This is a genomic window from Crossiella cryophila (genome assembly GCF_014204915.1).
GTDB lineage: Bacteria > Actinomycetota > Actinomycetes > Mycobacteriales > Pseudonocardiaceae > Crossiella > Crossiella cryophila.
This window is the reverse complement of sequence record NZ_JACHMH010000001.1, coordinates 9,252,314-9,367,656: the sequence shown is the minus strand read 5'-3', so window position 1 is coordinate 9,367,656 and position 115,343 is coordinate 9,252,314. Positions and strand designations below refer to the sequence as shown.

Genomic DNA, 115,343 nt, shown 5'->3' with positions numbered 1-115,343 from the left:
CAGGTCCGGCGGGGCGCCGAAGTGCACGCGGAAGGTCGGGCGGTTCTTCACCGCGCGGAACCAGGACATCATCAGCGGCTTGAAGTCCGACCAGCCGCTGACCACCAACGTGCCCCAGATCACCGCCTCGTGCGCGCCGAACTGGCTCACCGGCACCACCGGCACCCCGGCGGCGAGCGCGATCCGGGCCGCGCCGGTCTTGCCGCGTTCCGGCCACAGGCCGGGATCGCGGGTGACCCGGCCCTCGGGGTAGATGAGCAGCGAATGGCCGTCGCCGAGTGCCTGGACCGCGCTGTCCATGGCCTGGACGACCGTGCGCTTGCCGCGGTCCACCCGGACATGTCCGCAGCGCCGCCACACCCAGCCGGCGATCGGGGCGTCGAAGATGCCACCGGTGGACATCAGCGACGGCGCGAGGCCGGCCTTGTGACAGGCCGCGACCAGCACGAAGCCGTCGAAGACGCCGATGTGGTTGGAGGCCAGCAACACCGGGCGGCCACGCAGCTCAGCCGGGACTTCCCCGGTGACCACGAGTTTCCCGGTGAGGGCGACGAGGGCGCGATCCGCGGCCATCAACGCCCGCCAGAGCCTGGAGGACCGACGGGCCGGAACCGACCGGCGTGTCGGATCGTCTGGAACCGAATGCAGAGCAACCATGACAGGTGCAGCATCGCATGCCGCCCAACCTCGCGACCCCACCACTTCCTAATTCGTCATGACTGAGGCTCCTGTGACGGGAGTGACGACTGTGACGGAAGGGGCGAGCCGACTACCGTGTGGAGCATGGCGAACCGAACAGCGGCCTCGAAGAGGGGAGGCGGCGGCTCCTCCCGTGCCCGTGCGAGTTCGTCCAGGTCACGCGGGAAATCCACGGCCAAGGCGCCCGCCAAACGCCCCGCGGCCAAGGGCAGGACCAAGGCGAAACCGAAGCCCAGCGGCGGCGGCGCGATCACTCGCGGTGTGCGCGGCGGCTGGGGGCTGATCGCCAAGGGCGTGGGCGGCATGGCCCGCGCGGTGGGCCGCACCAAGGAACTCGACCCCGGCCACCGCAGGGACGGACTGGCGCTGGTCTTCATCGCCGCCGCGGTGATCGTGGCCGCCGGGGCCTACTGGCACGCGGGCGGACCGGTCGGCCGCTGGGTGGAGATCGGCGTGCGCACCGTGATCGGCGCCGGCGTCGTGGTGCTGCCGCTGCTGCTGGCCGGAGTCGCGGTGGTGCTGATGCGCTCGGACCCGCAGCCCGAACGCCGCCCCAGCCTGGTGGTCGGCGCGCTGCTGGTCACGCTGCCCGTGCTCGGTCTGCTGCACATCTTCTCCGGCCGCCCGGAGACCCTGGAACTGCGCTGGTGGGCCGGTGGCGAACTCGGCTACCTGGCGGGCGATCCGCTCGCCCGCGGGCTCAGCGGCTGGGTCGCGGTGCCGCTGCTGATGCTGATCGCCGTCTACGGCCTGCTGGTGCTCGACGGCACCCCGGTGCGAGAGGTGCCCAACCGGCTGCGCGAGCTGACCGGCCTGCGCGAGGACGAGGACGAGGCCCCCGAGGAGGAGCCCGACCTCGACGCCGCCGACCCGGCCAAGGTCCGGTTGCGCAGGCCCTCCCGCCGTCGGCAGGCCACCATGAGCGAGGACGCCGAGGCGCCCGACTCCGGCCTGGACCTGGTCGCGCCCACCCCAGCCAAACCGGCCCGGCCGAGCAAGGTCGCCGCCGCCGCGACCGCCGCCGAGCCGCCGCCTCCGGCGAAACCCCAGCAGACCCGGCTGGACCTGGTCCGCGAGGTCGAGGGCGACTACCAGTTGCCGCCGACCACGCTGCTCAAGGACGGCGACCCGCCGAAGGCACGCAGCAAGGCCAACGACTCGATGATCGAGGCCATCACCGGGGTGCTGGAGCAGTTCTCCATCGACGCCCAGGTCTCCGGGTTCACCCGGGGGCCGACGGTGACCCGGTACGAGGTCGAACTCGGGCCAGGGGTGAAGGTCGAGAAGATCACCGCGCTGACCAAGACCATCGCCTACGCGGTGGCCACGGACAACGTGCGGCTGCTCGCGCCGATCCCCGGCAAGTCCGCGGTCGGCATCGAGGTGCCCAACAGCGACCGCGAGATGGTGCGGCTGGCCGACGTGCTCAAGTCCACCACCGCGGTCTCCGACCAGCACCCGCTGGTGATCGGCCTCGGCAAGGACATCGAGGGCCACATGGTCACCGCGAACCTGGCCAAGATGCCGCACCTGCTGGTCGCGGGCTCCACCGGCTCCGGTAAGTCCAGCTTCGTCAACTCGATGCTGGTCTCGCTGCTGGCCAGGGCCACCCCCGATGAGGTCAGGATGATCCTGATCGACCCGAAGATGGTGGAACTGACCCCGTACGAGGGCATCCCGCACCTGATCACGCCCATCATCACCCAGCCGAAGAAGGCCGCGGCCGCGCTGGCCTGGCTGGTCGAGGAGATGGAGCAGCGCTACCAGGACATGCAGGTCAACCGGGTCCGGCACATCGACGACTTCAACGCCAAGGTGCGCACCGGCGAGATCACCGCGCCGCTGGGCAGCGAACGCGTGTACCGGCCCTACCCCTACATCCTGGCCATCGTCGACGAGCTGGCCGACCTGATGATGACCGCGCCGCGCGATGTCGAGGACGCGATCGTGCGGATCACCCAGAAGGCCCGCGCGGCAGGCATCCACCTGGTGCTGGCCACCCAGCGGCCCTCGGTGGACGTGGTCACCGGCCTGATCAAGACGAACGTGCCGTCCCGGCTGGCCTTCGCGACCTCCTCGCTGACCGACTCCAGGGTCATCCTGGACCAGCCCGGCGCGGAGAAGCTGATCGGCATGGGCGACGGCCTGTACCTGCCGATGGGCGCCTCCCGGCCGGTGCGGGTGCAGGGCGCCTACGTCGGCGACGACGAGATCACCGCGCTGGTCAACTTCACCAAGGACCAGGCCCAGCCCGACTACGCCGACAACGTCACCGCGGCCAAGCCCGGCGAGGCCAAGGAGATCGACCCGGACATCGGCGACGACCTCGAACTGCTGGTGCAGGCCACCGAGCTGATCGTGACCAGCCAGTTCGGCTCCACCTCGATGCTGCAGCGCAAGCTGCGGGTCGGCTTCGCCAAGGCGGGCCGGTTGATGGACCTGCTGGAGACCCGCGGCGTGGTCGGCCCGTCCGAGGGTTCCAAGGCCCGCGAGGTGCTGATCAAGCCGGACGAGCTGGACTCGGTGCTGTACCTGCTCCGCGGCGGTGGCGGCGGCGCCCCGGCAGAAGAGGACTGACCGGGCGGGACGAGAACTCCAGGCAAGACGTGAACGGACCCGGGCCGCGCAGGGAATGCGACCCGGGTCCGTTGTCGTCAGCGGTTCAGCTCAGCGGTGCCTTGCGCGGGCTCACGTGCCCCAGCGGCGGACGGCCGCGTAGTACAGGTCGGCGATGCGGTTGCAGGCCCAGTTGCCCTTGCAGATGCCGTACAGGTCGGACTTGAACTTGTTGTCCACGCGGGCCTTGGCATCGGCGTTCCAGCGGCCCTGCTTCTTGAAGTTCCGGTACCCGAAGTCGTGCCGGTGGCACGCCGGGGTGAAGTTGAAGCCGACCGGCTTGTCCGGCGACCAGGAACACGCGTCCGAGGACCAGTCGAGCTGGCCGTTGTACGGCCGCTGGTTGCGGATCGTGGAGAACTCGCCCAGCGATTTGCTGAACATGTAGCTGTCGGTGACCGCCCTGATGTCGACGGCCTGCGCCACACCAGACCCGGCGAGCAGGCCGAAGGTGGCGGCGATCGCGACCAGAGCGCTGGTGAGAACCTTGCGGATCCCGGCAGGGGAATTGTTCACGGTGAACCCCAGTTCTGTGGTGTGAACTACACGTGAGGTTCCTACCGGGCGGTAGCGGCCGCTGGCTGCACTCCGTTCGAAGATTGAGTGAAGGCTTGACTACGTTGTGACCTGGCTCACTTCATGATCACCTTCGCCGATCACAGCTCCAGCAGCATCCGGGTGTTGCCCAGGGTGTTGGGTTTGACGTAGGGCAGGTCCAGGAACTCGGCCACACCGGCGTCCGGGGATCGCCGGATCTCCTCGTAGATCTCCGCGGTCACCGGGGTGCCCTGGATCTCGACGAAGCCGTGCCGCCGGAAGAAATGCTCCTCGAAGGTCAGCACGAAGATCCGCATCAGCCCCAGCTGGTTGGCCACGTCCACCAGCTGGCGCACGATCGCGCCGCCGACGCCCTTGCCCCGGGCGGTGGGATCCACCGCGACCGTGCGGATCTCGGCCAGGTCCTCCCACAGCACGTGCAGGGCGCCGCAGCCCACGAGCGACCCCTCCAGTTCGGCGACCCAGAACTCCTGCACCGACTCATACAGGGTCACCAGGTCCTTCTCGAGCAGGATGTCCTTGCTCGCGTACAGGTCCACGAGGGCCTTCATGGACCGCACGTCCCGCGTCCGCGCGCGGCGCACGGTGATCGCGTCACTCACGACAGATCAACGTAATCGCTTCGGCGCGGAAAGGCTCCGTTCCGTTCCCCTCAAGTCTTCTTCCTCTCAATACTTTGCCTTCCGCGCCGCCCCGCGCTTCGCCCTCGACGGTAGGTCCGGGGCAGGTCCGGGCCAACTCGGAGATCGACAACGCCGATCGGGCGGTGACTCCGCGCGACTAGGTAAGGCGCGGCTACTTCTTCCGCTCAGCCGGAGCCGGGGGCCGGCGGCGGAACCGGACACCGAGGTTCAGTCGGACCGGTGGTGTTCGCCGGTTTCGCCACCCGATCGAGGCAACCTCGGCCCCGGGTCGAACTCCGGCCCCGCCGCCCGCGCCGCCACGGGGTGACGCCGTGGAATTGATCATGGTGGACGACGGTTACCCTGATCGACGTGTCTTCACCGTCCACCTCCCGCCGGGTCGCGTTGCTCACCCTCGGCTGCGCGCGCAACGAAGTCGACTCCGAGGAACTCGCCGGCCGGCTGACCTCCGGTGGCTGGGATCTGGTCGACACCGGCGCCGAGGCCGACGGCGGGGCCGAGGACGCCGACGTGATCGTGGTGAACACCTGCGGTTTCGTCGAGGGCGCCAAGAAGGACTCCATCGACATGCTGCTGGCCGCCTCCGACACCGGGGCCAAGGTCGTGGCGGTGGGCTGCTTCGCCGAGCGTTACGGCAAGGAGCTGGCCGACCAGCTGCCCGAGGCCAGCGCGGTGCTGGGCTTCGACCACTACCCGGACCTGGCCGCGCGGCTGGACGACGTGGTCGCCGGGCGCAGCGTCGAGTCGCACACCCCGGTGGACCGGCGCACGCTGCTGCCGATCACCCCGGTGCGGCGCCCGCAGGCCGCGGACAACCTGTCCGTGCCCGGCCACGGCTGGCTGCCCACCAACGTGCAGCGCCGCCGGCTGGACAACGCACCGGTGGCCGCGCTCAAGATCGCTTCCGGCTGCGACCGGCGCTGCACCTTCTGCGCCATCCCGTCCTTCCGCGGCGCCTTCGTCTCCCGCACCGCCGAGGAGATCCTGGGCGAGGCCGCCTGGCTGGCCCAGAACGGCGCCCGCGAGGTCTTCCTGGTCAGCGAGAACTCCACCTCCTACGGCAAGGACCTCGGCGACGTGCGCGCGCTGGAGGCGCTGCTGCCGCGGCTGGCCGCGGTGCCCGGCATCGACCGGGTGCGGGTGTCCTACCTGCAGCCAGCCGAGACCCGGCCCGGCCTGGTCAAGGCCATCGCCACCACCCCGGGGGTGGCCGACTACTTCGACCTCTCCTTCCAGCACTCCAGCGAGTCGGTGCTGCGCCGGATGCGCCGCTTCGGCTCCACCGAGTCCTTCCTGGACCTGGTCAAGCAGATCCGCGCGCTGTCCCCCAGCGCAGGCATCCGCACCAACGTGATCGTCGGCTTCCCCGGTGAGACCGAGGAGGACCTGGCCGAGCTGGAGCGCTTCCTCACCGAGGCCCAGCTGGACGCGGTCGGCGTGTTCGGCTACTCCGACGAGGACGGCACCGAGGCCGAGCACCTGGCCGACAAGGTCGACCCGGACGTGGTCGGCGAGCGGGTGCACCGGGTCTCCCAGCTGGTCGACGAGCTGATCGCGCAGCGTGCGGAGGACCGGGTCGGCGACGAGGTCGTGGTGCTCATCGAGCACGAGGAGACCGAGGAGATGCACTGCTCCGGCCGGGCCGCGCACCAGGCGCCGGAGGTCGACGGCGAGTGCGTGGTGCACGAACCCGAGGGACTCAAGATCGGCGACCTGGTGCGGTGCCGGGTCATCGCGGCCGAGGGGGTGGACCTGGTGGTCGAGCAGATCGAGGTCCTGCCGCGGAGCGGGACGTGAGTTCTGGCGGTCAGGGAGCTGACCGCGGGGACCACCTGGCGGACCGGGCACTGCCCGCCGTCCCGATCCTCAACATCGCCAACCTGCTGACCATCTCCCGGCTGGTGCTGGTCCCGGTGTTCGTGGTCGCCCTCTTCGCCGGGGGCGGGCACGAGGCCGGCTGGCGCTGGGTGGCCTGGGGGATCTTCGCGCTGGCCGCCATCACCGACCGCATCGACGGGGTGCTGGCCCGCAAGCACGGCCTGGTCACCGACTTCGGCAAGATCGCCGACCCGATCGCGGACAAGACGCTCACCGGCGCCGCGCTGATCGGGCTGAGCGTGCTCGGCGACCTGCCATGGTGGGTCACCATCGTCATCCTGGCCAGGGAACTGGGCATCACCGTGCTGCGCTTCTGGGTGATCCGCTTCGGCGTGATCCCGGCCAGCCGCGGTGGCAAGGCCAAGACGCTGGCCCAGGTGGTGGCGATCGGGCTGTACGTGCTGCCGCTGCCCGAGGCGTTCGGGCCGCTGCTGTGGATCATGATGGGCCTGGCGCTGGTGCTGACCGTGGGCACCGCGGTCGACTACGTGGTGCAGGCGGTCCGGCTCCGGGCCGGTCGGTGAGCGAGGCCGGGGAACTGGCGGCCGCGCTGGTCGGCGCGCTGCGGGCGCGTGGGCAGACCGTGGCCACCGCCGAATCGCTGACCGCTGGGCTGGTCAGCGCGACCATCGCCACCGTGCCGGGCGCCAGCGCGGTGCTGCGTGGCGGACTGGTGGTCTACGCGACCGATCTCAAGCACACCCTGGCCGGGGTCTCCTCGGGGCTGCTGGCCGCGCGCGGCGCGGTGCATCCCGAGGTGGCCGTCCAGCTGGCCACCGGCGCCCGCGAGCGCTGTGCGGCGAGCTGGGGGCTGGGGCTGACCGGTGTGGCCGGGCCGGACCCGCAGGACGGGGTCGAGCCGGGCGTGGTCTACCTCGGACTGGCCGGTCCGGACGATGTGACGATGCGCACGCTCACCCTGACCGGGGACCGGGCCGCGGTACGCGCGGGCGCAGTGCTGGGCGCCCTGGAGTTACTCCAGGATGCGCTCGGGGCCCTCGGCCGGGAATGATCGGCGGAGGAACTCCGTTCGCTCTTGGCGAAGTATCCCTGTGATCGCCACTGAGCGACCGTCGCGCTCGGTACCGTGGGCTTCACGGGCCTGGCCGAAAGGAGGCACGCGATGACCGTGCTGCTGCGTGAGGCGATCGGCGAGCGGCTGCGCCGTACCCGCACCGCCCAACGTCGGACGCTTCGCGAGGTGTCCCGGCTCGCGCGGGTGAGCCTCGGCTACCTCTCCGAAGTGGAACGCGGGCGCAAGGAAGCGTCCAGCGAGCTGCTCGCCTCGATCTGCGAGGCACTCGACTTACCCCTGTCCGCCCTGCTGGGTGAGGTCGCCGCGGATGTCCGCCTCGGCGAGTTCACCGTGCCAGACACGGTGCCGGACACCGTCGAGGCCGCCACCCGCACGCCCAGCCGGGCAGGCGCGGGCGAGTCCGGCTTCGGTGGTGGTCGGCTGGTGGCCCCCGCCCTCGGCGAGGACCTGGCCGAGCTGCGGCTGCAACCGCTGCTGCGGCACCAGCTCAACAGCCCGATCGGCGGACCGCATGTCGCGGCCGGGGTCGTGGTCGCGGCCTGAACGCCGTCCGAGTCATCCGCCAGGCTGAGATCCGTCTCAGCCTGGCGGTCTCATTTGCGCGGACTCGGACCGGCGCCCTTTCGAACAAGGGTATAAAAGGCGTAGGCCCCAGGTTCCGGGTCGGCTCCGGCTGACCCTTGACTTGATCAGGGAGGACCCTGACTTCCGCGGGGGTCAGTGGAACGGCGTGGCGGTACCTGACACGATGGGCACCAGCACTGGGTTGAGCGCCGGTCACCTCCTGTGTGTGGGGGACGGGTCGCACGGAGAAGGCAGGCGGAGGAGATGGCCAACGCGTTCGTGAAGTTCTGGAAGTACCTGATGGCGGCATTCTCGTCGAAGATCGACGAGCACGCCGACCCGAAGGTGCAGATTCAGCAGGCCATCGAGGAAGCGCAGCGTCAGCACCAGGCCCTGTCCCAGCAGGCCGCGGCGGTCATCGGCAACCAGCGCCAGCTGGAGATGAAGCTGAACCGCCAGTTGGGTGAGGTCGAGAAGCTGCAGGCTTCCGCGCGGCAGGCATTGGTCCTCGCGGACCAGGCCCGCGCCGCCGGTGACCTGAAGAGGGCACAGGAATACGAGGACACCGCCCAGGCGTTCGCCACCCAGCTCGTCACCGCCGAGCAGTCGGTGGAGGACCTCAAGGGCATGCACGACCAGGCGATCGGCGCCGCGGGCCAGGCCAAGCAGGCCGTGGAGCGCAACGCCATGGTGCTCCAGCAGAAGATCGCCGAGCGCACCAAGCTGCTCAGCCAGCTGGAGCAGGCGAAGATGCAGGAGCAGGTGTCCAGCTCGCTCCGGCAGATGACCGAGCTGGCCGCGCCGAGCAACACGCCGTCGCTGGAAGAGGTGCGCGAGAAGATCGAGCGCCGCTACGCGACCGCGCTGGGTTCGGCCGAGCTGGCGCAGAACTCCATCCAGGGCCGGATGCTGGAGGTGCAGCAGTCCACTGTGGACATGGCTGGCGCCTCCCGGCTGGAGCAGCTGCGGGCCTCCATGCGGGGCGGTCCGGTCGCGGGTGAGGTCACGTCGGGGCAGCAGGCGGCAGCGCCGGCACCTGCCCCGCAGCAGCAGACCGCCCCGTACCAGAACCCGCAGGGCCAGGCGTGAGGTAGCCGGTGACGTCGCCACGGGACGAGCTGCGCCGTCAGGTCGGGCAGCTGGTCAGCCAGCAGCTCAGTGGACCGATGGACAAGGTGCGGCGCAAGCTCGCCGCGTGGCAGGACCCGCGCGCCAAGCTGTTGCGGCGCCGGCGGCGGGCAACCCGCACGCTGACCGTCTCCAGCACCGCGGCGGCGATCACCGGCACGATCGCGTTCTTCATCGGCAGCAACCCGGCCGCGCTCGAGTGGACCGAGGCCGGTTTCGGCTCGGTGGCGGTGGTCTCGCTGGTCGGGGCGGTGAGTTCCGGGCTGCGGTCGATCCGGCTGTACCGGACGCCGCTGCCCGCGCCCGCCGCGCCGCCGCCACCGCCGCTGCCCCCGTCCTCCTCGATGGCGCGGGAACCCCTGCAGCGACTGGCCGCGGCCGAGTCGACGCTGGATCAGTTGCTGCGTCAGCTGTCCGCTCCGCACAACGGCCTCGCGCCGCTGTCGCTGGAGACGGTCGAGTACTCCAGGGCCACCGCCGCGGAGGCCGCCTCGGCGGTGCGCGCGGTGGGGCAGCAACTCCGGGCGGTGGAACTCGCGCGGGACACCGCGCCCGCGCTGGAGCGCGGTCATCTCTCCGATGAGGTCCGCCGGCTGCGCACCGAACTGGACGAGGGAGTCGACGGCTACTGCGGGCTGGTCGCCACCGCGGGACGAGCGGTCGCGGCGAGCAGCACGGCCGCGCCGCGACAGGCGCTGGAGGATGCCACCGACCACCTCGCCGGACTGGCCGCCGCGTTACGCGAACTGGCGGGCGGCCGGTTCTGAGCTGGTGGCACGGACTCCCCGTGGGCCTCACGGGGAGTAGTTTTGTTCCGCCGAAAAGCGGGACTGCTGAGAAATGTTTCGTGCAAACGTGTGATATCGGCGCGTCTGTTCGACCATTCCCTGTACGTCGCGTGGCAGTATCCCCCGCACGAACGGGAGCGCTGGGAGGGGATCGTGGCGCTGTGGGCCCTGCACGGCGATGGCCGTCGGGTACAAGACGGTGCCATGGTGGCGCCGGAGGAGCGGCTCAACTGGTTCCTGACCATCGGCTTTGGCGTCCAGCACGTCATGGTGATGTTCGCCGCGACCATGTTGGTGCCGTTGCTGACCGGTTTTCCACCGACGACGACTTTGTTCTTCTCCGGGCTCGGCACGCTGCTGTTCCTGCTGATCACCCGTAATCGAATGCCCAGTTACCTGGGCTCCTCCTTCGCGTTCCTGGCGCCGTTGACCGCGGCGATGCAGCAGAACGTGCCGATGGCGGCGCGGGTGGGCGCGGTGCTGGTCGCCGGGGCGCTGATGCTGGTCATCGGCATCGCGGTCAAGGCGCTGGGCGCGCGGCTGCTGGAATCGCTGATGCCGCCGGTGGTGACCGGCGCGGTGGTGATCATCATCGGGCTGAACCTGGCCCGGACCGCGGCGCAGGACTTCGAGAAGCAGGCCGGGCTGGCGGTGCCGACCTTCCTGGTCATCCTGTTCGTCGGCGTGGTGCTGCGTGGCACGCTCTCCCGCACCGCGGTGCTGGTCGGGGTGCTGGTCGGCTGGCTGCTGGCCGCCTTCAACGGGGAGCTGGACCCGATCCGGCTGCGCGATGTGCTGACCGCGCCGTGGTTCGGTCTGCCGGCCTTCCAGACCCCGGAGATCCGGCCCGCGCTGGTGATCGCGGTGCTGCCAGCGGTGGTGGTGCTGATCGCGGAGAACGTCGGTCACCTCAAGGCGGTGGCCGCGGTGACCCGCCGGGACCTGGACGGCAGCGCGGGTGACGTGCTGATCGGCAACGGGCTGGCCACCGTGCTCGCGGGCACCGGCGGCGGGATGGGCACCACGACCTACGCGGAGAACATCGGCGTGATGACCGCGACCCGGGTGTACTCCACGGCCGCGCACGTGGTGGCCGCGCTGGTGGCGATCCTGCTCTCGTTCTCGCCGAAGCTCGGGGCGATGATCAACACCGTGCCGCCGGGGGTGATCTCCGGGGCGAGCCTGATGCTGTACGGCATGATCGGGCTGGTCGGCATCCGGATCTGGCTGGACGCCAAGATCGACCTGTCCGATCCGGTGAACCTGATGGTCGGCGGCGGCGCGCTGGTCGCCGGGATCGGCAACCTGACGCTCAGCGTCGGCGATGTGCCGCTGGCCGGGATCGCCTGGGGCACGATCATCATCGTGGTGCTGCACCCGCTGTTGCGCTGGTTGCGCGGGCTCACCCACGGCACGGCGCGGACGCAAGCCGCGGGCCGGAACCCGCGTGGCCGGGAGCAGGCCGGCCGGGAGCAGGCTGATCGGGAACAGCAGCCGGGCGCCGGCCAGGACCAGCGCGGTCGGGAGCAGGACGGCCAGTAGCCGCGGGCCGGACGGCGGCGAGGGCAGTTACCCGGCGGCCCGGCGCGGGCGGCGGGGCGGGCTCAGCGGCCGCGCAGCACCAGTTCGGCCGGGTCCAGGGTGAGCGGGAACGGGCGGGAGATCGTGGTCTGACTGCCGGCGAAGGCGGTCAGCGTGTGCGTGTACTGCCCGCGCCGCAACTCCGAGGTGATCAGGTGCGGGGAGCGTTCCAGTTCCAGCCGCCAGTAGACCGGGATGCCCGCTTCGGCGTAGAGCTGCGGTTTGATGATCCGGTCCTGCGGGTGGGTGGACGGGCTGACGATCTCCACCACGGCGCGGACCTCGGTGGCCGGGTAGCGGGCCGGGTCGGTGTCCGCGTAGTCGCCGTTGACCACCACGATGTCCGGGACGGCGAGCCGTCCGCCGGGGATGACCACGTTGACCGCTTCGAGGATCTCCACGTCCGCGCCCGCCTGCGCGGCGGCGGTCTCCAGCAGGTTGGCCAGGGCGCGGGAGGCGCGCTGGTGCCGGGTGCCCGGGGCGGGACTCACCGTGAGGACTCCGGGCGTGAGCAGCTCGTAGCGAGTGTGGTTGCCGTTGTCGGGAAGGGCCTCGATGTCCTCGATGGTCCACGGACCGACATGGCGGACGAACGCGACACTCACGGGCTCCCTCCCTCCAGCTCGGGGTCGACTGCCTCCAGTGTGGCATCAGGCTGGCAGCCAGGACAGTGGTAGGTGACTCGCGGCATCCCGTAGCTGAGCTGCTCGCCCACCCGCACCGGGCCGCCGCAGCGCAGGCAGCCCGCCCGGCCGCGCTCGAACACCCAGTGCTTGCGCCCACCGGTATGACCGGTGGTGGACTGCTCGGGGTGCAGCTTGTTCCGGTCGAGCAGGCGGCGGCACAGCCGGACCGCGGCCCGCGGGTCCACCGCGCCGACCGGGGAGAAGGGGGAGACGCCGAGCAGGAAGCACGCCTCGGTCTTGTAGATGTTGCCGACGCCTGCCATGACCGACTGGTCGAGCAGGGCCGTGCCCAGTTCGCGGGCGGGGTCGGCGGCGAGGCGGCGGACCGCCTCGTCCTCCAGCGCGCCGTCCCAGTCCGGGGACAGCAGGTCGGGGCCGAGATGGCCGATCAGGGTGTGTTCCTCGGCGGTGGGCAGCAGGGCCAGATCGTGCAGGCGGAAGCCGACCGCCACCCGCTCGGCCGTGCTCAGCAGGGCGCGGATCTGGTGGGCCGGGCCGCGCCAGCGTTCGCCGGGGCGGTAGAGGTGCCAGCTGCCGTCCATCCGGAAGTGGCTGTGCAGCGTGTGCTCGTCGTCCAGGCGGAACAGCAGGTGCTTGCCGACCGGGCGCACCGAGCACACCGTGCGACCGGCCAGATCGGCCGCGGCGAGGTCGGGATGGCGCAGCTCGCCACGGGTGAGCCGCTGCCCGCGCAGGGCCTCGTGCAGGCGTTTCGCGGCCAGGAAGACGGTGTCGCCCTCGGGCACCTAGGGTCCCTGCAACGCCAGTCGCAGGCCGAGGCCGAGCAGGATGGTCGCGGTCAGCCGGTCCAGCCAGGTGCGCACCCGGCGCCTGGTCAGCCAGCGGCGGGCGCTGCCGGCCAGGCCGACCAGCACGAACTGCCAGAGGAAGCCCAGGCCGACGTGGATGAGCACGAGCAGCGAGGCCCAGCCGGTGGTCGGGCCGGCCGCGGGCAGGAACTGGGGCAGCAGGCTCAGGTAGAAGACGCCGACCTTGGGGTTGAGCAGGTTGGTCAGCAGGCCGGAGCGCAGGGCGCGCCAGCCGCCCAGCGCGGGCAGTTCCGGCAGGTCAGCGGCTTCGGTGGGCTTGCCGCGGTCACGCCAGGAACGCCACAGCGCCGAACCGCCCAGCCACACCAGGTAGCCCGCGCCGGCCAGGCGCAGCGCGTTGTAGCCGAACTCCGAGGCACGCAGCAGCGCGGTGATGCCCGCGATGCTCGCCGCGCCCCAGACCAGGCAGCCCAGGGTGATGCCGAGGCCGGTGGCCAGGCCGGTGCGGCGACCGCCCAGCACCACCGAGCGCAGGATCAGCATGGTGTCCAGGCCGGGAGTGACCACCAGCACGACCGCGGCCAGGCAGTAGGCCAGCAGTAACTCGCCGCTCACTCGACGTCCTGGTCGACCAGCTCGCGGCCCGCGGCCTGTTCCTCGGCGTCGGCGATCTCCGCGTCGAGTTCCCTGCGGGCGCGGGCGTTCGCGCTGCGGGCCGAGCGCAGCACCCTGGCCAGCAGCAGGTTGAAGGCCAGCGCGACCTCGCGGGCGCCGGGCGTGCCCCACTGGTGGATCGGCATGCACGCGCCCTGGGCCTGCTGCACGGCCAGCCGGTCCGGCAGCGACACCGGCATGACCAGCGGGCCGAAGATCTCCCGCAGCTCCTCGATGCGGAACTGGTGCTCGTGCGAACGCGGCCGCACCCGGTTGACCACCACGCCCAGCGGCTGGAGTTCCGGGTTGTTCTCCTCGCGCTCGTTCTGCACCGCCTCGAAGGCGCGCTGCACCCCGGACACGGCGAAGATCGTCGGCTCGGTGACCAGCAGCGCGCGGTCCGCGGCGACCAGGGCCGAGCGGGTGAGCTGACCCAGCGAGGGCGGGCAGTCCAGCAGCACGAGCTGGTACGGCAGCTCGTCCTCGGCCATCAGCTCCTGCACCCGGTCCAGCACCGTGCCCAGCCGGTTGAGTTCGGTGAGTGTCGGGTTGGGCTGGTTGATCAGCTCGGCTTCCTCCGCGCCGACCAGCACGTCGACCTCGTCCCCCCAGGCGCTGGGGGCGATCGCGGCCCGCACGGCCGTCTTGGTCGGGTTGGTCAGGACATCGACGAGGGAGGACTCGGTCTCCTCTGGCTCCAGCGCCGAGGTGGCGTTGCACTGGGGATCAAGATCGATCACCAAGGTGCGCACCCCGCGCCGCATCGCTGCTGAGGCGAGCCCCAGCACCACCGTCGTCTTGCCGACCCCACCCTTGAGGCTCAACACCGCGACCGTATGCACGGGTGCAGCCTACGGGTTTCCCGATTCAAGGTCTTGTAGCCCGTTTCGGGACTCCTGAGCCAGGCGGATTAGGGTGCGGCTATGCGATCCGACGCCGTGCACCGTGTGCTGGAGGCCGAGCTGGCTGCGGTCCGGGACCGCGGGGTCAGCGCGCCCCGAGTGCTGGATGTCGGCGGTGGCAGCGGGGTGTGGGCGGTGCCGCTGGCGGCCGCGGGCTGCGCGGTCACCGTGGTCGAGCCGAGCCCGAACGCGCTGGCGACCCTGCAACGGCGGGCCCAGGAGGCCGGGGTGGCCGACCGGGTCACCGCGGTGCAGGGCGATGTGGACTTCCTGCTCGACGTGGTCGAGCCCGGCGGGGCGGACCTGGTGCTCGGGCACGGGCTGCTGGAGGTCGTGGACGACGTGACCGCGGCCATCGCCGCGCTGGCCGCGGCGGCCGTGCCCGGTGGCGTGGTGTCGGTGCTGGTGGCGAACAGGTACGCGGCGCTGGTCGGGCGGGCGCTGGCCGGCCGGCTGATCGAGGCGCGGCGGCTGCTGGACGATCCGGACGGCCGGGTCGGGCCCGCGGATCAGTTGCAGCGCCGCTTCGACGCGGACAGCCTTGGCGAGCTGCTGGCCGGGGCCGGGCTCGCGGTCGAGGTGCTGCAGGGGGACGGGGTGCTCTCCGACCTGGTGCCGGGGGCGGTGCTGGACGCGACGCCGGGGGCGGCGGAGGCACTGGCGGAGCTGGAGCTGGTGGCCGCCGGGCGACCGCCGCTGCGGGATCTGGCGACCCGGTTGCACGCGGTCGGACGGCGCTGAGAACGTGTTTTGGCGCGAAACACGGTTACCTAGGCAACCGTGTTCTCCGGTGCCGGTGGGCTTGGCCGGGACGGCGGCCATGCGCCGCCCCAGCCGTCGCGTGCCCGGCGAGGGGTCACTGGGCGGTGCCGCCTGTGGGGCTGTGGAAGGTGTAGACGGCGGTGTACTTCACCGGCTGCTGGGCGCCGGTGACGCAGGTGCCGGTCGGGCTCACGCCGCCCTCGGTCCTGAGCCGCTGGACGTAACTGACCTTGCCGAAGACGCCCTCGCCGCGGGTGGCGGTGGACTTGAGCAGCAGCTCGGGCACGGCGTTGGGGCGGGCGTTGCTGGCGCCGGCGACCGGGCCGGCGGCGACCGCGCTGCCGTCCAGGGTGGAGATCCACACCGGGCCGCGGGAGTGCAGGCCGATGGTCCTGCCCTCCTTGTCGGTCAGGGTGGCGGCGGGTTCCAGGGGCTTCCAGGCGGAGTCGAGGCAGGTGTAGACCTGCACGCCAGTGGCGTCGTAGGTCGAGGTGAGGGTGTGGCCGGCGGGGACGGCGAGCGCGGCGGCGACCTGGTCGGCGGCCTTGACCACGCTGCTCGGCGCGCCCGCGGTGGCCGACTGCCCCGGGGCGCCGTAACCCGCGCCGCCGCCCTGAACACCCTCGCCGCAGGCGGCCAGGACACTCGCCACGCCGATCAGGCCGAGCGTGACCCCGAGCATCTTGAACCGGTTCATGATCTTCTCCTCGAATCGCACCATTCGGGTGACCAGGTCGTTTCCTCGTCAGCCGCCGTGAGATACGGGTGCGATGCGGAGCCGGCTCAGCGGAGTGACGCTGTTCGCGATCCGCGCCGGAGCTGAACGGGAACGCGGGACTCCGCGTAGCGAGCCGTTGGTACACAAGGGTTGTGGATGCTCAGCCGGGGTGTGGATGCCCGGCGGCTCAGTACGGCGTGTGCACCGCGGGCGGCGTCACGTGCACGCCCGCCCGGTACTTCGGCACCCGCACCCGCACCTTGGTGCCCGCGCCGATCGCGGTCTCCACCACCAGGCCGTAGTCGTCGCCGTAGACCTGCCGGAGCCGCTCGTCCACGTTGGCCATCCCGATGCCCTCCGAGGGCGCGCCGGCCCCGGCCAGGATCCCGCGCAAGGTCTCCGGGTCCATCCCGGCGCCGTCGTCCTCGATCAGGATCTCCGCCTCGGCCCCGGCGTCCCTGGCCAGGATGGTGACCCGGCCCGCCCGGTCCCGGCCGGACAACCCGTGCTGCACCGCGTTCTCCACCAGCGGTTGCAGGCACAGGAACGGCACCGCCACCGGCAGCACCTCCGGCGCCACCTGGAAGGTCACCGCCAGCTTGTCCCCGCTGCGCGCGATGGCCAGGGTCAGGTACTGGTGGATGGCGCGCAGTTCGTCGGCCAGGGTGGTGAACTCGCCGTGTTTGCGGAAGGAGTGCCGGGTGAAGTCGGCGAAGTCCAGCAGCAGCTCGCGGGCGCGTTCCGGGTCGGTGCGCACGAACGCGGCGATGGTGGCCAGCGAGTTGTAGATGAAGTGCGGCGAGATCTGCGCGCGCAGCGCCTGCATCTCGGCCTCGACCAGCCGGGTGCGCGAGCGGTCCAGCTCGGCCAGTTCCAGCTGCGCGGACACCCAGTTCGCCACCTCCTTGGTGGCCCGCACCAGGATCGGCGGACTGGAGTCGCTGTAGGCGATGAGCGTGCCGAGCACGTGCTCGTCCACCACCAGCGGCGCGATCACCGCGTGCCGCAGCGGGCAGCGGGAGTCGGTGCAGCGGGCCGAGCTGACCTGCACCCGCCCGGACCGCAACGCCTCAGCGGCCTGGGTGAGCGCGCTGGCCGCGTGCGTCTCGCAGTCGCCGGACCAGGCCAGCACCGTTTCCTGGTCGGTCAGGCACAACGCGGGTGTGCCGAGCAGGTCGCGCAGCCGCCGGATCGCCTTGCGCGCGGCCTCCGCGGTCAGCCCGGCGCGCAGTGGCGGCGCGGCCAGTGAGGCGGCGTGCAGGGTCTCGAAGGTGGCCCGGTCGGTCGGGGTGCCGAAGTCCCGGTTGGCCCGGGAGCGCCGCACGATCACCAGCAGCGCCACGCTCAGCGCGGTGAGCAGCAGCAGGAGCACGAACAACGCGGAGGTGCGGGTCATCGGCCGGTGGTTCCTTCCGGGGCGTGCAGCCGGGCCATGGTCGCGTTCACCGAACGCGGCGCGCGTTTCCGGGTGGCCAGCGAGACTCCGATCATCACCGCGAAGCCCAGCGGCACCGACCAGGCGGCAGGCCAGGACAGCAGGGTGGTGAACCAGCCCGCCCGCAACTCGCCGGAGATGGTGGCCAGCACCGCGAGCAGGGCCAGCCCGCCGCCGGTGAGCAACCCGGCGACCGCGCCCGCGGCGGTGAGTCCGCGCCACCAGATGCCCAGCACCAGCAGCGGGCAGAAGGAGGAGGCGGCGACCGCGAAGGCCAGGCCGACCGAACTGGCGATGGGCAGGTCGGTGCCGATCAGCGCGAGCCCCACCGGCACCACCGTGGCCAGCACCGCGGACAACCGGAACCCGCGCAGCCCGCGCCCGCGGAAGACGTCCTGGGAGAGCACCCCCGCCACCGACATGGCCAGCCCGGAGGAGGTGGACAGGAACGCGGCGAACGCGCCACCGGCCACCAGCGCGCCCAGCAGTTCGCCGCCGAAACCGGGGATGAGCCGCCGGGGCAGCACCAGCACCAGCGCGTCGGTGGCCCCGGTCATCAGCAGATCCGGCGCGTACAGCCGGCCGAGCGCGCCGAAGACCAGTGGGAACAGGTAGAAGACGCCGAGCAGGCCGAGCACCACCAGGGTGGTCCGCCGGGCCGCCCGGCCGGTCGGGTTGGTGTAGAAGCGGACCAGCACGTGCGGCAGGCCCATGGTGCCGAGGAAGGTGGCCACCATCAGCGAGTAGGTGACATAGAGCGGATGGTCGTCCCGGCCGCCGGAGAGCGGACTGGCCCATTCGTCCCCGGTCAGCGACCTCGCCGGGGCCACGTGCGGCACCGCGGCGCCCGCCGGGAACACCACCGTGGTGTCCTGGCCGAAATCGTGCGCGCCCGCGGTCAGCTCCAGCTTCGCACCCTCATAGGTCTTGTCGTCCAGCCGTCCGCGCACGGTGACCTGCACCGCCTCGGTGTTCTGCACCCGGACCGGGGTGCGGATGGTGACCATGGTCTGCTGGCTGAAGGTCACCGGCCGGTCCCCGTCCAGCAGCGGCGCGCCGTCCCGCTGCCAGACCATGATCAGCAGGATGGCCGGCACCGCGATCGCGGTCAGCTTGAGCCAGTAGTGGAAGGCCTGCACGAAGGTGATGCTGCGCATCCCGCCGGAGGCCAGGTTCAGCGTGACCACCACCGCCACCACCACGCCGCCCACCCACACCGGCGCGTTGGTCAGCGTGTTCAGCGTCAGCCCCGCGCCCTGCAACTGGGGCAGCAGGTACAGCCAGCCGATGCCCACCACCAGCAGGCTGGCCACCCGGCGCACCGCCACCGACTCCAGGCGGTTCTCCGCGAAGTCGGGCAGCGTGTACGCGCCGGAGCGGCGCAGCGGCGCGGCCACCAGTGCCAGCATGATCAGGTAGCCGGCGGTGTAGCCGACCGGGAACCACAGCATGTCCGCGCCGAAGCTGAGGATCAGCCCGGCCACGCCGAGGAAGCTGGCCGCGGACAGGTACTCGCCGCTGATCGCCGAGGCGTTCCACCACGGGCCGACCGAGCGGGAGGCGACGTAGTAGTCGGAGGTGGTGCGGGAGACGCGGAGGCCGTAGGCGCCGATGAGGATGGTCGCCACCGTCACCACGCCGACCGCGATCAGACCGGAGAGCGCGTTCACGTCGAGTGGTCCTCCACGAAGTCCTGGTAGTCGCGCTCGATGCGTTCCGCGCCGCGCACGTACAGCCAGCCGATGAGCAGCAGCACCGGGTAGACCCCGCCGCCGAGCACCAGCCACGGCACCCGCACCCCGAACAGCTCGGCCGAGCGGCTGGCCGGGACGAGTGCGAACAACAGCGGCAGCAGGCCAAGCGGCAGCACCGCCAGGCAGACCGCGATCGCGGCGCGCAGCTGACTGCGGATGAGCGCGCGCAGCGACACCTCGTCCAGGGTCGCCTTGTCGTCGCGGCCGATCCGGGCCGCGCGATGCGGTCGGGCAGATCTGGTGCGCGGGCCGGTGACCACCACCCGCCGGGGTGGTTGGCGCGGCTCGGTCACGTCGTCGTCTCCCGTGGTCGCGGAGCGTGGTCAGGCGGTGCCGGCGCTGACCCGGGTGGATGATGCCGGACAGTAAGCCAGCTGAAAGTGACCCAGGTCACGGCCGAGTCTAAGGTCCGCAGATATCAAGACCAAACGGATCGAGGGAGCCCACCGGTCGGCGGCCGTTCATCGTGGCGGCTGCCGATCGGGACGGGCCTGCCGCACCAGCAGGTCGCGCAGTTCGCGGGCGTGCCGCCGGCTGACCGGCAGCACCTGCGCGCCGACCCGCACGCTGAGTTGCCCGGTGTCCAGCCGCAGTTCGTCGACGAAGCGCAGCGACACCAGGTGGCTGCGGTGCACCCGGACGAACCCGGCCGCCCGCCAGCGTTCCTCCAGCTGCCCGAGCGAGGCGCGGATCAGGTGCGTCTCCTGCCCGGTGTGCAGTCGCGCGTAGTCCCCGCAGGCCTGCGCGTAGTGCACGTCGGCCAGCCGGACGAACCTGGTCAGCCCGCCGAGTTCGACCGGGATGACCTCATCCGGCGGTTCCTGGGTGACCGGGTGCGCGCCGGCGGGCTGGGCGGGCGCGGCCGGTCCGGCGGGGACGGGGTCGAGGCGTTCGGCCCGGACCCGCTCGGCCACCCGGCGCACCGCCTCGGCCAGCCGCGCCGCCCGGATCGGTTTGAGCACGTAGTCCACGGCCTTCAGCTCGAAGGCCTGCACCGCGAAGTCCTCGTAGGCGGTGACGAACACGACCAGCGGCGGCGTGCTGAACCGGGTGAGCAGCCGGGCCAGTTCGAGGCCGTCCAGGCCGGGCATGTGGATGTCCAGGAACACCGCGTCCAGGTGGTCGCCTTCCTTGGCGACCTGGTCGATGTGGCGCAACGCCTCCATCGCGCCCTCGGCGCCGTCGGCCTGCTCGATCCGGCCGTCCGCGCGCAGCATGTGCAGCAGCTCCGCCAGCAGCGGAGCCTCATCGTCGACCGCCAGCACCCGTAGCACCCTCGGTACTGTAACGACCTGATCAAACGATCAGTAGCGGGTGCCCGGGTACTTCCCGGCGCAGACCGGTGAAGTGCCTGCGGACGAGGTCCTGGGCGTAGCCGAGCACGCACTCCACCAGCTCGAAGGCGGGCAGTCCGCCCAGGTGGTAGGTGCGCCGACGGCCCTGCAGGGCCTCCAGCCGGTCCAGCGCGCCCTCGGCCAGGTCGGCGCTGTCGAAGTGCGGCAGGAACCGCCAGCGGCGTTGCAGGTGCAGCCGGTGCAGCTGTCCGCCCCAGGCGCGGACGTCGGCGCGCAGCAGGTCGGCCACGCCCGGCCCGTCCAGGTCAGGGCGGCCGTAGGCGTGGCAGACCAGCACCTCGGTGTCCGGGTGGCGGCGGTGGAAGGACACGCAGTGGCCCCGGCTGGCCGAGCCGGTCAGGTGCGGCTGGACCAGGGTGTGCGCGCCGGGCGGCAGGCCGCTGACGCTGCCCAGCGTGGTGTAGAGGTCCAGCCGCCGGATCCGGGCGGCCAGCGCGCGTTCCTCCTCGGTGGCGTCCAGCACCGGCAGCACCTCGTCCAGGCCGACGGTCAGCACCAGGTCGTCGTAGGTGTGCTCGGTCCCGTCCACGACCACCCGCACGCCGTCGGCGTCCCTGGTGATCCGCTCGACCCGCACGCCGCGGCGCAGGCCGGGCAGCTCCTGCGCGACCCGCCGCCACAGCTCGGCGAAACCGCCCTCGATCGCGCGCGTCCGGCCGGCGCCCAGCCCGGTCAGCTCGGCGTACTTGAGCAGGTAGAGCGCTGGCAGGTCCAGGTCGAGGTGGCCGTAACCCGCCGCGGTGTAGCCGGGGCCGAAGACCTCGGCCAGCGCGCTGAGCCGGTACTCGGCCAGCCAGCGCCGGGCAGGCGCGGCCAGCACCCTGGCGGAGTGCGCGAGGCCGGGATCGGCGATGCGCGGGAACAGCTCGGCCCGGACCCGGTGGTAGCGGGTGAGCGTCTCCCGGCAGAGCGGGCCGGGCACGCGCGGCCGGGAGCGGCCGGTGGCCGGGTCGAACAGCAGTGGCGGGCCGGTGTCGGTGGTGCGCAGGCCGAGTTCGGCGACCAGCGCGTCCAGCCTGTGGTGCGTGGGGGAGTAGCCGTGGCCGCCCAGGTCGTGGCCGCGGCCGTCGATCTCCGCCGCCGCGCACTGCCCGCCGATGGCGTGCCGGGCCTCCAGCACGGTCACCCGGTGCCCGGCCCTGGTCAGCTCGCGCGCGGCGGCCAGCCCGCTGGCGCCGGCGCCGAGCACGGCGACCGAGCGCGCGTGCTCGAAGTCTGCGGGCATGAGTTCCTCGATGCGTTCGCGCGGGGGCCGGAGAAGAATCACTCCACGGCCAGCATGGCCTAACCTGCGGTCGGTCGGCCACTTCCACACCCAATCGGGTGAGTCTGATCAAAATAACGGTTCTGGCAATGTTCTTGGCGGCTGGCAAGTTCTGTGCTCTGCGGGAACATTGCCGCAGGTGGATCCCGGTGCGCTAGGCTCGGGCGCGAGTAGATCGATTCATCTTCAACTACTTCGCCGGGTCGACCGATTAACGGTGAAACTGACCGTTCGTCGCCAATTCAGTGCCATTCATCGGCGGTATAGTCCATTGGTGGCGCGCTGGCGGGAACATGTCATTCCGGCCGCTATCGTGCGGAATCCGCTCCCCGTGCCCGCTGGCGCCGCCGGTGTTCTCCCATCGATCCGGCTGAGCCGCCGCGGTCCCGTGGCCCGTACGGGAAGGGGAGCGGACCGCCTGCCGTCGCCCGCCGTCCCGGCCCCGGCCGGGGGCGGGCGACGGTCTCGCGGACAACGATGTTTCCCGGTCACTCACCACAGTGGACCGCACATGGCAGGATCGGCATGGCCGAGCGGGTGCGGGGAGGAGGCGCGAGATGTCGACAGACGCGGTCACCTCGCCCGACGCGGCCGCCCCTGACCGGATGCGCGAGCTGATCAGGGAAGGCGCGCTGAGCGAGGCCATCGCCCTGGCCGACGCGGTGATCGCGCGCGCCGAGGAGCCCGCGATCGTCGGCCGGTCGCTGCTGATGAAGCTCGGCTGCCTGATGATGGACGGCCACCGCCTGGAGGCCGTGTCAGTGGCCGACCAGGCCTTCGACGTGGTGCTGGCCAGCGGCGACCCGGCGCTGATGGGCGAGTTGTACGCGCTGGCCGCCTACGTCGCGCTCACCGAGGGCTCGGTGGACCGCTGTGTGCGGCACCTGGTCCGCGGCTCGCGCACGATGGAACTGGTGACCAGGGCGGACCTGATCGCCGCGGACGCATGGGCCGATCTGGCCATCACCTACTCCATCGCCGGTTTCCACAACCAGGCGATGCTGGCCTCGGTGCGTGCCCGCAACACCGCGGCCGCGGCCGGGCTGCCGCCGGAGGAGTACCTGACCCCGGAGATCCCGCTGCGCTGCGCGGTCTCGCTGGACCACCGCGGCGACGAGCAGGGCGCCAGGGACATGCTGCGGGCCGCGGTCGCGCTGGCCAGGCAGTGCACGCCCGGCGGCGAGCTGCGCCCGGCCGACTACCCCTTCTACCGCTACGCCAGCGCCCGGCTGCGCGCGCTGGGCGAACCGGTCGAGCTGGCCCTGACCGAGGTGTCCCTGGAGGGCCACGAGGCCGCCGACCTGGGTGCGCTGGCCCAGGTGTGCGACGCGATCTCGGCCGGTCACCCGCTGGACGCGCTGGCCCGGCTGGACTCGATGACCCTGGTCGCCAACACCCTCGGCCCGGCCGAGTTGTTCCGGCTGCGCGCGCTGGCCTACGCCGCCGCGGGCGACCACCGGGCCGCGCACACCGCCGACCGGCAGGCCTTCCGGCTGGCAGGCGAGCACCCGTCCCGGCTGGTCGACCGGTTCATCGAGGGCGTCGGCGCCCGGCTGGACCACGAGGACCTGCGCCGCGCGGTCGGCCGCTACGCCGCCGAGGCGCTCACCGACCCGCTCACCGGCCTGCCCAACCGGCGGCACCTGGAACAGCGGCTGGCGATGATCGCCGAACAACGCGGCACCGCGGCCATCGGCGTGATCGACCTGGACGGGTTCAAGACCGTCAACACCGTGCACGGCCACCTCTCCGGCGACCTGGTGCTGGAACGGGTCGCGGCCATCCTGTCCCGCACCGTGCGCCGCGGTGACTTCGTGGCCCGCTACGGCGGGGACGAGTTCGTCGCGCTGCTGCCGGAGACCTCCGTGGTCGAAGCGGTGGAGATAGGGGGCAGGCTGGCCGCCGCGGTGGACGAGGAGGACTGGGAGGCGCTGGTCGCGGGCACTCCCATCTCGGTGACCATCGGCTGGGCGGACCTGGCCCATCCCGCGGACCTGCCCACCGCGCTGGCCGAGGCCGACCGCGCCATGCTGGAACTCAAGGGCGCCCGCCGCTAGCCGACACCGGGGGTCCGCCGACGCCAGGGAGTCCACCGTGCCCGGACCGACCAGCCACGCCGAGCACACCGCCGAGATCCGCGCGGTCAGCCGGGCCGGTCGCGAGGTGCTGGCGGCCTTCGAGCGGGTGGACCGCGGCTGGTTCGTGCCCCGCCGGATGTGGTGCTCGCCGCGCGGCAGGCTGCCCGAGCCGGTGGACCTGCTGACCGATCCGGAGCTGTGGCGGCGGTGCGTCTACGGCGACACCGTGGTGGTGACCCAGTTCGACGACGGCGCGACGCACTGGCCCGAGGTCGGCCGGGTGGCCACCAGCAGCGCCTCCCAGCCACGGCTGGTGGTGGACATGCTGGAGCGGCTGCGGCTGCGACCGGGCACGACGGTGCTGGAGATCGGCGCCGGCACCGGCTACAACGCGGCCCTGCTGGCCGAACTGGCCGGCGCGCCCCAAGTGACCACGGTGGAACTGGACCCCACGCTGGCCGAGATCGCCGCCGCCAACCTGACCCGCACCGGCCACCCGGTGCACCTGGTCCACGGCGACGGCACCCTGGGCTGCCCGGACCGCGCGCCGTTCGACCGGGTGGTGGCCACCGTGGCCGCGGTCGGCGACGGCCTGCCGTACGCCTGGGTCGAGCAGACCCGCCCCGGCGGCCTGATCCTCACGCCCTGGGGCAACGCCTATGACAACGGGGTGCTGCTGGAGCTGACCGTGCGCCCGGACGGCACCGCGTCCGGGCCGGTGGTCAGCGGGGTGGCCTTCATGCAGTTGCGCGGACAGCGGGTGTTCACCGGCCACGCCGCGGACTTCGCCGAACTGGCCGACGCCGGTGACCCCCGGCCCAGCGCGGTGCCGCCTGCCGAGGTGGCCTTCGGCGAGGGCGTGTTCGGGATCGGCCTGCGCATGCCGGAGGTGTGCTGCGAGGTCAGCTACACCGGCGAACGGGACTACGAGGTGCTGCTCTACCACCCGGCCGGCGGCTCGGCTGCGGTGGCGGACGTGCGCGACGGCGTGGTCGAGGTCCGCGAGTCCGGGCCCAGGGCGCTGTGGGCGGAGGTCGAGGCCGCGCACGGCTGGTGGGCCGGGCAGGGGCGGCCGGGGCTGCACCGCTTCGGCGTCACCGTGACCCCCGAGGGGCAGCGGGTGTGGCTGGACAGCCCGGCCAACCCGCTCTAGCCGCCCCGCCTCAGCGCGCGTACTGGGCCTGGTCGGTCTGCATCCGCCGCAACAGCACCTGCTCGATCAGCGAGACCAGCACGCCCTTGACCGAGGACCGCTGCCGCGCGTCGCAGCTCACGATCGGCACGGTCTCGTCGATGCCCAGCGCCTCCCGCACCTCGTCCATGGCGAAGCGCTGCGCGCCCTCGAACTCGTTGACCGCGAGCAGGAACGGGACGTCCTTCTCCTCGAAGTAGTCCACCGCCGGGTAGCAGTCCTCGATGCGCTCGGTGTCGGCCAGGATCACCCCGCCCAGCGCGCCCTCCACCAGGTCGTCCCACAGGAAGGAGAAGCGCTCCTGGCCAGGGGTGCCGAACAGGTAGAGCACCAGGCTGCGGTCCAGCGAGATGCGGCCGAAGTCGAAGGCGACGGTGGTGGTGGTCTTGTCCGGCCGCCCGGTGGAGTCGTCGACGCCGACCGACACCTCGGTCATGGCCGCCTCGGTCACCAGGGGTTCGATCTCGGAGATCGCGCCGATGAACGTCGTCTTGCCGACACCGAAGCCGCCACTGACGATGATCTTCACCGCGGACGGGATGGCGGTGGAGGACAACCCGTCGTGGTCAGAGTGCCCTGACAAGGTCACGGATCCTTTCGATGACGTGGACCGGCAGTTCGGCGCGTTCCTTCAAGGACAGCAGGCCGCCGGTGACGAGGTCGGCGATGAGCACCTGGGCCACCCCGACCGGCACGGTGAGCAGTGCGGCGATCTCGGCGACCGAGCGCGGGGTCTGGCACAGCTCGATGATCCGCCGCCGCTCGAAGGCCAGTGGCGCGGACAGCGCCGCGGGCGCCGCGCCCACCATGGTGTCCACCCGCAGCCCGTCGTGCAGCGGCCGGGTGCGGCCGCCGGTGACGATGAACGGCCGGACGAAGGTGTCCTCCACGGACGAGTCCGCCCGCACCGGCGGCGGCTGGTTCTGCGGCTGGTCACCGTGGATCGGGTCGAACCAGGACCGTGGCTGGGCGGCCGGGATCATCCGCGGATCGGGCAGGCGGGGCGCGTCGCTCATTCCGGCAGGAACCTCCGCAACTCCGAGATCAGCATCGGGGTGAGCATGCCGCCCGCCCGTTCGGCCAGCACCGCGATCTCGTAGCCGATCAGGCCGACATCGCAGTTCGCCTCGGCCAGCACGCCGACGCAGCTGCCGTCGGCGATGGCCGAGACCAGCAGGAAGCCCCGCTCCATCTCGATCATGATGAGCTTGAGTCCGTCGAAGTCGTAGCTCCGCGAGGCGCTGCGGGCCAGGCTGGTCAGCCCGGACACCAGCGCGGCCAGCCGGTCCGCGGAGTTGCGGTCCAGGCCGTTGGACATCGCGATCAGCAGACCGTCGGAGGACACGCACACCGCGTCGCGCACCCCGTCGGTGTCGCGGACGAAGTTGACGAGCAGCCAGTTGAACGTATTCCCGTTCGGGTGCAGTTCAACGGTCACCGGGGGTCCTCCTCGGAGGGTCGGGGGTGGGCCGGGGACGTGCGCGCCCCCGGCTCGGCGGACAGCTCCGCCTCGAACAGACCGCGCTGCCCGCGCCGGTGCCCGTTGCGGAAGGAGGACAGCATCGAGCGCACGTCGTCGGGATCACGAGTGTCCACTGGCGGCCGATCCTCGGCGGGCCGGGGGCGGCTGGCCGGTTCGGGGCGAGCGGGTGCGCGGTTCTTGGGGACGCGTTTGAGCAGGCCGTTCTTGGTGCGCGAGCCCGGGGTGGCTTCGGGGCGCACGGGGGCTCCGGTGGGCGCGGCGGGGGTGGCGGAGTTCGCCGGTGCCGATGCCACGGTGGGTGCGGGTGCCGATGCGGATGCCGGTGCCGCGGCGGGTGCGGGTGCCGCGGGCGGCAGTGCTGAGGCGGGTGCGGACGCGGGTGCCGCGGGTGGCGATGCCGGGTCCGTGGCGGGCGGGTGCGGAGCCGGGGTGGCGGCGGTGCGCCCGAAGGTCGCGGGGGACTCGGGCCAGGTGGTGGAGGTGCCGGCCGGTGCCGGTGTGGGGTGGTGCGGTGCGGGTGCCGCGCCGGACTGCCGCGTGGCGGCCGGGGGCGGGCCCGACACCGGTGCCGAGGACTGCCGCGACTGCTGCACGGGCACGTTCGCCCGGCTCCCCGCGGCGACCGCGGCCTGGCTCGCCTGCGCCTTCGGTTCGGGGGTTGGCGGCAGCTTCGCCGAGGGGTCCGCGATCAGCGTGCCCGGCAGGGTGATCCGGGCCGTGATGCCGGTCGCCGGCGAGTCCGCCAGCTCCACCGTGGCGGACAACCGCTGCGCCAGCCTGCCCACCACGTAGTGCCCGAGGAACCGGGTCGGCGCCACCAGGAAGTTCTCCTCGCCACGCAACCGGGCGTTCGCCCTGGCCAGCGCGTCAGACGGCATGCCGACCCCGTGGTCGATGATCGCCAGCAGGTACTGCGAGCCGACCCGCCGCCCGTAGATCTCGACCTCCAGGTCCGGCGGCGAGAAGGACAGTCCGTTCTCGATCAGCTCGGCCAGCAGGTGCGCCACCTCGGTCACCACCGAGCCGGTGAGGTGCACGTCGTCCATCCGCCGCAGCACCACCCGGCGGTAGTCCTCCACCTCCGACAGCGCGGCGCGGATGACATCGGTGATCGGCAGCGGCGCGGCCCAGCGCCGCGGGTTGGACTCGCCGACCAGCACCAGCAGGCTCTCCGCGTTGCGGCGCATCCGGGTGGCCAGGTGGTCCAGCTCGAACAGGTTGGCCAGCGTGGTCGGGTTCAGCTCCTCCTGCTCGAACTCGCTGATGAAGCCAAGCTGGCGGCGCACCAGGTTCTGGTTGCGGCGACCCAGGTTGGCCAGCGACTCGCTGGTGTTGCGGCGCAGCACGGCCTGCTCGGAGGCCAGTGAGAACGCGGTGTTCTGCACCCGGTCCAGGGCCGCGGCCACCGAGCGGATCTCGGTGCTGGCCCGCTCCGGGATGCGTACCGGCGGCGGCGGTTCGGCGTGCTCGCCACCGCCCTCACCGGTGGCCGCCTGCACCCGGTCCACCGCCTCGGGCAGCCGGTGCCGGGCCATGTCGTCGGCCTCGGTCACCAGTCCGGCCAGCGGGCCGAGGATCGACCTGGTGGCGCCGATGACCAGTGCCACCTCGACCGCGATGGCCAGCGCGGCCAGCGCCAGGTACCCCAGCAGCTGCCAGGTCGCGTTGTTCTGCAGCCCGGCCGCCACCGCGCGGATGTCGTCGCCAACGGCCTGCTGCACGGCCCGCATGTCGTCGACCAGCCTGGTCATCGTGTTCCACCAGGACTGCGCGTCCACCTTGCTCGGCAACGCCCCGGCGGACCCGCTGATCGCGATGCCCTCGTAGCCGGCGGCCTCGGTGGCCGGACCCGAGCGCATCGCCTCGTCCAGCCTGCTGCGCTGGTCCTGGGTCGCGGCGCGGCCGAAGGCGGACAACGCGTTCTGCTTGCTCGCCCGGATCTCGCTGAAGTGCACGTACTCCTGCTGCTGGCGGAACTTGTTCGCGGCGAAGACACCGTTGAGGAAACCGCGTTCCTGCGCGGTGGCCTCCTTGGCCTCGCCTAGCGCGGTCAGCGCCAGCACCCCGCGCCGGATCACCGGGTCGGCCGACTCGCTCAGGCCCAGCTCGGTGTGCGCGAGCGTGGTGATGTTGTCGGTGTAGTAGTTGAAGGTGGTGTCCCGCTCGGCCCGGCCGCCGTCCACGGTGCCGCGCACCTGCGCCACCCCGGCCAGCCTGCCCAGCGCGGTGCGCAGCTCGCCGGCGCCGCTGAGCGCGGCGTCGGAGTTCAACCGGTTCAACCGGTTGAGCACCTCGTCGGTGCGTCCGCGCTGGGTGTCGACCTGGGAGCGGTAGCGGGTGTCGCCGCCGAGCAGACCGTTGGTCATGCCGCGTTCGCGCTGGAGTTCGTGGATGAGGTCCTGCACGCCGAGCGCGAGCGAGACGGACTCGGCGGTCTGGGTCGCCTGCCGCTGTCGCTGCACCACGTCCAGCACGATGATCACCAGCAGGGCCAGCACGATCGCCAGGGACACGGTGAGGATGCGGGCCAGCTTGGCCCGGATCGAGCGCGGCCGGACCAGGGAGGTGGCCAGCGTCGCGAACCGGGACTGTTCTGTCTCCGTCTGCTCGTCCTGCGGTGCGGTGATCGAGCGATGACGAGCGCCCACCAAACCTCCGGTCCATGGAATTCGACAGGCCGTTTCGCTCGACCATTCGCGGGCGGGCCGCCTGCACGTTCTCAGTTCCAGTGAACCGCGACAATACGACAACCGGGTGAACTTCTGATGTTGTCACCATGCGTGACGGAAAACTACTGACTCACCGGTCAGTAGGGCGACATAAGGTGCTTCTATGTGGTTTGACCTGCCGCTATGGTTACCTGAAAACCCATCCTACGGGTGTTACGTGATGTCGATCCCGGTTATACAGTGATTTCTTTCGGGTAACGAAGTTCGATTTGCCCACTTGATGACCATCTTTGTGGGGCGGCCCGCCTTTCTGCTATGAAACTCACCGGTTCGATTGCGCCTCGGGGATCGTCGGAATTCCCGGCGCCCCGCGCTCGTGGCCTGGAGGGGACAGCGATGAGTCCGCGGCAGGTGATCGTCGTCGGTTACGGCATGGCCGGGGCCCGGCTCGCCGAACTCATCCGCCGCCGCGAACCCGATCCGGCCCGGATCGCGCTGACCGTGATCGGCGCCGAACCCGAACCCGCCTACAACCGGGTGCTGCTCTCCGGCGTGCTGGCGGGCCAGCTGCCGCCCGTGGCGGTTCACCTGCATGAACCCGACTGGGCGGAGCAAGCGGGCATCGACCTCCGGCGGGCCGTCAGCGTCACCGCGGTGGACCGCGACAGCCGGATGCTGACCCTTTCCGACGGCGACCGGCTGCACTACGACGCGCTCATCCTGGCCACCGGCGCCCGTCCCTGGCTGCCGCCGACCCCGGGTTTGTGCGCCGCGGACGGCACTCCGGCCCCCGGTGTGCGGGTGTTCCGCACCCTCGCCGACTGCGCTCAAATCCTTGAAGTGGCCCGCCCCGGCGCCCCCGTGGCCATCCTCGGCGGCGGCCTGCTCGGCCTGGAGGCCGCCCGCGGCCTGGCCGGCCGGGGAAGCCTGGTCACGGTGGTGCATCCGGTGGGCCACCTGATGGAACGCCAGCTGGACGCGACCGCCGGCGCCATCCTGGCCGACGTGCTGGCCGAACTCGGCATCGAGTTCCGCCTGGGCGTCACCGCCACCGGCTACCGCCCCGGCGACGGCCTGGCCCTCTCCGACGGCAGCCAGGTCCCCGCCGACCTGGTCGTGGTCGCCGCAGGCGCCACCCCGGACACCACCCTGGCCGAGGCCGCGGGCCTGACCGTCGACCGCGGCGTCCGGGTCGACGACGCCTTGCGCACCAGCGACCCGCGCATCCACGCCCTGGGCGACTGCGCCAGCCACCCGGGCGCCCTTGGCGGCTTCGTGCAGTCGGCCTGGGAACAGGCCGAGGTCCTCGCCGACCTGCTCACCGGCGCCGACCCGGCGGCCCGCTACCACGGCACCCCGGCGGTGACCCGCCTGAAGATCCGCGACGTCGACCTGGCCACCCTGGGCGAGGCCCACCTGGACCGCACCGACCCAGGAGTGGAGATCCTCCGCCTGGAGGACTCCACCCGAGGCCGCTACGCCAAACTCGTCCTCCGCGGCGACCAGATCGCCGGCGCCATCATGCTCGGCGCCCCGGACGCCGCCGCCCGCATCACCCAGCTCTACGACCGCGGCGCGCCGGCCCCAACCGACCGCCTGGCCCTGCTGCTGGGCCGAGCCCTGCCCACCGGCGCCGAACCCGCGGGCAACCCGGCCGACCTGCCGGACGCCGCGATCATCTGCCGCTGCAACACCGTCACCAAGGCCACCCTGACCCAGGCCTGGCACAACGGCGCCCACCAACCCGCCGACCTGGCCCGCGTCACCCGGGCCACCACCGGCTGCGGCAGCTGCCGGGAAACGGTCAAGGCCCTGGCCGCCAGGCTGGCCGAATCAGCGGCCACCTCCACCCAGCCCGCGGCTCCGGCTCCGGCTCCGGCCTCGCCCGCCGCGCCGACACCGGCCAGGCCACTGCCCGCCGCGTCCGGGCCCGCCACGACCGCGGCCGCCGAGCCACTGTCGCCCGCGCCCGCCGCGCCCGCCGCGCCCGCCGCGCCCGCCGCGCCCGCCGCGCCCGCCGCGCCCGCCGCGCCCGCCGCGCCCGCCAGGTCCGCCGCCGCGTCGTCGCCCGCCACGCCCAGGCCCGCCGCGTCACCGCCGCCCGCGACCGTCCCGCCGCCCACGGTGCCGGAGCAGCCGGTCAGGCCACAGCCCACAGTCGTGCCGGTCCAGGGCACCACACCTCTCGGCGCCGCCCCGGCCACCGACCCGGCCGCGCCCAACGGCACCGCGGCGCTCGCCGGTGTCACCGCGGCCGCCGAGACCACCACCTCGAGGACATCTGCCGCACCCACGGCTGTCCCCGAGCCCGGAGCCGTTGCCGCCCAACGGTCCTGACCCCATGAGAGACAAGGCGGTTCCTTCGAACATGAGCGCGCAGACCACAGTTCGCCGCGGCCGGTGGATCGAGCACTGGGAGCCGGAGAACCCGGAGTTCTGGGCGAGCACCGGTCGCCGGGTGGCCAACCGGAACCTGGTGTTCTCGATCCTGGCCGAGCACCTGGGTTTCTCGGTGTGGCTGTTGTGGAGCACGGTGACCGTGTTCCTGCCGGCGGCGGGGTTCGCCTTCTCCGTTGACCAGCTCTTCTGGCTGGTCGCGCTACCCAACCTGATCGGGTCCGTGCTGCGCCTGCCCTACACGTTCGCGGTCGCCACCTTCGGCGGTCGCATGTGGACGGTCATCAGCGCGGCCCTGCTGCTGGTGCCCACCGGGATGCTCGCGTGGTGTGTCTCCGATCCGTCGACGCCCTACTGGATGTTCGTGCTCGCCGCCTGCACCGCGGGTCTCGGCGGCGGTAACTTCGCATCGTCGATGGCCAACATCTCCTTCTTCTTCCCGGACTCGCGCAAGGGATTCGCGCTCGGTCTCAACGCCGCGGGCGGCAACATCGGCGTGGCCGTGGTGCAACTCGCGGTGCCGCTGGTGATCTCGGCGGGCTCCGGGGTGCACCTGGCCTACGCCGGGCTGATGTGGATGCCGTTCGTGATCATCGCGGGCGTGTGCGCGCTGTTCTTCATGGACTCGCTCACCGAGGCGCGTTCGGACTTCCGGTCCTACGCCGCCTCCACGCGTAATCGGCACACCTGGGTGATGTCCTTCCTCTACATCGGCACCTTCGGTTCCTTCATCGGCTACTCGGCCGCGTTGCCACTGCTGATCAACTCGACCTTCCCCGAGGCCAAGGCGGGCTACTTCGCCTTCCTCGGCGCCCTGGTCGGCTCGCTGTCCCGGCCGATCGGCGGCTGGCTCGCCGACCGGATGGGTGGCGGGCGGGTCACGTTGTGGACCTTCCTCGCCATGGGCGCCGGAGTGCTCGGGGTGGTGCTCGGGCTGGCCCAGCACGATTTCTGGTTGTTCCTCGGCTCCTTCCTCTGGCTGTTCATCACCACCGGGGTCGGCAACGGCTCGACCTACCGCATGATCCCGGCGATCTTCAGTGCTCAGTTCGACGATCCGGCCACCGCACGACGGCAGGCGGCCGCGGTGATCGGCATCGCCGGCGCGGTCGGCGCCCTTGGCGGCTTCCTCATCACGCGCGCCTTCGCGATGTCGGTGACCGCCTACGGCTCCCTGGTGCCGGCGTTCCTGGTGTTCCTGGCGTTCTACGGTGTCTGCCTGGCGGTGACCTGGTGGTACTACCTGCGCCGCCGGGTGTTCGTCCGGGTACCCAGCCTGGCCCACGCCGGGATCTGAGCGCCAGCCCGTAGCCAGGACCTCTGAGTCCCTGGGACTGTCCGTCCCAGGGACTCAGAGTCCCCCCCATCGGGACCGGCGGACTGTCGGACCTTCTGTCTAGACTCCGCGAGGACGGCTCGAACGCTCGTTCGAGCTGCCAGGTTGGGGAGATTTCCCCAGACCACAGAGCTGTTGATCAGTGAGTTCAGGCCGCCGCAGGGCTGTCTGACGATGTTCTCCGGAGTGGTGCCGTCAGGCGGTTGGCCGGGTGGTCGACGTGGCTGAGAAGATCATCTCCGCCGTGGCTCCTCCTGCGGTTCTGCAGGAGGACGGTGACGGGTCGCGGAGGCCTGTACTCCGGCAACCGCCCCTGGCTGAGTTGGCCACGCTGTTGCCCAGAACCGCGACCTACTACGGCATGGGAACCATCGACACCTCCGGCCGGATCGCCAACCGGGCCGTCGTGGAGGCGCTCGGTTGGCTGCCAGGAGACCGGCTGGAGTTTCGGGTCGAGTCCGGCACGATCGTGGTCCAGGCCCGGCCGGACGGCCTGGCGGAGATGGGCCGCAAACCCTACGTGGCCATCCCAGCGCCGGTCCGGCACCGTTGTGGGCTGCGCTGCGGTGATCGAGCGCTCGTGGTCGGCTGTCCTGCCAACCAGACGCTGGTGATCCACAGCGTTGCCGTGCTCGACCACATGCTGTGCGAGCACCACGCCTTCCTGATGGGAGGTGGTGAGCGGTGACCGGCCACAACGACAATCCGGCCACCGCGGCGCAGATCGAAGCGGCGCGGGTGGTGCTTCTCAGCATGGGAATCACGGTCGAGGACCTGCTGGGGGAATCGCAAGATCGACCTCCGGTGCCGACGTTCGCGGAGTACATCCCGAAGGTCTCGGGTTCGTTCGGCACCGGCACCGCTCGTGCGTATGGGCCGTACTTGAAGATCGTCGAGCGTGACTGGGGTGACCGGCGGATGGATGAGGTGTCTCCGTCGGAGATCACCGCCAAACGCGAGGAGGTGCGGAGGAACGCGGTCCGTCGGCGTAGCACGCGGGGCGGGCACAGTGCGGCGGCACACTTCGTTTCCGCACTGCGGTGTCTGTACAAGCACCTTGTCGACGACGAGCTGATGAGCAAGGACCGCAACCCCGCCCTCAAGGTCAGGAAACCGGCGCAGCCGCCGGGCCGGCGGCACGGCCTGCAAGATGCACGGCTCGCCGAGATCAACAGGGTCGCGGTCACCACCGGAGATGACCCAGCCCTGGATGGCCTGTTGTTGCGGCTGCACACCGAAACCGCCTGTCGCCGTGCCGGGGCCATGGCCTTGCGGCGTTGCGACCTCGACCCGGATCTGTGCCTGATCCAGTTGTGCGAGAAGGGGGACCTGTACAGGTCGCAACCAGTCTCGCCAACGCTGATGAAGCATCTCCTGGCGCACTTCGAGTATCGAGGGGACGGCGACCCGTCCGGCCTGCTGCTGCGGTACAGCAACGGGAAGCCGTTGACTCGCCACCGCTACGACTACCTGTGGCACCGTCTCGGCAAGTACCTGGCTTGGGTGTACGCGCAGCAGATCAGCACTCACTGGCTCCGCCACACCACCCTCACCTGGGTTGAGCGCAACTTCGGCCACGCCGTTGCCCGAGCCTTCGCCGGACACTCGGCAAAGGGCGATGGCGGAGCCACCAGCACCTACGTTGAGGCGTCCCTTGGTGAGGTGGCCGCGGCGTTGTCGGCGATGACCGGCGAGCCCCATCCCTTGGCGACGGAGGGCTGACGAACCGCCGGTGGCCGTGGCAGCTCGCCGTCACGGTCACCGGCCTTGCCAATGCGAGACCAGCAGGCTGTCCAGCAGGGCGGTGGTCAGAACCAGCAACACCCCGTGCTCCGGCGCACCGGCCAACAGGACCCGATCACCGGTTCGCAGCCCGATGCGACCCCTGAGGTAAGCGGGAATCGCCACAGCCGGTCCGCCGACCACGCGGGCCTGACCACGTTCGCTGGTCTGGACGACAAGGGCTTGGCCCAGAACCTGGAGATCAAGGATGTCGCCTTGCCGCCAGCGCAGCGCCCGGAGCACGGCGCGGTCGGCGACTCGCCCGGATTGGTCCACTGTGGACATGCCGTAGGCCATCGAGGCGTCGCTGGGAAGGGCTGCCAGCTCAGCCAAGGACAGTGTCGGAACCGATGGTGCGGCGCGAGCTTGAGGAACGAGGGCGGCAACGATCCGGCTCGCCACTGGAAGGCGTCCGCCGACTTCACGACGCATTACCACCTCCCGGACTGATCAGCCTTCGTCGCAGGCAGGTAACGCGGCCACGGTTGTCGGGTACCCGTTCGGGTTTGCGTTACCTGGCAGGGCGTTCCCGTTGTTCGTTTGGAAAGGAACCTCTGCCGATGAAGAACATCGCACTCCGCTGCGCGACCGCGATCAGTGCTTTCGGCCTGGCCGTGAGCCTTGCGGGAACCGACGCTGCCGCGTCGGTCATGATGCCCGCCAAGCAGATCATCGTCTGCGAGTTCGCGGTCTGGCGCGGCGGTACGTACAAGTACGCCAACCAGCAGTTCGTCCCTGACGTGGCGAGCAGGATCGGCTACCTCTACAGCGGCACCATCGTGTGGGCCGACCAGCACGCCTTCCCCCACCGCGCCTCCGGCGACATGGTCCGCGAGCTGACCGGCTCGGGCGGCGGCTGGGTGTGGGCCAAGCACCTGGTCCGTACCGGTAGGAAGTGCCTGCCGTTGTAGCGGCGTGCTGTTCGGGAGGGAGGCGTCCGATCGGGCGCCTCCCTCCCGTGTTGCTCAGCCGGTCGGTCGGTGGAAGCCCAGGAACCGCATCTTCAGGTTCGTCGTGCGCAGGCGGCTGATCTGCACGGGGCTGCCCGCTTCGACCATGTACCCGTTGCCGATGTACATCGCGACGTGTCCGGCCCACACCACCAGGTCGCCGGGTTGGAGCTGGCCTGCCTGGATGCGGGGTCCGACGGCTTGGGCGGTGGAGACCCTGGGCAGGTGCACGCCTGCTTGCCGGTAGGCCCAGCTGGTCAGGCCCGAGCAGTCGAAGCCGCGGCCGGGCTGCTGTCCGCCCCAGACGTAGGGGGTGCCGAGCTGACTCAGGGCCGCGCGGATGGCGTTGGCGGCCTTGGTGTTGGGGGCCTGCACGGTCCCGCGTCCGCCCGGCAGTTGCACGCTGACTCCCGCCGCTTGGCGTGCCGGAGCTTGCGCTGCCGGTGCCGGCGAGAGCGACGGCGGCGCTGGGGTTGGTGCCGGTGGTGGCTGTTGGGTCAGGTGGGCGGCCAGTGCCTGGATGCGGTGTTCGAAGTTGGCCAGCCGGTCGTTGTTGGCCGTGTTCGTGGTGATCGCGGACCTGAGCAGGGTCGCCGGTGCGCTGGGGTCGGGTGAGCCGGCTGGTAGTGCTTCCGTCGCGGTGCGTAGCGCGTGGTCGGCGGTGGTGTGGAGTTGGCGTGCCTGGCTGAGCCGGGCTGTCGTAGTGGCGAAGTCGCGCACCGCTGCCGTGGACTGCTGGTCGCCGCGTTGTGCTTCGGCCTCGGCAAGGGGGCCGGCTGCGGCGTCCAGGCTCTGGCTGGTCGCGGTGACCGCGTCGGCGGCGACTCGGGCGGTGGCGGTCGCCAGTTCCAGCGTTTCCGCTCGGCGGAGGTCGGCGACCTTGTCGAGCAGCTTGGGCAGTTCACCGCGCGCCGCGGCCAGGGAGTCCTCCAGGCTCCGCACCCGGTCGAGCAGGGTCTTGGCCGCGTGGCGCGGCTGTGCGGCACCTGCGGATTCCGCGGTGTCGGCGGCCTTGCGGGCGGAGGTTCCGGCCGAGGTCAGACTGGCCGCGGCTCCCTCCAACGCGGTGCGGGCTTGGTCGAGCAGTTTCTCCACGTGCAGGGCGGGCTTGCGCTCTCGCACGGAGGCCACCGCCGCGGTAACCGCCGCCCGCGCGTTGTGGACCCTCTCAGCGGCGGTGTCGAGGGTGCTGGCGGCGGTGGCCGACGCGGTACGCGCACTGGTGACGAGCTGGGTCTTCTTGGCGGTCTCGACCGACTTCTGGTGCTGTTCCCAGGCGGTGTTCGCGCGTTGGACCAACGACGCGGCGGCTTCCCTGGCTCCGATGGCCCGCTGGGTGAGGGCGCTGTCACCCAGCTGTTCGACTGCCGGGACCAGCTCGGCTACCAGAGCCGCTGCCGCTGTTGCCTTGTCCTTGGCTTCGGTGACCGCGGACAGGGCTTTGCCGGGCGACGTGGTGGTGTTGCGATTGGCCGAGTTCAGGGCTTTCTCCGCCGTTTCGACCGAGCCCGCCACGGTTCGCAGCAACGTCTCGCCGCGGTCAAGCTGGGCGTTCAGGGGGCTGGGTACGACCGGTGACTGTTCCGCCGCACCGCCGCGTTCTGGTGATTGAGCCACAGGAGCGTCCGGGGCAGGGGCTTGCGGCTGCTCCTGGATCGCCGCGACCATTGGGGCGGCAGCGGCCAAGGCGCCAATGCCGCCGAGGACTGCCAGGCCCACCCGGGTCCGGCGGGCGGCGTCGGTGTCTCCGCGCAGCAGTTGTCGTGCTTGTGCAACGGCTTGTCGTCCGCGCTGGAGGTCCTCGTCGATCGGGGTGCCGTCCGGGTCGTCGTCCTGTGTGGACGGTGTGTAAAAGTCGCGTCGCACGGCGCACTCCTCCTGTTCTGGCCTTCGGTTTGGCCAGGTAACGCAGGCTGGCCCGACCCCATCCAGATCGCCTGCACCAGCGGCGCCGGCTACCAGGTCGGCCGGTGCGAGGTCGAGTCCTTTGGAGGTTCGTCCTGGGCAGTTCCCTCCCAGCGGCGATCTCGGTGCCGTAGTGGGAGCACAGGCGGCGAGGGGTCCTGCAGGAGTGTTCGCAGGAGTTCACGACGGGCCGAGGTGATCATGTTCTGATAGCTGCTGATCGCTACTCGGCGGAACTCCTCGACCGGGTCGCTGTGCAGCCAGACCGCGGCGTGGCTGGCGTCCTGGTGTACGAGCAGCGTGTGGATGTGATCGGTCCACGCCTGGTCCACGACGGCGAGCAGGAGCTGCCGGATTTCCTGTTGTCCGTGCTGGACAAGCGCGTCCCCGATCCGGCCCCGGGTCGCGGCTTCGGCGCCGTCCGGCCCGCAGAACGCGCTTGCCGGCCAAGTCCGTCCGCCGACGGCGCGGAGCTGGCCCGGCGCCCACCCCCGGACCGCGGTCGCGAGTGTGGGCAGAGTGTCGTGGAGGTCGCCAGTCAGGATGTGGCTGCGGCTGCGGGCGACCGCCTGCCACTGGTGGTCGATCACCTCGTCGTAGCGCTGGAGTTGGCGTCGTGCGAGGAACCGTCGCCAGTCTGCGGTGACCTGAGCGCGACGGACAAGCCGGTCAACCGGTCGGCCGATCAGGGGCGTTTCGGCGTGACCGGGGTGGGTGTCGAGGACGCGGCGTAGCTCGGTGGAAGCGTTGTCCAGGAGCAGGTCGTCCTCGGCGGAGAGCAGGAACCTTGTTGTACCGGGATCTCCTTGCCGCCCGGCCCGGCCAGCCAGCTGACGGTCCGCCCGAGGTGATGTCGACCGCCCGGCCGCCAGCACCAGCAGACCCCCGAGTCTGCGGATTCGCCGGGCTTCCGCGGTGTCGGGGCCGCCCAAGCGGATGTCGGTGCCGCGCCCGGCAAGCCCGGTGGCCACCGTGACCGCGTCGATTCGGCCGGCTTGGCTGATGACCTGGGCCTCGGCCTGGTCGTCTTCTGCGGTGAGAAGGCGAGGCCGGAGACCGGCTGCCGTCAGATGCCCGAACAGGTTTCTCGCGGCCACGCAACTGGGCGTGCTCACCAGCACTGGTCGCCGTTGCCGATGTGCGGCAAGCACTTCGTCGACAAGGGCCTCATCCCGGGCGGCGCTGGTCGGATACAGCTGGTCCGGCAGGTCGACTCGTCGACTTGGCCGGTGTGGCGGGATGTGGGTGACCGGAACCCGGTAGACGCGGCGGAGTTCGGCGGCCTCCGACATCACAGTGCCGCTGACTCCGCCGAGGAGGCGGTACTGCCGCAGAAACGCCTGAACGCTGATCGATGCCCGGGGAACCGGGTCTGCGCATACGGGCAACTTCTCCTTGGCCTCCAGTGCCTGGTGTAGTCCGGTTGCCAGACGGCGGCCCGGCAGTGACCGTCCTGTGTGGACATCAACCAGGAGAACCTGCTCATCTTCAACGATGTAGTCCCGGCCCATCTCGTAGAGCAGGTGCGCGGCGAGGGCGTTCTGCGCGGCGGCCAGAAATTCCGCGGATCGCCACGCCTCGGGATCGACAGCGGAGAACTGGTGGAGGCGGCTCCAGCCGCGGTCGGTGTAGCCGACCTGCCCTTCGCTCAGGAGGCCGTGGTAGTCCAGCACCGGCGTCAGCCGCGGGACAACGGCGGCCAACTCGGACGGCCAGCGGTCGGCCGGGGCGTCGGTTGAGGTGGTGAGGATCAGCGAGGTGTTGGCCTCGTCGATGAGCACCGCGTCCGCCTCGTCCAGGATCGCCACATGGTGTCCGCGGTGCACCCGGTCCGCGGGATTGGTGACCAGGGCGTCGCGGAGGTGGTCGAACCCGAAGTCGGCGAGCGTGCCGTAGGTGATGTCGGCGGCATAGGCGCACCGGCGGGCCTTCCGATGAGTTTCGGCAGGTACCGGGGCAACTGTCAGGCCGAGCAGCCGGTAAGCGGGTTCGAGGGCGGCTGCGTCCCGGGCAGCGAGGTAGGAGTTGGCGGTGATGACGTGCACCCCGTTACCGCGCAAGGCATGGGCGGCCGCGGCCAGGAACAAGGTGATCGTCTTGCCCTCGCCGGTGGCGATCTCGGCGAGGTGCCCGTACGCGACCGCGGCGGCGCCGAGTAGTTGCACTGGCCGGTGTTCGGTTCCCAGGGTTCGACGGATTGCTTCTCGGCCAACGGCGAAGGTGTGCGCCACGAGGTACCGGCGCAGCGTGTGGGTCGGGGGCTGGTGGTGCGCCAACTCGCGTAGTCGCCGGTATCGCGCCGTCAGGTCGGTGTCGGCGCGGCTTCGGTACCGGGGCTGGAGGGCGATGCAGTCGCGGGCGATGCCCCGGAATCGCCGCGGAACCCAGCACTCGATCTTCTCCAGCATCCGTTGCAGCACAGCCAGGTGAGTCGGGGGCTGTGCGGGCCGTGCGGCAGGAGTGCGTTACCTGCCGAGTCGACACGGGACTGCGGTCAACCGGATGTGTTGGCCCGTTGAAGGGAACAGGACATGTCTCCAGAACTCCGCGACGTCATCGTCGCCGCAGGTTTCATCACCGGGTTCCTCGTACTGGGTCTGATCGCCTGGTGGAGTGTGCGGTTCCAGCCCGGCTGGCCGGCTTCGGGCGTGCACTCCCGCAGGGAGCTGCTTGCTCGCGCCACTGAGTTCCGGTTCCCAGTGTGGCCGGAGGATGCGGACGAGGATCTAACGGAGCTGGCGGTCATGGTCACCCGGTGCGACACGGACGATGCCGATGGACCATGTTGGGCGGTGCGGCACAACAGCGCCTCCTTCGACCGCATGGGTAATGGATTGTGGGAGAAGGGCGTGGTGAAGTGGACTCCGGAGCTGGGGCGCCGGTTCCGGTTCAGCCGCGGGGAGGCGATTCAGATCGCCACGACTGTGGTCGCACCATTGGTGCGGGAATTTTGGGAGGACAGCATCGCCAAGGCTGACCCCGAGGGCACGGATGAAAACAGCACCTCCTGAACGGTAGGCGTGGAATCGCGACGGACGCTGTGATCACTGCACTCGGCGGGACTGGAAGCCAGTTGTCACCCTGAAGGGGTACCACACCTCTCCCGCACAACAGGCACAACACCGAAGCCAGGGTGTGACTCCTCCTGCTGCGCTAGGCTGACCGGCGCAACCACAGGCGAGGAGGGGCGCATGGCTGGTTACAAGGTAATTACCACGGCGGTTCGCAAAGAGGCGGCCAAGTGGGATGATCTCGCGAACAAAGTCGCACCGGTGCACAGTGCAGTGAGCGGTATGACACTCTCGCCGCTGGCGTTCTTCGTGCTCGATCCGATCACGCTGATGGTGTTTCCACTGAATCTACCCACGCCTCCAGAAGAGCTGGCAAGTTCATACGAAGCTGTCCGCTCGTTCATGGAGAAGCTGCTCGGTGGCGCGAAAACTGAATTTTCGGAGATTGGTGACGCACTGATCAAGATTGCCAACACATACGACCAGAATGAAGCAATCGTCGAGATGGACCTCAACGAAGCTTTCTGAAAACCAGGGGGGACAACGTGACCAATCCTGACACTTCGCAATATCCAGCGTTGATCCAGGCATTGAACGACAGCTTTCGCCTCGCCGAGGAGTCCACGAAACTTCTCGTGGACAAGTTCAACGCGGGACTCGACAACATCAACAACAACCCGCTCATCTACCTGGCGCCGAACTTCATGACCGGCCTGATTGTCAAAGTAGACGAGCTGCGTGGATACGTCGTCAAGTTTTTGAAAGCCATGCAGGAGTTCGCGAAGCACCACTTCCCCATCGTGTCGTTGATTCAGGCCGGTTTTGACTGGCTTATCATGATGCAGAAGCCTGTCTCGGACATGGAAAACCAGGTGCAGAAATACGTCGACAAGAACCTGCACGAGTGGACCGGCCCCGCGGCCAAGAGCTACAAGGAAGATGTGGTCAGCCCACAGGCGAAGGCGTTGAGCAACGCGCATCTCAAGGCTGACGCCATCAGTAAGTGGCTGATCCAGGTGACCCAGGCGAACATCGAGTTTCTCAGCAAGTACGCCGAAAAGATCGGTGAACTCGCCAGCAAGTTCGTTGCCGCGCTCGTGACCGCGAGCACCATCGTGGGCGCCCTGGAGGCACTCGGCAAGGCTGGCGAATTCGCTGGAACCCTGGTGAAATCCGCCATTTCCGTCTTCGCAGACACCGCGAAGTACTACGGATCCGCCATTGGTTTCATGCGCGATGCGGTCAGCATCCAGAACAATCTGGCGGCATATCCGAATGGTGCATGGCCGCAGGCGGTGAGTTGAGCACATGATGGAAGAAGAGCTGCGCAATCTGAAGTTGGCCGAGTTGAACCTGCCGCCGGTGAGCACGGTCGGCGCCGGTCGGCCCACCGGCCCCGCCCGAGAATTTTCCACCGAGCCTGCGGATGAGTACAAGGTGGCTGATACCTCGAACTCACTGTGGGTCACGGTCGACAAGGAAGGGAAGATTCTCCGACTTGAGGTGAGCACCAGTTGGCACACGCGCCTGCCCGCGGGTGAGTTCGCCAGTGCCCTGTTGACGACCTACATGAGCGCGTCGGAGACCGCCGCCGTCGTCGAGTCCAAGGCGCGGGAACGGGACCGGGAAATGACGGCCACCGCCGATACCGAGGCGTCCGACGGTGTTCTCGGCCTGGATGACTGGCTCTCCAAGATCGAGGCCAGGCACGCCAGCCTCGACCGGCAACTCCGTGAGGCTCGGGCAGAGGATGACAGCAGGTCTGGGCAGGTGCTGGAGATTCGTAGCCCGCACGGATACCTGACGCTGCAAGTCCGTTCCGGCGCTCTTGTCGGTTTGACGGTGGACGCCGAACGGATTTCCCGGGCGCGCGGTGGTCAACTGCAGCAGGACCTGTGGGACGGGTTCACCGCGGCGGGTCTCACCTCACCCGACTCCACTACGGAGGCCCCGGCCAGTCGGCCCAGGCGGCGGCCGGATCCAGTCGCCGGCGATGAGGAAGAAGAACTGTGGAAGGGAATGCCGTGGGAGTGAGCGCGTCTCGTAGATCGCGACGGGTTCCCGGACTACCCGGCCGCGAGCGGTGTGCTGTCGCGAGCATCGTGAGCCTGTTGTTGCTCGGCCTGGGCGCGGCCGCCTGTGGCGGCGAACGGGATCTGGGATCACTATCGAGCCTGTCGGTGACTCCGTCGGTGTCGCCTTCAGCCACCGTTGCCCAGGACAAGTACGTTGCGATGTTTCCAAACTGTCAGGAACTGGCCCGAAAAGTTCCCAATCTGCCGCCCTTGCGGTACAATAAAGATGTCTCCGCAGGCGGCTACCGGGGTGTGAGCTGCGAATTCGCCACTCCTCCCACAGGTTCGTCGGTGTCGGTGGAACTGACCTCGTGGCAAAGCGTTCCGAACGATCCCAGGCTCCCACCCGAAGTGATCTCGGGTCAGCGCGCTGCCCGGGATAGATTCACCAACGACACCGACCTCGTTAACGATGGGGCGGCGCAGGATCTACGGCTCGGTGAGCAGGTGAAGTGGCAGCGTCCCAGCAACAACGACAGCTGCTATCTGACGATCCTCGACGGCAACGCCGTACTCCGTTTCCGGTATTCGATTCTGGGTGGAACTCGGCTTGATCCGAAGTCGGAGCAGTGCCGAGGGCCGCTGCGCGAACTGGCCAAGTCGTTGTACGACGCGGTCCAGCCACACTGATCCGTCCGCGGCGCGCCGACGGTGAAACCTTGCCGCTGGCGCGCTGCCGGTCGGGCGACCGCATCATTGGGTGGTGCGGAGCCTCTATCATTCGACGTCGGCGATTCGGCTGCAATCCGGGCACAACAACTGCGGTAGCACGAAACGCCGTTGCCATGCGGTCTCCCGCCCAGTCCATCCGCAGTGCCAGCACAGGTACCGAACGACCAGCACCTGCTTGTCGTGCTGGTCTTCTGCCCTGGGAACAGGCAGATCGATCGGCAGCGACATCGTGAGTACTCGGGGCATCGGACCAGGCGGCCGCGCATCAGTGGGGAAGTCGCCAAGCGCCTGCTTGAAGTTGACCAGATCCAGTTCCTCGACTGCATCGGCCGGAAGCTGATTCAGGACGTGGTGCAGGCGGCCTCCCGGCGCGGCCAACTGGTGCTGGATCTCCAGAAGCACCACGTGGATCGTCGCCTGTTCCAGATCCATGCGGGTGGCGATGGACTGTTCGGAGCGGCCGGCGTCGTTGAGGGAATCGTGGGGCGGGAGCCCGAAGCGCTGGGCGAGGATCTCCGATTGCTGCGCGCCCAGCTGGAGGATCTGCGCAGCGGCGCGCCAGCCGACGACGCTCGTCGTTGGCGACTCGGCGAGGGTGTTGAGCACCTGGGTTTCCGGGTCGTCGGGTTCGGGGTCTGTGCGGTCATGGGTTGCGAGCGGCGCTGCCTCTGAAATGGCGGGGACACCGTCTCCGGTATGGAGATTGAGGCCGAGGCCGGTCCGGCAGCGGCGCGGGCGGGTCGCGCGTTCGTTGTCCAGATCGCACTGGGTGAAGTTCGCGTCCGGGTGGGCGAGCAGTTCGGTGTCAGCGGGCTCCTGGCCGTGCTGCTCGGCCAGGGTGGAGCGGATGGCGCTGATGCGCTGGAACTTCAGGTAAGCGCGGGTCGGCAGGCTGACCTGGTACTGCGCCGGGGCGAGTTCGCGGCGGATGTGTTCCTCGATCCACTGCCGGAGGTAGTGCGGTCCGGAGGAACGATCCGGGTCGTAGGCCCAGATGCCCTGGGCGACGGCGGCTCGGCCGACGTTGCGGAGGTCGCCCAGGTCGACCACCGTGGTGCGGTTCGCCATCGGACGGGTCAACTGCCGGGTGACAAGGCCGATGAGCGGCTCGGCCAACTGCACCAGATGCGCGGTCGCGTAGTCGCCGGCCTTCCGGAGCAGGTGGAGTTCGGCTCGCTGCACCGGGTCGTCGGCAGCCTGCTCCGCCAGATCCCAGTCAAGGTCCTTGGTGTGTTTGGAGAACGTGACGAACCCCGGCGGTTTGCCGCGGCCGGCACGCCAGTCCGCGGCGTGGGCGGCGATGTAGAGAACGAGGTGGGCGCGGTGGCCGTCGGCGGCGATCGGAGCCAACGCGGTGAGCGCGTCCCTGTTGAGTTCGTCGTGTTCGGAGCACAGCCGCCGGACCTCGGCCAGGCCGATGCTGTTGACTGTCGAGGTCATGACGCCGCCCCGGGTGCCCGTGCCGCGAACCTGATGCGGGCCAGGAACTTCCGGCGCGTTCTGGTCTCCGTGCGCGGCGTTCCGTTCCGTTGCAGTGTCGGTAGGAGATCGGCTACATCCGAACTGATCGGCGTGATGTGTCCGGGACCGACGACGGCTTCCCCGAGAAGGTGGATCCTGGCGGCCCAGGAGGCGTTGTCGTGCAGCACGCGCGCGGCGTCACCCGCGGCGACGGCGCGGACGTGGGCGTCGCCGATGTCCGGCAGGCGTTGGAGGTCGGCGAATCCGAGGCCGTCCAGGGTGGGAATCTCGAACGGGGCGTCGCCGATGGGGACGCGGTTCCAGACCAGGCCGACGTGCCGGGGCGGGAAGCCATGCCCGGCGGCTCCGCACAGCGTGTCGGGCAGGTCGGCGAGCCCGTTGGCCTGGCCGCGTGCTGGGTCGGCCACGAGCAGGATCTGGCTGGCGCACTCGATGATGGCGCGTTCCGGGCCGTCAAGGTCCCAGCGCAGGCGTCCGGCGTCCACCACGACCAGGTCGTAGTGCTCGGCGAGGCGGTCGAGTGTCGTCGCTATCGCGGCCGGCGGGACGAATCGGGACTCCAGCGGCGCGGTGGCGCCGGGCACGAGGTCGATTCGCCATGCGGGCAGTGGAGTGACGTGCTCGTTGATCGTATTCAGGGTGATGCGCTGTTCGAGCAACAACGATCGACGGCTGCTCGTCGGCGTGCTGGTCATGGCGGCGAGCGCCGGGCAGCTCAGGTCGAGGTCGACGAGGCAGACCTTCCTGCCCGCGGTCGCCTCGGCGCCGAGGTAGGCCCCGAGGGAGAAGGCGACGGTGGAACAGCCCACCCCGCCCCGGGTCCCGGCCACAACCAGAACATGCGGCTCCGCGACCCGTTTTGGAGCGGAGCCAGGGCCTCCAGGCAGGGCGGCGAGGACGTCCGCCACGGTCTCGAACATGCTGCGTGGCTCAGCATCCGCGCCCGCCCAGTCGTGGACGGTGACGCGATCCTCAAGAGCCGGCAGGGCGAAGTCCCGACCCTTGCCGGTGTCCAAGAGCACAATCGCCACCTGCTCCGACGGCTGGACGGACATCGTGCTCAGCCAGGCGGCGACGTCCGCGGGAGGACCGGCGGAGTCTGCCATGACGAACACCAAAGGTCTGCCGCCACGTATGAGCGGATCGGCGCCCTCGGTCATGAGGCGGAGTTGATCGGTGTTTTCGGCAACAGGTTCGAGGTAACACTCCAGATTGGAATTACGGAGACCAATAACGACCATCTCGCTGGACAAGCCACAGACAACCAGGCGGATATCACTCACGGTGATCCTCCGCCGAGGTAAGGCTGTCGGGTTGAAGAATCATGGCATAACGCATATGTCAACTATCGAGAACTTTGCGCGGTTTCGACAGGGTTGTACTGTTGCACATCGAATGCAACGGCAAGATTCTGAGCAGGTTCCCGCGGAGCGCGCGTGCGGGGACCCGCGGACACCGAACAGGTCAAGTCCTGCTGACACGTCGAAACTGTGTGACAACGTATCAACATCTATTGCGACAGTAGTTCTCGCAGTTGAGTTGCCTTGAACCTATCGATGTCCTCGAAGATCTCCAGTGCGGCCCGCCAGCACTTCTGGGCGCCGAGTAGGTCATCGTCTCCCAGATAGAGAATATTGCCCTTTTCCTGGATGTCGTCGGCTTCGCTCCAACGGTCTCCGCATTCGCGGTGGGCGGCCAGGGCATCGGCGCAGTAGACGTGCGCCTGGGCGAACTCGCCGCAGGCGGTGGCGGTGCGGACCAGCCGGATGAGGGTGTCACCTTGGGCCTTGCGGTCACCGAGGGAGCGAAACAGTTCGAGCGCTTGCTTGCCGAAGACCATCGCCCGGTCGAGATCGCCTTGGCCACGGTGGGCATCACCAAGCGCGGCGAGCGCGGTCGCCTCACCGTATGTGTAGCCGCTGGCCCGGAAGCGCATGACTGCTTCGGCCAGCGCATTGGATGCTGCTGCGTACTGTTTCCGGTCCATGGCTACGTAGCCGATGCCCGCCAATCCCCAGCAGTATCCGATGGATCCAGGGTGGTCATGGCTGAGGTTCAGCGCGCGCTCAAAGTGGCCCTGCGCCTCGTCGAGTTGGTGTTGCTGACGACAAGCCTCACCGAGGTTGGTCAACACCCACGATTCGGCGAGTTCGTTGCCGGCCGCACGCGCGGCCTCCACCCCGATCAACTGGGTGGACAACCAGATGCCCCATGGCTTCCGCAGCAGGAAGAAGCCGAAAAGCGCGACGGCCAACTGCCAGCATTCGGTGTTCAGTCCAGCCTGACGGGCAGCCTGCAGGATGGAGGTGAAGTTGGCCAGTTCAGTCTCGCACCAAGCCGTCGCCTCGTCGTAGTCGGTGAAACGCCAGGGGTGTAGTCCGTCGCGTGGCGCCCCCAGGTTCAGGTGCGGGCAATGCGGGGTCAGCACACGGAACGCCGAGTTGGCCGAATACAGATACCAGCGGACGAGCCGGCTGACCGCGGTCGCGCGGACCTCGTGGGTGTCGGTGTCCTCGGCCAGGTCCGTGGCGTACAGCCGGAGCAAGCCCAGGAGTCGGTAGGCACCGGGGCCGGCTTGTTCGACAAGGTGGGCTTCGACCAGTCGAGTCAACAGCCTGCGGGTCCGGGACACAGTGCCGCCGGACAAGGCCGCCACGGCCTCGGTGCTCAGGAATGGGCCGCGGTGCAGGCTCAGCAGCCGGAACAGGCGTGCTTCGCCGTCGCCGAGGGCACGGTAGGACCAGGAGAACACCGCACGAAGCGCGAGGGTGTCATCGTCCCCGGTGGTGAGGACGTTGAGCCGGTCAGCCTCTCCGATCAGGTCCGTGGCCAGTTCGGAAACGGCGAGCTGGGGATGGGCGACGAGGCGTTCGGCGGCGATCCTCAGCGCCAATGGCAGGTAGGAGCAGCGCTGGGTGATGCTGGCCACGGCGCCGGGATCGGTGTCGGCGCGGCGGGGACCGACGATCAAGCGAATGAGTTCGGCGGCTTCGTCCAGGCTGAGCGGGTTGAGGGTGATGCACACTGCCGCGTCGGCGATGACGAGCCCGGAAAGCCGCTGCCGACTGGTGGTCACCACGACACAGCTTTCCGAACCAGGCAGCAGCGGTCGCACTTGTCGCGAGTCGACGGCGTTGTCCAGCACGACGAGCATCCGCCGCTGGTGCAGCAGGGAGCGGTACAGCGCGGCACGATGGCCTTCCTCAGCCGGGATTCGGTCGGGAGCAACACCGAGCGCGCGAAGAAAGCCTTCGAGGACATCGTTTGGAGAGGCTGGGCTCGCGTCGGGGCCGTACCCGTCCAGCGCGGCGAACAGGACACCGTCCGGGAAACGGTCGCGGACGCTGTGCGCCCAGCGCAGGGCGAGGGAGGTCTTGCCGACGCCCGGCGTGCCGTCGATGGCCACGACCGTCACTGAACCGGGGTGCTTGTCGTCTCCGAGCAGGCCGGTCATCCGGCTCAGGTGGTAGGACCGCCCGACGAACGTCGTCGGGGCGGCCGGAAGTTGCGCCGGCTTCGGTCCGGCGGTCGGCTTGGCCTCGGCGACGTCGTGGAGCTGGAACAACTTCCCGTCGGCGTCCAGTGCTGTGTCACATGCCTTGGCGAGCGCGGTGGTCGACGGGATCAGCCCGCGTTCAACTCGGCTCAAGTGCCCTTTGTTGTAGTGCACCAACGCGGACAGTTGGCTCAGCGACAGTCCATTTCGGACTCGCCAGGCACGCAGCTCAACTCCAAACGATCTGGATCCGGGCGTGTTCGAGTAATGCTCCCCCACTCGGGCCTCCCCTCCCTGGTAGTGAAGCTACGTCGAACAGGGCAGCCGGACTTGGTTGACTAGGCATGATTCGCCGATCGGGTGACGTCCATCGAAGTTGTCGATGTTTACTCAAGGGCCAGCAGACAGAGGTGCTCGACCAGGTTCCCGACCAGCGGCACGTAGTCCATGGTCTGGTCAAGGCTGCGGCAAGAGGAGTTCGACTCGGTCAGCTCCTCGGGCAACCGGGGCGGCGCGGGCGGTTGCTTCGCCTTCTCCATGCCTTCGTGGTGGCGGTCGAGGAGGGTCTGCGGTGGCCCGGCCGCCAGCTGGTCGAGCCGATTTTGGTAGGTGCTCGGGTCGAGCGGTGTCGCTTCCCGGTAGGCCATGCCGACCGGGCTGCCCATGCACTGCCCGGCCGCACCGGGCTTGCCTGCGGAGTTCACGGTGTCCTGCACGCGAGCCGTGATGGCGCCGCGGCAGTCGTCGACCGCCGCGGCGCGGCCGGCGACAAATGCGGCTGGGTTGATCGCCTGGTTCTTGGCGAACTCGGTGAGGTTGGGCATGGCCAGCAAGTTCGTGGCCAGCCGGGCGCCGCGGCCGGCTGGCAGTTTCGGCGCAGGCAACGCGGGCAGAGGGGGTAGCGCGTCCAAGAGCGAATCCGCCGACGTGGACCGTGGGCGCCTGGCTTGTTGGGAGAGAAGGGAATCCGTGGGACCGACAACACCGGAGCGTTGCAGGAGGTCGGTTTCGGCCTGGAACCCGGCCAGAGCGCCGTTCATTTGCGCGCGGCGCGCCTCCTGGCCGCGGAGCGCGTCGTTGAGCAGCGGGGTCAGGCGCGCGGCGCTGGATCGCGCGGCCATGAGTTGCAGGTACGCCTCTTGTTGAGCGGCGAACTGACCGAAACCGTTCCCGAGTCCGAGTTTGGGCAATGGCATCTCCAGCAGGTTGGCCGCCGGAGTTCGGTCGGGTTGAACTGGTTGGGGCACAGGCACTGTGGGCCTGACTGGGGCGCTCGTGTCCGCGCCGGAAACGCCGGAAACAGCCAGCGACAACAAGGCGGAGACGAGCAGAAGCCTTCTGGTATAAGGGAATCGAACCTGGGTGGACATTGATCACGCTCCGGAGAGTCGAGGGGTAGTGGCCTGGACGGCGACCATCGCCGAGGCGACCTCCTGCCGGGCTCGGCGGGAGTCCAGGAGATCTGCTGCGCGCGCGGCCCCCTCCAAGGAGGCGTATGCGCGCGCGAGGTGGTCGAGAGCGGGTGCGGTAGCCAGGGAGTGTTCGGTCGAGGTTTCCTGTAGCTGGGTCGCAAGTCGCCAGCCTTCCTGTGCGATGGGCAGGATGGCGCTGAAGTAGGCGCCTGCACTGGGCTCCGTCGCGCGGCGTGGCTCGTTGGCGGCGGCCGCGGCCAGGCGTGCTTCGACGGCGCTCAGGCGGTGCACCTCGTCGGACATGAGCCGGGCGACGGCCTGCGACGATGGCGGCGGCGTGCAGCCGAGCAAGAGCAGGAGCGACACGCCGATCACGGCGCGGGCGAGGATCCGATGCATACCTGGCTAGGTAACGCGCCCGGCAGCGCTTGGTTGGATCAGTTCGCTCTTGGACGACAGCGGTCGCGGAAGGTGGTGCCGAGGTGCTCGCTCGTCAACAGGCGCTCGGCGGTGCCAGGGATGGCGGCGATGCCGTCCTCCCCGAGTGAGCTGCCAGATCCCGCCCCTGGGCGCCGCGGTGATCCCGGTCGTGCGAATACTCCCGGACGATCTCGGCTCCCAGTTGCTCGGGAACGAGGGTGCGCGGCGATGTTCGAGATCCGGTGTTGTCGGGGCTCAGGTTCGGATCGACCGGTGCGGTCCCGCTCGGGACCGAGGCGCGCCCCGCGACGAGCAGGGCGCAGCTGGCCATGTACCCGGTCCTGTCTGGTGAACGAGACCGACGGCGTGTTCGAGAACTGGTTGTGTCCATGCCCTGGGAGATAACGCACACCAGCTCGGCTGGTTGGGGGTGGGTGCGTGCCGCAGGAACCTGCGGCACGCACCCGATCGTGCAAGTTCAGGGCTTCGCGGTCGGCGGACCAGCCGGGGCCGGTGGCTGCGGAGCCGGAGCAGGCCTCGGTGGTACCGGGGTCCGAACCGTGGCGTTCGCAGACAGGGCGGTCGCCCGGCTCATCTGGGTCTGCAATTCGTTGAGCTGCCGCACCAACCGGTGCTGCTGGTCGTCGAACTGCCGGCCGAGCTGGTTGATCGCGTCCACGACCCTGCCGAACTGGAACTGGTGGTCATCGTGTGGGCGGTCTCGCTCCATTCGACCGGTTGCCAGTCCCCGCTCGTAGGCGTCCCGGGCCACCTGCATGTCGATCTGCTCCCGGGTTCGGCGAGCAGCTCGGTCGGAATGCACGGCCCGCCAGAGCAGCACCGCCGCCGCGGCGAGCAGGACCAGGCCGATGACGGTGCCGATCAGCACGGCGGCAATCGATCCTGGCGACATGGGTGGGTAAAGCGGGTTGTCCATGACCTTCTCCTCCGCGTAAGGCGCGTGACTCTCCGGTGTGGAACGCCATGGCGGAGCAGGTAACGCGGGGAACGGAAGGCATGAAAAAGGGCCCCGGCGCAGGTAGCCGGGGCCCTCGTTTCCGTGCGGGGGCCTACTTCTTGAGCGGTTCCACGACGTCCCAGGTGGTGTCCGCGGCGAAGGAGTTCGGGTTCTCATACCACTGGTCGCCGCCGTTGCGTGCTGACCACAGCTGCCCCTGGGTGTGCCGGATGAACCGGTCCGGCAGGTTCCAGGACTCCAGCGAGACGCCCCTACCGTCCAAGCCGTCCCGCGCGCACCAGGTGGCATCCGCGGTGAGCTGGGCGCTGCCGTCGTTGCGGTCCAGCCGGATCCGGCCCTGTGCGTGGCGCAGGAAGTTGCCGGGCAGGTTACTCGCCTCGATGGAGTAGCAGTTGCCGTCGGCGAGCCCTGGCACGATTCGCCAGGTGGCATCGGCCTTGTCCAGCTCGGGACTGCCTTCCTCGATCAGGTCGATCCAGCCCTCACCGCGGGCATGCCGGGCGTACCGGTTGGGCAGGCCCTGGTTGGTGACCCGCAACGAGCGATTCGGCTGCGCGGGGGTGACCAGGTCGTGCCGGGCCTTGCTCACCACGCGCACCGTCCACTGCTGGTCGGTGGTGTGCCGGTTGTCGGCCTGGACCAGGAAGGTTCCCTCGCCCGTGCCGGATCCGGTGGGCTGCACGACCTTGCCGGTGGCCCGGTTGCGGAGTTCGGTCGCGCCGTCCTTGGCGGGCAGCAACTCCCACTCCTGGCGTGGCTGGTCACCGCGGCACTCGTGCTGGCCGACCGGTGCGCCTTCGCCGGTCGCGCCGCCGGTGATCTCCAGGCACTTCTTGGAGTTGACGCTCTTGAACGAGTACCGGTTCTGGCCGCGCTCGATGACCTCCCATTGCTGGTTCGCCCGGCCGTGGCAGTTGGCGATCACGGTGCGGGCGTCGTTCTCCCAGCTGGCGAAGTACACATCCACGCAACGGCCGGAGTGCACTCCCCGGAAGTCCACGATGGCGTTCTGCACGACGCCGGGGATTCGCCTGCCCTTGTCGATCTGCTCGGTGATCCAGCCGCCGATGTCGTCGACGCGGACCTCGGTGGCGCCGTTGTTGGTCGTGCTGGTGCCGAGGCAACCCCGCTGCCAGGAGTTGCTGTTGATGCCGACCAGTTCGGCCCGGCCGTCGCGTTCCCGGAACGCCGGGCCCCCGGAGTCGCCCTTGCAGGTGCTGGCTTCGGCGGGGGTGTGTCCGCTGATGGAGAAGGTGGCCGGGGCGACCGCACCGACCGCGAACCGCGCGGACTGGAGGCGCTCGGGCACCCACTCGGTCGTGCTGCGGCCGAATCCCGCGACGCGCAGCACCTCGCCGGCAACCGGTGCGGTGGTGGTGAGCCGGAGCGGGGCGATCCCGTTGACCGGTTCGGCGAGCTTGGCCAGCACAAGATCACGGCCGGCGTATCGGGCAAGCTCGGTGACCCGCACGACCTGACCGGTGGTCTGGAACCGGTTGGCCCGCCCGATGGTCGCGGTCGTTCCCTCCGGGGCTGCCGCGCCGGTGCCCTGCGGGTTCCCCGGGAAGCAGCTCGCCGCGGTCACCACCCACTGTGGGTCGACCAGCGCGCCCGAACACGCCTGATCGCCGATGTGCACCCGGGCGGCGAAGGCGTACTCGCTGTCCGCTGCCGAGGTTCCGTTGCTGATCGCGTTGGCGGTTGTGGCGCTCAGAAGCATCGTGGCGATGACTACCGCCAACGAACCTGCAGCCCAACCACCGCCCTGTGAAGGACGCGGCATGAAATTATCCCCCTGAACTGAATTACACAAAGAGAAAGCGGTGAAAGAACGTCCTATTCGACTCACGCCGATGCGTTGATCTCCAGCAGGACGCCGAGCTTGCCGGGCTCGGAGCCCTCGCCGACTCCGATCCACTCCCGTTTGGGAACGGTCACCGTCTTGCTCGCACCGTTTACCCACACCAGTGCGGTCACGTTGTGCGCGGTGTTTCCGCGGATCGCATAGGTCTGGTCGAGTTCCATGGTCAACTTGCCCTTGGGGCCGAGGACCTTGAAGCAGAACTCGTCGCGGTTGCGGCTCTTGACCCGCACCGGATCTCCGCCAACGGCGCAGTCCACCAGGATGATGTTGCCGTCACCCCGGTACAGCCGAAGGCCCTTCTCCTGGAAGATCTTGTCCGCATCCGGGTAGGCGAAGTCCTCCACGATCGGCGGCGGAGTGTCCTCGGCCAGCGCGGTCGGACCCGCTCCGACAAGCGCCGATCCGGCGACCACGACAAGAACAGCAAGACCAACAAAGGACCGCACAGGCCCATCCCCCCTGCAAAAGTGCACACGATAAGAAAACTGATCAACCTGTCCCCACCAGGTTCCCCGGCAGCAATCTAGACAGAGGACACCTGGCGCGCCAAATAGTTATGACGTACGTCACGGCATGTAACAACAACGGAGTCCGCCAATAGGGTGTTTTCCTTGCGCACGCTCCGGCAATGCCGTAGACAGTCTGCCGGCGAGTCACTTCGAGTGCTTGCCGACAGGCATATGCCAAGGGGGGCAATTTCATGCATGTCAGACGACTCGTGCTGCCCGCAGCACGAGCGATGACCACATTGCTGACAGTGGTGGCGCTGGGCGCTGGCGCGGTCGGCACAGCCGGCGCCGAGACCGCGGACCCGAATATCGGCGAAGCGCGCCGCCAGGCGCTGGTGCTGATGAAGACGGGGGGACCAGGGGTATCCCGTGCCGCCGAGGCTGCGCTCACCGGGTCCGACGAGGAGGTCCGGACCTTCATCCGGACTGGCCAGCGGCAGGCCGAAGAAGACGATCTGCGGGTCCGGGCCGTGCAGATGATGTCCGCTGGCGGTCCAGGGGTGAAGGCCGCGGCGCAGAAGGCCCTGGACGGATCCATCGAGGACGTTCGGACCTTCGTCACCACCGGCTGGCGGAAGCCGTCTCAGGACGACCTCGAAGTCCGCATCCTGCAGATCATGACCGAGGGCGGCCCGGGGGTGAAGGCCGCGGCGCAGAAGGCCTTGGACGGATCCCTAGAGGACAAGCGCAAGTTCTTCCTCGTCGGCCAGGTCGATGCCCGCGGGGACGACGATCGGGTCCGGGTCACCCAGATCCTGACCACCGGCGGCCCCGAGGTCCGCAAGGCTGCGCAGCGGGCCCTCGACGGCAGCTCCGAGGACGTCCGTGAGTTCCTGCTCACCGGCTACCAGGTGGCCGCGGCCCGCGACCAGGAGACGCTCTCCGTCACCCAGCTCGTCGACCTGGCACAGATTGCCGGTGCCCAGGCCGCAGAACAGACCAAGGCCGCGAAAGAAGCCGCCGACCAAGCGGTGAACGCCGCACGGTTGGCCAAGGACGCCGCACTGAAGGCGGCCGAGGAGACCAAGGCCGCCCAGGAGTCCTCGACCAAGGCCGCGCAGGCGGCGAGCCGGGCGGCGGACGCGGCCGACCGTGCCGCCCGTGCCGCGCAGAACGCGATCAACGCTGCCGCAGTGGCCAATCAGGCAGCCCGGGCCGCGGCCAGCGCGGCGAGCCAGGCCGCCCAGGCGGCGGCAGCGGCCGGGCAGGCAGCTTCGAAGGCACGCAACGCGGCAGCTGGGGCAGCGACAGACCGTGGCCAGGCCGAGTCGGCGACCAGAGCCGCCAAGGAGGCCCGCGACGTCGCCAAGAGCGCACGTCTGGCCGGCGAGGCCGCTGACGCTGCCGCCAAGGCCGCGGCCGCGGCCGGAGACGCGGCAGCGGCGGCGAGCCAGGCCGGTTCCCACGCCGGTGAGGCAGCGGGTGCCGCCGATCAGGCAGGCGAGCACGCCAAGCGTGCCGGTGCCAGCGCGGCTCAGGCCAAGCGGGCCAGTGAGAAGGCCAAGCGGTCAGCCGCCGAGGCCACCCGCGCAGCCAAGGCGGCCCAGTCGATCGCGGGCGAAGCGGCCCGTGCGGCCCGCGAAGCCAAGGACGCGGCCTACCAGGCCGCTCAGCACGCCGACAATGCCGCGACCGCGGCCGAGGAAGCGGCTCGACACGCAGGCGAGGCGGAAGGCGCCGCCGACCGAGCGCAGGCCGCCGCGGAGGGTGCCAAACAGGCCGCGGATCATTCCCAGGCCGCGGTGGACAAGGCGCGGACGATCTCGGAGATCGCCCGGCGGGCAGACGCTGAACGCCTGGCCCAGCAACAGGCTGAGGCGGTTGCGGCTGCGGAGGATGCGAAGCTGGCAGAGGCGGACAAGCAGGTCGACACGACGTGGCAGGCCGGCGAGGCGGCGAAGCTTGATGCCGAGGCTCAGCGGCTGCTGACTACCGCACAGGATCCGGCCGCCGACCAGACCACCGTGGTGGGCAACGGTCGCAAGCTCGCCGGGCGGCTGGTTCGCAGCGGGGGCAGTTGGGTGAAGTCCGCCGCCGGTGTGGCTCTGGTTGGCAGCCACGCAGACGTGGTGTCCTTCGTGCGCACCGGACTTGCCAGTGCGGTGGAACAGGACGATCGCGCCAGTGTCGGTCACATCGCTGACACGGCGAGCACCCCAGGTGAGCGTCTTTCCGCGCGGAATGCCGTTACCAACGACTACTCCCTCGTCAAGCAGTTCCTGAGCACTCGCTGGTATGCGGGCAAGGAGGATGACGATCGGATCCGGGTCACCCAGATCCTGAGCAGCGGCGGTCCCGGCGTCAAAGCCGCGGCCGGCAAGGCGTTGGACGGTAGCGATACCGACATTCAGCGGTTCCTGGACTTCGGTCAGCACAAAGCGCGCGAGGACGACGAGCAGGTCCTCATTACGCAGGCGATTACCACAGGCGGACCAGAGGTCCGGGCAGCAGGGCAGGCAGCCTTGTCGGGACCGGCATCGCATCGGCGAGCCTTCCTTCATGTCAAGCTGATGCAGGCGCAACAGCGAGACGCCGACACGGCCAGTCACGTGGCCCAGATCAATTCCTACCTGGCACGTGCTGCCCAGACCGCTGCCACCGCCAGGCAGAACGCGGCGGAAGCACAGGCTGCGGCGGCTACTGCCAGAGGCGCCGCCGATGAGGCCAGGAACTGGTCCAATCAGGCCCAGGCATCGGCAACCCAGGCCCGGAACTTCGCCAATGACGCGAAGTCCTCGGCCGAACAGGCACAGCGTTCGGCTGACCAAGCTGCCGAATCCGCCAGGCAGGCGCGCGCGGCCGAAGCCGCCGCACAACGGGATGCGATTGCCGCTTCCAGGTCGGCGACCCGAGCCGCGGCGTCCGCGGCGTCCGCGCAGAGGTCGGCGGCTCAGGCACGTGCCGACGCGGACCGGGCAGCGGCCGATGCCCTTGCCGCAGGCAAGTCACGGGACGAGGCGGCGGCCGCAGCCAGCGAAGCAGGACGGATCGCGGCGGAGAAACAACGACTGCAGGAGGCAGGTTCTCGCCAGGAGGATGCTCAGCGGCGGCAGGCAGGCGAAGCGACTTCCGCCGACGAGGCCGCGCTACTCGCGGCGGGTGGCCAGGAGCTTGTCGATCAGTACCGCCAGGCGCTCACCGACGCGAGTAAGAGCGTGGTCGACTGGATCATCGAGAATGGCGGAGAAATCCTGATCAAAATGCTCGGGGTGGAAAATATTGTCAACTGCGGAACCAAGGGCGAAGACTGTTTCTGGGCTCTTATCGATGTAGGCGCGTTCGCATTCGCCCTCACGAAAATTGCTTCCGTCAGCAGAGCCATCTGGCGAGTCGTCAACGGAATTGGCGAATTTCTGGAGCGAAGCTCTAAAGCAAAATCCATTCTCGATCGCAGCGCCAAGTTCATCGAGGAAGCACGCAAGCGAAAGCCGCTGCAGTATGCGGAGTGCCTAGTTGACCCCAGTGACCCAAGTGGCGCACCTGCCGCCGCCTCCGACACGCGCAGCAAATCCTTTTCAGTCAGGGGCAAGAAGGACTGCCTGAAGTTCAAGAAAGTCGGCCTCCCAGCCTCCGACTGGCAAACCAAGGGCGCGCACGTGCACATGGAGGACGGATCCGAGGTCAAGATCTTCGCCGACAAGGCTGGAAACCTGGTCGGCGACGCAATTAATGCCAATGGTACGCTACCCAGCAACAAGCAGATCAAGGCCGCTCTCGACCATGTACGCAAGAACCGAGATGTGATGCAGAGGCTACTCGAAAACTGTGAGTCCGCACTTCCGAACCTCAAGAGCGGCGGACAGTTTCCAGTCAAGGATCCAGGGATGATTGAGGAAGTTTCCCACCTTGCGAAGACACTAAGGAAGATGCTCGGATGACCACCCTTGATCTTTGTGGCGACTTTATCTCGAGTGGCGGAATTCTGGATCTCAAGCTGGGATCGCACCCAGACGACTGGAAAGTCAAGCTGGGTGACAGCAGCAGCGAGTACAGGCCGTCCGCCACAGTTCTCCGCCTGGAGTTCGGCTCAATCTCCGCACATTTCTTCCTTGATCAGGACAAGTGGGAATGCGCGTCCATCAGCTTCGATCTGCACAAGCTCGACAAGCCATGGGGGGCGCTTCCCAATCCTGTGTCAGAGCGGTACGGGATGCCGGAGAAGCACGTCAGGTTCGAGGATCTGATTTCAACACCCAGTCAATCCAGTAGTCCAATCTATCGGATTCTCGACGGCCAGATGCCAGAAATTGACGGATTCTGGTTTTCCGACGCAAAACTGAGTGTGCAAGTAGTCGCAGATTCAGAATTTGCAGCCGAGGAAAATAAGTCGGTTGGCGACGTGTGGTCAATTTCCCGTACCGCGAACTCATCAGTAGAAAACTTGCGAGTTGAGCAGTACCGATAAGGGGTCGGCTACGCGCGTGAAGGCTCGCTGGTACCTCGCACCAGCGAGCCTTCACCGTCGGCGCCGGCAACGCCAGGTTCGGCCTCTGCAGGCCACCAGTGGACACGTTGCACTCGACCTGCTTGCCCACCAGGCTGGTGTACCTCACCCCGAGGGCGCCGAAGTACGGCATTGCGGACAGGCCCTGCACGCTCAGTCGGCCGCCAGCTTCACACCCAGCCCGATGAAAATCCCGCCCGTGGCCACATCGATCCGCCGCTTCGCCGCCCGCCGCCCGCGCAACCAACCCCCGATCCGCCCGGCCAGCACCCCAACCGTCCCATCCACCAGGAACTCCACATGATCAGCACCGCACCCGGGATCGCGAACTGGAGCCAGACCTGGCCCAGGCGGGGTTGATGAACTGGGGCAGGAAGGCGATGGTGAAGGTGACCATCTTCGGGTTGATCAGGTTGGTGAACAGGTCGTTGAGGAAGGCCTTGCACGCGGTCATGCCACCGCCGGCGACCACCGCGTCGGGGTTGTCCTGGTTACGGTTGCGGATCATCTGCACACCCAGGTAGACCAGGTAGATCGCGCCCGCGATGCGCACCACGGTGAACGCGGTCGGCGCCACCTCGAACAACGCGGCCAAGCCGATTATTGCGCGGAGGATCTCATGATGACCGTGTATGTCGTGTCCGATCCGGACTTTGCGCGCAAGTTTGACATGAAGATCGGTGACGCCTGGTCCATCGGCTCCGTATAGGTATGTAGTTTTGCCACTGGGGTTCCCACCGCCAACCTGCGGCGGGAACCCCAGAATTGTTTCAACCGGGTCACACATTCTCGCGATAATGCTCGTCCCTGACTTGTTGCTCAGCAAGTGAGTCCGAGTTCTGCGTCGCTGGGTCGCGGGAAGTCCACCGGATCGATGGCGATCAGGACCGGTGCGCCGTCGATCCAGTCCCGTGTCGGCCTCGGTTTGATGATCGCCCAGCCGGTGGGGATCTCCGAGAGGAACTGGGAGAGGTCGCGGTGGTCGTAGCGGCCGTCCTTGCCGAGCTTGGCCATCATGCGTTGTTTGGATTCGTAGCTGTCGGCGGAGTGCACGGCGACCAGGCCGGCGCAGTTGATGGCCTGCTGGGACAGTTTCTCCGGGCTCTGCACCACCAGCATCAGCGCCAGCCGCAACGAGCGCCCCATGGACAGGGTCTGGTCGAAGACGGTCTGGGTGACCCCAGAAACGTCCTGTTGGTCGCGGGCATCCGGCAGGTAGTCGTTGGCCTCCTCCAGCACCACCAGGGTTTCGGAGAGTTTGCCGATGTTGTCGCGGGCGTAGGCGAAGGCGGCGGTGAACACCGCAGCCAGCACCAGCGCGCCGGATTGGGCGTCGAGGTGGGCGGCTTCCAGCACGACGCAGTCGCCGCGGCCCATCAGGTCGCTGACCTCGATGGTGGCGCTGGTGGCGGAGCCGGGTGGGTCGGGTAGGTAGATGCCGGAGCCGTAGACGTCGCGGTGAAAAAATTGCAACCTGTTCTGGATAACGTTGTAGCCGGTGACCAGCTCTTTGCTGGTGGTAGCCCGGCGGGAGATAGCCTCCAGGTGGGCGTCGACCCACTCGGCAAGGTCGACCATGCCGACGAAGCGGGACAGTGCGGGGCGTTCGTAGACGGTGGCGGTGTCACCTTGGTCGGGGTCGGGGCGGGCGGCCGACCAGAGGGTGTGCAGGGCTTGCCAGAGGATGCCGCGGCCGCGGGGCCCGAGGGAGCCGACTTTGGCCATGGTGTCGCAGATGGCGTCGCGGTAGACGTTGGGGCGCACGCCGGGTGGGATGCGCAGCAGGTTGTAGCGCAGGTACGGACCGGTGCCGGTGATGGGCGGGCGGTGGCCAGGAGGTGGTTCGCTGCTGAGGTCGTAGAAGCGGAACCGGCCGGTTTGCTCGGGTGGGAGGCTGTGGGCCAGGCGGCGCCAGTCGCTTTTGCGGTCCAGGGCGAGGACACCACGCGGGACTTGGCGGTGGGTGGGCAGGCCGGTGGTGGCCTCGATGTCGCGGATGCTTTGGGTGGTCTGCAGCCACTCGTGGGCCAGGCGTAGGCCGGTTTCGGTTTTGCCGCGGCCGGTGGAGCCGGTGATCAGCGGGTGCAACAGGTCGTTGTGCACGTCGTCGACGAGGAGGGAGAACTTTTCGCGGGAGACCACGGCGCGTTGGGTGTCCACGACGTGGCCGAGGTGGATGGGGCCGTTGCGGGCTTGGGGGAAGACCAGGGTGGGCAGGCGGGTGGCGGAGGCGGCCACGATGCCGGGCACGTCGATGCGGGGCGGGGTGCTGAGTACGGCGACCTCGTTGGAGAGCAAGGCCGTGCCGTAGTAGTGGGGTTCGATGACCTGTGGCCGGCGGTCGGCGTGGGCGCAGGGACTGAAGGCGCGGGCGTGTTCGATGAGGTGGTCGGTCTGGGTGGTGGTGAGGGTGGTGGAGACGCAGAAGGGTTGTGGCACTGGGGTTTTCTTGCCGGTGCCCCAGAAGCTGGAGGTGAGCAGGCCCGCTGCGGCTGCGGCGGTGGCGGCGTCGGGGACGAGCATGTAGCCCTGGGATAGCCACATTCCTTCTTCCAGGCCGAGGGCGAGGCGGTGGAGTTGGGCGGTGTAGATCTTGCTGACCTGGTCGGCCATGGCGTCCAGGGTTTGGCGGGAGGCGCCCATGCCGAGGGTAGGGACGAAGGAGAGGCTTCCGGCGACTTGGGAGTTGCGGGCGGCGGAGGCGGAGAGGGCGTCGGAGCGGCCGTAGGTCTCGCCAAGGCTGCGGCCCTGGCTGTCGCTGGTGCCGTTGGCGATGCTGTGGTTGCGGCCGGCCTGGTGGGAGGTTGATTCCTGGTTGGCCACGCTGTGGGTTCGGGAGGCGGCGGTGGACTGCTGGGTGCCGGTGTTCTGGCCAACGCCTTCGGTCCAGCCGCGGTTCGTGCCGGTGGTGGCGCTCTGCCCGGCCGAGGTGGTGTCCGAAGTGGACAGGCTCTGGCCGGTGGTGGTGCCTTGGGTGCGACCGACGGTGTTGCCGATCTGCTGGCTGGTGCCCTCGGAGACGCCGGTGTTCCAGCCCTGACTTGCGGCCAGGGAGTTCCCGCCGGTGTAGGAGGTGTTGGTGCCGTGGGATGTGCTGGTACCGCGGTTCTGTGATTCCGACGCGGTGACTCCCTGACTGCCACCGACGTTGGTCGAGGTTCCATGGCTTTGACCGGCGGTGTAGCCAATCTGGTCGCTCGTGCCGGAACTGGTGTCCACGCTGACGATCAAGGATCCTCCCAGGCCTCGGGAGGAACTCTCGCCGTGCGAAGTGCTTGTTCCCGAGCTGACCTGTTGGCTGGTTCCTTCGCCCCAGCTCTTTCCACGGGATTCGGCGGTGCCGGTGGTGTGGCCGGTGGATTCGCCGTAGGTGTCGTTAGTACCTACGGAGGTGGAGTCGCTGCGGGTGCCGGTGAGGCTTCCGGTGCTGCCGACGCTGTGTTGCTGGGACTGGCCGATGGTGTTGCTCTGGCTGTGGGAGAGCTGGTCGCTGGTGCCGGTGGAGACGCCGCGGGTGGTGCCCTGGGACTGCTGGGTGGACACGCCCTGGGTGTCGGACTGACCGCCGGAAAGCCCCTTGCTGAGCGTGGTGCCCTCGCTGGTGCCGCGGGTGTCGGTGAGTCCGGTGCCCTCGGTATGGGTGGTGCCGCGGGTGTTGGTCACCGCCTCGGAGACCCCGGCGGTGGTGGAGGCGGTGGTGCCCTGGGTTGCGGAGAGGCTGTCGGTGCTGCCGGAGTTGACGCCGAAGCTGTGCGCGTTGCCGTAGGCGTCCCCGGTGGCGGTGGAGAACATCATCGGCAGCCCGACCCCGGCGGAGATGCTGCGCTGCCCGTGCACCTGGGAAGCCACCGTGGACAGTTGCTCGGCGGCGGAGGAGAGTCGGGAGGTGATCTGGTCGAGGGAAACGGGGCTGGCCATGAGGACCAGGAGGTAGCCGGGGCCGCCGAGCAGGCCGCGGATCAGTTCCTCGATGCCCTCCTCGAACTCGCCACCGGACTCGTGGGTGCCGGCCAGTGGCATCCGCAGGTCCTCGCCCACATCGCGGCGCGGCATGGGGATGCCGCGGATGGGCAGCACGTGTGACCACTGCTGTTGCTTGTGCAGCAACCATTCCGCTTCCGGCGGAGTGAGTGCACGGAATCGGATCTGCGGATAGGCGCCGACCAGTTGCGCGGACAGGGCGGCGAAGTGCTGGTCGGCTTGCGCGCGGGCTTCGGCGTGAGTCGCGCCGACGCCTTGCACACCCATGAGGTTGAGCACGCCGTGGCCTTCGGTGCCGGTGTCGCCGAGCACGCAGACGTAGTGGATCTGTTGGGACCACAGGGCGCGGACGAGATCGCGTTGGTCGTCGTACTCGTTGGCGCGTTTGCGTAGCATCGGGTTGAGGACCGGCATGCGCACGATGCGCAGGAACCGCACCGACTTGATCAGCGGTTGCCAGTCGGGGTCGCCGTGATCGCAGACGCTGAGCCGGTAGTCGAGGTAGTGGATCGCGTTCGGGTCGCCGCGGTCGGGGACGGCATCGGCGGAGTGCAGTTGCATGTCGGGGAACTCGGCGAGCGCGTCGCCGGAACGGACTGCGTGTGTCACGGGTTTCTCCTTCAGGGTTGGAAGTGGTCTTGTCGTCGGGCGTGCCGGACAAGGGATTCGTAGCGGTGGGTCCGGCCGTACAGCCGCCACTTCTGCACCAGCCACAAGCTCCAGCCGAAGGGCACGGCGATGACGGCGTAGACGAACAACGACGGCAGGTGACCGCCGAGCAGGTTCCCGGCGGTGGTGGAGAACTCCGCGCCGAAGGCCTCGCTGACGCCGCGCGGGCCGGATCCGGCGATCACGGCCAGGGTCAGCTTCACCGCGGTGGTTCCGGCGCAGAGCACGGCGACCCAGCAGCGGGTTTCGTGCCGGATTTCCGCCGCGGCGTTGACCAGCAGGCAGGAGGCGGCGATGCCGGTGATCAGCAGGTACAACGCGACGTGCAGCACGGCCGGCGAGCTGGTGAACGCCGAGACCACCCACACCACCGCGCCGAGCACGATGTGCTTGATCGAGGTTGCTGGGACGTTGACCGCGGTCTTGACCTGGTGGGGTCCACGAGCGGTCGAACGCAGCGCTCGGCCGAGCAGGCGCAGTGCAAGCTCGGAGCTGGGGCGGCGTGGGGTGGTCACGTTCGTCTCGATGTGACCTTGGCGGCGGCACGGCGCGCGGCGCGGATGTCCAACCGTGCAAGCACGATGCAGCACACCGCGAGCACCAGGATGGTGATGTGGTTGAGCGCTGCCAGCAGGGCGGCGAGTAGTCCATTGAGGATCAGCACACCAAGGGTGTGGACGGCCTGCATCGACGCCTCCGTTGTGAGCCGTGTTGTCGGCCGGGCAGGTAACGCGGCGGCTAGCCGTTGGGCGGCAACCAGATCCGCTTGACCTCGGCTGGGTCGTAGCCGGCGGACTTGACGAGTGGGCCCCACAGCGCGTCGTCCGCGCCGTCGTCGCGTCGATGGACTGCCACGACCAGGCTGGACTGCTCGTCCTTGGCTCGGGCGCGGGCCAACAGGTCTTGCATCAGCTCCGGGTGGTCAGCCAGCCAGGGCAGCAACCAGCGGGCCGGAAGCCTGGGGCCGGTCAGTGGGCGGCTGCTGAGCAGCGGTACCTGGTCTGGTCTGCCGGGATGGATGCGGAGGTGGTGATCACGACCAGCGTGTGCGAGTACGCGCAGAACGGCTTGACGGAGGTCGTCGTTCGCCTGGTTCATGGCGTCGAGTGCACGTTGGGCAATCGAGGGCCGTCGGCTTCCGAGTCGAGCGCCGACCTCGGTCGCGAAGGCGCCCAGTTCGTCGGTGACGGTCAGCACCTCGGCGTGTCCGGGGTCGTGCAGGGTGACGAGGTTGTGCTCGGCGAGCTTGTCCACCAGGCAGGTTCGTTCCGCGGTCATGCCGTCTCGGTCAAGCTGCGACCGCGTCCAGAGCGAACCGCTCCACAGATCTCGTAGAACTGTTTCACCCCAGCGTTTCTGGTAGCTCCGCGACACTTCCGGCCAGCGGGAGCCAGTCAGGGCCGGTGCGGGTTTCGGTTTCGGGACAGGGGTGTCGGGTGTCGACTTCTTCGGTGGCTTCGCAACGCCGGTCTCCACCCAGCGGCGATACCAGTCCGGACGGCGGAACAAGGTGGGTAGCGCTCCGCCGCCGGACGTGATGTGGTCGGCGAGCCGGACCGCGCCGCGGGAGAGTTCGCGGCGGTCGTTGGCGCATTCGCTGAGCTGGCCGGTCAGCTTCTGCACCTGTTCCTCGTAGTGGTGCAACCGGTCGAGGTAGACCGCCTGGTCGGCGTTGCGTTGTTCGGTGTGCTTGGCCAGATCGGCTTCCAGCGCGGCGTTGCGGGCGCGCAGAGCGGTCAGCTCGTCCTGGACAGCGCGCTCGGCGCTGTGGCGGAGTTCTCCGTCGCGCATCTGGTCCCACTGCGCCATGGCCGCGAGCAGTGTTGACTCGGTGGTCTTGGGTCCCAACGGAAACCCGTCCTTCTTGAGGCGTTCGGTGCGCAGTGGGTGGCGGCTCTTGAGGTAGCCGATGACGCCGTGCCGGAAGGCGGCCAGCGCGTCGGCGTGGGAGACGGCGGCCTCGTAGAAGGCACGGCGGGCGAGGACCTCGCGATTGAGCACCAGGGCGTAGTCACGACACCCGACGCATTCGGGATTGTGCCGGAAGGTGGCCGGGGGGTCGGGGACTGTGTTCACCGCGGTGCCTTGTCCAGGCGGAAGCCCGCGGCGCGGAGGTGTTGCTGGTAGTCGCGGAGGTAGTCCATGAGCAGCTCGGCGTAGCGGGTGTCCAGGGTGCGGGCGGCCAGCAGGGCCTGCTGCTGGTCGGTGGCGTTGGTGGCGGCGATGGCGCGTTGCATCGCCTCGTAGTGCTGGTTGAGCGTGCCCACGACGGTGGCGAGCTTGCCGTGGCTGGAGCCGAACGGCTCGGGGACGCGCTTCTCCTCGCGCATCCTGGTCAGTTCGGAGCTGGTCGCGCCGAGCAGTTGCCGCATCGTGGCCAGCGACCGGCGAACCGGTTCGGCGGCCAGGTTGCGGGTGTTCTGGCTGAGCACGGCGCGCATGGCGGTGTCGTTGCCCAGCAGCTCCTCGGCGACCGCGTCGATTCGCTTGACGTAGTCGGCACTGCCGGACTGTGGGGAGGTCAGCACGAGCGCTTGGCCGTCGAGTTCGCGGGTGACCACCGCGCCGACCGCGGCGGCGACTGCCACGGCGAAACACAGGGCACGGAACGTCGACCAGGCCCGACGTGGTCGCGGCTCGGTGGGCATCTGGATTACCTCGTCGGCTGGGATGTCAAAGGGGACATCCTGCTCAGCTAACGCATCGCGGGGAGAGGGGCATCGGAGCCGCCGATGGCGGCTCCGATGCCCACAAACCGCATCCTCATGAACATGACCTCAGTCATTTGTCCACTGTGGACAGATATTCGTCAGCGTGCCCGCCGTGCCAGTTCCGCACGGTGCAGCACCCGCACTCCTCGGTCGGTGTTTCTGATCCAGCCGCGGGTGACGAACTGCCGCATGGCCAGGCACACGGTCTCCCGGCTGGTTCCGATCAACTCACCGAGTTCACGCTGGGTGAGGCGGTGATCGACCGTGATCGTGTCACCGTCGGCGGTTCCGAAGCGATCCGCCCAGCCCAGCAACAGCTTGGCGAGTCTGCCGGGGGCATCGAGGCGGACCTGGTCGATCCGCCGCTGCTCAAGCTCCCGTAGGCGGTCCTGGCGCTCACGAGCCAGCTCCAGGCCGACCGTGGGCACGACGATGCACCACTTCCGCAGCACGGAGTAGGGAAGACTGCCGGTTGTCACGTGGGTCACCGCGATCGCGGTCTCCTCGCGGGGACCGGTGTCGAGGCCCGGCAGCACGCCGAGTAAGTCGCCCGGACCGAGCACTGCGAGCAGGTACGGTGTCCCGTCGGCGAGCGGCCGACTGACCTTGACCCTGCCCGTGCGAATGATCTGCAGCCGGTCGCCGGCGTCGCCTGCTTCGAACACCGGCTCCGCGTGCGCGTAGGTGTGGAACCACATGTCCCGCCGTAGCGCTGACGCCTGTTCCGGCCGAAGTCGCCGGAACAGGCAGGAAGTGGCGAGTTCGGAATTCAATGGTGTTGCCACGGCCGCACTGTTGTCGATGATCTTCATGTTGTCCCCGGCACGCCAGGGCTCTGCGGAGCGGCGCTGCCGTTCCGCAGAGCCGCCAGGGGGTCTTCACCACCTTCAGGACAAGGTCGTGGTTTACGCCCCTGGCGTGGAGCGGGTCGGCCGGGTTCAGCGGATCCGGCGGGCCAATGCCTCGGGATCCAACAGGACTACGCCGCGGCGGCGAGTCGAGAGCAGCCCGAGGCGGGTCAGCTCGGCCAGCGCTCCGTGCACAGCCTGACGGCTGGCGCCGATCAGGTCTCCGAGTTCGGTGTGGTCGAGGTGGTGCTTCAACCTGACCGTCCCGTTGTCCGCGGTGCCGAAACGGTGGGCCAGCAGGAGAAACAACTTTGCCAGCCTGCCTGTGGCGCTGAGCGAGACGCGGTCGGCGAGTCGTTGCCCGGCCGCGACCATGGCGGCGTCGTGATCACGCTGGATCTCCCTGCCGATGGCGGGCTCGCGGCCGGCCCAATCAGCCAGCGCCGCACAGGAGATGCGGGCGACGGTGACCAAGGTCGCCGCGGTCGCCGTCGTCGTGTGGACACCTGGCGTGAGGTAGGGCTCGTCGCCGAGCAGGTCGCCCGGCCCGGCCACAACCTTCAGCTGCTGGACGTCACCACCTGTCGTCTGGCTGATCTTGACCTTGCCGTCGCACAGCACGTGCAGGTCGGCACGGGGATCGCCTTCCCGGTGGATCACGATTCCCGGCAGGAACCGCGTGCGGGTCAGCTCGTCGGCCAAGGACTGTGCCTGCTTGGCGGGCAGTCCGCGCAGAAGGCATGATCCGCCCAGTGCTGGATGGCCTCCGGGTTCGGTCGGGTTGTTGTTGTCGTGCATGGTTTCCCCGGCGAGCCAGGGCTTCGTGAGTGGCGGTCTGGCCGCGAACACGAAGCTGCCAGGGGTGTCCACCACCTTTGTGACGCGATCGTGGAACGCTCCCCTGGCCGGAAGCGGATTGGGCAGCGACCCGAGGGCCGCAGGGCACGCTGTGGAGGTATGCGGGTACGGGTCCGCGTTCAATCGCGGACACGCGGGGAGGTAACACGGCCGTGCCCTGCTTGGGTTCGCCCACGACTCCAGGCCCACTGTTCGGCGAGGGCGAGGAGTGGAACGATCAGCAGCGATGGCCACCCGAACCGAGGGAAGGCGAACAGTGCGATGGTGACCGCGCAGCCCAGGAACACCAGGCCGGCCCAGAATCGGTGGGCATGCCACTGCGCGCCACCAGGGATGATCAGTCCAATTAGGACTCCAAACATCGGTTTTCCTTTCGTGTCAACGGTTCAATCTCTGGTTCGATCACCACGCGTTCAAAGCTGGCCCGAAGTGCGGTCCCGATCTCCTGCCGGAGTTCAGGTGCCAACTCGTCGACAACGGAGTCCAGCTCTTCAAGGTTCCGGTGCAGGCGGCGCCAGAGCTGGCGACCGGGTGGAGCCGGCGGTCTGTCCGGCACCACCTCGTCGCGGATGGTCGCGGGACTGGCGGCGGGTGGTTCAGGGGGGGTCAATTGACCCCCCCTGCTCGCTTCCGCGGACGGCGCGCCGGCGGACTGCTCGCGCTCTGGTTCAGGCTCCGGGACCGGAGTCGGTGCCGGATTCGGCAGCTCGCCAGTCTCGGCGAAGCGGTGTTCCAGTTCGCGGTCGTGAGCGAAGGCGCTCGCCGTCACCCAGGTGGCCGCCGGGGTGTTGAGCCACTGGGCGACCTCGGGCAGCCAGTTCATCCCGCGGTCGCGCACGGTCCGGTACACCCGCCAGTAGCGTTTCAGGGTGGCTTCGGGCAGGCGCATGATCCGGCCGATCGCGTTGCGGCTACACGAGCACGGCGGGTCGGCGAGCCTGCCGATGGTGTTGAGGGTTTCCAGGATTGTGAGCTGCTTGCGGTGCGCGTTCTCCGATGCCTGGGCGCGGATGAACACGGCCATCAGTTCGTCGTTGGCTGTCCGGGCGTCGACGAAGGCGGGGATGGTCTCCCGTCCGAGTTCCTGGAAGGCCAGCCTGCGGCTGTTGCCTTTGATCAGGGTGTAGGTGTCGTCGCCGTTCGGGTTGACCTCGATGGGGTGCAGCAGACCGAATTCGTCGATGTTGGCCGCCAGACTGGTGATCTCCTCCGGCTTGGCGTCGACACCGCACACCTGCACGCACCGGGTGATCGCGGACAGCGGGATCGGAACCGCGACCCGTTCCGGTTCACCGTCTTCCAGCTCGCCCAGCGCCGAACTGGTGTCGGCCGCGCCGAGGCCGCTCAGCATGTCGGTCATGCCAGCCTGCCTCGGACCCACGCGGCCAGTTCGGCCGACGCGCGGTGGGTGGCCTGGGCGTTGCCGACGGCGAAGGGGCTACGGCTGTTGAGCACCGCGTTGGCGACCCACCCGTCGTGTCCGATGTGGACGGGGCAGAGCTGGAGCCGCCCGGCGCCCTCGTGCTCGATCAAGCGGTCGAGCAGCACCATTTCGCTGCGGTCCTTGCGGATCCGGTTCACCACGACGTGTACGGCGTCGCATCGGGCAAGCCGCGTTAGTTGCTGGTAGGCGCTGAGCAAGGTACGTACGCCGAAGGCGTTGGCGACGACGCACAACACGAGGTCGGCCTGCGTGAGCAAATCGAGGGCTCGGGGATCGGGCAGCTTGACCGCGTCGACGACCACCCAGGGGATTCCGGCCCCTGCCGCGGCCTTCCGGATCCGGTCCGGGTCGAAGAGGGGCCGGCCGGTGGGGCGGTTGAGTTCCCGGTCAGGTGCCAGGTAGTAGCAGTGGGCGGAGGTCGGCACCTCGCACAGCACCTCGCGGTGCGGCAGGGAGCCCAGCAGGAAGTCCTTGACGGTCCCGGCTGTCCGGGTGGGCACGGCCAGGATCTGGGCGCCGTCTCCCTGCGGCTCCAGATCGGCGAACAGGGTGGGTTCGGTGGCGGCCAGGCCGTGGGCGAGCAACGCGCACAGGTGGGTCCCGCCCACTCCGCCCTTGAACTTCGCAATCAAGATGATCTTTGGGTTCTTCACGGTGACTCCTTGGCTTTGATGACACGGACTCACCTGGAGAGGTCGGGACTGCCGCGGCCAGCGCGGCAGTCCCGACTGTCGAAGACGTGGGCGAAGCACTCCGGCGCGGCGCGACCCTGCGCACCGCGCTCCGGATCGGACTGGTGGAAGCGGCACCGCGGCCTGCCATCAGCGGCGAGTGGTGGCCGGTCTGGTGGGCGCTGGGCGAGTTCGGCTGGCTCGACGACGCGCTGCTTGACAGCCTTGATCGCTGCCAAGGCCCAGGTTCTAGGGTTCCGTCGCTCCGGTTGGTCCGGCGCCTGTACCGGATCGGATGGCTGGTCCGCGACCGACCGCCGGGGCGTCCGGCCCGGCCGGTCCGGGTCACGCCGCAGGGCCTGGAGGTGATCGGCGAGATCCCGGCGGGTGCACCGGCGTGGACGGTGTCGAACAGCGAGGTTGCCCGGCGGGCCTTGGCGGCTGTGCTGCCAGTCCGCGGCTGGGCCGAGGTCCCGTCGCTGTGCCGGTTGGTCGCCGAGGCGGCCGCGTGCTGGAACCGCTTGGTCCGGGACGCAGACGTGCGGGCGGCGGTCCAGGAGTGGCGCAACGCCGGTTGGCTCACCGACGGCGCCCCGGTTCCGGGGCGTTGGTTGCTGAACCCGCTTGGCCGGCGTTCGGCTCGCTCAATCGCGAACGCGACTGGGACGGCTCCGCCCCGCCGACCGCGTCAGCAGGACGAGGAACACGATCGTCTGCTGACCAACACGGTCCGTCGGCTTCTCGCGGTGCGTCCGGGCTTGGTTGGCGTGGTCCGGATCGCCCGCCGCTGTCCCGTGGCCGGGCTGGGCGGACCGGGGTGGATTGTCCCTGACGCAGCGGTCGGATTCCGGTGCGAGGATGGTGATCGGGTGCTGGTGATCGAGGCCGAACGGCATGGGCGCTACGACGGTCTGGTCCGGCACATCCGGCAGTTGCGGCAGCTGGCCGAGTTCTGCCCGGCCGAGACGATGCAGGTGGCCGTGGTGTGCTCGCGCCGGACTCCGGGACGGCTGGCTGCATTGAGTGACGCACTTGCCGAGCCGGGGATCCCGTATCGCTTCCAAGCGGTGGTCACGACCCCGGTGCTCCTGCCTCGTCAGCTCCTTGACTGGGGTATCGATGGCGACGCGGTGCCCATTCCACCGCCCTGGTGACCACTACGGAACTATCCAGGCATGGATGTCGCAGCAACGCCCTGAACTGCGTCAACGACTCAGTTGGACCTGGTGAAACTCATCGTAATATGGGCCTTTGGCCCATATCTTTTTTCGGCGGCCTTGGCCGCCGTGCTTTTCGGGGGCGCGGCATTTTGCCGCGCCCCCGCGCGTGACTACTTTCAGTAATCAGCGGGGTGACATTCGGGCAACGGGTGGTGGAGCATGTGGTTCTGGCGGCCGGATCCAGGTTCCTCCTGGTCGGCCTGATCGCTGATGTCGGCGAGCCTCGGAGCAGGTGCCCGTCCACCTCTGGCCGGGCGCGGCCTCATGGGAGCCGTGCTGACATGCCACCGGTGGCATCCCCCGGTACGGACTTGCTGAGCACTGCTAGCGGTGCTGGACGAGCTGCGCGGCGCAGCGTCGCACTGGGTTGAGGCGGGGACCTGCTCCACATGGGTGAACTGGATCGTCCTGCCCCGGAGTTCCAGCAGGCCGGGGCGCGGTGCCATTACCGTGTTCCGGTATCACGGACAGGGGGCGATCCGGGTGGCAGAACCTCCAGACCAGGCTGACCCGCCGGTTCCCGCGAATCCGCAGGTGCACAACCAGCTGACGGTGACGAAGAAGACGGACCTGGTGGTGCAGGCGAACAGCATCTCCGGGGGCGTGCACCACCACGGCTGGCGCAGCCCGCGGGTGCTGCTGGTCGGCGCGGTGGCGGGCGCGGTGCTGCTGGTCGCCGCCTTCGTGCTGGTGCGCTGGCTGGCCACCAGCGGCACGTTGCAGGTGACGGGGAACCCGCTGGCCCCACCGCCAAGGGCACGCGAGCTCGGCATCCTGGCCGGCCACACCGGAATGATCAACACATTGAAGTTCAGCGGGAACGGCCAGGTCCTGGTCACGGCGAGCCTGGATCAGACCGTCCGGATCTGGGACGCGGCGAACCGCAAGGAGCTCGGCATCCTCGCCGCCTCCGGGCTCACCCACGGCATCGCGGTGAGCCCGGACGGGCGCACCGTGGCCCTGGCGCCCTCGGGTAACGGGGTGCAGTTCTGGGATGTGGCCAGCCGCAAACAATTCGGCGAGTCGCTCACCGACCCCGTGGCCATGCCCACCTTTCCGAAACTGCCTGGCATGACCATGCCGCGCATGAGCCTAGGCCTGCCAATCGCGGCCATGGCCGTGGAGTTCAGCGCCGACGGCCGGCTGCTGGCCACCGGCGAGGTCAGCGGCAAGGTGCGGTTCTGGGACGTGGAAAGCCGCAAACCGGTGGGCAAGCCCCTACTCGGCCACACCTTCGCCCTCACTGCCTTGGCCTTCAGCGGGAACGGCCGGGTGCTGGCCACCACGAGCACGGACAACACGGTGCGCCTGTGGGATGTCAGCACCTACCAGCAGCTGGACCAGATCCCCATGCGGTCCGGTCACGCGCAGAGCGTGGCACTCAGTCCGGACGGCCGCGTCCTGGCCTACGCGCTTCCTGATGGCACCACGCAATTCTGGGACGTGGACAACCGCAAGCAACTCGGTGAGCCCATCAGCAACTCAGCCACCAGCCTCTCCTTCAGTGCTGACGGCAAGCGGTTGGCCACCGCGGGGCTGTCACCGGCGGTGCGGGTGTGGGACGTGGCCACCCGGGAGCCGCTCGGCGACCCGATCGGGCCCAGCAGCGCGACCACCAGCGCGGCGTACAGCCCGGTCGGACAGGTGCTGGCCACCGGGATGCTGGACAACTCCGTGCGGTTGTGGGACATGACCGGCCTGAGCTGATCAGGCCCCTCCCTGGTCCTGATCGGCGAACCGGGCCAGCAGCTCACGCAGATGAGGTGCCGCCCCAGGACGACCGGGGCGGCACCCCTCGTCACCGCGTGGGCTTGGGGAAACCACGCGAAGTGTCAGACGAACAGCCACTTCTGGTTGTTGCCGGTGTGGCAGGTGAACTGGTTGGCCACGTTGAAGTCAGCGGTGCCGCTGAACCCGATCTCCAGGCACTTCCCACTCTGCTGGTTCCGGATGGTCACGCCGCCGGTGGCGGACCGGATGATCCAGCGCTGGTAGTTGCCGCCGTGGCAGGCCCACTGGTTGGCGACATTGAAGTCGGCCGTGCCACCGAAACCGATCTCCAGGCATTTACCGCTGTGCACGTTCTTGATCAGGTTGTACCCCTCGCTACCGATGGGCTCGATGGTCCACTTCTGGTTGTTGCGACTGTGGCAGGCGAACTGGTTGGCCACGTTGAAATCGGCCGTGCCGCTGAAGCCGATCTCCAGGCATTTGCCGCTGTGCGCGTTGCGCAGGATCGAGGTGGACTGCGCGCCCGCGGGCGCGGCCGGCGCGGCGCTGGCCAGGCCGGGCACCACCAGCAGCGGCAGGCCCGCGAGCAGCATCGCGACCCGGTTCCTCGGCGACTTCTCTGATCCCATGAAGGTCTCCTCATCGACTGGAGTGATCATTGGCCCGGTGCTCCGGGCCGTGACGCTCCGTAGGATGTGGCACCACGAAGGCCGAGCGGATCAGGGAGTTCCCTAGTGCTGCGACGCCCAAGGACAGCTGGGGGACCAGTGCCACTGGTGGGGCGCGCTGAGGAACGGACCCGGATCGCTGCGCTGCTAACCGCCGCTGACCAGGGACGCAGCGGAGTGCTGGTGCTCCGCGGCGAGGCGGGCATCGGCAAGACGGCGCTGCTGGACTTCGCGGTCGAACAGGCCGGGGCGCTGCGGGTGCTGCGGACACGCTGCGTGCAGACCGAGGCCGATCTCGCCTTCTCCGCGCTGACCGACCTGCTGCACCCAGCCGCGGACGTGCTCGACCGGCTGCCGCCACCCCGGCGGCGCGCGCTGCGAATCTGTCTGGGGATCGAGGACCCGGACCAGACCAGCCCGGCCAGCCCGGTGACCACCGGCCTGGCGACCCTGGACGTGCTGGGCGAACTGGCCCCGGCGCTCGTAGTGATCGATGACATGCAGTGGATGGACGCTGCCTCCCGCGACGCCGTCCTGTTCGCCGCCCGGCGGTTGCACGGCGAAGGCGTCGCGCTGATAGTCGCCGAACGCCCAGGGCACGAGGAGACCGCTACCGCGCCGGTGCTCCACCTCCCCGGCCTGAATGTCGAGGCCGCGGGCGAGCTGGTCGCGGTGGTCCGGGGCCGCCCGCCCGGCCCGGTCCAGCTCCAGGAGCTCATGCGGCACAGCCAGGGCAACCCGCTGGCCCTGATCGAGCTGGCCAAGCAGGGCGACCGGCGAACCCGGGACCCGGCCACGGCCGTGCTGCCGGTACCGGAGGTGATCGCGGCGGCCTACCGGAGTCGGCTCGAACGGCTGCGGCCGGGCGTGCGGCGTGGGCTGCTGGTCTGCGCGGCCAGTTTCACCGGCGAGGTCCGGGAGATCGCCGCCGCACTGTGCCACTCTGGACTGCGGGAGCTTGCCGAGGCCGAGGACGGGGGCCTGGTGACCATCGGCGATCGGATCGAGTTCGTGCACCCGCTGCTCCGCTCGACCGTCTACCACGACGCCTCGCCCAGCCAACGGCGTGCCGCGCACCAGCGACTGGCCCAGACCGGTGCGGAACCCGGCTCGGGACACCGGGATCAGCGGGCCTGGCACGCTGCGGCGGCCACGCTCGGCCCGGACCCCGCCGTCGCGGACGCGTTGGAGCGGCTCGGGGAGGACAGCCGGGTGCGAGGCGCGTTGCGGGAGACCCACCGTGCCTTCCTCCGCGCGGCAGAGCTGAGCGTGGACGATGCCACCCGGGCCCGGCGGGCGTTGGCCGCGGCGACCGCCGCCCAGCTGGCCGGGCACATCGAGGCCGCGGCGGACGCACTCGACCTCGCCCTGCGTGCCGCACCCGGCCCCCGGCTGCTGGCCGAGATCGAGCAGGTGCGCACCCAGATCGGCTTCACCAGGTCCGCCCCCGCCGAGGTCTTCACCGCGGTCTCGGGCATGGCAGGCAACGCCGCCCAGGACGCCCCGGACCTCGCTGCCACGCTGTGGACCACCGCCGCCGGCATCGGCGCCGTGGCGGGCCTGGTGGCCCAGGCGAGCCAGGCGGCCGAACACGCCTGCCACCTCGCCCGCGGCGAACAGTCCACAATGGACGCACAGGTGCTCCGGGCACACACGCTGCTGCTCACCGGGGACTCGGCGTCCGCACGGCGGATCCTGGACACCTGGACCACCCGGTTGGCTGCCCGGAACCCCCTGGAGCACGGCACCGAGGTCTTCGGGTTCGCCACCATGGACCTGATGTGGCTCGACGACCACACGACCGCCCGCGCCATCCTGGTCTCCGCGATCACGGAGGCCCGCCGGGCCGAGGCCCTGGAACGCCTGTCCAGCCTGCTGTCCGTGCTCGCCGACCTTGAGGTGCGTCTGGGCCGGTGGCACGCCGCCTACTCCGCGGCCGCGGAGTGCCAGACCACCGCGGAGACGCTGGGGCAGCCGCTGCTGGCCGGGTACGGCGCGAGCAGCCTGGCCCGGGTCGACGCCGCACAGGGCAACCAGCAACAGTGCCTGGAGAACGCCGGGCGGACGCTGGCCCTGCTGCTGCCCGCGGGGGCGGACCTGGTCACGCCGTACGCCGAACTGGCGCTCGGCCAGCTATGGCTTTCCCTCGGCGACCACGACCGGGCTGCCGACCAGCTCCTGACCCTCGCTCGCCGGGTGCACGGACTGGGGGTGGTGAACCCGGTGGTCTTCCCCTACCACACCGATCTCGTGGCGGCCCTGTGGTACTCCGGGCGCCACGAGGAGGCCTCGGCCGCCGTGGCCGACCTGGACCGCGAGGTCGGCCGCTGCCCGACCCCGTCGAACCTCGCGACCCTGGCCCACTGTCGCGGCCTGGTCACGGCCGAGGAAACCGAGACGCGCCAGGCCTTCGAGGATGCGCTCACGCTGAATACCCAGCTGGGCAACGACTTCACCACTGCCCGGACCCGCATGGCCTATGGGGAACGGCTGCGGCGTGCCCGTCGGCGTTCACTCGCGCAGGAACAGCTCACCCAGGCCGCGGCGGCGTTCGAGCGGTTGCGGGCCACCCCATGGCTGCACCGCGCGAACGGGGAACTACAGATCGGCCTCAACCGCCCCCGGCAGGACATTTCCACGCTGACCAGCCACGAGACGCGGATCGTGCACCTGGTGGCCGATGGTCTGAGCAACCGCGAGATCGCGCTAAAGCTGTTCCTGTCGGTCAAGACCGTGGAGTACCACCTCGGCAACGTGTACCGGAAGCTGGGCGTGCGGGCCAGGGTCGAGCTGGTCCGCCTCTGGTCCGGGACCTGACCGTGCACCGTGCCAGGGACGAACTTGTGCGGCGCGCCAGGCCGACCCCGTCGGCACGTCCGGCGCAGCCACGACGCCGTCGGCGCCCGCCAGTTCGACCTTGCCGCCGGGCACGCCCTACTGGTGCGGGCGACGGACAGCTGAGCGTGCCTGCTCAACCGGGTGGCGACCACGCCGCCCGGTTGTCGACGTATGCTTTGCCTTGCCTGGCAACCGAATTGCGCGGGCGGGTGACTTTTCGGCGGAGGTGGGTGTGGTGGATCAGAGCAGAGTTCCGCTCTACGACGACAAGGCCGCCGTCCGGGATTCGCTCGACTTCTCCTCGGCCACCTGGCTCAGCGGCGACGACCCCGAGGGAACCGGCAAGGTCGAGATCGCCTTCGTGGACTCCGGTGGTACCACCTACATCGGCATGCGGAACAGCGCGCAACCCGACGGGCCGATCCTCGTCTTCACCACCAGTGAGTGGGACGCCTTCCTTGCCGGGGCAAGGGATGGCGAGTTCGGCGAGCCTTGGTGAACGCTGGACCCGCCGGGCGCACAGCACGCGGGGCACCCGGATAACCAGGTGCCCCGCAAGCTGTTCTTGGTACGGCCTACCGATGCTCGCTGTTCGCGAACTTGACGAGGAAGCTCTTGAAGGCCGAGGTGGCGAAAGCCAGCTCGCCGCCGCCGCGGTTCTTCGTGTCGCGGATGTGCACCGCTGTGGGGCTGGTCGCTACTTCGACGCACGCGTTCGACGGTTGACTGTAACTGCTGGTACGCCATGTCTTGCGGGTCATGTCTTCTCCAGGTTGGCAGCCTGTTCGCTGATCACTTCGGCTGTTCTGTCGGGCGGCAGCGCAGCCTTCTCCGCGATGTCCGTGAAGGACGACGTGTACTTCCGGACATCCACCTCATTCTCCACCCACACGCCGCCACCAGTGATTTCGAGATAGACGGCGTCGGGATCCTGGTCGTCCTCGTAGCCAAGGATGATCGAGCCGGACATCGTGCCGTAGGCCCCGGCCTCGAACGGGATCAGTTGCAGGTCGACGTTGGGCTGTGCGCCAAGTTTCGGCAAGTACCGCAGTTGAGCGGCCATGACCTTGGGGCCGCCGACAACGCGCCGGATGCACGCCTCGTCGAGGAGTGCGTGCAGGCTGAGCGCATTCGGACCTTGAAGCAACTGGCTTCGCGCGGCGTGGGCGGCGACCACGCGGTCAGTGGACGGCTGGGTGACGAATCGGTGCGCCGCGACGTACAGCGCGAGGGCGTACTCCAACGTCTGAAGCACGCCCGGGATCACCAGCGGGGCGACCGTCCGCTCAGCGGAGGCGTCACTCTCGCCGCGGATGAAACCGCGTGCCTTCGGGTTGTAGACACCGGCGTGTTCCATCCGCTTGCTGTCCTGCTGCGCTTCGATCCACAGCGACTCACCCTCGCGGCGCTCTTCGGCGGTGGCGCCGTAGAAGGTCAGCATCGCGCCGAGCATCGTCCAGCCAGGTAGCGTCCGGCCGGACTCGATGCGGGACAGCGTGGCCTGGGACTTGCGCGTCAGGCTGGTGAAGTCCTGTTCGTTCTTGCCGGCGCGCTTGCGCAGCTCGTACAGGAACTGGCCGAGTCGGCGCTTGCGCCTGGTCGGGGTCGATGCCATGGGTCCTCTTCCGCCTGGGTGAGCCAACACTATCGCCTGGCGTCGAGTGAATATTCACTCTATCGGTAGCGATCAAAGTGCATATTCACCTGTTACCGTCAGCTTGCTGGTACGGACGCGGCTCCTGCAGAAGGAGTGCCGCAGGCAAGTCGGGTAGCGGCAGTACGCCATGCCCGCGTCTGGACTCAGCACGGGTGGGCAGGGCTTGTTCGGTGGCACGGCAGCCCTGTCCACCCCCGAAGGCGAGCACGGTCGTCGGGCCTCGCATGGACCGTCACCGAGACGGTTCGGCGGATCAGCTATTCCCGGATAGCAACCGCCGGGTGGCCGTGCTCACGAGGGCGGACGGGGCAGCAGGACTCGTCGTGTGAGCGCTGCTGGCCCCGTCCGCTCACCAGTGCACGCGGCGGGGACGGGCGCGCGAGCCCCGTGGTCCGCCGTCCCTGGCAATCGAAGGGGCAGGCATGGACGAACGGCATGTCGTACTCAGCACCGTCGCGCTGACCCTTGGCGCGGTGCTGTTGTCGGTCGCGTTCGCGTACCGCAAGGGCCACGGGCGGAGGCGTGATCGCGATGGCTGATCCGCGCAGATGCTTCACCTGCAACAACAAGGGCGAGGTCATGGCCAACTGCAACATCTCGCCGTACTGGAAACCGTGCCCGGCCCCGCAGTGCCCCTCCAAGGGAACGGGTAAGCCGACACCCCGCCCCATTTCGCCACGCCGGCGCCTGGCGATGGTTCCTTCCCCGGCGCAGGACCCCGCCCGGCTAGTTGGCCAATCCGACGTCCAGGAAGCGGGGTAGTCCTATGCGAAAGATCCTTGCGGCGCTGCGCGGCCGCACCGGTGAACAGCCCCGCTCGGCGCGGTGCGGACAGTGTCAGGCTGGACGACACACCTACCATCTGGCCGACGAAGTGTTGCCCGACAACGGGTTTGTGGCCGCGGCATGCTGCTGCGAACACTGCCTGTGCGACTTCGTCCGCAGCCTGCGGTTCCTGCCCGGCCAGCCCTACGCGGTGCATCCGCCGGACCACTCCGCACCGCCGGACCTGCGTCCGCTGGTCGACCTGTACGCCGCCTACTCCGCACGGTCCCATCGCATCCAGGTGATGAGCCTGCGCGCGGAAAGCTCGACGTTCCGCCAGGCCGAGCGCGAGACGAACTGGGCCATCGCCGCCAACCTCGGCTCGGTGCTCGCGCTGACCGTGCTCCTGGTGTGCCAGCTCAGGTTTGGCTGGCCGGAGGTGGTGACGCAGGCGGTGTTCGCGGTGTGCGTGCTGTCCCTGGTGGGAACCGTGACGTCGATGATGTTCAAGCGCTTTGCCGTGCTGTCAGCCGCGGTCGCCGCGTACGCCGAGCGGCACGGACCACTCGGCAGCCCACACGATCAGCCAGCGCCGCCGGTGATTCCGGCGCCGGATGGCACGTCCCGCCGTAGCTTCCGGCCGGGCGAGGACAAGGCCGACCAGTGCTGACCGACACCGCATCCGGCGGCCCGGTCCACACCTCTTCTACCTGATCATCAGCTCCACGTGGAGGACCGCGCTGTGCCCGACAAACCACCCGGACACCGGGGACATCTCCGGCTCGTAGCCGACGTGTCCACAAAGGACAGCGCTGGTTACCAACCTCGCCTCGATCCCCGAACTCTTGAGGGAAACGCCGCCTTGCACCGGGAAGCGGAGCGTTTCGTCGCGCGCAGGGAAGCTGAGGACCCGACGTGAGGCTCTTGCGCGTGGCCCAGTCCGTACCTCAGGTGGTCGAGGTCGACCGGGACCATGACCTTGCCCCGCGGATGCCGGTGAGCTTCCTCTGCCCGCACCCGGCCGCGGACTGCGTCGTCACCGTTCCGATGTCGACCGCCGCCACCGACATCCCGTTGACCTGGGACTGCCTCCCGCACGGCACCACTGCTGCACGCATCGACCCGCCACCGACCGCTGCCGAGATCGAGAAGGCCAAGAACCCGGCGCAGCAGGCGAAAACCCCGAAGGCGGGCGGCGAGCGCCGTTCCCGGCGCGGCAACCCGGACTGGACCCCCAAGACCCCGTTGGAACACCTCATGGAGCGCCGCTCACCCGCCGAGTTGGAGGAGTTGGTGCAGTACCGCTTGGCCAAACTACGCGGAGAACCTGTGCGCGCCTTCCCCGCCGGTCGGAACAAGCCATGATCGAGTTCGGTGGATGGCCCACCCATCTCAGTCCGGCCGTGTGCATCGAGGCCATGGTCTCCGCGGACGCGGAGTTGATGGGCAAGTCGGAGGAGTTCCTGGTACGGCAGGCAGCCATGGCTCTGACCACTGCCGAGGCCCGGCTGCGGGAACTGCGCCGCGCGCAGCAGAGCGACCCTGCGGAGTTGGCCGAGGCACTCCGAACGCACGCCGATCTCGCCCGTGCGCATGCCGTGGCCGCGCTCAACTTCTACCAGCGGCACGCTGAACTCACCGAGCACCACGGCACCATTTACGAGCCAGGCCCGGACCCGTCCGAGACGCAGACTGCTCAGGACGAACTGCCATGCCTCCCCGATCACCTGGCCGCCGTTGGCCGACTGAGCGCGAACGAAGCCAACGCCACCTCCGACAGCGCCACGGGAGCCGGGGGCTCAGGGCTGCGCGGGGCCGCTGCCCGAGACGTCGCCGAGGCGCGCGCCGTGCAGGACGCGCTGCTGGCCCAGGTCGATCCTGTGGCCGCGAAGTGGGCCAAGTTCGTGACGTGGTGGGCTGCGCTGGACGGGCTGTTCGCCTATCAGGAGGGACATGAGGAGGTTTGCGACAACCTCGCGGATGCGGCGACCTTCCTCTCGGAGTGCTTGCGGAGTCTGGCCGTGTCGGCCTGGCACGTCGAAGACCAGGTTCGGATCTTGGACGAGCGTGTCCGGCGCCATGCCCACCCTGAAGCGCCGGGACTGACCGCGCCGGTGGGTGGGGACCCCGAGTTGGCGGAGTTGCTGGCGGGAGTGACCGAGGCAGGTGCGTCGGTGAGCAGGTACCTGAACGCGAGGGCGCCAGGGCGACCACGGCTGACCGCCGCCAGTGGCGTGTCCGAGGCTGGCGGTGCCCCGGACGGCGTTGAGGAAGGCGGGCCGGAATGAGCGGGCACTTCGCCGACTTGCCCGAGAAGGACCGGGTTCTGCTGAACGTCGTGTCCGGCTACGCCATGGTCGCGCTCCGCGGGTCGCCGGAGGAGGCGAAGTTGGCGGATGCCCGGCACCGGCTCGCCGGACTGTTCATGCCGTTGGAGGACCTGCTGATGATGACAGCTGACGGTGTGCCGTCAGTGGAGTTGGCCGAGCGGATTGGGTACTGCCTGACCCGGCTTCCGCAGGCACTGAACGACCACGGGGACGCCCTGGAGGCATACGGAGCGAAGGTTCAGGCCGAGGCGATCGAGCTGAACGCGATGTTCCCGGATGATCCGCCGCCCGCGGTTCGGTCACTGGTCCCGGGCGCGGAGTCGCTAGGCGGCAATGACTCCGCGAGCGCTGACCGCGAAGCGAAGTGAAACCGAGCTGCAGGAGTGCCCTGGGGTGGGGCGCTCCGGAAGAACGGCCCGGCGGGTAAGACCGCGGGCAAGCATGCGCAGGCCGGGCTGAACTCGGTCTCGCCCGCACCGAAAGCGGGTCGTCCGGTCCGCTGTTCCGACCACGTGAGGAAATGATTGATCATGAGTGACGACAGCGCGCCCGCCGAGGTGCTGTTCTTTCCCCTGGCCAGCGGAACCGAGGTCAGCACCCGCACGGAAAACGGCGTTCCCGTGCTGGTCATCGTGGCGGCTGGCGTCGAACTGCGTTTCCACACCGACGATCCGTACACGGTCACCAGGTCCGACCTGGAGATGGCGGCGGTTTTGCACGCGGCGGTGCAGGGGTACTTCGACGGTTGCCAGCGGTACCTGGCCGCCCGCGAGGCGTTCGGTGGCTGGCCTGGCCAGGACGAGCCCATTCCCCCGACGGTGTGACGTTCGCGTTCGTCCTCCGTTCGGAGGGAACCCCTCAACTCACCGACCGGTCCCAGGTACGGTTACTGGCAGTACGGGGATGGGTACGAGGGGACACGAACTGTGCATGAGGGGAACGGCGGCTCGATGCCGCCCGGAGGCGGTGGCGGGGCCGGTTTCAAGGTCAACAAGGAGAACGTCCTCCAGATGGCCAAGGAAACCCAGGACACTGCCCAATGGCTGTACGAGGAAGTGCGAGTCTGCGAGGCAGACATTCGGATGGAGCCTGCTCGACTGGATCCGGTGAGCAAGGACGTCGCCAAAGTACTCAACGGCATGTTCGCCGACAACGCGGACTCCTATGTCCAGCGCGGCTACCAGTATGTGCGGACGTTGGAGGACGCGGTCGCGCAGATGAAAGCCGCCGCCAAGGACTACGGCTACACGGACGCCGAGATCACCACTGCACTCGCTGGTGAGGGGAACCCGAATGCGTGACCGATCAATCCTCGTCGCCGTCCTCGCCGTCGGCGGGCTGGTGTTGGCCGGCTGCACCGGCAACGGCACGGCAATGACAAGCTCGGCGTCGCCCACCACCACGACGAAGGCGGCCGCCACGCTGCCGCCGCGACCGAAGACCATCCCGGTCGCCGGGCTGGACTCGTGCGGCGTGCTGACCGCCGACCAGCAACAGCAACTCCAAGTCGATCGCAAGCCGCGGCTGTCCCAGCCAGATCAGACCGACCACCTGGGCAACCGAAGCTGCTCCTTCGACAAGTCGAACCAGGACCCCCGGTTCGGCCTCCGCGTCACTCCAGTGCCGCAGGAAGGTGCTGAGGTTTGGCTCAAGGGTGAGCGCAACGTCAAGGTCAAGCAGGTCACGGCCGGTGGTTTCGGCGCTGTTGAGACCCGAATCGGTGACAACTCCACCTCGTGCCACGTCGTGGTTGACGTGGCACCGGGTCAGAGCCTGGACGTGATGGGCACCGCGTTGACCAAGGAGGCGTTCACCACAGACCAGACGTGCGAGAAGGCACGAGTGGCGGCGGAAATGGTCATGCAGACGCTGTCCGTTCGGGGCTGATCAGGGGTTCAGGGGGGTTTGGGTATGAGCAGCAACCAGATCGGGGATTACCGTTTTGAGGGTGTCCCGTTGCCGGAGAAGCATGGCTGGATGCAGGGCGGCAAGGGCCCGGCGGAGCTCAGCCGGGCGCAGGCCAGGCTGACGCGGTTGGGCAAGGCCCTGGCTGAAGCTGATGACCGGCTCCGGCGAGCGGCCGGCAAGCTGGGCGCGGAGTGGGACTCTGAGGCTGGTGCGCTGGCCGGAGCCCAGATGTTCCGGGCCGCATCCTGGGCCGGGAACACCAGCACCGCCGCGACCACCGCACAAGGGCGGATGCAGGCTCAGGCCGACGCGGTCTCGACCGTGACGTCGGCGGTACCGGCCAAGCCGCCGGTCACCTACACCTTCGGCGACGCCCTCATGGATGGCTTCACCGCCCCGGGGAAGTTGTTCGGGCTGTCCAACAACATGGACCGCGAGGTCGAGAAACAGCGGGCGGCCGATGACGCGGCCAACCGGGCGCTGTACACGTACAAGTCCTCCTCCCAATCGCATCTGGCCTTGGTCCAGCCGTTGCCGGAGGCACCGAAGCTGGCTGGTGCGGCCACACCGGAGCCCCCCGGACCGCCACCGGCGGATCCGCCGATCGTTCCTCCCGGCGGTCGGCCGCGGGACCCACGGCGCCGTGACCCCTCGATCCGGCAACGCGACCCGGGCCAGGCCGGTAACCAGCAACAGTCGGGGCAGCCTGGCCCCCACGATCCGCTGCTTCCGCCGCAGGAACCACTGCCACCCGGACCGCGGCCGAACGACCAGATCGACCCAAGCCTGTTCACCCCTGGACAGCCGCCCACATCTCCCGGCCCGATCGGCGGCCCCAATGGTCCCGGCGGTCCCGGTGTCCCGTCCGGCGGACCGAGTGGTGGCGTCGCCGGCGGTGTTGTGGGTGGATTCGGTCCCAACGACTCGGGCGGCGGACCTGGCGGTTCCGGCGGCGGAACCCTCGGCCGCGGCCCTGGCCACACTCCGGGCGTGGGCAACCAGCCTGGCGCAGTTCGTCCCGCTCCGGCACCAGGTGCGGCTGGTCGACCTGGTGCCGCGGGGCATGGCTTCACCCAACCGGCCGCGCCCGCCGCCGGGCGAGGCGAGGACGACGTGGAGCGGGTCAACGAGTTCTGGGTCAAGGATGACGACCTGTTCGCCGACGAGCGCCGGGCTGCTCCGCCGGTGCTCGGAGAGGGTCCGGGGTGAGCCGGACGACCACCGTCCAGGAACTGTCCGCGGTCGAGTTCGAGGCGTGCTGGGAACACCTCCAGCTTGGCGAACTGCCCTATGTGCTGGACGTGCCCAGCGCGGGCACCACCTGGACGGAACGGCGGCAGATCCTCAACGGGGTGATCAGCGGGCTCACCGAGCGCGGATTGGCCGATCACCGAGGTCTGGTGCCGGAACTGGTTGAGGCGTTGACGACGCTGGCGCAGTTCCGGTGGGCCATCGACGCACGGGTGTTCGCCGATTCCCGCACTCGCTACGTGCGGGGCGCCGTGTCCGGGGATTGGGCGGCGCTGGCCGTGCTGGAGTCCGACCGGGTTGGGTTGTGGCCGATGCCGGATCACGCGGTGATCGGTCAGCTCGTCGCGTTGACCGGGGACGCCCGGACACCGCGGGTGGCCTCGGCCAACATCCAGGAACGTGTGCTGGAGGCCGCGGCCAGCCGTGCAGGCGCCGATGTGCGGGCCCTGGCACACGAGTTGGTGAACCTGGGTGAGCGGGCTGATCAGGCTCGCGCGCTCGCACACGCCTGGAGTGAGGCGCACGCGATGGGCCAGTTCACCGCCATCCGCTGCGATCGGGACGGGACGTTGCGCCGGATGGAGACGGCGGTGGGCTGGCACACCAACCGGGAAGGCCAATTCCTGCACCTGCGCAACAATGGCTGGCTGACCGTCACGCCTGGTGGGCCGGCGCAGCTAACCGCCCAGCTCAAGAGGCTGCTCGGCGAACAGTGAGGCCGGCCCACGGACCTGGCGTCTCACCTGCCTCCGTGCGCCAGCGCTCGGAGGTGCGTGGACATCGCATGCAGCTGAGCGGTCCGTAGCAGGATGCCGTACGGGAGTTCGGTGCTCCGCAAGCGCCGCAGCAGCGACGCCTCGCCGAGGTAGACGACGTCCGGGCCGCACACCAGTACCGCGCTCTCGGCCGCCCCGGCACGCTCCAGCCTGGCTGGCCAGGCGAAGGCGGCCGCGGCCGGTCCGGGAGTGCACCGCAGTCGAGCACACCGGCGGTCGCCGTCGAAGTGGAGTTCCTGTTCAGCGGCGCGGCGGAGCGCCCGGTTCCACAACCGTCCTTCAATCGCCGTGGTGGTCAGCGGGCCGGTGTCCCAGCAGATCCAGCGTCGCGCGCGTCGGACGACAAGCTGCCAGCCCGGCCTGCCGGTGAAGTCCCAACCCACCGAGGGCATCGCTGCCTCGGCCGCCTCGGGGTCGGAAACCGGGACCAGGTCGGCCCACAGCTCCAGCGTCGCGTCGACCGCCTCGTCCGTGAGATCGGCACCCGCGACGAGGTTGAGCGGCACGCGCACGAACCGCTCGTCGTGGTCGATCAGCAGGATCGGGTCGGTGCCGTCCGGGTCGATGAGTTCGGCGTGCCACCCTCGGGATCGCATGATCGGGATCCACCGGACCCGCAGGGCATCGACGAACTGTTGCTGACTCATTGTTCCTCCCGCAAGACGTGGGCCAGTTCAGGGACAAGGCCAGCCACGGTGGCCAGCAACGCGTGCTCGGCGGTGGTCAGCCGGACTTCCACCAAGCGGACCTGGGGCAGTGGGTGTTTCCGGGGGCGCGCGGTGGCCAGCCCCAGCGCGGCGAGCAGGCCGTTCCAGGCCGGGTGCGCTGTGGTGGGCGAGGGCCGCAGGCCGCGGCAGGTGCTGAGGGCCGCGTGCACGAGTCCGGGCGGCAGCCAGTGGCTCAGCGCGTACTCGGGCGCGGCGAACGCAGTTGTGAAGTTCATGCCCAGAGAGGTCGTGGGTTCACCCGGTCACGCGGCCTTGCCGCGGGTTACCTTGTTGAGCGATCCCTCGGCGAGTTGCGGAAGGAGTTGAGCGTCGTGGCCTGGCCGCACCCGGAGAACGAGTTCCACCCGTTCAGCGATGGCTACTTCGGCATCGACCGCGAGTACTTCCGCGCCGGCGAGGAGACTTTTCGGCGTCACGGCGAACAGCTGATGCGGGACGATCAGCTGCGAGGCGCCGAGTTCATGACCAGTCTCCTCGAAGTCACCGAGCGCGAGTTCGACTTCGGCGCGCACATGCTGACCGACTTCTCCCACGGCTTCGACTCCGGCGCCTTCTGACGCCTTACCAGCCCTTTCGTGGCTGCGTTACCAGGACCCATGTCCGCGTAACGACTGTCCACATCGGAAGGGCTGGACCATGCGCAAGCCGAGAATCATCCCGCTTGTGGCCGCCTCGATCCTGGCTGCCGGAGCGCAGCCGGAGGCCGCGGCGACCGACCCGCACCATCGCCACCTGGTGCAGGTGATCGTCTGCGAGTACGTGGTGAAGGGCGTCGGCGCTCCCACCTTCGCCGGCTCGCAGTTCGACATCACCGAGCCCAGTGGCTACCTCCAGGGCGGCACGGTCGTCTGGGGTGACCGGCGCGGCTTCGTCAATCGCCGTTACCCGAACGAACACTTGACGGTCCGGGAGCTGTCCGGTTCCGGCGGCAAGTGGGTTCTGGCGATCACCCTCGCCAAGACCCCGGCCAAGTGCCTGCCGTTGTAGCGCCCTGCGGAGAAATCGAGTGCGTTACCTGAGCCCGTGCGGGCAGATGCCGGAAGATCATTGGAGGTGAACCACGGTGGCAGCCGACCTGAACCTACGGCGTGCGCTCGGCCGGTTGAGCATCATCGCCGCGGCCAACCACATCGGCCGCTTCCAGCAGCCGATGAAGGTGGGCTGCCCGCGATGCGCACAGCACCTCCCGGCTGGCTGGGCCAGCCGTTGGAACTGCCCGGGGTGTTCCGGTGGCGGCGACCAGGTCAACTACCTCATGTCGTCCGGGCTGTCCTTTCCGGACACCCGGAACCTGTTGCTGGCCAACGTGCTCGACTGGTCGAGCTGGGAGAAGGCAGCGCTGCGGCGGGCTTTGCCGATGCCGTTCGTGCTGACCAGGATCGGGATCCCGTTGCGACACGGACGCATCCGCTGCGTCAACGACAATGCACACCGCCGAGGTGACACTGATCCGTCCTGTTCGGTGTACGCGGACGCGGTGCACTGCTTCGCGTGCGGGTTGCATGAGGACGTCTTCGGTGTCTGGTCCAGGGTTCGCCGGGTGGACTTCCTGACCACTTGGCGGGAACTGCTCATCCTGGCCCAGGATCTGGACCACCCAGTCCCGGTGGAGCCCGGGGGTCTCCGTACCACCGCACCCCGGGATGGGACGGCGTTCGCGGAGCTGTACGCCGCCGTGCTCGACTGCTGCGAACCCCTGGCTGACACACCAGGCGCGTCCTACCTGACAGGTCGGGCGATCAACCCGGTGACGACGCAACGCCTCGGGGTCCGCTGGGTGTCCAACCCGGCACTCGGCCGGATCCAACGGCTACTCGGCAGCCACCCGGACAACCTGGTGGCTGAGGCCGGACTGGTCGATGACCGCGGGCTTTTCACCTTGCGGCGGCACCGGCTGCTGTTCCCGGCGTGTGTCGACGGGAAAATCGTGTGGCTGCAAGGACGATCCACCAACCCGACGGTGGCCAAGCGGTGGCGGTGGCGTTCGCTGAACGGCATCACCCCGGTCCCGCTTGGTCTTGACCAACTCCATTCCGCTGATCCCGCTGATCCAGTCCATGTGGCTGAAGGTCCGACCGACTGGCTGGCCCTGGCCTGCCTCGGGCGGATCGCGATCGGGGTGCCCGGGGCACAGGCGATGGCCACCTGGTGGCTTCGTCTGCTCGCCGGACGGCGCGTCGTGCTCTGCCATGACGGCGACGCCGCCGGCGAACTCGGCGCGCGGTTGTGGCGCGAGCAACTGGAACCGTTCCGCGCAACGGTCCAGCGGCTACCGCTGCCCCCGGGCCTCGACCTGAGCGACTGCATTGTCCTCCTCCAGTCGCAAGGTCGGCCCGGCGAACTGCCCGAGCCGGTTGCCCTGCCGGAGCCCGTCGAGTAGGTCATCTCGACGGCCCGGCCACCCCAGAGGGTGGGGCGCGCTTAACCCCCCAAGCGCGCCCCACCCGCCCCTCCTTTCGCGGCTCCGACCGGGTTCGCCGCGGTGCGTTACCTGACCTCCCGACCCACCTCGTGGGACAGCACCGTGTCCGTGGAGTTCAGGAGGTTTGTTCCAACATGCAGCCCATCAACAGCACCCGTCCCGTCCGGCACCTCACCTGGGAGGAGTTGCTGGACACCGTTCGCCGTGGCACGCCGATGACCGGCCCGGCACACCTGCTGGGACTGGAACTCTCCGGTTGGCCAGGTGCCTGGCACGTCCGCGTCGAGCCCTTCAGCGGCACCATGGCCGTGCTCGTCGCCGAGGTTGACGAGCACGGGCTTCGACAACTGGGGTGGCTGGATCGCACCCAGCGAATCAGGTGGGTCGCCACGGACCTGGGCACCGTAGCCATCGCACTCGCCAAGGTAGGCGTGCAGCTGCGGCTCGGATACTGTCTCACCCTGGCCCAGCGGGCCGTGGACGGTTACCACCGCGCCGAGTTCACCCCGCCAAGCGACCGTGCAGGGCTCTCTGAGCGGTACCGGCAAATCCAGGCCGACATCGGCGCCACCTCGCACGGCAGTGCGCTGGAGCGCCTGATCGAACTGGACTCGGCAAATGCGCTGGCCGCTGCGGAGCTGAATGTTGCCGGGCTCCCTTGGGATACCGGACGGCACCGCGAGGTCTTGACCGGGCTGCTGGGGGAGTCCAGTCAGGCTGACCTGTACCCGCGACTAACCGAGCTGGATGAACAGGTGGCCGAGTGCTTCGGTGGCGCGCGTTTTCGGTGGCGTACCGAACTGCCGGATGCTTTCGACGGCGAAGGCGTTGAGGTTCACGGGTCGCGGATCTGCGATATCGAGCACCTGGAGCATCCAGCGGTGCCACTGCTGACCCGGTGGCGACACCTGGACGCTCTGGCCCACCAGTTCGGCTACGACTGGGCCAAGCGATGGACGGTGGCGGATCGATGGTTCCCCGTGTTCTACCCAGCCGGGACCTCCACCGGCCGGTGGACCGCTGAAGGCGGCGGTCTCCAGCTTCCACGTTCGCTGCGATGTTGCGTACGCGCGCGTCCGGGCCGCAGGTTGTTGATAGCCGATGTGTCCCAGTTGGAGCCTCGAATCCTGGCCCACATGGCGGGGGACTCGGGACTGCTGGACTTCGCTGAGCACGATGATCCCTACGAGGGGTTGGGCCGGAGGTTCGGTATGGACCGGGCAACGGCCAAGACCGCCCTGCTGGCCGCGCTCTACGGTCGGCGATCCGGGGCCTCGCGCCAGGCCATGAACCTGCTGATGCGGAGTTGCCGGGCCGCGATGGAACTACTGGCTGAGGCCGAGGAACGCGCCCGGCATGGCGCTGCGGTGCGCACCGAACTGGCCCGAACCCTGCCCCGCCCGGAGCAGTCGACCTGGTCCGCGATCGAGACCAGTGCCGCCAGGCGGACTGCGGAAGAGCGCCTTCTGGTGGCTCGGTTCGGGCGCCGGGGGCGTGCATTCCCGGTGCAGGGCACCGCAGCGGAGGTCTGCTGTGCTGCCCTGGCCGCGCTGCGGACACTTCTCCGGGGAGAGGACGCCGGTGTGGTCGCCTTCCTGCACGACGAGTTCGTGGTGGAGGTCGCCGAGGACGCCGTCGGGGAGATTGAGCCCCTGCTGCGCCACGCAGTGCTGGTGGGCCTGGCGCGAGTGGTGGGGCAGGATGCCGGTTCCCTGCCCGTGTCCGTCCACTCAGGAATGGATTGGGAAAGGTCAAAATCCTGACCTGCCAACGAGAATCTGTGGGGCAGGACAAGCTGAACTCGTCCTGCCCCACCCCCTCGGTCGCAGTTCAACCGAAAGGGTCGAGGAGTTCTCGGACCCGCGCGCGTAGCTCGTTCTCCACCGCAGCCGCGGTGCGGTGGTGGATTCCGCAGGCCGCGATTCGCCGCTGCGCCACCCCGCATACATGGCGCAGCACGTACATCACAAAACCTCGGCACAACCGCTGTGCCGCAACCGGATCATCCGTCTCGGAGGCACGAAGCAAGGCCAAGGTGGCCGAAGTCGCGACGGAACGGTTGTCGACGGTGTGTTCAAAGTTCTCACCTACGTCCACGGAATCGTCTGATTCGTCCAGGGTGGACTGTCCACCCGGGAGCAGGGACAGGGCGTGAGCGACCTGGAGTTGATCCTTGGCGCTGAGGGGCTTGCCGTCCGCGTACCGGAAGGCACGGACCTTCTGCAGGGCGGTGTAGCCGACGGTGGCCCGCCAGTGGTCGGCGGCCTGCTGCCGAACCCGTTGCGTCACATGCGCTGTCCACGGTCCACGGTCGGGATCGTAGGTTCGGGCGGCAGCCAGGATCCACAGCCGTAGTTGCTGGGTGAGGTCGTCGACGCCGCCGAGCAGACCGCGCAGCGGTCCGTGCTGGGCGCGAATAGCGTGCCGAGCCAATCCCATCGTCTGATCCAACAATCTGGCCAGTCGAATGGGCGGAATCCCAGTCAGGTCGCGGTGTCCGGCGGGATTCAGTGGCACGTCGACCCACCAAGTGTCGCCGATGCTGGCGTTCATGTTCGCTCCTGGGGTGAGTTGACCAGTACCGGGTCCAGGTCCCACAACAGCTCGGCGAGCCGACGGGCATGTCGGATTCCGGCTACCGTGGTGTCCTGGCCGTGGATCGCGTCCCCAAGGGTGCCCGCGGGGATTGAGACGGTGACCAGCACGTCGTCTGCGAGAACGACCTCCACCGGCGGGCTGGACAGTTTCAGCTGGGTCAACGCGGCCTGAATTCGCCGGGTCCCGGATTCCAGGCGCCACAGCGGCACCCGGAACCGGAGGTGGAGTTCAAACGCTGAGTCGGGATCGAGTTCGCCGCAGAAGGGTACGGGGGTGGCCATCGCGGATGGTCCTTTCGCTGGGTGCGGTGGTGCTTGCCACCCGCGTAGGTAACGCGCGACGACGCCCGTGGTCGTGCAGACAGGGAAGGGGAGGACACCGGGATCACCGGTGCCCTCCCAGATGGACTACTTGGTTGTGGCCAGTGTGACCAGGTCCGGCCATTCCAGGAACGCGCGCCAGACGTGCTCGTCGGGCGCACCGGGGGTGAGCCACAACCGCCAGTACGACGCCAGCCCGGGGCTGCGCTGTTCGCGGACGGCGTTGCTCAGCTCCCGGTGCAGCTCGGCGAGCAAGGCCACCTCGGTCGCCGGGACCGCGGGAAGCCGCGCGGCGAGCAACCGCCGTACCTCGGCGCGGATTACCTCGACCGCGTGTGCGCGTGGGCTCGATGTGCCGAAGTCCGACGGGGCGGTATCGGGATACCGCTTGTGGAACAACGCGAACTCCGCACTGCCCCAGTCGGTCGGGTCGGCCACGGTGAACCGCCGCAGGGCGTTCCGGTATCCGGTCAGCACCGCGGTCAGCGCGCCGAACGCCTCACCCGCCTCTTTCACGTCGTCACAGTTGATCAGCCGCCCGTAGGCCGCGCCGATCTCCTGGTCGGCCGGGCGACCGAGTTCGGCGAGCCCGGTGCGCACCGTCTGCACCAGCTCGGCCAGCGGCTGCTTCACCTCCTCGGTGTACTCGGCCGGCCAATCTGCGACGGCGTCCAGGACCGCCTGGCGAACGAGCCTGAGTTCGGCGGTGAAGGTGGTCATCCGGTCCCACGCCTGCACGACATCCCGGTACCGCCGGGCCTGGTGCTCGGCGAAGTCGGAGAGCCGCCCACCGCCGGCCACATGCGCGGCCAGCGCCAGGTAATGCGCCCGGCGCATCGGCATGAGTCCCCGCAGATCGGGGATGTCCCCGCGCAGGATCTGATACCACCGGCCGAGTTCAGGCGTGTAGTGCAACGCGAACGCCCGAACAGCCCGGTGCCGCTTGACCGGTGCGGCGATCAGCCAGCTGGGCGAGATCCTCCGCGAGGTGTAGGAGGAACTCGCGACCGGCAGACCGTTCTCGTCGATGGTCCTGCGCAGCCAGGCCCCGCAGCGCATCACCGCCGCCACGGCCGCACCGGCCGACAACGGCTCCGCGGTGGTGCCGGCCATCATGCTGGCTACCTTGACCGGGAGCCCTTGCCGAATCGCGGTGTGCAGCAGATCGAGCTGAGGTGCGGTAAGCACCTCGTAGCTGATCGACGGGGTTTCCAGCTCCGCGGTACGCGGGTGGACTGGTCGTGGGTGGCGGTGCACCTGGAACTCCCCCGACGATTCGCCCAGCAAGGGCACCAGGCGGTCCGGCGCCCGCAGTTCGGGCACCTTCGCCAGCCAGGTCCGCAGTCGGCGCAGGTCCTCGTCGAAGTCGATCCGGCTGCGATGGGCGTGGTTCCACACCGAGTCCGCGAGGTTGCCGGTGGTGCACAGCAGGTCGGCCAGCGCACCGTGGCGCACGCCGACCGAGGGCGGAATCCGCAACGGTGGCTGCGTGATGCTGTCCGGGGTGAGCGCGGTCGGGCGGATGGAGCCGTGCAGGATGCCGTGGACGACAGCGGCGGTGGTGGCCGCTGAGACCGTGCAATGGCTGTCCTGCAACACCGAGCGCACCCGAGCGAGCAGCAGGCGGTTGGGGGCCGCCCGTTTCCGTGCCGCGGTCGCGGTCTCCCACAGCGTCCTGATCGCGCTGCGCGCCCGAGGTGGTTCCTCCTGTGACTGGCGGACCAGGTTGCCGACGGAGTGCACCACGGTGTCCAGCTCGGCCAGCTCGCGCAGATCCCGCTCCACACACCGCACCAGCCACGCCCGGTCCACAGTGGAGATCGTCGGGGCGCTCATGACCGCACCTCCTCGACGACCGCGGTCTCCTGTACCGCGGCGGTTTCGTCGATACGGGTGGCCGGCTTGGCCCACTTGATCCCGTCCTCGCTCGCCCACTCGGCCAGCAGGTGCGCTTCGGCGAGTCGGGAGCGGATCCGCGGCAAGCCCGGGTCCTCGTCCTGGTGTACGGCGAGCAGGTCGCCGTGCCGGGCCGAGATCCAGGAGTGCACGCCGCCGTACTGGGCGCGGAAGAGCACGTCGAGCACCGGGACCATGTCCGGCCGCGCCGGATCCAGGACTGCCGACTCCTGCCGGGCGAGCTTGGCCAGCACGGCTTCGACCTCGTCGATGTCGGCGGTGGCCACCGGCTCGCCCGCGCGCAGCTCGGGCCGTCCCCACAGCAGGAACAGCGCGTGCCGTTTGCTGTCGAGTTCGGCCTGCGGCGGCAGGCCGCCGACCGCGACTGCCCACGCGGCGCCGTGGTGGTAGGTGCCGTGGCGCGGATTGGCTCCGATCCACTGCCAGTGCCGGGGACCGATCTTGTTGAGCCAGTAGTTGCCGTGGCCACGGCCCTCCGGTGTGCTGCCCACGCCGATGATCACCCCGGGGTGCGACCACGAGGGCACGTTCTTGTGACTCATGGCGCTCCTTCCTTCCTGCACCTCACGTGTCGGTGGCGCCCGAGGCGGCGCACGGCAGCCCACCCGGCCGGGGCGGACTGCGCGCGGTAGCGCTCAGCCGTCCACCGGTCGGACACCGTGGCAGGTAACACGCGGCGCGTTACCTGCCACGGCGTGGACCCGTATGGGTCCAAGGTCTGTCCTTTGGCAACTCCACACAGCAGAGACGCGGCCGCCCGGCCGCATCGCGGTCCCGGCCGTCCACAAGAGACGGAGACAGCGCATGGACGCCGACTCGGCGAGCGACCGCGAAGAACTACTGCTGACCGCTTGTCTGGTGCGAGATCCGTCCCTGGCTGACGGGCGCACCGGGCTCGTGGTCCGCGGAAGCGAGGAGTTCGCCGACCCCGGCCTGGGCCGGGCCTTCGACCGCCTCCGCGAAATCCGGGCGACCCACCCCCAGCTGGCCACGGTCGGCATCCGCTACAACCTCGACCAGGGCCTGCACCCACACCTGGACCGGGCCCTGGCGGCCTGGGACAGCGAGACCGAGCAACGCCATCCGCAACTGCCGGCCTGCCCGGACGAGGTGGAGGTGCTGGCCGCGCTGGTCAGCCGCCGCGCCCGGCACCGTCGCTTCGACACGCTGATCCGCACGATCGCCCACCACTACCGCTCCGGCGACAACGACCGCGCCGGGGAAGCCGTGCACGAGCTACTCGATGTGGTGCGCACCGACGACGACCAGTGGGTCGCCGCCGACCCCTACGCCGAACACGCCGCCGAGGTCCTGCGGCGAGAGATGGAGGTCCACGGCACCGGCCGCGGTTTCCCCGTGCACCCCGAGCTGGACATCCTGTTGCACCAACGCGGCGACTGGCTGGGTGAGTTGGTGTTGCTGGGCGCGCGGACCAAGGTCGGCAAGACCGCCTTGGCCTGCTGGTGGGCGACCCGCCTGGTCCTGGCGGCTGCGCTGGTGGCGCCGGAGGCACAGGTGGTGTTCTTCTGCACCGAGATGACCCGCGCTGAACTGCTAGGGCGGCTGCAGCAGTACCTGCCCGACCCGGAGCAGGTCTTCGCACCCACTCCGCTGGGGCGGCCGAGGTTCCTGTTGTTCGGCAAGGAGTTCTTCGCCCGCGCCGGAAGCGATCCGGCCAAGCGGCTGGCCGCGTTCAAGGCGGAGATCCGCCGTTTCGCCGTGGCCAACCTTCGCTGGTCTGAGCAACACGGCCTGCCGATCGCCGACTGCTGGCTGGCGGCCTGCTTCGTGGACTACCTGACCTCGATGCTGGCCTCCGGCACAGACTTCACCGTCTGTGAGGAGTTCATCCGCGGTGCCGACACCAGCCTCCGGGTCTTCGACCCCGGCTGGTTCGGCCTGGGCGGCCGCCAGTTCACCGACCTGGCCGGCCTGTCGAGCAACGTGGTGGTGTGCGAGCAGGTCAACGCCCGCCGCGAACCCACACCCCGGGTCACCACCGACCCACGCACCGGTCAAACCCACCGGCCACCGCTGGAACCCCCGGCACCGACCGAGGTCAACGGCGCCCGCTCGACGTTCGAGACGGCCAGCGTGTTCTGCATGCTCGCCCGCGACCACGAAGGCCGCATCCACCCACCCGAACAGGCAATCCTGCGGATCTCCGGCCGCTCGGTGGCCACCCGGCAACTGCCGTTGCGGTTCGTCGGCGGCAAGTTCGAGTTCCCTGGCGACCGCACACCCGCCCGGGACCTTCCATCGGTCGACCAGGTCGAGGAGGTGCTGGTGGACCAGGCGGAGGAGCACGTGACCCGTTTGTGGTCACTGCCCAGCTACGTGCTGAACCCGCCCGCATCCGAGCATGCTGACGGCACGGTGGAGGTGGCGCGGGAGGTGTGGGTCCCGGTCGACTCCACGGTGGCCGCCTGGCAGCCGGAACCCGCCAAACCCTGATCGTCCTCTGCTGTGTCGCTCAAGGACAGCTCGCCATGGACGCCGCCTGTTTCCCATGACCTCGCCTGTCGGGGTTCGGGTGACGGGCGGCGCCCCACCCCCATGCCAGCTACCCTCGTCACCTGAGTGGCTCCGCACCGACCGTATGCAAGCCGAACTCGATGACCTGGTAGTCGGCAACCACTCCACTTACGAGAACACTTCAGAGGCAGAGTGGCGCTATTGGCTAGAGACTCCACTTAGCCTCATCGGCCAGACGTACAAAGTTTCCTCGAATGGGTTTCTGTTTCTGGCCGACAGGTTAGCTGCCGCCCTTAATGTCGCAGGTCCGCAAGGAGAAGAAAGTTGACCGGCCCCTGTGGTCAGAATCATGAGACAACAGGAATAGTGGGCTCAGTTTCCCTTGTTCAACGTTGCCTTCAGTTCAAGCAGACGGCCCCGTAGCTCCACCGCTTCGCCGTCTCCGAGAGCTTCGAAGATTGATAGAGCCTCCTGCCAGAAGGCGATCGCCCGGCCGGTCTGGCCTGTGTGACACAAAGATTGTCCGACCGTTTCGAGGATCTCGGCCTTCTCTCTGACGAACTCATGGTCGATTTCCAATGCGCGTTCACATAAGGAAATTGCTTCGTCGTGAGCATCTAGCCCCTGATGTGCTCGCGCCATGTGTCGCAATGCCAGCAACTCACCCTGCCTGTCACCTGCCTGGCGCCGGAGGGGAAGCTCACGCTCGGCATGAAGGAGGGCCTGCCGGAAATTTCCCAGGCCAGCATTGGAAGTACTCAAATTTCCCTCGATCGTACCTTCCAGTCGCCCTTGTTGGGCGCCACGACTCATCGGAAGAGCTGCCCGAAGGTGGTTTAGTGCCTCGCCATACTTTTTCTGTCGATTGAACCAGTGCCCCAGGGAGAGTAAAGCGGCCGCCTCGCGCCACGAGTCACGCGAATCTCGCGCCATGATCAAACACTGTTGGTACACGGCGAACGATTCATCGAATCTTGAGACTGCCGCCAGCGTCTCACCTAGAAGGCTTAAGGCGTGATATTCGGCAAGACTGTCTCCCATACCGCGTGCGACCTTCAAGCTGATTTGGTCAAGTTCGATCATAGTTGCGCGTCGACCCTGCTGATGCAGAAAGCTCCAAATTGACGTGGATATCAGCAGAGTTATCTGATGCAGATTGCAGCTTACGGCTTGATGCATGGCGGAAATCAGGTTCTCTACCTCTGTTTCCATCCATGCAGAAGCATTGGAGGCTCCGTCAAACTTCATTTCTGGGTAAGTTGACGTCGGTATCTTGAGCGCCGGATACCATTCAGAGAACGCAGGATTCCTGGCAAGGAACGCAGTCTTGGCGTGATGGGCGTACCACTGGACTAAGGCTCGACGGATACGGATTCGGTCCGCAGGAGTGTCTTCGACTTCAGCTCGGTCCGCAGCGTATGCGCGCAAAAGGTCATGGAAACGATAGCGATCACGAGCTACTTGCTGGATCAGGTGAGCTCCGATGAGCGCGTTCATCAATCGACGAGCCTCCATAAGGCCCAATTCGCCTGTTGTGGCAGCGACATGCAGGCTGATTTCAGGGCCTGGGTGCAGCCCGAGGCGCCTGAACAGGCAAGCCTGTTCAGGTGTGAGTTGGTGATAGGACCAGTCGAAAACTGCCCGGACGGCTAGCGACTCGTCTCCGGTAGCACTGAGGGTGTCCAGGCGCGACCGATCGTCGGCCATTTCAGCGACCAGCTCGGCAATCGTGGTATGTGCATGAGCAGCGGCCTGGCCAGCAGCGATTCGTAGTGCCAGCGGCAACCTGGCGCAGCAACGAATTAGGGCATTGACTGCATCGGGTTCGCCCTTGACGCGGTCCGCGCCAAGAGCTTCGCCCAACAGGTGCAATGATTCACTGGGTGTGAGCAGATCAAGAGTGAGGCGGGTAGCGGACTCCCCAATCACCAGGCCTGTCAAACTCGCCCTGCTTGTAATCAACACCAGGCACCCGGAGCTGCCCGGCAGCAGGGGGCGAACTTGAGCAACTGCGTTCGCGTTATCCAGCACGATCAGCACTCGCCGACCAGCCAATACAGAACGATACACCCCGGCCTGGGCGTCTACTCCGGGCGGGATACGTTCGGCCGGAATACCGAGCGCGTGCAGAAATCCGGCTAGCACCTCCTCCGGCGTTGCCGGTGTGCCAGGGCCGTAGCCACGAAGGTTGGCAAAGAGAGTGCCCTCAGGGAAGCGGTGCTGGACTCGGTGCGCCCATTGCACTGCTAAGGCGGTCTTGCCGACTCCGGCAGTGCCGTCGACCGCGGAGATCACCACCGCGCCGCCGGTGTCCTGATTGGTGTCCGGCAGTAGGGCGTCGAGGGCGGCTAGATGTTCGCTGCGACCGGTGAACCCCCGGACCGCCAACGGCAACTGCCGGGGTACCGCCTGCGGCGAGCCTGTTCCGGCGAAGGACAGGTGCTGGATTGTCCCGGCCTGCACCACGGCGCCAAGGTCGCCGCCGCCGACCTGGTTACGCACACCCCCCGTGTCCGTCATGCCACCGAGTGTGTCGACTAAGAGCCATGATCGGCACGTCGCCGAACACGACCACCCGCATGGACGACAGCCTCACTGCCAACGTTCCGGCACCGGTCTCGGCCGGCGCGTTACCTGAGCTGGTGTCCGCGCTCAGCCGCGGACCCGCACGTTGACAGCTCAACAACGCGTACCCGAAACCGGCGCCCACGCCAGGGCGTTCCCGCACTCCGCTGGAAGGCGGTGCACCCCCTGGCGACCCCCGGTCCGGCGACCGCGGGGTTCTGGCGTGCCAGGGCACATCATGAACGGAATCAAGTACCTGGTCCGACGACGCAAGGCCAAGGCCCTCTGGCGCCAGCTACACGACAGCTCGGCCTGGATCCTCGACACCACCGACACCAGCGTGGTCGAGCTGACCGCGAGCTTCACCAGCCCCTGCACGACCGCGCCGGACACCACCATCCGGATCCTCATCCACCACGGCCAGGGCGAACTCGCCAAGCCGGAGTTCGCGCTGATGTACCAGCCCACCGGAATCGGCCTGTACTGCGCCGAATGTCCCATCCTCCCGTGCGCACACCACCAAGCCCTCCTGGAAGCCGGCACCCAACTCGACGGACAGGCAGGGGCGGCGGTGCGTGAGGCCGTCGACAACATCGCCGAGTTCACACTCGGCATGGGCGAGCCCTCGGCAGCCGACTTCGCCGACGAGCACCGGCTGGTGTTCTTCCCAGCGAGCATGCGCTGGCAGAAGGCATCCAGCGCGCTCGTGCCCATCCAGGTCCCACCACTGCGGCCGCCGGCCCGGTGGTCGCGGGAGCTGGGCGAGCGCGTCCCGGACCCTTGCTCGCTCACCGACGCGGTCACCAACGAGGCGGTCGAACAGCAGCTGGAGAACCTCACGGCTCTGGGCCGCCGGGTCTTCCTGCTCGCCGGGCCATCCGGGACCGGCAAGTCCGCGACGCTGGCCCGGATCGCCGCCAACCGCGGCGTGCCCTACCTGACGATCAACACCCCCGAGCAGATCGAGCTGTTCCGCATCGGGTTGGAAGGCGGGGCCACGGTGCTGCACCACAGCCTGCTCGTCGAGGCGATCCAGCACCCGTGCGTGATTGAACTGGTGGACCTGCACCGGTGGGCCGACCGGATGGACGTGCTCGATGCCATCGAACCGCTGCTCAACCCGACCGCGGCCAGGTTGCAGGCGTACTACCCGATCACCGGTGGCGCGATCGATGTTGCGATCGATCCGCGGGTCCTCATCGCCGGGACGACGAACCGGCCGAGTGTCGACTTCGGTGCGAAGTGGCTGGAGCGGTGGACGGTGTTGCCGGTGACGCAACTCCACCGGGATTGCCTTGCCAGGGATGCCTACCAGGCCGGTGCTCGTGTTCTCCAGGAGCTTGTCCACCGCGGACTGGCTTGTGCCTCCACACTGGACACAGCGCTGGAGGAGCTGGAGAAGTTCGCCGACCTCACCGCCCGGACAGCCTGTCTGCTCAACCGGAATCAGGTGTTGGCCGCCCGGTATTCCTGGGGCAGCCGCGCGGTGCGGGAAGCGGTCGAGCGGCGCGCCTTCGGTGAACCGGCCAACGAGATCGCCGTGGCGGTCTTCGCCGGCAAGTTGCCGCGCGATCCGGCGCTGGCGCTGCACGCGCTGTCCCTGGTGCACGGGCTGGAGGGGTGGGGCACCCCGAAGGTCTCCCACCTGCCGTTCAGCTCGCTGGTCTCCGACCAGCAGCTCCAAGCCGCCTTCCCGGAGATCGGAGGCACCGTCGAGTGACTGAGCCTGAGTACGAGGGTGTCCTGCGTCGGGTCTTCGGCATGATCGTGCCGGGCCATCGGGTGTTCGTCACCCCATCTGGGCAACCCTCCACCAGGGCGAACCCGCTGGGCTTCACCGTGGCCTTTCCGGTCAGCCAGGTTCTTGCGGCCGGGCATTTCCACCCGGTGTGGCAGGAGCTGGCCGGCACGCTGCCGTACCAGATGATCTCCTACCTGGCCGGTCACGAAGCGATGCACGCCTGGGAACACACCCAGGGCTACCGGCCGCAACCGGCGAACACCCTCCGCGGGGTCATCGCCAACATCCTGGCCGACATCCGCGGCGATCACCTGCCCATACTGGACACCCTGTCCCACTGGCCGCTGAACCGGGAATTGGCCTACCTGTGCCTACTAGAGCCCTACGGCGAACCAGCCGACGCAGCCGCAGGTTCCTCGGCTGTCCGGGACGCCCAACGGTTGCTGGCCTGGGGCATGCTGATCATGCGTTGTGGTCGGCTGCGGCGTGATGACGGCTCCGAGACCGACAGCCCGGCCGACCCCGTCTTCGCCGCGGTCTGGCCGGAGATCGCCTCGATCCTGGTCCGGGCCAGGCATACGTCCTGGCATCACGCGGCGACCATGGGCGAGGAGTTGATCAACGTTCTGTGGGAATGGGTGCGGCAGCGCGAGCACGATGGTGAGGAAGGAGAACACACCAGCCGCGAGGAGTTCGAGCGGCAGCTGCTTGATCACCTGCACGCCACCTCGCACCCAGCGCACTGCATCGGCCGGAACTCTCCGGAAGGCCGGCCTCGGCCCAGAGGTGATCTGCTTCGCTTCCTCCGCGAAGCTGTTGACCACCAAGGGTATCGGCGAGCGGTGATGCAGATCTATCACGAGCAGCGCGGCCCGCAGAACTACGCCGAGCTGGTGCTCCCGCCAGAGGAATGGGCGCGGCAGCAGGCCGATCCTGTCATCCTTGAGGTAGTCAGGCGGTGGGTGGATCTGGTGCCGGTGCTGACTCAGCAGTTCGCCGCAGTGCTCCGGCCGCTGCTCACCGCGCCCGCGCGGCGACGCTGCCCCAGTAGCTCGGGACCTCGGCTGGACCTGGAGCGGCAAGCCGGCCGCGTCTACCTCAACGCTCACTACCAGGTCGAGCACGCCCCGCGGATCTGGCTCGACCGTCTAAAATCCAGTCGGCTGCACCGCCTGCAGTGTGTCCTCCTGCTGGACTGCTCGGCCTCGATGCTTGATCCCGAGACCGGGCCGAAGCCCGCGCCCGCGGCGCATGCCGCGGCGGCGGCGCTGGTGAACTCGGTGGGCGAACTCGATGGTCTTGCCGCCATCGGGATAGCCGGTTTCGCCGGCAAGGTCATGGTCATCCGCGACCTCGCCGACAGCGCGTCTGTTGCCAACGTTCAGGAATGGTTGGCACAGGCGCAGGCCAGCGGTGTGCAAACCCGGTTGGCCCCAGCGGTCGCCTGGGCGGCAGCGCAGTTCGCGAGGGTCGAAGCCGATCGCCGGACACGGCGCCTGCTGTTGATCATCACGGATGCCTGCCTCGACGACGGCGACCTCGTCAGCAGTGCCGCCCAGGTCTCGAAGATCGATGAGGACGTGTTGGTGGTGGCCATTGGCGTGGGCGAGGCGATTCAGCGGCAACTCCGCCGAGTTGTTCCGGTAGTCGTGACGGTATCGCCCGATCGAGTTGACCAGCTTCCACTGCTGGTGCAGCAGGTACTCGAAGACGCGATCGGCCAGGACCGTGTGCTCGGCTGACAGGAGTTGGAGGTACGCGTTGAGCTGATGTGCATACCGGTGTTGCCGAGCCAGACCTACTGGTTCGGCAACACCACCCTCCCCACCAACCAGGTTCAGCACACCTGCCCCTGACCGGGCGACCCGCGCGACCGGACCGCCAGGCACCAAGTCGGCGAAAGGGAGGTGTTGCCGGACCGGATGAACGGTCCGGCAACACCGAACGACGTGTTGTCCTGTTCACCGGCAGCCTCAGCTGTCCTCGGTTCGCCGGGTGAGCTGCTCCGGCGCCACCACGAACAGCGTCTGCCCTTCGATCCTCAGCCAGCCGCGGTCGACGAAGTCGGCGAGCACCTTGTTCACCGTCTCCTTGCTCGCACCGATCTGCTGGTTGCATTCCAGCAGGGCCAGGCCCAGGTCCACCGACCAGAGGTGGTGGGCGATGGTGCCGAACTTCGAGCACGCCTCGACGATGACGTGTGCCAGCTGGCTGCCAACGTCGATGCAGCGCAGGTGAGTCAGTTGCCGGTTGGCTCGACGGAGTTGGCGGGCCATGTCGCGCAGCAACGAGTCCTCCACTGCGCGATAGCGGCGTATCCAGCGCCGGAACGCCCTCTCATCCATCGACAGCACGGTCAACTGGTTGTGTGCGACCGCCGCAGTTTCGCGGGCGCACCGTTCGTAGACCTCGACCTCGCCGAAGATCTCCGCCGGTCCGCGCACCGACATCAGGATGCGCCGTTCCCGATCACAGGAGTTCCGGATCAGCTTGACGATCCCGGCCAAGACCATGAAGATCCGGTCCGCCGGGTCACGCTCGGCATAGACCAGTTTGCCTGCCGGGTAGACGTTGCGCTGCAAGGTCATCGCCAACTCCACCGCGGGACCGGATGGCGCCTCGGCGAAGATCGGGCATCGGGTGAGCAACGGTTCCAGTGTTCGTTCGTTCATGGATTGCCCTGGCACGCCAGGACTTCCGCACCGTGCGACCCTCTCGGCGGCCGCCACGCACGTGGAAGCCGCCAGGGGGTACACCACCCTTCTCCGGGTGTTCGAGTCCCCTGGCGTGGGGCTATGCGGCAACGAATTCAGTGCGTCCATTGTGGACTGCTGCGTGGTGAACAGGTCAACGTCCAAGTCCGCCTGTCACAGGGGACACGTTCCTAGGTAACACGCGCTACCTCACGCGTACACGCCCATGCTCCTCGACATCCACCACAATGCGGCAGCGATCCTCCGCAGCAAGACATCGTCAAACGCAGTCGGCTCGCTCACCGTCCAGCAGCGGCAGTTGGGTCTCGCATACCCAGTGCCACAAGGTCGACAGGCCGCCCGAATACGAAGCCCTGACACCGCCGGCACGCATGATCGGCGCCAAACGCCCGCGCGCCGAGCCGGTTCTGCCTGTGCGCAGAGGCGAGCTACCTCGGCCAGGGCGAGGCGAACATCCAACTTCGGCGGTTGACCGACTCGGCATCCGCGCGCTGGTGCCCCGGTCCACCTGCCACCTTGCCCGATCTGGAATGCCCATCGTCCACACCAGGATGTTCACCACCACGTTCTAGACGAGCACCATCCGTCGACGGTGACGTGCTGGCCGTCCCCCTCACCTCTTCAAGTACAGTGTGTGCACGGTCCGATACGGAACGCTGTCAGCTCAGAGGGGGAGCTGTGCTCGATTCGCGCAATCACCAGGGCAAGTTCGGCGCCGACTACGTCCGGGTCCTGGCTTCGGCCGCAGGGTTGAGCTGGGCTGAGGACGACGTGGACCTCGACGGCGTCGATCTGTGCATCAAGCTGCCGGGCCGCACGCCACGAGGGTTCTCGCCGCGGATCGACGTACAGGTCAAGACCATCTCCCGGCTGGAGGTGCGGGACGGCGCGGTCAACTTCGACGGCCTGGACCACGCGCAGTTCAACAAGCTCGCAGGCATCGGGTTCACCGTGCCGCGCTACCTCTTCGTCGTGCACGTGCCGCCCAGTGCCGCTGAGTACACCGACCTCAGCACCGCGGGCCTGCTGCTGCGGCACATCGGCTACTACCTCTCGCTCAGCGACCGCGACCCGCTGCCGTCCCCGGACCGGCACCGCCACATCCGGGTGAAGCTTCCGGTGAGTAACGTGCTGACGGCCGCGAGCCTGCGGATGCTGGTCTCCGGCGAGCGGGTATGAGGCGTTCCCCAGGAGTCCGTGAGGTCGCGGACTATCTCCGTGCCCAGGGCTGGTCCCGCACCGGGCACTGGCGGGGTGGCGCGGTGTGGACCCTGCGGGAGTTCGACGTCCTGGTGCCGCCCGGCGACGATCTGCTGGACGTGCCCTTGCGCCTGCACGAGTTGTTGCTGTGCGTCGCTGAGGCCGAGGGCCGCTCACCGCAGGCCGTCACCAGGGACATCGCACGGCCTGCCGTTGACGTCGTTTCCTACCGCATGCCCGAGGCCGCCACCGGGATCGCCCTGTCCGCCGGCGTACAGGCCGTTGGCGCCGTGCGCGACCTGGTGGCGACCTGTGCCCGCGAAGTCCTGGGCGCCCCAACCGCCGCCGCGCTGCTGGAGCGCACGGTGCTGGAGTTGCCCGAGGAGCCATTCGGTGTCGATGTCGTGCTGCCCGCGGCGGAAGACACCTCCCCTGGCCGCCGAACCGCCCTGCGGGTCCTGCACAGCTCGACGGCGGTACTGCACGCCGTGCACCGGCAGGACGCAACGCCGGATGTAGGCGCCGAGGTGCTGTCCGCGCTCACCGGTCTGGCCGGACCGGGCCGGAGAACGCCATTCCTGCTCGGCTTCCGCTGGTCCCGGCTGGCGCCCATGAGCGAGGGTGCGGTGACGGTTGAGTTCGCCAACGGCGTTGGCGTGGGAACACGGGGAGCGAACAGGCGAGCACGCCGGAGCACAGCCAAGGCATCGGCCGTGGTCGAGGGGCTGGTCACCGGCCTCTCCGATGACCCCGACGGCGACCGGTGGCGCATCCTCGTGCGCGGCGCGCTCATCGTCGACGGCCTCCCCACCGGTGAGCAGCGCACGGTCAAGGTGCGACTGGACAGCGCATCGGCCTACGAGTCGGCACTGGAAGCCCACCGGCGTCACCTGTCTGTGCGCGCCGAGGGCGTCGCGACCGGTCGTGGCAACCGGCTCGGCCTCACTACACGGGCGGATGGATTCACCGTGACCGGTCACAACAGGAACGAGGATGGGAATGCCGGAGGACCAGTTGACCCTGCGTGAGCGCGCCGCGCTGCTCGCCTTGATGGCGGCGGCGCGCGAGCTCACCAACGCGGAGTTGCACGCGGTGGCGGGGTTCACCCTCGACGGGGCCTGCCGCAGGCGCCTCAACGAACTCGGTCTGGTCACCAGCACGAAGGTGGGCCGTGCGCTCGTACACGAGCTCACCGATCGTGGCGCGGTGCGCTGCGCCGCCGAGTTCGCCGAAGCCCGGCCCGCCCGAGCGGGCTATCTCGGAGGCGCGCTGTACGCGGTCCTGGCTGGGCTGCGCCGGCGTCTCGATGAAACCGGCGAGGTGGTCGCCGACCTCTTCGCCCCGGACGTGGAGGGTCAGGTGGTCGCGGCCTACGAGCAACTGACGAGCAGGCGCGGCGGCACGATCCGGCTCGCTGTCCTGCGCGAGCGGTTGGACGGCGTACCCAGAGACGAGGTCGATCGCGCGCTGGAGGCGATGGCTTGCCGCGAAGGGGTGCATGTGCGGGCCGAGACCGACCAGAAGACGCTGACTGAGCAGGACCGGACCGCCGCGGTCGTCCTGGGCGGCACACCCCGGCACCTCTTGCTCATCGAGGCCTCACGGTGAACGAGGACCAGCGCTTCGCACTGTCGTCAGTCCAGTTCAGCTGGGCAGTCGCCCCGGACGACATCTGGAACCCGCAGCAGCACCACGTCGATGGTCTGCACCCGCGGGCGGCGGAGGCCATCACGCACGCGGTGGTCTCGGCTGGGCGCAGCCCGCAGGCCAGTCCCATGGGCATCGTGCTGAGTGGGGACCGGGGAGTCGGCAAAACTCATATGCTCGGCTGGCTGCGACAGCGGGTGCAGCAGGAGGGCGGTTCGTTCTTCCTGCTGAAGCTGTTGGACGGGCAGTCCTTCTGGGCGGGCGCGGTGCACGGGGTGGTCAGCGGGCTGCTCGGTCAGGACGTCGACCAGCTCGGCACCATGCTGGCCGCGCTGGGCAAGCGCGCTGGCTGCACCGACGAACTGACCGTGCGGTTGCGCGGGATCATGCCCTTGACCCGGCAGTGTGTCGACGATTTCGTGGGGCGGCTGCGTGCGCTGGATCCGCAGGTGGCCGGCGAATGCCAGGACACGCTCCGCGCCCTCGTCCTGTACCGGGCGAAGGGGCAGGACAGTGACATCGGGCATGCCTTCCTCGCACTGGAGGCCGGTGTCGACGAGGCTGATCGCAAGAAATGGGGTTTCCGCTCCCCGAACCGGTCTCCGCAGCTCATCCTCAGTGACCTCTCCCGGCTGTTCGCGCTGACCGGACCGGTGGTGATGGCGGTGGACCAGATCGACACCGTGATCACCCAGTCGACTGAGGAACGGAGCAGGGACCTGCTGGCCGATCGCCTTGCCGACGGCCTGATGCGGATCCGGGAGGAGACCCGGCGCACCATCCTGGTGGTGGCGTGCATCGGCAGCTCGTGGGAGTTGATTAAGGAACGCGCCGTCAGTTCCGCGGCCGACCGGTTCCGGGTCCTCGAACTGCGCACCGCCATGCCCAGCAGCGCGGTGGCCGAGGCGATCGTGGCCAGCCACTTGGGCAGCCTCTACGGCGAGATCGGCTTCTCTCCGCCGTACCCGACGTGGCCGGTCTTGCCGTCTGCCTTCGAGGACTCGGAGGTGATCCACTACACGCCCAGGCGCCTGCTGCAACGGGTGGACGAGCACGTGGTGTCCTGCCTTGCCGACGGCGAGGTACGTGAACTGACCAGCTTCGGCGTAACCGGCCACGAGATCACCCCGCAGCCGACCGCCGCTCCGGCTGACTTGATGGCACTGGATGAGTTGTTCGACCGCCTGCGCACCGAGGCGAATGTCCTCCTTCCACTGGACCACCGGAAAGAGGACGAACGCATGCCCGCCTTGCTGGGCGCAGCACTGCGCTGCTACGTGCTGGAGCGAGGCGGTGCCGCGCACGACCTCACGATCGACCCGCCGCCCGGTCTCAAACCGGCGCTGCACGCTCGGTTGCGCCGTACTCTCGATGAGGCCCGGGAGGACGAGGTGCACTGGGGTTTCCGGGCTATCGCGCACACCCAGCCCACCGCGGTGCTGACCCGGCTGAAGTCGGCTTGTCTGGAGGCCGGCCTGCACGCGGGCGCGGAGAAGCGGCACCTCGTGGTGTTGCGCAACACCGCCTTCTCCACCGGACCGGCCACCGCCGCCGCACGAGCCGCCTTCACCGCAGCAGGTGGCCTGGCGGTGCCGTTGTCGGAGGACGATCTCCGCACCTTCTCCGCGCTGGAGAACATGCTCACCACCGCGCCGCCCGGCTTCCAGCACTGGCTGGCCGCCCGACTACCAGCAAGCCGATCGCACCTGCTGAGCCACGTCCTCCCTGCAACCCCGCCTGCGACGGCACCTTTGGTGCCAGCCCAACCTCCGGCGAGCTTGTCCGGCCCGGTCCCACCGACATCCTTTCCCGCCCCAGGGCCTCGAATCGCCACGATCCCTGATCCCACGGGCGCCGAACCGGCCATCTCGTTAGGCACGGACGTGCTCCACGGCGGTCTGTTCGCCGTACCGCTGTCGACCCTGCGTAAACACACGGCCCTGTTCGCGGGCAGCGGATCGGGCAAGACCGTGCTGCTCCGCCGCATAGTCGAGGAAGCCGCGCTGCACGGTGTGTCCTCGATCCTCATCGATACCAACAACGACTTGGCCCGACTCGGCGACGCCTGGCCCACCCCGCCTCCGGGGTGGGGCGAGGGCGACGCCGACCGTGCCAAGAACTATCTCGCCAACACCGACGTGGTGATCTGGACCCCCCGCCGTGAGGCAGGCAGACCGCTCACACTCAACCCTCTTCCTGACTTCACGGGTGTGCTGGATGACGCGGACGAGTTCAGAACCGCCATCGACGCGGCGGTGGCGGGCCTGCTGCCCAGAACAGGACTGACCAGGCGGCGACTCGCCACGGGCACCGCGGTCCTGACTGAAGCCCTCACTCACTTCGCCCGTCGGGGCGGCGACGATCTGCAGGGGTTCGTCAAGCTGCTCGACGACCTCCCCGAAGGCGTGAGCACCATCCGGAACGCCCCCAAGCTGGCCGCGGACATCGCCGACGGCCTGCACGCCGAGATGATCAACGACCCAGTCTTCGGCGGTGCGGGCGAACGCCTGGACCCCGGGGTCCTGCTCACCCCCGCTCCCGGCAAAAGGGTGCGAGTGTCGGTGATCAGCTGCATCGGCCTGCCCAACGACGACCAGCGCCAGACTTTCGTCAACCAGCTACAGCTGGCCCTGTTCTCCTGGGTCCGGCGCAATCCGGCGACGAACACCCCGCTGGGCGGCCTCCTGGTGCTGGACGAGGCTCAGACCTTCGCCCCTGCCCGCACGGCAACGGCATCGACCGAAAGCACCCTGAAGCTGGCCTCCCAGGCTCGGAAGTACGGCCTTGGTCTGATCTATGCGACACAGGCTCCGAAGGCGCTGCACAATCTCGTCACTGGCAACGTGACCACCCAGTTCTTCGGTCATCTCAATGCCCCAACTCAGATCCAGGCCGCGAAGGACCTCGCCAGTGCCAAGAACGGCCGGGTCGACGACATCTCCCGGTTGGCCGCGGGCAGTTTCTATGGCGCTTCCGAGGGCACCACGTTCACCAAGCTCAAGGTCCCCATGTGCCTGACCCACCACCCGCCGAGCGCACTCACCGAGGAGGAGGTGCTGACCCGAGCCCGCCGTGACGGGGCGGAGTGACCGAGCACTGCGGCGGCTCGTCGTGGATCGCGCAGCGCGGTCGGAGTCGGGAAATGCCGCCGTCGGCGGGTGAAGCCGGTACCTAGCTGCTCAGCAAGTGCAGGCGGACCGAAGGTTGGCCGCCACGAAGCCGCTCGACCGCGCGACGTTGTTGTTCAGTGAACTTGCGCATAGCCTGGCGCCGGGCTGGCCTGCGAGAACAGGGTGATCGGGTAATCTGACTGGTGTGATTACCCCGATTCGGGGAAACTTCACCAGCCTCCCGGCTCGAACGCTCGTTCGAGCCGTGTCTCGGAGCTGGGGTGGAGGTGCCGGGTGGGCCGCAGCGGTGACCTGCCGCGTGGGCTGGTCGACCGGTACCGGGCGCGCGACGGCGTCTGGCCGGACGACACCGGCTGTCCGATCCTGCACGTGGACATGGACGCCTTCTACGCCTCGGCGGAGATCAGGGAACGCCCCGAGCTGAAGGACCTGCCGGTCGTGGTCGGCGGCACCGGCAACCGCGGTGTGGTGTCCTCGGCCAACTACCTGGCCCGCACCTTCGGCGTCCGTTCGGCGATGCCGACCAACCGGGCCAGGGCGCTGTGCCCGAAGGCGGTGTTCATCCCGCCCGACTTCGCGCTGTACACGGCGGTCTCGGCCGGGGTGATGGCGATCTTCCGCGACTTCACCCCGCTGGTGGAGCCGCTGAGCCTGGACGAAGCCTTCCTGGATGTGCGCGGCGCGCTGCGCAGGCTGCGGATGACGCCGGGACGGATCGGCCAGGAGATCAGGGCCAGGGTCGAGGCCGAACACGGCATGACCTGCTCGGTCGGTGTCGGCTCGACCAAGTTCGTGGCCAAGCTCGCCTCCGGCCTGTGCAAACCCGACGGCATGCTGGTCGTGCCAAGGACCGAGGTGCTGCCGTTTCTGCGCCCGCTGCCGGTGGGCGCGCTGTGGGGCGTGGGCAAGCGCACCGAGGAACGCCTGGTCGACCGCGGTCTGCACACCGTGGCCGAGCTGGCGGAACTGCCGCTGCCCCGGCTGCGGCGTATCGTCGGCAACGCCCAGGCGGAGCACCTGCACAGCCTGGCCAACGGGCACGACCCGCGGACCGTGGTGCCCGAGACGCCGGAGAAGTCGATCGGCGCGGAGGAGACCTTCGAGACCGACCACCACGACCGCGCGGTGCTGCGCCGGGAACTGCTGCGGCTCTCCGAGCGCACCGCGGGCTCGCTGCGTGGCCGCGGACTGCGCGGGCGGACCGTGTCGATCAAGGTGCGGTTCGCCGACTTCAGCACGATCACCCGCTCCCGCACGCTGCCGCTGCCCACCGACGTCACCCAGGAGATCTACCGGCTGGCCTGCCAGTTGCTGGACGAGCAGACCCCGCCCGGCCCGGTGCGACTGATCGGGGTGCGGGTGGAACAGCTCGACGACCACGGCGGCGCGGGCGACCAGCTGACCTTCGACGAACCGGAACGTGGCTGGCGGGAGGCGGACCAGGCCGCCGACGCCGCACGGGCCAAGTTCGGTGGCGCGGCCATCAAGCCCGCCTCACTGCTCGGCGCCGCACCACAACGGGCCGATGTGACCAGGCCCCGGATGGCCCGGGACTGAGCCGCGTTCCGGACCACGAACCGGGCAGGTGGATCGCTGGCACGTGCGCGTGGTGCACGACCGTGTGGCTGACCTAGCCGGGCAGCAGGCGCGCACGGCCACGATCCGGTGGCGGCGCCACTCGGCCGGGGCCACCGCTGAGGGCGCACCGTTGCCCCTCCATGGCTACTACCTGTGCGCCAACATCCGCCGTCACACTTCCCCGGCTACCCGTTCTGAACAGGGCAAACAGCATCGCCGACAACAGTCACCCGCCAGTGGAGTTGACTAAAATTTCAGTCAGTGCCATGGTGGAGCCATGTCGCCGAACAGCCAGAACACCGCACAGGGCCCGCCTTGGCGGATGCCTGCCGAGTGGGAGCCGCACGCTCGCACGCACCTGTCCTGGCCCGCGCACACCTCGCTGTACCGGACGGACCTGCCCGCCGTCCGTGCGGCGGTGGCCCGGCTCGCCCGAGCCATCGCCGAGCACGAACCGGTGGCCCTGCTGGCCCGGCCCGAACAGCAGGCCGCGGCGCGGCAGGCGGTCGGCGGCGCGGTCGAGGTGCTGCCGATCCCGGTGGACGACCTGTGGACGCGCGACCACGGGCCGACCTTCGTCCGTCGTCCCGGCGAGGTGGCGGGGGTCGACTTCGGCTTCAACGGCTGGGGCGAGAAGCAGCGGCCGCATGACGACGACCACCGGGTGCCCCGGCGGCTGCTCGGCCACCTGGGCCTGCCCCGGCAGGCCGCGCCGATCGTGGCCGAGGGCGGCTCGCTGGAGGTGGACGGCGAGGGCACCCTGCTGGCCACCGAAAGCTCGCTGATCAACGACAACCGCAACCCCGGCCGTGGCAAGGAGGACATCGAGGCGGTGCTCGGTGCGCTCCTGGGCGTCCGCAAGGTCATCTGGCTGGCCGGGCTCCGCGGTGGTGACATCACCGACTGCCACGTGGACGGCCTGGCCCGGTTCACCGCGCCCGGCGTCGTCCTGCTCAACCGGCCCGCCACCGGGGCACCGCCGGATGAGTGGACGGCGGTCTGCGAGGAGGCCCTGAAGTCCCTCCAGGCCGCCACAGACGCCCAGGGCCGGGCGATCGAGGTGGTCGAGCTGCCGGAGCCGGAGCGCTCCCGGATCCGCGGCTCAGGGGACTTCCTGGCCACCTACCTCAACTACTACGTGGCCAACGGTGCGGTGTTCGCGCCGAAGTTCGGCGACCGGCTGGCCGACGACCACGCCCGTGGCCTGCTGGCCGAGCTGCACCCTGGCCGGACGGTGGTCCAACTCGACATCGACCCCATCGCCTACTACGGCGGTGGCATCCACTGCGCGACCCAACAGGAGCCAGCCATGACAATGTGACCTTGTGAGCGAAGCCCCAGACCGACGGCAGGCCCTGCTGGAGGCGACCTGCCGGATGATCTCCCGCACCGGCGTCCGCGGCCTCCGGGTCGAGGAGGTGGCGCAGCAGGCCGGCGCGTCCACCGCGTTGATCTACTACTACTTCAAGAGCAGGAGCGGCCTGCTGGCGGCGACCATGCGGTTCGTCGACGAGCGCGCCGAGGAGTACACCCACTCGAGCCGTGGCACCGGGTTCGACCGACTGCTGGACAACCTGCAGCGGGAGTTCCAGGACAAGCGCCGGGTGCGGGAGAACTCCGCGGTGTGGGGCGAGCTGCGCGCCGCCGCGGTGTTCGACAAGGGGTTGCGGACCATCGTGGGCAACGCCAACCTCCGGTGGAGCAACGCCGTGACCGAGCTGATCGGGCAGGGCCAGGAGGACGGCAGCATCCGGGCCAAGGTCGATCCGGTGGCGACGGCGGTCCGATTCACCGCACTCGTGGAAGGACTCAGCTCACGCTGGCTGGCCAAGTTGATCAGCACTGAGGAGGCGCATTCGGCCGTACTGGCCGCGGTGTCCGCCGAGTGTCGGCCGCGACGGCAGCAGGCGGTCCAGCCGGAGCCGACTGCTCCGACCGTGTGACGTGTGGATCACCTGCCTGGCAGCTGTGACCTGGGGTTCTCAGGGGCGGCCTGGAGGGTAGTGGCGATGCGTGGTCCGGCCTGGGTGGAGTGATCAAGCAGATGGTCCGTCGGAGTGGGGTTAACGGACTGGAACATCATTCTGAACGGTGTTCAGTCACCCTTGGCAACTACCCCGAGCGGATGACGTCTGCGACACCACTGTCTCGACTCCGGCGACCGGGTAGTCTAGGCGTCGCACGGATCGTATTCTCAAAGTGACGCCCCACGCGGGGCGCCCGCCGGGTCCGGCGGAACCGCTGAAGCCCGGCGCCCGCTACAAGCTGTGCCGGAGGAGGAGCCATGCCACTCTCCGAGCACGAGCAGCGACTGCTCGACCAAATCGAGCGCGCGCTCTACGCCGAGGACCCCAAGTTCGCCTCCACCGTGCGCGGCGCTCGGTTGCGAAGGCCATCTCGACGGCGACGCCTACAGGGGCTTGCGGTGTTCGTGGTGGGCCTGTTGCTGCTCGTTGTTGGTGTGATCTTGCCCGTGTTGCGACCGGCCGAAATCCCGGTACTGAGCGTCGTCGGCTTCTTGCTGATGTTCGTCGGTGCCGTGTGGGGCCTGTCCGCCACGAACAAGACAGACCCGGCCGCCGAGGAAGGTGGGTCGCCACAACAGCGCTCCGCCACTCCGAGGCGGAGCTCGTTCTCGCAGCGGATGGAAGAACGTTTCCGCCGCCGTTTCGACGACGGTGATCAACACTGATCGAAGCCGCAGCCACAAGATAGTCCGACCACCCAGCGGGGTGTCGTCTCCCAGCAGCCAGGGAGCCGACACCCCGCTGAGTCATGCCCATGGGCGGGTAGGGCACCGTCACGCGTCAGCAGGCGGGGGCGGCCTGTGACCGGGCCGAAGCTCCGGCGTGCGCTCGCCGCTGGGCCAGCCGCGCATTCGCTTCTGTGGGAGCGCTGGGCAAGGCAGGGGCGAGGCGCTCAACCGCGGCGCGGGTCAGGGGGCTGGGTGCGGCCAGGGGTCGGTGGGGTTGAGGTGTTGCCAGGTGTTGTGGGCTCGGCGGGCCAGGTCGGGGCGGGTGGCGGTCAGGGTCAGCCAGGTTTCGGGGTCCAGGTCGGCCAGCAGGTAGGGGTCGGTGCTGGGGGCTCGTTCCAGGAGGGTGATCAGGGCTTCCGCGGCGAGGGGGGTGGGGTCGTTCTGCAGGGCGTCGGTGATCAGCCTGGTGAGGGGTTCGGTCAAGGCCGGGGTGGGGGGTTCTGGGCGGGACAGCAGGGTCAGGGCGTGGCGGAGGGTTCGGGCTTCCAGCACCGAGGCGCGGGTGGGGAGGCGGAACAGGTGTCTGGTCAGCTCGGCCAGTAGGTCGGTGGCCAGGGCGGTGGGGGACTGGTCGTCGGAGGTCATCAGGGTGAGGGCCAGGTCGAGGATGGCCAGGCGGTCCGGGGAGGCGGGGTCGGGTGGGCGGGTTTCGGCGATCTGGATGAAGCGTTCGTACTGGGCGGCGTGGTCGGTGCTGGGCTCGCGGTAGGGCAGGGTCAGCAGGTCCAGCAGGGCGCGGGGGAGGGTGGGCCGGATCTCGCCGTCCGCGACGGGGTGCAGGGCGTAGTCGCGGGACAGGTGGTCGAAGAGGGGTTCCAGCACGTGCAGGTGGATGTCCTCGTTGCCGCAGAGGAAGTGCAGCAGGCGGCGTTGGACGCGGGGAGCTTGGTTGGCGTACCGGAGGCCGGTGATGGTGGGCGACAGCTCGGCGGCCGGGCGGCGGGTTGACCAGTTGAGGTCCAGCGGCGGCGGGGTGAAGGAGCCGTCGTCCAGGCGGATCTCCAGGTCTCGGCGGGTGCCGCGCCAGGTGCGGGTCAGGGCGAGGGTTTCGACCAGGCCGGTCCAGTCGTCGGTACTGAGTTGGGAGCGCCACAGCAGGGCGTCGGCACGCCACTGCTGGACCACGCCGGGTTGATCGTCGTCAGTGCCGTACAGCTCGCTGGCGCGCAGCTCCCGGGCGGTGATGGCGGTGAGCAGGAGCAGGTTGGCGCGGTAGGCGGCGTGCTGGGCGGGGACCGTGGTGTGGCGGGGCTGGTAGTCGGCGTGACTGCGGGTGGGGTGGGCCTCGGGGGCCGCGCGGTACAGGCGGATCAGCAGCGCGGTCAGGCCTGCGCGGGTGTCCGGGGTGGTGGCCTCGGCGAGTTCGGCGAGGAAGGAGAGGATGGGGCGGCGGCTGCTCAGCGGGGTGTGCGCGAGCAGGGCATGCGGGAAGCCGTCGTTGAGCGGGATGACCGCGAGCGGGTTGGCGGCCGCGGCGGCGGCCATCGCGTGCAGGCCGTGCAGCGCCTGCCAGGTCAGGCGGGCGACCAGGTATTCGCCGAAGGTGGCGTGCAGGAACTCGTAGGTGCGCAGGCGGCGGTCGTCGCGCTGGGACTCGGCGCGATGGATGAAGAAGAACCGGCCCAGCGTGGTCTCGGCCGGACCGAGCGGGGTGCGCAGGCCGGTGAGCGGGTTGCCGCGGGTGCCGAGCAGGGCGGCCAGGTCCGCGTCCAGGTCGGGCTCGGTGATCCACTGCTGGCCACGGTTGAACATGCCGTAGGCGACCACCGACAGCCGCCGGAGTTCCTCCTCGACCGCGGCCGCCAGGTCCGGATCGGCCAGGCCGTCGCGGGTCTTGCCCACCTCGCGCCGGGCGAAGCGGCGCAGCAGGCGTTCGTACAGCTCGCTTTCCCTGAGCCGGGTGTCGCTGAGGTCGCCGCCGTCCGCGTCGTAGATCGCCAGCATCAGCAGCAGCAACGGCTGGGTGGCCAGGTCCGGGTAGCGCGACGCGGTCGCCGCGGTGAGCCGGAACCGGGAGCCGGGGTTGCTCGCCTGCCAGTGCGCCAGCCAGCGGATCACCCGGGGCTCGTCGAAGGGCTCCAGCCGCAGGGCGACACAACCGTCGGGGATGCGGGCCCGGTCGGCGACCGAGGTGCGGGTGGTGACCAGCACCGCGACCGGGCGGCCCTGGTCGGACTCGCGTTGCTGGAACGCGCGCACCCGCTCCAGGTAGTCGCTCTGGCTGACGCCGGTGGTCTGCAGCAGTTCGTCGAACCCGTCCAGCAACACCACCGGCAGCGCGTCACCGGCGGAGTTCGCCAGCTCCGGCCAGTCCACCCGGTACCCGGTGCCGAGCCGGATCGCCTGCTCGATCTGGGTCTGCACGTCGACCTCGGTGGCCACCTCGCGCAGCGGCACCCGCACCGGCAGGAAGTCCGTCGCGGGCAGCCGGGCGGCGAGCACCTGGGTCAGCACCGACTTGCCGGAGCCAGGCTGTCCGAGCACCAGCAACGGCCGCGCCACCGCCTGCGGCGAGGTGAGGTACCCGGTGAGGAAGTCCTGGATGTCCTGCCGCGGCGGCACTTCCTCCCACCACGGCTCCTGACTCGGCGTGTCGCCCTGGTGGATTTCCCTTACCCGGCCGAGCGGATCGATGTATGCCTCGCCGAGGGTGGGGATGCGGAAGTCGGCGGGCAACTCGGCGGGCTCGACGAGCGTCCGTTCCAGCCGGGCGAGGTAGCCACGGGCCAGTTCGGCCCGCCGGGAGTCCGGTTCGCGGCCGGTGGCCAGTGCGGCCAGGTGGATTTCCAGCTGGGCGAGGCCGGAGCGGAGGAGTTCCTGGGTGCCCTGGTGTTCGGTGAGGTTGGCCCAGAAGCCGAGTTCCGGGCATTCCACGGCCAACTGCCGGAACAGCTCCTGGTACCGCGCAAGCGCCTGGTTCACCAGTGGGTGGGTGGCCTGCTTGCTGAACCGGGCGCGCTCGGTGTCGTTCCACCGGTCCCACACCGCCAGCCCCCTGACGAACTCGATCAGCTCGCCGGACCGCAGCACGTAGTACAGCGTGAGCGCCTGGAGGTTGTCACGATAGGGATGCTGGGGCGTCGGCAGCGGCACCCTGCTGGTCAGTTGTTGCCGGACCAGTTCGGCGGTGCCGATGCGACCGTCCTGGATCTCCTTGCGATCCGGCCGCTGCGGCAGCGCCTCGAACGCCTCGATGAAGGCCAGCGTCACGATGACCGCGTGCGCGGCCTCCAGGCGCTGGGTGCGGTCGAAGCGGCGTAACCCACGGACCCGGTCGG

At 69.1% G+C, this 115,343-nt stretch carries 101 protein-coding genes and 1 pseudogene (2 of these 102 running past the window's edge); 51 read left to right on the top strand and 51 right to left on the bottom strand.

Annotated elements, in window-relative coordinates; translation table 11 throughout:
• Positions 1 to 573: the 5' portion of a lysophospholipid acyltransferase family protein gene (locus HNR67_RS40175; protein ID WP_246492701.1), read on the bottom strand. 174 nt of this gene lie to the left of the window's left edge; the window shows 573 of its 747 coding nt (coding positions 1–573); its start codon is at positions 571 to 573; its stop codon lies off the left edge, out of view.
• A 210-nt stretch (positions 574 to 783) separates the two neighbouring features.
• Between HNR67_RS40175 and HNR67_RS40170 the strand changes: the two genes are divergently transcribed.
• Entirely contained in the window at positions 784 to 3,276 is a 2,493-nt protein-coding gene (locus HNR67_RS40170) for an FtsK/SpoIIIE family DNA translocase (protein ID WP_185008782.1), read from the top strand.
• Between the two features lie 111 nt (positions 3,277 to 3,387).
• On the opposite strand, the gene HNR67_RS40165 is transcribed toward HNR67_RS40170, so the two are convergent.
• Together HNR67_RS40165 and HNR67_RS40160 are read right to left on the bottom strand one after the other, a co-directional pair.
• The gene (locus tag HNR67_RS40165; RefSeq protein ID WP_247760404.1) at positions 3,388 to 3,831 is read right to left on the bottom strand and encodes a phospholipase; all 444 of its coding nucleotides are present in this window, start codon (positions 3,829 to 3,831) and stop codon (positions 3,388 to 3,390) included.
• 140 nt (positions 3,832 to 3,971) lie between these two features.
• Complete coding sequence (locus HNR67_RS40160) at positions 3,972 to 4,475, bottom strand: amino-acid N-acetyltransferase (protein WP_185008780.1); 504 nt, start codon at positions 4,473 to 4,475, stop codon at positions 3,972 to 3,974.
• A 393-nt stretch (positions 4,476 to 4,868) separates the two neighbouring features.
• Here HNR67_RS40160 and rimO point away from each other — a divergent pair, with 393 nt between their 5' ends.
• From rimO to HNR67_RS40125, 7 genes are all read left to right on the top strand, one after another.
• Positions 4,869 to 6,314: a 30S ribosomal protein S12 methylthiotransferase RimO gene (rimO, locus tag HNR67_RS40155; RefSeq protein ID WP_185008778.1), complete on the top strand. Its 1,446-nt coding sequence runs from the start codon at positions 4,869 to 4,871 to the stop codon at positions 6,312 to 6,314.
• Entirely contained in the window at positions 6,311 to 6,919 is a 609-nt protein-coding gene (gene pgsA / locus HNR67_RS40150; RefSeq protein WP_185008776.1) for a CDP-diacylglycerol--glycerol-3-phosphate 3-phosphatidyltransferase, read from the top strand. Before rimO ends, pgsA begins: the two co-directional genes overlap by 4 nt.
• Positions 6,916 to 7,407 (top strand): CinA family protein, encoded by a 492-nt coding sequence (locus HNR67_RS40145; protein WP_185008774.1) that lies wholly within the window; start codon positions 6,916 to 6,918, stop codon positions 7,405 to 7,407. The genes pgsA and HNR67_RS40145 overlap by 4 nt, the downstream gene beginning before the upstream one ends.
• A gap of 111 nt (positions 7,408 to 7,518) precedes the next feature.
• Positions 7,519 to 7,974 carry a helix-turn-helix domain-containing protein gene (locus HNR67_RS40140; RefSeq protein ID WP_185008772.1) on the top strand — a complete coding sequence of 152 codons (456 nt, stop codon included), beginning with the start codon at positions 7,519 to 7,521 and terminating at the stop codon, positions 7,972 to 7,974.
• Between the two features lie 285 nt (positions 7,975 to 8,259).
• Positions 8,260 to 9,084: a PspA/IM30 family protein gene (locus tag HNR67_RS40135; protein ID WP_185008770.1), complete on the top strand. Its 825-nt coding sequence runs from the start codon at positions 8,260 to 8,262 to the stop codon at positions 9,082 to 9,084.
• An 8-nt stretch (positions 9,085 to 9,092) separates the two neighbouring features.
• Positions 9,093 to 9,890: a phage shock envelope stress response protein PspM gene (pspM, locus tag HNR67_RS40130; protein WP_185008768.1), complete on the top strand. Its 798-nt coding sequence runs from the start codon at positions 9,093 to 9,095 to the stop codon at positions 9,888 to 9,890.
• Between the two features lie 225 nt (positions 9,891 to 10,115).
• Complete coding sequence (locus HNR67_RS40125; RefSeq protein WP_185008766.1) at positions 10,116 to 11,453, top strand: uracil-xanthine permease family protein; 1,338 nt, start codon at positions 10,116 to 10,118, stop codon at positions 11,451 to 11,453.
• Positions 11,454 to 11,515: 62 nt separating this feature from the next.
• Here the strand turns inward: HNR67_RS40125 and HNR67_RS40120 are convergent, their stop codons facing one another.
• From HNR67_RS40120 to HNR67_RS40105, 4 genes are read right to left on the bottom strand one after another with little or no spacing between them, the layout of a single operon-like run.
• Positions 11,516 to 12,097, bottom strand: a complete 582-nt coding sequence (locus tag HNR67_RS40120) for a Uma2 family endonuclease (RefSeq protein WP_185008764.1) — start codon at positions 12,095 to 12,097, stop codon at positions 11,516 to 11,518.
• Positions 12,094 to 12,924, bottom strand: coding sequence for an Fpg/Nei family DNA glycosylase (locus tag HNR67_RS40115; RefSeq protein ID WP_185008763.1), 831 nt, complete (start codon positions 12,922 to 12,924; stop codon positions 12,094 to 12,096). Before HNR67_RS40115 ends, HNR67_RS40120 begins: the two co-directional genes overlap by 4 nt.
• Positions 12,925 to 13,563 (bottom strand): LysE family translocator, encoded by a 639-nt coding sequence (locus HNR67_RS40110; protein ID WP_185008761.1) that lies wholly within the window; start codon positions 13,561 to 13,563, stop codon positions 12,925 to 12,927.
• Complete coding sequence (locus HNR67_RS40105; RefSeq protein WP_185008759.1) at positions 13,560 to 14,444, bottom strand: ParA family protein; 885 nt, start codon at positions 14,442 to 14,444, stop codon at positions 13,560 to 13,562. The genes HNR67_RS40110 and HNR67_RS40105 overlap by 4 nt, the downstream gene beginning before the upstream one ends.
• 81 nt (positions 14,445 to 14,525) lie before the next feature.
• Between HNR67_RS40105 and HNR67_RS40100 the strand changes: the two genes are divergently transcribed.
• Complete coding sequence (locus tag HNR67_RS40100) at positions 14,526 to 15,245, top strand: class I SAM-dependent methyltransferase (protein WP_185008757.1); 720 nt, start codon at positions 14,526 to 14,528, stop codon at positions 15,243 to 15,245.
• 115 nt (positions 15,246 to 15,360) lie between these two features.
• On the opposite strand, the gene HNR67_RS40095 is transcribed toward HNR67_RS40100, so the two are convergent.
• The 6 genes from HNR67_RS40095 to HNR67_RS45415 all read right to left on the bottom strand — a co-directional run bounded on the left by HNR67_RS40095 (position 15,361) and on the right by HNR67_RS45415 (position 21,753).
• Complete coding sequence (locus HNR67_RS40095; RefSeq protein ID WP_221490210.1) at positions 15,361 to 15,963, bottom strand: DUF3455 domain-containing protein; 603 nt, start codon at positions 15,961 to 15,963, stop codon at positions 15,361 to 15,363.
• A 208-nt stretch (positions 15,964 to 16,171) separates the two neighbouring features.
• On the bottom strand, positions 16,172 to 17,380 hold the full coding sequence (locus HNR67_RS40090) for a histidine kinase (RefSeq protein ID WP_185008755.1): 1,209 nt from the start codon (positions 17,378 to 17,380) through the stop codon (positions 16,172 to 16,174).
• Positions 17,377 to 19,089, bottom strand: coding sequence for a sodium/solute symporter (locus HNR67_RS40085; RefSeq protein ID WP_185008752.1), 1,713 nt, complete (start codon positions 19,087 to 19,089; stop codon positions 17,377 to 17,379). The genes HNR67_RS40090 and HNR67_RS40085 overlap by 4 nt, the downstream gene beginning before the upstream one ends.
• Entirely contained in the window at positions 19,086 to 19,466 is a 381-nt protein-coding gene (locus HNR67_RS40080; RefSeq protein ID WP_185008750.1) for a hypothetical protein, read from the bottom strand. Before HNR67_RS40080 ends, HNR67_RS40085 begins: the two co-directional genes overlap by 4 nt.
• Positions 19,467 to 19,634: 168 nt before the next feature.
• On the bottom strand, positions 19,635 to 20,447 hold the full coding sequence (locus HNR67_RS40075) for a LytR/AlgR family response regulator transcription factor (RefSeq protein ID WP_185008748.1): 813 nt from the start codon (positions 20,445 to 20,447) through the stop codon (positions 19,635 to 19,637).
• A 22-nt stretch (positions 20,448 to 20,469) separates the two neighbouring features.
• The gene (locus HNR67_RS45415; protein ID WP_185008746.1) at positions 20,470 to 21,753 is read right to left on the bottom strand and encodes an FAD-dependent oxidoreductase; all 1,284 of its coding nucleotides are present in this window, start codon (positions 21,751 to 21,753) and stop codon (positions 20,470 to 20,472) included.
• 596 nt (positions 21,754 to 22,349) lie between these two features.
• Between HNR67_RS45415 and HNR67_RS40065 the strand changes: the two genes are divergently transcribed.
• Together HNR67_RS40065 and HNR67_RS40060 are read left to right on the top strand one after the other, a co-directional pair.
• Positions 22,350 to 23,849, top strand: coding sequence for a GGDEF domain-containing protein (locus HNR67_RS40065; protein WP_185008744.1), 1,500 nt, complete (start codon positions 22,350 to 22,352; stop codon positions 23,847 to 23,849).
• A gap of 37 nt (positions 23,850 to 23,886) precedes the next feature.
• Complete coding sequence (locus tag HNR67_RS40060) at positions 23,887 to 25,023, top strand: rRNA adenine N-6-methyltransferase family protein (RefSeq protein ID WP_185008742.1); 1,137 nt, start codon at positions 23,887 to 23,889, stop codon at positions 25,021 to 25,023.
• Between the two features lie 10 nt (positions 25,024 to 25,033).
• On the opposite strand, the gene HNR67_RS40055 is transcribed toward HNR67_RS40060, so the two are convergent.
• From HNR67_RS40055 to HNR67_RS40040, 4 genes are read right to left on the bottom strand one after another with little or no spacing between them, the layout of a single operon-like run.
• A complete protein-coding gene (locus HNR67_RS40055) occupies positions 25,034 to 25,645 on the bottom strand; it encodes a GTP-binding protein (RefSeq protein ID WP_221490209.1) in 612 nt (203 codons plus the stop codon).
• Positions 25,629 to 26,078 (bottom strand): DUF742 domain-containing protein, encoded by a 450-nt coding sequence (locus HNR67_RS40050; protein WP_185008740.1) that lies wholly within the window; start codon positions 26,076 to 26,078, stop codon positions 25,629 to 25,631. Before HNR67_RS40050 ends, HNR67_RS40055 begins: the two co-directional genes overlap by 17 nt.
• On the bottom strand, positions 26,075 to 26,500 hold the full coding sequence (locus HNR67_RS40045; RefSeq protein WP_185008738.1) for a roadblock/LC7 domain-containing protein: 426 nt from the start codon (positions 26,498 to 26,500) through the stop codon (positions 26,075 to 26,077). The genes HNR67_RS40050 and HNR67_RS40045 overlap by 4 nt, the downstream gene beginning before the upstream one ends.
• On the bottom strand, positions 26,497 to 29,193 hold the full coding sequence (locus tag HNR67_RS40040; RefSeq protein ID WP_312989174.1) for a sensor histidine kinase: 2,697 nt from the start codon (positions 29,191 to 29,193) through the stop codon (positions 26,497 to 26,499). Before HNR67_RS40040 ends, HNR67_RS40045 begins: the two co-directional genes overlap by 4 nt.
• Positions 29,194 to 29,610: 417 nt before the next feature.
• On the opposite strand from HNR67_RS40040, the pseudogene HNR67_RS40035 reads away from it, so the two are divergent.
• The 4 genes and pseudogenes from HNR67_RS40035 to HNR67_RS40020 form a co-directional block, all read left to right on the top strand.
• Positions 29,611 to 31,044, top strand: a pseudogene (locus tag HNR67_RS40035) (FAD-dependent oxidoreductase); the annotation flags it as partial.
• Between the two features lie 538 nt (positions 31,045 to 31,582).
• A complete protein-coding gene (locus tag HNR67_RS40030) occupies positions 31,583 to 32,908 on the top strand; it encodes an MFS transporter (protein WP_185008734.1) in 1,326 nt (441 codons plus the stop codon).
• Between the two features lie 259 nt (positions 32,909 to 33,167).
• Entirely contained in the window at positions 33,168 to 33,635 is a 468-nt protein-coding gene (locus HNR67_RS40025) for an AbrB/MazE/SpoVT family DNA-binding domain-containing protein (RefSeq protein ID WP_185008732.1), read from the top strand.
• A complete protein-coding gene (locus HNR67_RS40020) occupies positions 33,632 to 34,669 on the top strand; it encodes a tyrosine-type recombinase/integrase (protein ID WP_185008730.1) in 1,038 nt (345 codons plus the stop codon). The genes HNR67_RS40025 and HNR67_RS40020 overlap by 4 nt, the downstream gene beginning before the upstream one ends.
• Before the next feature lie 36 nt (positions 34,670 to 34,705).
• On the opposite strand, the gene HNR67_RS40015 is transcribed toward HNR67_RS40020, so the two are convergent.
• Positions 34,706 to 35,161 carry a hypothetical protein gene (locus HNR67_RS40015; RefSeq protein WP_185008728.1) on the bottom strand — a complete coding sequence of 152 codons (456 nt, stop codon included), beginning with the start codon at positions 35,159 to 35,161 and terminating at the stop codon, positions 34,706 to 34,708.
• Positions 35,162 to 35,289: 128 nt separating this feature from the next.
• Here HNR67_RS40015 and HNR67_RS40010 point away from each other — a divergent pair, with 128 nt between their 5' ends.
• Positions 35,290 to 35,640: a hypothetical protein gene (locus HNR67_RS40010; RefSeq protein ID WP_185008726.1), complete on the top strand. Its 351-nt coding sequence runs from the start codon at positions 35,290 to 35,292 to the stop codon at positions 35,638 to 35,640.
• A gap of 54 nt (positions 35,641 to 35,694) precedes the next feature.
• Here HNR67_RS40010 and HNR67_RS46820 read toward each other — a convergent pair whose 3' ends face one another.
• Both HNR67_RS46820 and HNR67_RS40000 read right to left on the bottom strand, forming a co-directional pair.
• Positions 35,695 to 37,545 carry an NlpC/P60 family protein gene (locus HNR67_RS46820; protein ID WP_407645167.1) on the bottom strand — a complete coding sequence of 617 codons (1,851 nt, stop codon included), beginning with the start codon at positions 37,543 to 37,545 and terminating at the stop codon, positions 35,695 to 35,697.
• Between the two features lie 89 nt (positions 37,546 to 37,634).
• Positions 37,635 to 39,992 (bottom strand): preprotein translocase subunit SecA, encoded by a 2,358-nt coding sequence (locus HNR67_RS40000; RefSeq protein WP_185008724.1) that lies wholly within the window; start codon positions 39,990 to 39,992, stop codon positions 37,635 to 37,637.
• Positions 39,993 to 40,115: 123 nt separating this feature from the next.
• On the opposite strand from HNR67_RS40000, the gene HNR67_RS39995 reads away from it, so the two are divergent.
• The 5 genes from HNR67_RS39995 (at position 40,116) to HNR67_RS39975 (ending at position 43,300) form a co-directional block, all read left to right on the top strand.
• Positions 40,116 to 40,595, top strand: coding sequence for a hypothetical protein (locus HNR67_RS39995; protein ID WP_185008722.1), 480 nt, complete (start codon positions 40,116 to 40,118; stop codon positions 40,593 to 40,595).
• A gap of 180 nt (positions 40,596 to 40,775) precedes the next feature.
• A complete protein-coding gene (locus tag HNR67_RS39990; RefSeq protein ID WP_185008720.1) occupies positions 40,776 to 41,123 on the top strand; it encodes a hypothetical protein in 348 nt (115 codons plus the stop codon).
• 17 nt (positions 41,124 to 41,140) lie between these two features.
• Positions 41,141 to 41,899 carry a hypothetical protein gene (locus tag HNR67_RS39985; RefSeq protein ID WP_185008719.1) on the top strand — a complete coding sequence of 253 codons (759 nt, stop codon included), beginning with the start codon at positions 41,141 to 41,143 and terminating at the stop codon, positions 41,897 to 41,899.
• A gap of 4 nt (positions 41,900 to 41,903) precedes the next feature.
• On the top strand, positions 41,904 to 42,629 hold the full coding sequence (locus HNR67_RS39980; RefSeq protein ID WP_185008717.1) for a hypothetical protein: 726 nt from the start codon (positions 41,904 to 41,906) through the stop codon (positions 42,627 to 42,629).
• A gap of 68 nt (positions 42,630 to 42,697) precedes the next feature.
• Positions 42,698 to 43,300 (top strand): hypothetical protein, encoded by a 603-nt coding sequence (locus tag HNR67_RS39975; RefSeq protein ID WP_185008715.1) that lies wholly within the window; start codon positions 42,698 to 42,700, stop codon positions 43,298 to 43,300.
• 87 nt (positions 43,301 to 43,387) lie between these two features.
• Here the strand turns inward: HNR67_RS39975 and HNR67_RS39970 are convergent, their stop codons facing one another.
• The 8 genes from HNR67_RS39970 to HNR67_RS39935 form a co-directional block, all read right to left on the bottom strand.
• Positions 43,388 to 44,782 carry a hypothetical protein gene (locus HNR67_RS39970; protein ID WP_185008713.1) on the bottom strand — a complete coding sequence of 465 codons (1,395 nt, stop codon included), beginning with the start codon at positions 44,780 to 44,782 and terminating at the stop codon, positions 43,388 to 43,390.
• Positions 44,779 to 46,107: an AAA family ATPase gene (locus HNR67_RS39965; RefSeq protein ID WP_185008711.1), complete on the bottom strand. Its 1,329-nt coding sequence runs from the start codon at positions 46,105 to 46,107 to the stop codon at positions 44,779 to 44,781. The genes HNR67_RS39970 and HNR67_RS39965 overlap by 4 nt, the downstream gene beginning before the upstream one ends.
• A gap of 227 nt (positions 46,108 to 46,334) precedes the next feature.
• The gene (locus HNR67_RS39960; protein ID WP_185008710.1) at positions 46,335 to 48,599 is read right to left on the bottom strand and encodes an ATP-binding protein; all 2,265 of its coding nucleotides are present in this window, start codon (positions 48,597 to 48,599) and stop codon (positions 46,335 to 46,337) included.
• A gap of 107 nt (positions 48,600 to 48,706) precedes the next feature.
• Complete coding sequence (locus HNR67_RS39955) at positions 48,707 to 49,516, bottom strand: hypothetical protein (RefSeq protein ID WP_185008708.1); 810 nt, start codon at positions 49,514 to 49,516, stop codon at positions 48,707 to 48,709.
• 177 nt (positions 49,517 to 49,693) lie between these two features.
• Positions 49,694 to 50,131 carry a hypothetical protein gene (locus HNR67_RS39950; protein ID WP_185008706.1) on the bottom strand — a complete coding sequence of 146 codons (438 nt, stop codon included), beginning with the start codon at positions 50,129 to 50,131 and terminating at the stop codon, positions 49,694 to 49,696.
• Positions 50,132 to 50,630: 499 nt separating this feature from the next.
• The gene (locus HNR67_RS39945; protein ID WP_185008704.1) at positions 50,631 to 51,089 is read right to left on the bottom strand and encodes a hypothetical protein; all 459 of its coding nucleotides are present in this window, start codon (positions 51,087 to 51,089) and stop codon (positions 50,631 to 50,633) included.
• A 133-nt stretch (positions 51,090 to 51,222) separates the two neighbouring features.
• Complete coding sequence (locus tag HNR67_RS39940) at positions 51,223 to 52,851, bottom strand: AbfB domain-containing protein (RefSeq protein ID WP_185008702.1); 1,629 nt, start codon at positions 52,849 to 52,851, stop codon at positions 51,223 to 51,225.
• Between the two features lie 125 nt (positions 52,852 to 52,976).
• Positions 52,977 to 53,408 carry a hypothetical protein gene (locus HNR67_RS39935; RefSeq protein WP_185008700.1) on the bottom strand — a complete coding sequence of 144 codons (432 nt, stop codon included), beginning with the start codon at positions 53,406 to 53,408 and terminating at the stop codon, positions 52,977 to 52,979.
• A 326-nt stretch (positions 53,409 to 53,734) separates the two neighbouring features.
• Between HNR67_RS39935 and HNR67_RS39930 the strand changes: the two genes are divergently transcribed.
• Both HNR67_RS39930 and HNR67_RS39925 read left to right on the top strand, forming a co-directional pair.
• A complete protein-coding gene (locus tag HNR67_RS39930; protein ID WP_185008698.1) occupies positions 53,735 to 57,382 on the top strand; it encodes an ALF repeat-containing protein in 3,648 nt (1,215 codons plus the stop codon).
• Positions 57,379 to 57,909, top strand: coding sequence for a hypothetical protein (locus HNR67_RS39925; RefSeq protein ID WP_185008696.1), 531 nt, complete (start codon positions 57,379 to 57,381; stop codon positions 57,907 to 57,909). Before HNR67_RS39930 ends, HNR67_RS39925 begins: the two co-directional genes overlap by 4 nt.
• Positions 57,910 to 58,101: 192 nt before the next feature.
• Here HNR67_RS39925 and HNR67_RS46040 read toward each other — a convergent pair whose 3' ends face one another.
• From HNR67_RS46040 to HNR67_RS39875, 11 genes are all read right to left on the bottom strand, one after another.
• Complete coding sequence (locus HNR67_RS46040) at positions 58,102 to 58,236, bottom strand: hypothetical protein (RefSeq protein ID WP_281403279.1); 135 nt, start codon at positions 58,234 to 58,236, stop codon at positions 58,102 to 58,104.
• Between the two features lie 16 nt (positions 58,237 to 58,252).
• Positions 58,253 to 58,543 carry a LysE family translocator gene (locus HNR67_RS45405; protein ID WP_246492700.1) on the bottom strand — a complete coding sequence of 97 codons (291 nt, stop codon included), beginning with the start codon at positions 58,541 to 58,543 and terminating at the stop codon, positions 58,253 to 58,255.
• 224 nt (positions 58,544 to 58,767) lie between these two features.
• Positions 58,768 to 62,538, bottom strand: coding sequence for a serine-rich protein (locus HNR67_RS39915; RefSeq protein ID WP_185008694.1), 3,771 nt, complete (start codon positions 62,536 to 62,538; stop codon positions 58,768 to 58,770).
• A gap of 11 nt (positions 62,539 to 62,549) precedes the next feature.
• Positions 62,550 to 63,113: a hypothetical protein gene (locus HNR67_RS39910; protein ID WP_185008692.1), complete on the bottom strand. Its 564-nt coding sequence runs from the start codon at positions 63,111 to 63,113 to the stop codon at positions 62,550 to 62,552.
• Positions 63,110 to 63,286, bottom strand: a complete 177-nt coding sequence (locus HNR67_RS39905; RefSeq protein WP_185008690.1) for a hypothetical protein — start codon at positions 63,284 to 63,286, stop codon at positions 63,110 to 63,112. The genes HNR67_RS39910 and HNR67_RS39905 overlap by 4 nt, the downstream gene beginning before the upstream one ends.
• Positions 63,287 to 63,336: 50 nt before the next feature.
• Positions 63,337 to 64,674 carry a hypothetical protein gene (locus HNR67_RS39900; RefSeq protein WP_185008689.1) on the bottom strand — a complete coding sequence of 446 codons (1,338 nt, stop codon included), beginning with the start codon at positions 64,672 to 64,674 and terminating at the stop codon, positions 63,337 to 63,339.
• On the bottom strand, positions 64,671 to 65,246 hold the full coding sequence (locus HNR67_RS39895) for a hypothetical protein (RefSeq protein ID WP_185008687.1): 576 nt from the start codon (positions 65,244 to 65,246) through the stop codon (positions 64,671 to 64,673). The genes HNR67_RS39900 and HNR67_RS39895 overlap by 4 nt, the downstream gene beginning before the upstream one ends.
• A gap of 161 nt (positions 65,247 to 65,407) precedes the next feature.
• Positions 65,408 to 66,121 (bottom strand): Crp/Fnr family transcriptional regulator, encoded by a 714-nt coding sequence (locus HNR67_RS39890; RefSeq protein ID WP_185008685.1) that lies wholly within the window; start codon positions 66,119 to 66,121, stop codon positions 65,408 to 65,410.
• Between the two features lie 126 nt (positions 66,122 to 66,247).
• On the bottom strand, positions 66,248 to 67,027 hold the full coding sequence (locus tag HNR67_RS39885) for a Crp/Fnr family transcriptional regulator (RefSeq protein ID WP_185008683.1): 780 nt from the start codon (positions 67,025 to 67,027) through the stop codon (positions 66,248 to 66,250).
• A 334-nt stretch (positions 67,028 to 67,361) separates the two neighbouring features.
• Positions 67,362 to 68,375 (bottom strand): ParB/RepB/Spo0J family partition protein, encoded by a 1,014-nt coding sequence (locus tag HNR67_RS39880; protein WP_185008681.1) that lies wholly within the window; start codon positions 68,373 to 68,375, stop codon positions 67,362 to 67,364.
• Entirely contained in the window at positions 68,372 to 69,112 is a 741-nt protein-coding gene (locus HNR67_RS39875) for a ParA family protein (RefSeq protein ID WP_185008679.1), read from the bottom strand. Before HNR67_RS39875 ends, HNR67_RS39880 begins: the two co-directional genes overlap by 4 nt.
• Positions 69,113 to 69,198: 86 nt before the next feature.
• On the opposite strand from HNR67_RS39875, the gene HNR67_RS39870 reads away from it, so the two are divergent.
• Positions 69,199 to 70,284, top strand: a complete 1,086-nt coding sequence (locus tag HNR67_RS39870) for a hypothetical protein (protein ID WP_185008677.1) — start codon at positions 69,199 to 69,201, stop codon at positions 70,282 to 70,284.
• Positions 70,285 to 70,902: 618 nt separating this feature from the next.
• Complete coding sequence (locus HNR67_RS39865; RefSeq protein ID WP_185008675.1) at positions 70,903 to 72,057, top strand: WD40 repeat domain-containing protein; 1,155 nt, start codon at positions 70,903 to 70,905, stop codon at positions 72,055 to 72,057.
• Between the two features lie 125 nt (positions 72,058 to 72,182).
• Here the strand turns inward: HNR67_RS39865 and HNR67_RS39860 are convergent, their stop codons facing one another.
• The gene (locus HNR67_RS39860; protein WP_185008673.1) at positions 72,183 to 72,710 is read right to left on the bottom strand and encodes an RICIN domain-containing protein; all 528 of its coding nucleotides are present in this window, start codon (positions 72,708 to 72,710) and stop codon (positions 72,183 to 72,185) included.
• A gap of 66 nt (positions 72,711 to 72,776) precedes the next feature.
• Here HNR67_RS39860 and HNR67_RS39855 point away from each other — a divergent pair, with 66 nt between their 5' ends.
• On the top strand, positions 72,777 to 75,566 hold the full coding sequence (locus HNR67_RS39855; RefSeq protein WP_312989162.1) for a helix-turn-helix transcriptional regulator: 2,790 nt from the start codon (positions 72,777 to 72,779) through the stop codon (positions 75,564 to 75,566).
• 256 nt (positions 75,567 to 75,822) lie between these two features.
• Positions 75,823 to 76,086: a DUF397 domain-containing protein gene (locus HNR67_RS39850; RefSeq protein WP_312989160.1), complete on the top strand. Its 264-nt coding sequence runs from the start codon at positions 75,823 to 75,825 to the stop codon at positions 76,084 to 76,086.
• Positions 76,087 to 76,162: 76 nt separating this feature from the next.
• On the opposite strand, the gene HNR67_RS39845 is transcribed toward HNR67_RS39850, so the two are convergent.
• Entirely contained in the window at positions 76,163 to 76,348 is a 186-nt protein-coding gene (locus HNR67_RS39845; protein ID WP_185008667.1) for a DUF397 domain-containing protein, read from the bottom strand.
• On the bottom strand, positions 76,345 to 77,202 hold the full coding sequence (locus HNR67_RS39840) for a helix-turn-helix domain-containing protein (protein ID WP_185008665.1): 858 nt from the start codon (positions 77,200 to 77,202) through the stop codon (positions 76,345 to 76,347). Before HNR67_RS39840 ends, HNR67_RS39845 begins: the two co-directional genes overlap by 4 nt.
• Before the next feature lie 808 nt (positions 77,203 to 78,010).
• Between HNR67_RS39840 and HNR67_RS39835 the strand changes: the two genes are divergently transcribed.
• The 9 genes from HNR67_RS39835 (at position 78,011) to HNR67_RS39795 (ending at position 84,214) form a co-directional block, all read left to right on the top strand.
• A complete protein-coding gene (locus tag HNR67_RS39835; protein WP_185008663.1) occupies positions 78,011 to 78,679 on the top strand; it encodes a hypothetical protein in 669 nt (222 codons plus the stop codon).
• A gap of 245 nt (positions 78,680 to 78,924) precedes the next feature.
• Positions 78,925 to 79,374: an RNA polymerase-binding protein RbpA gene (locus HNR67_RS39830; RefSeq protein ID WP_312989158.1), complete on the top strand. Its 450-nt coding sequence runs from the start codon at positions 78,925 to 78,927 to the stop codon at positions 79,372 to 79,374.
• Entirely contained in the window at positions 79,371 to 80,297 is a 927-nt protein-coding gene (locus tag HNR67_RS39825) for a hypothetical protein (RefSeq protein ID WP_185008661.1), read from the top strand. The genes HNR67_RS39830 and HNR67_RS39825 overlap by 4 nt, the downstream gene beginning before the upstream one ends.
• The gene (locus HNR67_RS39820; protein ID WP_185008659.1) at positions 80,294 to 80,707 is read left to right on the top strand and encodes a hypothetical protein; all 414 of its coding nucleotides are present in this window, start codon (positions 80,294 to 80,296) and stop codon (positions 80,705 to 80,707) included. The genes HNR67_RS39825 and HNR67_RS39820 overlap by 4 nt, the downstream gene beginning before the upstream one ends.
• 162 nt (positions 80,708 to 80,869) lie before the next feature.
• Positions 80,870 to 81,163, top strand: coding sequence for a hypothetical protein (locus tag HNR67_RS39815; RefSeq protein ID WP_185008657.1), 294 nt, complete (start codon positions 80,870 to 80,872; stop codon positions 81,161 to 81,163).
• 102 nt (positions 81,164 to 81,265) lie between these two features.
• Positions 81,266 to 81,640 carry a PE domain-containing protein gene (locus HNR67_RS39810; protein ID WP_185008655.1) on the top strand — a complete coding sequence of 125 codons (375 nt, stop codon included), beginning with the start codon at positions 81,266 to 81,268 and terminating at the stop codon, positions 81,638 to 81,640.
• Complete coding sequence (locus HNR67_RS39805; RefSeq protein ID WP_185008653.1) at positions 81,633 to 82,226, top strand: DUF3558 domain-containing protein; 594 nt, start codon at positions 81,633 to 81,635, stop codon at positions 82,224 to 82,226. Before HNR67_RS39810 ends, HNR67_RS39805 begins: the two co-directional genes overlap by 8 nt.
• 24 nt (positions 82,227 to 82,250) lie before the next feature.
• Positions 82,251 to 83,456: a PPE domain-containing protein gene (locus HNR67_RS39800; RefSeq protein ID WP_185008651.1), complete on the top strand. Its 1,206-nt coding sequence runs from the start codon at positions 82,251 to 82,253 to the stop codon at positions 83,454 to 83,456.
• On the top strand, positions 83,453 to 84,214 hold the full coding sequence (locus HNR67_RS39795) for an ESX secretion-associated protein EspG (RefSeq protein WP_185008648.1): 762 nt from the start codon (positions 83,453 to 83,455) through the stop codon (positions 84,212 to 84,214). Before HNR67_RS39800 ends, HNR67_RS39795 begins: the two co-directional genes overlap by 4 nt.
• Before the next feature lie 23 nt (positions 84,215 to 84,237).
• On the opposite strand, the gene HNR67_RS39790 is transcribed toward HNR67_RS39795, so the two are convergent.
• Complete coding sequence (locus tag HNR67_RS39790; RefSeq protein WP_185008646.1) at positions 84,238 to 84,921, bottom strand: hypothetical protein; 684 nt, start codon at positions 84,919 to 84,921, stop codon at positions 84,238 to 84,240.
• A complete protein-coding gene (locus HNR67_RS39785) occupies positions 84,918 to 85,217 on the bottom strand; it encodes a hypothetical protein (RefSeq protein WP_185008644.1) in 300 nt (99 codons plus the stop codon). Before HNR67_RS39785 ends, HNR67_RS39790 begins: the two co-directional genes overlap by 4 nt.
• A gap of 96 nt (positions 85,218 to 85,313) precedes the next feature.
• Between HNR67_RS39785 and HNR67_RS39780 the strand changes: the two genes are divergently transcribed.
• The 4 genes from HNR67_RS39780 (at position 85,314) to HNR67_RS39765 (ending at position 89,187) form a co-directional block, all read left to right on the top strand.
• A complete protein-coding gene (locus tag HNR67_RS39780; protein ID WP_185008642.1) occupies positions 85,314 to 85,559 on the top strand; it encodes a hypothetical protein in 246 nt (81 codons plus the stop codon).
• 106 nt (positions 85,560 to 85,665) lie between these two features.
• Positions 85,666 to 85,989 carry a hypothetical protein gene (locus tag HNR67_RS39775; protein WP_185008640.1) on the top strand — a complete coding sequence of 108 codons (324 nt, stop codon included), beginning with the start codon at positions 85,666 to 85,668 and terminating at the stop codon, positions 85,987 to 85,989.
• Between the two features lie 76 nt (positions 85,990 to 86,065).
• Entirely contained in the window at positions 86,066 to 87,382 is a 1,317-nt protein-coding gene (locus HNR67_RS39770) for a toprim domain-containing protein (RefSeq protein WP_185008638.1), read from the top strand.
• Between the two features lie 176 nt (positions 87,383 to 87,558).
• A complete protein-coding gene (locus tag HNR67_RS39765; protein WP_185008636.1) occupies positions 87,559 to 89,187 on the top strand; it encodes a DNA polymerase in 1,629 nt (542 codons plus the stop codon).
• A 67-nt stretch (positions 89,188 to 89,254) separates the two neighbouring features.
• On the opposite strand, the gene HNR67_RS39760 is transcribed toward HNR67_RS39765, so the two are convergent.
• From HNR67_RS39760 to HNR67_RS39745, 4 genes are all read right to left on the bottom strand, one after another.
• Positions 89,255 to 89,977, bottom strand: a complete 723-nt coding sequence (locus HNR67_RS39760; protein WP_185008634.1) for a sigma factor — start codon at positions 89,975 to 89,977, stop codon at positions 89,255 to 89,257.
• Positions 89,974 to 90,303 carry a hypothetical protein gene (locus HNR67_RS39755; protein WP_185008632.1) on the bottom strand — a complete coding sequence of 110 codons (330 nt, stop codon included), beginning with the start codon at positions 90,301 to 90,303 and terminating at the stop codon, positions 89,974 to 89,976. The genes HNR67_RS39760 and HNR67_RS39755 overlap by 4 nt, the downstream gene beginning before the upstream one ends.
• A gap of 126 nt (positions 90,304 to 90,429) precedes the next feature.
• Positions 90,430 to 92,178, bottom strand: a complete 1,749-nt coding sequence (locus HNR67_RS39750; protein ID WP_185008630.1) for a hypothetical protein — start codon at positions 92,176 to 92,178, stop codon at positions 90,430 to 90,432.
• Positions 92,175 to 92,801: a hypothetical protein gene (locus HNR67_RS39745; RefSeq protein WP_185008629.1), complete on the bottom strand. Its 627-nt coding sequence runs from the start codon at positions 92,799 to 92,801 to the stop codon at positions 92,175 to 92,177. The genes HNR67_RS39750 and HNR67_RS39745 overlap by 4 nt, the downstream gene beginning before the upstream one ends.
• Before the next feature lie 262 nt (positions 92,802 to 93,063).
• On the opposite strand from HNR67_RS39745, the gene HNR67_RS39740 reads away from it, so the two are divergent.
• Positions 93,064 to 94,713 (top strand): hypothetical protein, encoded by a 1,650-nt coding sequence (locus HNR67_RS39740; protein ID WP_185008627.1) that lies wholly within the window; start codon positions 93,064 to 93,066, stop codon positions 94,711 to 94,713.
• A 393-nt stretch (positions 94,714 to 95,106) separates the two neighbouring features.
• Here HNR67_RS39740 and HNR67_RS39735 read toward each other — a convergent pair whose 3' ends face one another.
• Positions 95,107 to 97,254, bottom strand: a complete 2,148-nt coding sequence (locus HNR67_RS39735; RefSeq protein ID WP_185008625.1) for an ATP-binding protein — start codon at positions 97,252 to 97,254, stop codon at positions 95,107 to 95,109.
• A 283-nt stretch (positions 97,255 to 97,537) separates the two neighbouring features.
• On the opposite strand from HNR67_RS39735, the gene HNR67_RS39730 reads away from it, so the two are divergent.
• Both HNR67_RS39730 and HNR67_RS46555 read left to right on the top strand, forming a co-directional pair.
• Complete coding sequence (locus tag HNR67_RS39730; protein ID WP_185008623.1) at positions 97,538 to 99,019, top strand: AAA family ATPase; 1,482 nt, start codon at positions 97,538 to 97,540, stop codon at positions 99,017 to 99,019.
• Positions 99,016 to 100,782, top strand: coding sequence for a vWA domain-containing protein (locus tag HNR67_RS46555; protein ID WP_185008621.1), 1,767 nt, complete (start codon positions 99,016 to 99,018; stop codon positions 100,780 to 100,782). Before HNR67_RS39730 ends, HNR67_RS46555 begins: the two co-directional genes overlap by 4 nt.
• Before the next feature lie 231 nt (positions 100,783 to 101,013).
• Here HNR67_RS46555 and HNR67_RS39720 read toward each other — a convergent pair whose 3' ends face one another.
• Positions 101,014 to 101,628, bottom strand: a complete 615-nt coding sequence (locus HNR67_RS39720) for a Crp/Fnr family transcriptional regulator (protein WP_185008619.1) — start codon at positions 101,626 to 101,628, stop codon at positions 101,014 to 101,016.
• An 804-nt stretch (positions 101,629 to 102,432) separates the two neighbouring features.
• Here HNR67_RS39720 and HNR67_RS46030 point away from each other — a divergent pair.
• The 8 genes from HNR67_RS46030 (at position 102,433) to HNR67_RS39680 (ending at position 112,002) form a co-directional block, all read left to right on the top strand.
• A complete protein-coding gene (locus tag HNR67_RS46030) occupies positions 102,433 to 102,933 on the top strand; it encodes a DUF4365 domain-containing protein (RefSeq protein ID WP_185008617.1) in 501 nt (166 codons plus the stop codon).
• 83 nt (positions 102,934 to 103,016) lie between these two features.
• Positions 103,017 to 103,982, top strand: a complete 966-nt coding sequence (locus tag HNR67_RS39710) for a hypothetical protein (RefSeq protein ID WP_185008615.1) — start codon at positions 103,017 to 103,019, stop codon at positions 103,980 to 103,982.
• Entirely contained in the window at positions 103,954 to 104,562 is a 609-nt protein-coding gene (locus HNR67_RS39705; RefSeq protein ID WP_185008613.1) for a hypothetical protein, read from the top strand. The genes HNR67_RS39710 and HNR67_RS39705 overlap by 29 nt, the downstream gene beginning before the upstream one ends.
• 314 nt (positions 104,563 to 104,876) lie before the next feature.
• Positions 104,877 to 107,690 carry an ATP-binding protein gene (locus tag HNR67_RS39700; protein WP_312989148.1) on the top strand — a complete coding sequence of 938 codons (2,814 nt, stop codon included), beginning with the start codon at positions 104,877 to 104,879 and terminating at the stop codon, positions 107,688 to 107,690.
• 315 nt (positions 107,691 to 108,005) lie between these two features.
• Entirely contained in the window at positions 108,006 to 109,289 is a 1,284-nt protein-coding gene (locus HNR67_RS39695; RefSeq protein ID WP_185008609.1) for a DNA polymerase IV, read from the top strand.
• A gap of 298 nt (positions 109,290 to 109,587) precedes the next feature.
• The gene (locus HNR67_RS39690) at positions 109,588 to 110,631 is read left to right on the top strand and encodes an agmatine deiminase family protein (RefSeq protein WP_185008606.1); all 1,044 of its coding nucleotides are present in this window, start codon (positions 109,588 to 109,590) and stop codon (positions 110,629 to 110,631) included.
• Between the two features lie 4 nt (positions 110,632 to 110,635).
• Entirely contained in the window at positions 110,636 to 111,253 is a 618-nt protein-coding gene (locus HNR67_RS39685; protein WP_312989146.1) for a TetR/AcrR family transcriptional regulator, read from the top strand.
• A 341-nt stretch (positions 111,254 to 111,594) separates the two neighbouring features.
• Positions 111,595 to 112,002 carry a DUF3040 domain-containing protein gene (locus HNR67_RS39680; RefSeq protein ID WP_185008604.1) on the top strand — a complete coding sequence of 136 codons (408 nt, stop codon included), beginning with the start codon at positions 111,595 to 111,597 and terminating at the stop codon, positions 112,000 to 112,002.
• Positions 112,003 to 112,245: 243 nt separating this feature from the next.
• On the opposite strand, the gene HNR67_RS39675 is transcribed toward HNR67_RS39680, so the two are convergent.
• Positions 112,246 to 115,343: the 3' portion of an NACHT domain-containing protein gene (locus tag HNR67_RS39675; RefSeq protein WP_185008602.1), read on the bottom strand. It continues 193 nt past the right edge of the window; the window shows 3,098 of its 3,291 coding nt (coding positions 194–3,291); its start codon lies off the right edge, out of view; the stop codon is at positions 112,246 to 112,248.

Excerpts from the sequence above, each read along its gene's own strand:
- HNR67_RS40170 (WP_185008782.1), top strand. The coding sequence starts at position 784 with ATGGCGAACCGAACAGCGGCCTCGAAGAGGGGAGGCGGCGGCTCCTCC.
- HNR67_RS40140 (WP_185008772.1), top strand. The coding sequence starts at position 7,519 with ATGACCGTGCTGCTGCGTGAGGCGATCGGCGAGCGGCTGCGCCGTACC.
- HNR67_RS40135 (WP_185008770.1), top strand. The coding sequence starts at position 8,260 with ATGGCCAACGCGTTCGTGAAGTTCTGGAAGTACCTGATGGCGGCATTC.
- HNR67_RS40125 (WP_185008766.1), top strand. The coding sequence starts at position 10,116 with ATGGTGGCGCCGGAGGAGCGGCTCAACTGGTTCCTGACCATCGGCTTT.
- HNR67_RS40100 (WP_185008757.1), top strand. The coding sequence starts at position 14,526 with ATGCGATCCGACGCCGTGCACCGTGTGCTGGAGGCCGAGCTGGCTGCG.
- HNR67_RS40095 (WP_221490210.1), bottom strand. The coding sequence starts at position 15,963 with ATGAACCGGTTCAAGATGCTCGGGGTCACGCTCGGCCTGATCGGCGTG.
- HNR67_RS40090 (WP_185008755.1), bottom strand. The coding sequence starts at position 17,380 with ATGACCCGCACCTCCGCGTTGTTCGTGCTCCTGCTGCTGCTCACCGCG.
- HNR67_RS45415 (WP_185008746.1), bottom strand. The coding sequence starts at position 21,753 with ATGCCCGCAGACTTCGAGCACGCGCGCTCGGTCGCCGTGCTCGGCGCC.
- HNR67_RS40065 (WP_185008744.1), top strand. The coding sequence starts at position 22,350 with ATGTCGACAGACGCGGTCACCTCGCCCGACGCGGCCGCCCCTGACCGG.
- HNR67_RS40050 (WP_185008740.1), bottom strand. The coding sequence starts at position 26,078 with ATGAGCGACGCGCCCCGCCTGCCCGATCCGCGGATGATCCCGGCCGCC.
- HNR67_RS40030 (WP_185008734.1), top strand. The coding sequence starts at position 31,583 with ATGAGCGCGCAGACCACAGTTCGCCGCGGCCGGTGGATCGAGCACTGG.
- HNR67_RS40015 (WP_185008728.1), bottom strand. The coding sequence starts at position 35,161 with ATGCGTCGTGAAGTCGGCGGACGCCTTCCAGTGGCGAGCCGGATCGTT.
- HNR67_RS40010 (WP_185008726.1), top strand. The coding sequence starts at position 35,290 with ATGAAGAACATCGCACTCCGCTGCGCGACCGCGATCAGTGCTTTCGGC.
- HNR67_RS40000 (WP_185008724.1), bottom strand. The coding sequence starts at position 39,992 with ATGCTGGAGAAGATCGAGTGCTGGGTTCCGCGGCGATTCCGGGGCATC.
- HNR67_RS39995 (WP_185008722.1), top strand. The coding sequence starts at position 40,116 with ATGTCTCCAGAACTCCGCGACGTCATCGTCGCCGCAGGTTTCATCACC.
- HNR67_RS39990 (WP_185008720.1), top strand. The coding sequence starts at position 40,776 with ATGGCTGGTTACAAGGTAATTACCACGGCGGTTCGCAAAGAGGCGGCC.
- HNR67_RS39980 (WP_185008717.1), top strand. The coding sequence starts at position 41,904 with ATGATGGAAGAAGAGCTGCGCAATCTGAAGTTGGCCGAGTTGAACCTG.
- HNR67_RS39970 (WP_185008713.1), bottom strand. The coding sequence starts at position 44,782 with ATGACCTCGACAGTCAACAGCATCGGCCTGGCCGAGGTCCGGCGGCTG.
- HNR67_RS39955 (WP_185008708.1), bottom strand. The coding sequence starts at position 49,516 with ATGCCATTGCCCAAACTCGGACTCGGGAACGGTTTCGGTCAGTTCGCC.
- HNR67_RS39950 (WP_185008706.1), bottom strand. The coding sequence starts at position 50,131 with ATGCATCGGATCCTCGCCCGCGCCGTGATCGGCGTGTCGCTCCTGCTC.
- HNR67_RS39945 (WP_185008704.1), bottom strand. The coding sequence starts at position 51,089 with ATGGACAACCCGCTTTACCCACCCATGTCGCCAGGATCGATTGCCGCC.
- HNR67_RS39940 (WP_185008702.1), bottom strand. The coding sequence starts at position 52,851 with ATGCTTCTGAGCGCCACAACCGCCAACGCGATCAGCAACGGAACCTCG.
- HNR67_RS39930 (WP_185008698.1), top strand. The coding sequence starts at position 53,735 with ATGACCACATTGCTGACAGTGGTGGCGCTGGGCGCTGGCGCGGTCGGC.
- HNR67_RS39925 (WP_185008696.1), top strand. The coding sequence starts at position 57,379 with ATGACCACCCTTGATCTTTGTGGCGACTTTATCTCGAGTGGCGGAATT.
- HNR67_RS39905 (WP_185008690.1), bottom strand. The coding sequence starts at position 63,286 with ATGCAGGCCGTCCACACCCTTGGTGTGCTGATCCTCAATGGACTACTC.
- HNR67_RS39895 (WP_185008687.1), bottom strand. The coding sequence starts at position 65,246 with ATGCCCACCGAGCCGCGACCACGTCGGGCCTGGTCGACGTTCCGTGCC.
- HNR67_RS39890 (WP_185008685.1), bottom strand. The coding sequence starts at position 66,121 with ATGAAGATCATCGACAACAGTGCGGCCGTGGCAACACCATTGAATTCC.
- HNR67_RS39880 (WP_185008681.1), bottom strand. The coding sequence starts at position 68,375 with ATGACCGACATGCTGAGCGGCCTCGGCGCGGCCGACACCAGTTCGGCG.
- HNR67_RS39860 (WP_185008673.1), bottom strand. The coding sequence starts at position 72,710 with ATGGGATCAGAGAAGTCGCCGAGGAACCGGGTCGCGATGCTGCTCGCG.
- HNR67_RS39845 (WP_185008667.1), bottom strand. The coding sequence starts at position 76,348 with ATGACCCGCAAGACATGGCGTACCAGCAGTTACAGTCAACCGTCGAAC.
- HNR67_RS39840 (WP_185008665.1), bottom strand. The coding sequence starts at position 77,202 with ATGGCATCGACCCCGACCAGGCGCAAGCGCCGACTCGGCCAGTTCCTG.
- HNR67_RS39835 (WP_185008663.1), top strand. The coding sequence starts at position 78,011 with ATGCGAAAGATCCTTGCGGCGCTGCGCGGCCGCACCGGTGAACAGCCC.
- HNR67_RS39825 (WP_185008661.1), top strand. The coding sequence starts at position 79,371 with ATGATCGAGTTCGGTGGATGGCCCACCCATCTCAGTCCGGCCGTGTGC.
- HNR67_RS39820 (WP_185008659.1), top strand. The coding sequence starts at position 80,294 with ATGAGCGGGCACTTCGCCGACTTGCCCGAGAAGGACCGGGTTCTGCTG.
- HNR67_RS39815 (WP_185008657.1), top strand. The coding sequence starts at position 80,870 with ATGAGTGACGACAGCGCGCCCGCCGAGGTGCTGTTCTTTCCCCTGGCC.
- HNR67_RS39805 (WP_185008653.1), top strand. The coding sequence starts at position 81,633 with ATGCGTGACCGATCAATCCTCGTCGCCGTCCTCGCCGTCGGCGGGCTG.
- HNR67_RS39800 (WP_185008651.1), top strand. The coding sequence starts at position 82,251 with ATGAGCAGCAACCAGATCGGGGATTACCGTTTTGAGGGTGTCCCGTTG.
- HNR67_RS39790 (WP_185008646.1), bottom strand. The coding sequence starts at position 84,921 with ATGAGTCAGCAACAGTTCGTCGATGCCCTGCGGGTCCGGTGGATCCCG.
- HNR67_RS39785 (WP_185008644.1), bottom strand. The coding sequence starts at position 85,217 with ATGAACTTCACAACTGCGTTCGCCGCGCCCGAGTACGCGCTGAGCCAC.
- HNR67_RS39765 (WP_185008636.1), top strand. The coding sequence starts at position 87,559 with ATGCAGCCCATCAACAGCACCCGTCCCGTCCGGCACCTCACCTGGGAG.
- HNR67_RS39760 (WP_185008634.1), bottom strand. The coding sequence starts at position 89,977 with ATGAACGCCAGCATCGGCGACACTTGGTGGGTCGACGTGCCACTGAAT.
- HNR67_RS39755 (WP_185008632.1), bottom strand. The coding sequence starts at position 90,303 with ATGGCCACCCCCGTACCCTTCTGCGGCGAACTCGATCCCGACTCAGCG.
- HNR67_RS39750 (WP_185008630.1), bottom strand. The coding sequence starts at position 92,178 with ATGAGCGCCCCGACGATCTCCACTGTGGACCGGGCGTGGCTGGTGCGG.
- HNR67_RS39745 (WP_185008629.1), bottom strand. The coding sequence starts at position 92,801 with ATGAGTCACAAGAACGTGCCCTCGTGGTCGCACCCCGGGGTGATCATC.
- HNR67_RS39740 (WP_185008627.1), top strand. The coding sequence starts at position 93,064 with ATGGACGCCGACTCGGCGAGCGACCGCGAAGAACTACTGCTGACCGCT.
- HNR67_RS39735 (WP_185008625.1), bottom strand. The coding sequence starts at position 97,254 with ATGACGGACACGGGGGGTGTGCGTAACCAGGTCGGCGGCGGCGACCTT.
- HNR67_RS39730 (WP_185008623.1), top strand. The coding sequence starts at position 97,538 with ATGAACGGAATCAAGTACCTGGTCCGACGACGCAAGGCCAAGGCCCTC.
- HNR67_RS39720 (WP_185008619.1), bottom strand. The coding sequence starts at position 101,628 with ATGACCTTGCAGCGCAACGTCTACCCGGCAGGCAAACTGGTCTATGCC.
- HNR67_RS39705 (WP_185008613.1), top strand. The coding sequence starts at position 103,954 with ATGCCGGAGGACCAGTTGACCCTGCGTGAGCGCGCCGCGCTGCTCGCC.
- HNR67_RS39690 (WP_185008606.1), top strand. The coding sequence starts at position 109,588 with ATGTCGCCGAACAGCCAGAACACCGCACAGGGCCCGCCTTGGCGGATG.
- HNR67_RS39680 (WP_185008604.1), top strand. The coding sequence starts at position 111,595 with ATGCCACTCTCCGAGCACGAGCAGCGACTGCTCGACCAAATCGAGCGC.